Origin of the sequence: Microcoleus sp. CAWBG27 (assembly GCF_020883145.1) — a bacterium.
Lineage (GTDB): Bacteria > Cyanobacteriota > Cyanobacteriia > Cyanobacteriales > Microcoleaceae > Microcoleus.
The window spans coordinates 14,327-116,412 of record NZ_JAHREU010000015.1; the positions used below are offsets into that span (position 1 = coordinate 14,327).

The following is a 102,086-nucleotide window of genomic DNA, read 5'->3' on the forward strand; positions in this document are numbered from 1 at the left end:
ATGTGAGTGTTGACATTTTGATAGCAGCAGTGAGGACTTTAGTCCTTCTTGACTCAACTAGGATAAGAGGACTAAAGTCCTTACTACAAACCAAGATGTGAGTGTTGACATTTTGATAGCAGCAGTGAGGACTTTAGTCCTTCTTGACTCAACTAGGATAAGAGGACTAAAGTCCTTACTACAAACCAAGATGTGAGTGTTGACATTTTGATAGCAGCAGTGTCGGAGTCACCTGAAATTAACCGCACTGAACTTATTGTCTCGAAGCTACGCCCAACTGTTGAAATAGCATACTCGGCAAATATGCCCCACCACCTACCCATTCGGCTTCGGTACTTAAATCTGCCAGATTTTTAAAGGCTTCAAAAATGCTGCCTGCCACCATTGTATTCTTGACGCGACCAACAATTTTGCCTTTTTCTACTTTATAGCCTAGGTCTAAGTTGACAGAAAATTCGCCAGCTAACTGATTTGACTGACCGGCACCTAAAACCTGTTCTATTATAAGACCTTCGTCCATGCTAGCAATCAAGTCTTGGGTGCTGGTGTTTCCTGGGGAAATGCAGAAGTTGGTCAAGTCTGGGCCCGGGCGAGACAATCCGCCACGAAAACCGTTGCCGGTCGATCGTACACCGGCGCGAGCAGCCCACCTGCGATCCCAATAAAATCCGGTGACAGTTCCTTTGTCGATCAAGACTTTGCGGGTGGTGGGGGTTCCTTCGTCGTCAAAGGGACAAGCAGAAGGGCCCAAAGTGGGGTCTTCAAAAAAGGTGAAGCGTTCGTCAAATAAGGTTTCGCCGATTTTGTCGGCTAGGGGAGAGGCTTTTTGAACTACTGCTTGACCTGAAAGGATGGTATCAAAAAGTCCGCCGAGGGTGCTGGCGGCGGCTCTGGGGGTAAATAATACTGGGTAGGAACCGCTGGCGATGGTGGCTGAATGTTCGGCGAGGCGGTATTTTTCGAGGAGCGATTGCAGGATGCTGTTGGTGTCGAGGGGTCGATCGCGCGCGACATCGTAACTGTATGCTTGCATAAAGTCTTCTCCCTTAACCAAATTTCCGGCGATCGTCCCGCTGACTATTTGGCTGCTTCTTTCGGCATACACGTCTTGCGTCGTGGCAATTTTGACGCGGCCGCTGCGGACGTGGAAGCCCACATCTACCATAATATCGGGATTGTAGGCGTGAACTTGCTCGACGAGGTTTTTGCCGTTTTCAACTAATTCGGCGGTTGTGGGCGGAGTGTAGGTGGTTTCCGGGCCTTTTAGGTGGAAGTTGGAGGCTAGTTCAAATTCGGCGGGGTCGCCGATTTCGGCGGTTTGAATGGCTGCATCGACTAAATCGTCTATCCGCGTTAAATCAGTGGAACTAGCAAAGCCGATTTTGCCATTGTAAATCAGCCGGAGTGCTACGCCTCGGAGGGCTTTGGTTTGCAGAGATTTGAGGCGATTGTTCTCAAATTCGATCGGCGTGTCTTGGCTGGATAGGTAGTATACTTCAGCAGCATCAGCGCGCCCAGATGCCAATTTCAATATCTGTTCTATGGTGGAATCGCTCACAATAATCGCCTTTCTGGTTTGGTCTTTGTTCTATTTTAGCGATTTTGGGTGTGGCCAGAAACCGGGTTTTTTTGTGATGTGTGGCCAGAAACCGGGTTTCTACGAGATTTTACGCATCCTCACGAGATATTCGTGAGAAACCCGGTTTCTAAATCCTGGTAGTTTTATGCGTGACCAGAAACTGGGTAAAACCTCGCACTACCTCTGTCAACTGCGGTGCCCTGAGCGTAGCCGTTCGCTTTAAATCGTTCGCTTTAAAGGGTCAACTGTAGAAGACGATCGCGCATTCTGTGTTTGTGCGATCGATCAACTATCATCAGGTAACGGTGGCAATAATGCCTCTACTTCTACCAGTAAACTAGGCAAAACACTTGTAACAATATTCCAAATAACTTCCGAGCTTACCTGCGCCATATCCCAAAGTGAAGCGCTATTTCGATCGCCCGTTTGCATAAATCACTCGATAGGTTTTCAAAATGTTCGATCGCCGATAGGGATTTTTTAACAATTTTTTTTCTACCAAATCCACAGAACGGTGAAGTAAATCCTCGATCTCCTCCTCCATACTCAATAAATGAGCAAACGTGAGGCGATGTGATGGCTCATAGGTTACAAGTACATCCACATCACTATCAGAACGAAAATCATCCCGGAGCACTGAGCCAAACAAGGCAAATTCGACAATGTTCCAGCGCTGGCAAAATTGGGCGATCGCATCTAGAGAGACTTTTAAGCGATCGGTTATTACATACTCTAAATCTGATTGCAACTCAATCATGGGCGAGCCAACCTCCAATCTTTTAGCCTAACGTTTTTTTAATTGTAACATTGCAGGTCTGACTGACCTTCAGATCCTAATGTTTGGGGTGGTTTTTACTTGAGAAAGAGATCGTAGAGAAAGAAAAGAGAGATGAATGATTCCGATACAAAAGGATTAATCAAATGAGTATAGCTGTAAAAAACCCGGTGTCTTAGGTTGTGATGCGTGGCCAGAAACCTGGTTTATACGAGATTTTAAGCCAATACAGTTGACTTGAGAAAAATCTGACTTGCCCAAAATGGCTGTATTGCCAGAAAATCGTCAGATGAAATTCATCAAAAGCATTAAGTAAACCGTATTGAAATATAATCCACTTCATTAAGAGAAGAGTTTTGAACCACAGAGGGCGCAGAGGGCGCAGAGGGAAGAGTATTGCGAGGGTTTTGGATGTCGTAAAAAACCTTTTATCCCTCCCCTCTCTGTGTTCTCTGTGTTCTCTGCGGTAAAATCTTCTTAATATCTACTTCACCTCTTTATCATCCAAAAATCGTCAGATGAAATTAATCAAAAGCATTAAGTAAACCGTATTGGATTTTAAGCAGCCTCACGAGATATTCACGAGCAACCCGGTTTCTAAATCTCGCGCGCCAACTTACGATCGATCTTCAGCTATCTGCTGAACATCAGCAATAATTTCCCTCACTGTTTGCGCGTCGGGCGATCGCAAATGCTGTAAAATCTCCAAAGATTGCTGTAAATAATTGAAAGCTTGGTCAAAATCTCCCTGCGCTGCTAACAACTGTCCAAGCATTGCGAAAGTAGCAGTTGTTCCTTGCAAAAACTTAGCAACCGGGTTTTTCGCAAATCTACCTGCTACAGCGAAGGATTGTCAGAAAATTCCGGTTTGTGGACATCAACGCGTCAAAACTTAGAAATTTGGTTTTTCGCAAATCTGTCGGTTACAGCGAAGTATTCGATAAAAACCAGGTTTCTCGATACCCGCGCGTCAAGCCGAAGTTCATTCCTCTATAATTGTAATTCGCACTGTTGAAAAACATAGTTAACGGCTGCAAAAAGTCGATCTAAATCTTGAATTGTATAGAAAGTTTTATTTTGAGTAAACATTTCTAATTTGAGCTTGCCAAACTGCCACATTGCCCCATTAGAAACAATCCCAAAGATAGTTTGTTCTGGTTCATTGTTCAGTCGCTGCACGGCGACCATTTCTGCCAAACACTGTCCCCATCCTTCATCGAATGCGCTCTCTTTCTTGGCTTCAACTAAGATGAAATAAGGCTTGTCAAAAACTACCGTGCCAAGGCTGGAGCGCTTCGCTAGTATATAATCGGGAATTCCTGACAGATTCTCATTGTAGATTAAGGTTTGGTGACTCCAGAGCAGAAAATTAGTGCGATAATTTTTCCAAACTTCTTTCAATACAGGATAAATGATATTTTCACAAATGGCGATTTCCGAGTTGTCAAATACTCCGTCATTGAAAATCAGTTCTAATTCATTCCGAAAAATGTCGCTTACTGCAAATTCTGTTTCGACAATGAAGTTATCCCTCAGGTAATTAATCTGGAATTCCTTGGCGACGGCGCTGATGCTTTTATAATTGCTAAAAGGCATTGGTTAACTTCTCTCATTCCTGGACTAAAAAATGGTTTGATATCGTTTCCATTCCATCGCAATGATTTAACCACAGAGAGCGCAGAGAACGCAGAGGGAGATTCCAGAGAAATGAATAATTATGATGCTAGAGGGTTTGATATGAGCCGCTATTGGTCAGGATAAAATGTGCATTACATACCCTATGGATAGAGTTTGTGCGAGTGAAAAGAATGATTAATAACTAATAAATAATCCGCCTAAAATCAAAACGATCGCAATTAATGCCAGCCAGATAAAGCTGTTATCTTTCGTATTTACTTGACTCAAGTCCACAGGTTCGGCTACAACTGGCTTGGGTTTCGCGTACTTGATATCAGCGTTCGGATTGGCTTGAAAATTGATTGATTTATTTTCATCCAAAGCTGCTAAATCGGGAATTTTTACCGTCCATTCGTCAGGGATACTGAGTTTGGGGGCTTCGAGAATGAACAGCAAGCGCTTGGCTTGTTGGCGGGTTTCTTGGCGGGGATGGCGGGTGAGTTTGCGGCAAAGCCCGATCGCCCTTGCTGTATCGCCAGAGGCTTCGTAGGCTGTCACCAGCCACATCTGCACCTCGCCACCTAACCGCGAAGTGCGATCGACCAAACCTGTCGCTGTTTCTAAACTTTGGATAGCTTGACCGTAGCGGCCGCTCTCAAAAGCTACTCGGCCAGCTTGGTACTCAGTTTCAACTATTTCTAACTTTTCGGAAGTCACCAGCCCTCACCCAATTGACAAATATTACTTTCCCAAATTCCCCAAACCCTAGAATTCGCTGTTGTTTTGCGACATACCGGACTCGTTGTCGCGTTTGGAACCCAGCAAGTCTAACTGGTCTACTCTGATGATAGGCATCGATCGATTTGCTCCTGTGCTTCTATCTTGCCAGCGATCGAACTTCAAAGAGCCTGTTACCCCTATTTGAGCACCTTTGCGAACGTAGTCAGCAGCAATTTGGGCTGTTTTGCCCCAGATTTCGAGGGTAAACCAGTCTGGTTCGTCGGTCTTGCTCGATCGCCGCCTCACTGCCAGCGTCAACTTGCACTTAACTGTACCAGACTCAAAATACTTCACGTCCGGGTCGCCACCGACGCGGCCGACCAAAGTCACAACATTAAGACTCATAAATTTTTTCGGGAATGTGCTCGATGGATGATGTAGTTAAATTCTCCCTGAAGGGCGATCGCCTCCAAAATTAACTTGGAACAGCGCAAATCAGGGCTTCATCCTGATTTTACACCCACTGACCAGAACATATTTATTGTGGATGATTGGCGAGCCTGCATTCAACATATGCTCGACAATGTACATTTCTGACTAGACTCAGGATGAAAAACGTAATAGAATCCACCTCGGTTACACTTTTGTAACAACATTATTGCACACATTAGTATTTTAGTTTTGGGGGGGTACAAATCAGTGGGTCTTCTCAATCGATTTTCCTTATCTAGAGATATGGGTATCGACCTCGGTACTGCTAACACTCTCGTTTATGTATCCGGCAAAGGTATTGTTCTCCAAGAACCGTCCGTAGTGGCGATCGATCAAGACTTAAAAATACCTCTGGCGGTTGGAGAAGATGCTAAAAAAATGCTCGGGCGCACGCCTGGGAATGTCATAGCACTGCGCCCGCTGCGCGACGGGGTAATCGCCGACTTCGATACTGCCGAACTCATGCTCAAGACTTTTATCCGCAGGGTTCACGAAGGCAAAAGCTTAGTTTCGCCCCGGATCATTATTGGCATCCCCAGCGGTGTCACTGGAGTCGAGAGGCGGGCTGTCATTGAAGCGGCTACTCAAGCCGGTGCTAGAGAAGTACGGTTAATTGACGAACCTATCGCTGCGGCGATCGGGGCTGGACTGCCTGTGGCTGAGGCGACGGGTAATATGATTATAGATATCGGTGGGGGTACGACGGAAGTTGCAGTTTTGAGTTTGCAAGGTACGGTGATCAGTGAGTCAGTCCGGGTGGCCGGTGATGAACTCAATGAGGCGATCGTCCAATACATGAAAAAAGTTCACAATTTGGTGATCGGCGAACGTACTGCTGAAGAAATTAAGATTCAGGTGGGTTCTGCATATCCAACTACCGAAGATGACGACGCGATCATGGAAGTGCGGGGCTTGCACTTGCTCTCCGGTCTGCCGCGAACTGTTACGATCAAAGGCCCAGAAATTCGCGAAAGTATGTCGGAACCGCTTTCAGTAATCGTGGAAGCCGTCAAGCGTACTTTGGAACGCACTCCCCCGGAATTAGCAGCAGATATTATTGACAGAGGAATTATGCTGGCCGGTGGTGGGGCGCTGATGAAAGGTTTAGATACTCTGATCAGTCACGAAACAGGAATTGTCACTCACGTGGCAGCAGATCCTCTGTGCTGCGTAGTTTTGGGAACAGGTAGGGTATTGGAAAACAAACAGTTGGAACGGGTTTTCAGCGGGCAGTCGTCGCGCAATATGTAGTTAACAAACTTGGGATTTTGGATTTAGAAATAGGTCTGCCATCTAAAATCTAAAATCCTGACATAACAATTTTAGATTACTGAGATTATGCTAAAAAACACACTCCGCAGGTGGTGGGATCTGCGTCTACAAATTGCTCTTTTAGGTTTAGCTGTAACAGCAGCTTGGGGAGTTCGACAAACGCAAGGTGCTGCACTATTTGAAGTTTACAATTGGGTGACTCGTCCGTTTCACGCCAACGGCTCTGGACAAGAGCAGCTCATCTCGGCGCGCACTCAAGAATTGCAAGCGCAGGTATTAGAATTAGAAACTCAAAATCAGAAGCTAAAAGAGCTTTTAGGTTACGTGTCTGCTAAGAAACCTAAAGGGATTGTCGCTCCTATTGTCGGCCGCAGCGCTGACCACTGGTGGCAGCAAGTAACTTTGGGGCGCGGCAGTAATGATGGCATCAAAACAGATTTTACTGTGATGGGCCCGGGCGGTTTGGTAGGTCGGGTTGTCAGCGTTACTCCTAATACTAGCTTGGTGCTGTTAGCTAGCGACCCTACAAGTAAATTGGGTGTGGGAATTACCCGCAGTCGCAACATGGGTTTTATGCACGGGAAAGGCGGAAATCAGGCTGTGATGGAGTTTTTTGATAATGTTCCCAATGTCAAGCCTGGGGATGTGGTTTCAACTTCTTCTTTCAGTCAGTTATTTCCTGCTGGTTTGCCGGTGGGAAAAGTGGTTTCGGTGGATCTGAATAAAACTCCGGCTCCGGAAGCTATTGTTGAGTTTTCTGCACCGATGAATTCTCTGGAATGGGGGGTAGTTTACCCCCACGATAAGCAAGCCGAACTCAAGGCTTCGCAGGGTGAATCTTCTGCACCGTCAGGGGGAGCAAAGCAGCAATGAAGCGTTTACCTCGGATGTCTTCGCGATTCCGCCAATTTCTCAACTTCGGCGTTACATTTGTTTCTGTGATGCTCTGCATATTGATATTGCCCACCCGGATGCCGGGAATGGAATTGTTGGGAATTAGTCCGAATTGGCTGTTAATTTGGTTGGTAGCTTGGAGTATTAAGCGGAAGCGTACAGTTTTGGGAGCTGCTAGCATGGGTATTGCTTTGGGGTTTCTTCAAGATGCGATGACTGCTCCTCATCCCACCCATGCTGTAAGTCTAGTTGTTGTCGGTGTCTTAACTGTTGTTTTGCAGAAAAGCTGGTCGATTCCGGCTGATATTGTTGAGAGAGATCCGATTCCGATCGCGTTAATTGTGTTTGGGATGGCGGTGGTGGCGGAAACGGTGATGGGCCTGCAATTTTTCGCTATGGGCGATCGGGCTTTACTAGAAATTTGGAGTTATCACCAGCGCGTAGCTTTGTGTTCTGCTATTCTCAGCAGTCTTTGGGCTCCGGTGATTTATTTTCCCCTCAATCGCTTGTGGGAAATGACCAGGAAATTAGAAAAATCTTAGTCATTAGTCATTGGTTATTAGTTATTAGTTATTAGTTATTGGTTATTAGTTATTGGTTATTGGTCAACTAATAACAATTAACCAATAACAGTTAACTAATAACAGTTAACTGTTAACGGCTGTCAGTCTACTATCACTTGTGGTGCTGAACCTAATAAGTGATGAACGGCAATAATCAAGTCGCTAAGAATGAAATTCGGCTGGTGCTTTTGCAGTTGATAGCGGCTGCGAATGCCGCAGGTAACGGCAATTGTAGGTATTCCCAATGCTTGTCCGGCGAGGATATCTGCTTCGGTATCTCCGATCATCCAAGCCGAACTCAGGGATGACTCAAATTCTTCTGCAACTTCAGCCAACAATTCAGTTTTTAAGGCTGTATAGTTGTGATATGCAGCATCCGGCATCTGAGTGCCACGAATGCTGGTAAACAATCTGGCTAAACCGTAATTTTGCAATAGTTGAACGGCTTGATTTCTCGGCCGCAAGGTGACTAAAATCAGCCGCACGCCGCGAGAATGCAAAAGTGCGATCGCCCATTGTACTCCTGGCTGGATCCGATCTAAGTGCAACAAGTCTGGCTGATTGACAATCCGACTCACGCATCCGAGAAAAACGTGAATTTCTTCTCCCGACAAGCCGGAAGTTTTGGCTATTTCAGTATCCGGGACTCGGTTTTGTTTCATTTGCCAAAACTGCTGTTTGCTGAGAATTTGGAGTTTGAGGTTGATTCCCTGGGCCCCGTAGGCTGCTTGAGTGTCCGCTAATCCCTCTTGGTAGGTTGTGTAATAGCGATCGGACACATCGACGATGGGCCCGTCTAAATCGCAAAATACGGTCATCCGGGGGGACGAGTCAGCGTCTGATGGTAGCTTGTACTGAAGGTTTTCGGAGTCCGGTGTGACAGCAGTTAACATAAAAGGTTAAGTAAATCTGGGTAGCGATACATTTATTTACTTTAGCAAGAATTGTATAAGTTAGAATAGAAAGATTAAACTTAGATTATTAAGAAAACCTATTTAAATTCGGGATCCTCTTCGAGGGCTGCGCCAACGGGCGATCGGGCATGGTGCATGGACATTAATCTGTCTGCTGACTAATGACTACTGACTAATGACTTCTTCATTCTTTTTGCATTTGTTGATGATAGCTGGAGACATTAAACTTTAGACTTAAGTTTTTAGCCATTTGTCCTCATATGCTCAAACACAGCGATTTTGCGCGGAACGTAGAAACCAATCGGGTTCAGGTGCTTTCAGAAGCACTGCCTTACATTCAACAGTTTGCCGGCCGCACCATTGTGGTCAAATACGGCGGCGCGGCAATGAAGGATGGCCGTCTCAAGGAAAAGGTAATCCGAGATATTGTACTGCTATCCTGCGTGGGGATGCGCCCGGTTGTGGTTCACGGCGGAGGCCCGGAAATTAATATTTGGCTGGAAAAGCTGGGAATTGAGCCGCAATTTAAGGATGGTTTAAGGGTGACTGATGCCGCAACGATGGAAGTCGTGGAGATGGTTTTGGTGGGGAAGGTGAATAAGGAAATTGTTTCGTTAATTAACCAAGCTGGCGGCAAGGCAGTAGGATTGTGCGGCATTGATGGCAATCTGATTCAAGCTCGTCCAGATGGCCGGGAGGGAATTGGGTTTGTGGGCGAAGTCAGTGGCGTGAAAATCCAGATTTTGGAGTCTTTGGTCAACAGCGGATATATTCCGGTGGTGTCGAGCGTGGCTGCGGATGAACACGGTCAATCTTACAATATTAATGCTGACACGGTGGCTGGAGAGATTGCGGCTGGCTTGGGTGCGGAAAAGTTGATTTTGATGACTGATACTGCTGGCATTTTGGAGGATTATCACCAGCCAGACAGTTTGATTGTGAAGTTAGATATTCAAGAGGCTCGACAGTTAATTGAGTCTGGGATTGTTTCTGGGGGGATGATTCCGAAGGTTAATTGTTGCGTGCGGAGTTTGGCTCAGGGTGTTAAGGCTGCTCATATTATTGATGGTCGCCTGGAACACGCTTTGCTGCAAGAGATCTTCAGCGATTCGGGTATTGGGTCGATGATTGTTGCTTCGGGATACGGTGCAACGAAGTAAAATGTATTGAAGGGCGATCGCACTTTCGGACAAAAAGGGCGATCGACCTTTTTTCAAAACTGTAGCAACAACTGTCAGATCGCATAAAAGGTGAGTAATTTATTTGCTATACTTAAGGCATCATGCTAGTTTGTAAACCAGATGAACACGATCGCGATCGCCCTTTCAGATGAGCGCCTCCTAAAATTACAACAAGTCGCGAACAACTTAAATATCTCGATAGAAGAGTTAGTTTTAATAGGCATAGAAAACTTACTCGCACAGGAAGAAGTTTCTTCACAAAATACCGCTCAAAATATTCTCAACAAAAATGCTGATATCTCCCCTGAGATAGTTGACAAATTTTATGCACTAGCTTCGGATTGGGAGGAAGATGTTGCTGGATTGTCTTCAACTGCCGAAATGTCTCAGCATCCTGCCTATCAGGAAATTATTAGTATGGGAACTCAAATCCTACCGCTGTTGCTATCCGAACTGAAAAAAAATCCCCTTTACTGGTTATCCGCTTTGAGTGCAATTACGGGTGAAAATCCCATCAAACCAGAACAAAGGGGAAGAGTAAAACAGATGGCATCAGCTTGGATAGAGTGGGGGAGAAATCAAGGCTACGCGATTGAAGAGAATGTATAGAAGACCAGACATTGAATTTAAGTGGCCCAATTTGTCTGGCACGGATTATCAAGTTACCAGTCCCAAATCTCAAGAATATAACTGCTTTGCATGGGCTGCTGGGGAAGACGATTGTTGGTGGCAACCGATACCAGTAGAGCAATTTTATTGGCCTGACGGTGTGCCACAGGAGGAGACTCTAGAAGCCTATATTCAGGCTTATAAAACGCTGGGATATGAAATTTGTAAAGGCGATGAATTAGAAATTGGATATCAGAAAATAGCGATATATGTTGACTCAAACGGTATTCCAACTCATGCAGCCAGACAATTAGCTAATGGTAAGTGGACGAGCAAGCTTGGCTGGTTGGAAGATATCGAACACGAACTCGATGGACTGGTTGGCGACAGGTACGGAGTTGTCGGTCAAATTCTCAAACGTGCGGTAAATTAGGGGAGGGCGATCGCGAGACAATACTAAGATAAACTTAACAAGTGAAAATGAAACTTAGATTATGTTAAAGTGTAATCAACAAGATTATTTTTGCCCTATGTCACATTGGAATCAATGTCATGTCTATTTCCCAACCTGAAAAGTCAAAGTCTTTAAAACCAATTAATCCCCTCGATATTCAAATGCGGGCGATCGCCTACAGTTTAGATACTTTAATTCCTGGACTCTACATTTGGCTGGGTGCGCTAAAAATTCGGATTGGAGGTAACGAACCCGAAGAAAGTTATCCGGGGATTATTCACGGTCCAATTGGCATTGCTTTAGTATTACCGGGATATCGCATTTACAGCACTTACCAAGGTAGCTATGACCCTTGATAAGCATAAACTTGACGGCATCCCTCAAATTACTGCAAAAACTTTGCCATCTACAGAATTTGAGTTACTTCTATTGACAGCAGGCTACGGTAAAATTGGTACGGCTGCGGCTCAAGGAAATCGACTGAAAGTGTGGTGAACTCATCCTACTTTTAGACGCATCAAAGCTATTTACAGTGCTGATGGAATAGTTGCGATTACTGCTTATCACGTTTAGAGTTGTAGTTAAAACTAAGAAGTTTTTATTGATTGATAGTTAATTTATTAACTTAAATGTACCAGATTGAATACACTCCGCAAGCAATACAAGACATAAAATACTTTAAGAAGCACGAACAACAACAAATTTTGAGCGAAATTCCCGTGCAATTGCGATATGAACCTAGTGTTGAGACTCGCAACCGCAAGCGCACTAGACCTAATAGTATGGCGGAATGGGAATTGCGGATTGCGGAGTTTCGAGTCTTCTATAATGTTGAAGAACAGGTACAGATTGTGGAAATTCAGCGTATTGGCGAGAAAGAGGGCAATACTTTTTTATTTCGCGGCCAACAGGAGGATGTATGACTATTAAATGGAATTATCGAGTGTTTCTGGAAGATAACGGCGATTATATCATTCGGGAAGTGTTTTATGAAGCTGGTGGAGCGATCGCGGGATGTACTGAAAATGCCGTGGAACCTTGGGGAAAAAGCTTGGAAGAATTAGCAAAAAACATTGAGTGGTTTAAAGAAGCATTGGCGTTACCGGTTTTGACACTCGCTGACATTCCCGAACCGCTGCGGAAATCCGAGTCAAAGCAAGAGCGAAGTGGCAATATTTCTCACGAGCAACTTATGGCAGAATTAGGTTTAGCTGAGCCATCTCCTGTGAATTAAATGCAGAGTGCGATCGCCCTTTTGGTTATTTTGAGGAAAAGGGCGATCGCTAAACCTAGCTTATAAAAAACGAATCAAGACCAGTTAATAGGTACATTGCGATCGATACTATAACCCTGAGCAGTCAGAGTATTGTAGATACTGTCGGTCATTTTGGGATTAAAGAAATCGTGATTCATTAAGCTGACCACAGATTCATGGTCAAGACCTAGAGTATGACCAATTTCATGCATTGCTAGTCGAACTAGCGAATTATTATTGAGAATCTCGGAAAATCGACTGGGGTTAAGCCGAATATTATTGTGATAATCAACTCCGTTTATGTCAACATCTGACCCAGAAAAGTTAGTTCGATAATTACGAGCAGAGTCCATAAATGAGTCTGCGAACCATCGTGAACTAGCAGTTGGACTCTTTACAACTGAAATTTTTAGAACTCCACTAGAGTCTTTATCTTTAGTGATTATCCTCTCCCAATTTTGGGCGGCTTTTTCCATCTGGTTTATTTCTGATTGAGTAAATCCTCCTCTGGGATAAGAAAGTTGAATGTCAATATCGGGATTGCTAGGCTGAGGTTTAGGTTGTACCCAAACTGAAATAGCCTCGACTCGTCGAGACTGGCCACGAGTACCGGAAAATTGACCATTTCCGACTCTAGGAGTGTTACCTATTCCCTCTACATGAGCCTGATAAAATACATCATATTTAGATGCTTGCGAACCAGTGAGGCGAATGGCAAATCCCTCGATCCGTTTAGATTGACCTTTTGTACCAACATACTGTCCTTCTCTCACCCAAGATGTATCACCAATATCTTGAACATGAGCCATGTACTCCATGCTTAAGCCTGGAATTGGAGAATCAAGATTTATCTGAAAGCCCTCTAAACGCCTTGACTGACCTGTAGTACCGGCAACAGCACCTTCTGAAAAGGTTCTGTCACCAAGATCCTGTATATGAGCAACTGTTCTCAATCCTGGGTCTGGAAGGGATGCTTTTTCTACCTGAATTTCTTTACCATTTAAGTTAATCGTTCCACTATCATCCTCACCTTTTAAACTTGCCAAATCCTTCGCATCAAAAGTTTTCCCCTGAACAACTGCGGCAAAAATCGCCCCCTCATCTCCCGGTGAATCCGTAACATTCAACCGCCCATCAACAGAGTGTCCGATTTCTTCCAGCAACACATCCGCAACAGCCCCCGGATTCGCCGCATTCCGAGTCAAAAATTCCTTCGATAAATAAATCGTATCCGTCGCCGCAGCAAAAGCTCCATTCGCCCCACCAATCTCAGCAGACGAGACAACTTTCACTTGCGGAATATCGCTAAAATCTCCCTGAAACCATTCTTCTGCTAACGCTTTCGCAGCCGCAGGATTCCAGTTTTCCCCAAAAGCCACATTCAGCTTAGCTGCGAAATCTGGCGCGCCCGCAAACTTACTCAAATCCTGATACACCTCTGACATCGCTTGGCCTGTGAGCAAATCGACAGAGCTATCCGGTAAACTGCTGTTGGACTCGGTACTCACTGCACTAGCCATCCGGGTTAGCAAATTGTCAGGCAAGATGATATTGTCATAGGCTTCTGGCGTAAAATTCGGCATATTAACTTCCTGGCCGACACCCCCCGTTAGCACGCGGTTAGGATCTAGCTGCGGGATAATTCCCTTAGTCGGTTCTAGGCTGGCATTCCAAGGAGCGATCGCACTTTCGTTATTAGATTCAGGCGTGAAAAAATTAGACACGTTATTACCCATTTCCCCGTGTTGAATCGGAACAAGTACAGAGACTTGCCCTGTGTTTGCTTAGACTAAATAAACAAATTGTTCTAAAAGCCGATCGGCCGATCGCCCTAATGCACCCTGAACCCCGACGAACCGCAACAGTAGCGTTACTTCTAAGGCTCTATTTATCTATCAGGCTCAGTCCGCAAGTTTTATGCAAAATATTGGTTTTTTGTTACAAAACTTTATCCAGCGCCGTCTGACGTTCGCAGGTAGTAGCTTTGAGGTTCGTTGCAGCGATCGCGCCCATTACTGAATCTGAGTATTCCTACTCGGCGTCACACCGCATCAACAAACTCAACTTTATCTGATGTATATAACAATACAATAAGCAAAGCTAGCAAGCAACTAACAAACGCTAGCAATTTCGGTTATGCTATCGTTAGTCATATCTCAACACATCCGACAATGGCATCCAAGGAAGACTTATTTGCCGAAGCCGCGAAAAACTGGGACTTAGAAAGGCTGTACCAAGCTTTTGCAGAAGCTAAACGGCAAATCTCTCCGAAATCGCGCAGGGGACTCACAGAAACCGAAAAACTCTACCTCCGAGGCTTACTTTCCGGTTGCAGTCCCGCCGAAATCGCCCGCCAACTGTTTCAGACTTCCAAAAGTGCGGAGGTTTATCTATGTAAAACTTTATACCAATATGTGAAAAAACTCGCCGATGTACCTAACGAACCTGTAGGAAATTGGCGCAATATTTGCGATCGGCTACAGGAAGCAGGATATAAAACTCAGTCTTCTCCTGAATTTAAAGTAAATAATTCTATACCTACAGAAGCATTAATAAAAATAGTTAATATAGGTTGGCTGGAGCAAAGTACAATATCAATGGATATCAACATCCAATTAACATTCCCCTCAACTTCAGAGACTCCAAAAACCGAAGATTTGGATAAAAAAGACTAGATGTGCGATCGCACTTGGCGACTGAAATTATGCGGACTGAAGTCCTCACTACGAACCTGATAACAGAAGACTTGGATCGAAAAGACTAGATGGGCGATCGCACTTGGCGACTGAAATTATGCGGACTGAAGTCCGAAGGATCGAACCTATAGAAAGGGCGATCGCCCATCCACTGAGAGGTAAAAATGTTAATAATGTTGTAGCTGATAGTTTCAGAAGGAAGTTTTTGATAAAATATCAAAATTAAAACTTTTGTACCAGCTACGATTTTACCTGCAAAAATTAAAATATTCAAATCTATGTCTAGATTAAATGTACGGTCAAAAAATCAAGTTATTGGCTTTCTCATTGGTTTATTAATATTTGTCATTTTCATTCCCGGATGTTGGGATCTCACAACTAAAAATTCTCCAACAACTCCGATAGCAAATCCCAAAGTACCTGTCGCTACAGAAGTAAAAAATACCTCAAATGCTAGCTCTTCTTTAGGAATTGGGCTTAGCGGTATTGCTGATTGGTCAACACAATTACCCTTTTTAGATGCTTTCAAATCTTCTAGACAATGGATAACTCAATGCACCAGCGGACAACCTAACTGTAAGGGTGAATGGGATACAGAGGAATATAAGCTTTTAAATCTTGATGAAAACGGGTGGGTGAAATCTCTTCCATCTCCTGAAGATGCTCCTAAATATACTAAAGTAAGTACCCTTTTACTTAGGGAAATTCCCAATCTCTATCCTTCAGGGCAATATATTGTTACCTATGAGGGTGAGGGTGCGATCGAATATAACTTTGATGCCCAAAAAGATGATGCTGCATCTAAACCCGGAAGGGATATCATAAATGTCGATGCCACAAAAGGCGGAGGGATATTTATCACAATTACTGCTACAGATCCGAAGAAAACTGGGAACTATATCCGCAATATTAAAGTAATTCGCTCCCAAGATGAACAGTTGTCTCAAAGCGGTGAAATATTTAATCCGCTGTTTATTGAAAAGATTAAAAGATTTAAAGTTTTGCGTTTTATGGACTGGATGGGGACAAACGGTTCTGAACAAAAAGAATGGTCAAACCGACCTAAACCAGAGAGTGTATCCTATGCTTACAGAGGCAATGTTCCCATAGAAATTATGGTGAATTTAGCTAATAAACTCCAAGCAGAACCTTGGTTTAATATGCCGCATCAGGCTGCGGATGAATATATGACTAATTTTGCTAAAATGGTAAAAGATAGTTTAGACCCAAAGCTGAAAGTTTATGTAGAGTATTCTAATGAGGTTTGGAATTGGTCATTTCCACAATCGAATTATGCTTTGGAGCAAGGTAAAGCTAAGTGGGGAGATAAAGGAGACGCTTTTATGCAATGGCACGGAATGCGTACTGCTCAAATGTGCGATATCTGGAAAGGCGTTTTTGGGGATGAAAAGAATCGAGTTGTCTGCGTGTTGGGGACTCAAAGAGCCTGGAGAGATTTAGAAACTTATTCTTTAGAGTGTTCCTATTGGGTAGCTGAGGGCAATAAACCTTGTTATCAACACGGCATTGATGCCTTAGCTATAGCTGGATATTTCAGTGGAAATTTGGGCGCGAAAGAAAGTGTCAGTAAAGTAGAGTCTTGGTTGAAAGAGCCAGATGGCGGCTTTGGCAAAGCTTTTAAGCAATTAAAAGAGGGTGGGTTGCTGCCAGGATTTAAAGATAGTTTGCCAGATGTTGCTAATGACTTTAAGTATTTCTTAGATGTGGTTAAAAAGAAAAATCTCAAGTTATTTGTTTACGAGGGCGGTCAACATATTGTAGGTATTGAAGGAGTGGAAAATAATGAAAAACTAACTAAGTTTTTTATGGAATTAAATAGGCGTCCGGAAATGTACGAGCTCTACACGCAGTTGCTCAATAGTTGGAAACAAGGTGGAGGCAATCTCTTCATGCACTTTGTGGATGTCAGCGGATTTAGTAAGTGGGGAAGTTGGGGCGCTTTGGAGTATGTGGAGCAAAAGGGTTCGCCTAAGTATAATGCTTTGATGGATTTTATTGATAAGAATCCTTGCTGGTGGGATGGCTGTGCTGTTGGGGGAGGATGAGCAATTGGGTGCTATCAAGCATCGCCCGATCGCACTTGCTCAAAATCTTCAGCATCCGCCGGCAAACTAGAACCCTCGCTATTCCTCAACCGTGGCGATTCCCCATTACTCGCGCCCGTACCGTAACCCCCAGAATATCTGTCATCCAAACCCGAATCCCTCAGCGAAATCGCACTTCTTTGACTCTGCGACAATCGATCGCCCCCTCTGCCCCTCCCCCCAGAAATCGGTGGCTTCCGAGTTAAAGTTTTCCAAGCAGCTTTAATCCCAGTCACCACGCTGCGAGTAGTTACCTGCACGTTTTGCGCCTGCTTTTTCGCGCTACCAATACTGCGATCGACTTGTTTGACAACCTCCCCCGCACTTTGCACCCCATCGCTGACATCATCCGTCAACTCGCTAATTTCCAGCCCCGTCAACCGAATCGCTTCCAGGGTGGGCGGAAACTCGCGCGAAAGCGTGTCAGCGAGCTTTTCCACGCTGCGGGCTGCCCGGGCCAGCGCTTGCACCGCAGGTATCAGAGTCACTAAAACAGCAGTCAGGCTAACTGCTACTAGCAAAATCGAAAGTCCTAGCCAAAATATAGGGTCACTCACTTGAATCTCGGATTTGGGGCTGACCTAAGTGTTGCAGTAAATCAATGATTGCGATCGGCTCACAATGATTAAAATACCTTATTTTTGCTTGATCGTGACCTTGTTAGCGGACGGGAGGGCGCGACGGGGGAGTAACTTCGACTTCAGTTTCCGACAGTGTTTGACGTTCCCGCTGAGTTGCTTCTAAACCCGCAGCGATCGCCTCCTTGAGTCTAATCAAAGTTTCCTCCCAATTTCGGATTGCAGTTTCAGAAAGTCGATCGGCCTGCAATTGGACGCTAGTCGATAAATCCTCCGCCAACTCCGGCAAAGCATCGGCCGATTTTTTCAAGATCTGCCGCGTCTCCTTGCCCGTTCGTGGTGCCATCAGCAACCCAGTCACGGCCCCGATCGCAGAACCCACCAACAAACCGCCAATAAATAATCCTGAACGTTTAGTTGACATTTTTATAACTTCTCTCCATACAATTGTAGGATAGCTTACCTCAAAGGTCGTGAAGCGAAGCTATCCCGCAGGGAATCGCGCCGCCGCCAAAGCATCCGTCCCAAACCCAGCAATCCCAAAAGTTGCTGAACCTGTTGCAGTTGCAATTCCAGTTGTTGATAATTCCGCCGTAATTGGTGAGCACTTTGCTGCCTTTTAGCAAAGAAATCCGGCGATTTGCTGAGGACATTGTTGCTACAGCGCTCGATTGCTGCGATCCGAAATTCAAAACGTGCGATCGTCCGCCTGATTTTCCACACTCTCGCAGCTATATAAAAACAGACCAGAGATATCATTAAATTGATAATTACAACAGCCGTCAGCATTTTTTACCTATTTTCAACTACTAACACATTCCGCTGTTTGTGGCGAAATTCTAGCCCTATGCTGTAGGGACACAGCAGTGTTCATTAGTGTCAAATTAAGTCTGAAGCCTGAGAAATCTGGCTTTTATCTGAGGCCCGATCCCCCTAAATCCCCATTAGGAAGGGGGACTTTGAGGGAGCATCTCATTTTCGCAAAAAGCATTTTTTTTACAGCACTACAAATGCAAAACTGAGATGCACCCGACTTTGATCGCTTCCTGTCCCCCCCTTCTTAAGGGGGGCTAGGGGGGATCGGGCCCTAATAGTTCGATCGCTTCCTGTCCCCCCCTTCTTAAGGGGGGCTAGGGGGGATCTGGCCTTAATCGTCAGACAGATTTATATGACTACATTTGAGATTAAATTGACACCAACGAACCTGATTGTATCCCCATCAAGCGGGATAAAATTTCAAGCCTGAGACATAGCCGGCAAACAAACCTTAGTACCGCCCAAACCGCAATAACCATTCGGGTTTTTAGCAAGATACTGCTGGTGATAGCTTTCCGCGTAATAAAACTCAGGAGAATCAATGATTTCAGTAGTAATCTTGCCGTAACCAGCAGGCGTCAAAGCTTGCTGGTAAGCATCGCGCGAAGCTTCAGCTAGCTGCATTTGGCTAGGTGAATACGTGTAAATGCCCGATCGATATTGAGTACCGGAATCATTTCCCTGACGCATTCCTTGAGTCGGATTGTGGCTTTCCCAAAAAACTTTTAGCAGCGTTTCGTAACTAATTACTTTCGGATCGAACACAACCAAAACAACTTCATTATGTCCCGTCATCCCGCTGCAAACTTCATTGTAAGTAGGATTCGGACTAATCCCCGCCGCGTAGCCAACCGCAGTCGAAAAAACACCTTTTTCCTGCCAAAATTTGCGTTCCGCACCCCAAAAACAGCCCAGACCAAACATGGCAGTCTCCATGCCGTTTGGAAACGGAGGTTTGAGGGGATTGCCATTAACAAAGTGAGTTGCCGGTACCGGCATCAACTCTGCCCGTCCCGGCAATGCGTCTTGGGGAGACGGCAGACTCGACTTTTTGCCAAATCCAAATAGCGCCATAAGTTTGTGAGGAGATCTCTGATAAACGTCTTTACCTTACTTAATAATATCAGATATCCACTGAAAATAGTCGGCCTTTTGAAGATAGACGATAAAAGGCACGAGGCAGAATTGTTTTTCGGAGTTTTTTTGTGATACCGCTCACTATAAATTAATTTTTCAATCACACTACACAGTGCTATCTGTCACCACAAAATGCCTGAAATATCACCTGTTTTTGAGGCAACAATCACCCGGATATTCTGCAAAACAGGCGATCATTAAAAGTATGGCGTTGTAGAATTATTCAATAAAAATTATTTGGAGTGTGTAGAAATGGCAGCCAAACCTTGTAGTAAGCCTTTAAAATCTAATCCGTTTATTACTTACCGCGATCCGATTACAGGTAAGTGGATTGTGATCTATCATGATTTCTCGAAATTAGCAGAACAACCACAGCTAGCACTGGCTTGAGATTTTTTCTTGATTTTATCTTAAAATCAAGAATGTTTGGCAACTTGTTGGGTGGCTCAGCTTAGAGGTTTTCGATGATTAAGCAAATCAAATTATATCAATTTGCCAAATTAATGCAAGAGTATATGTAGGGTGTGTCGCCATCGACAATCTCTAAAAAAGAGTAAAAATCGGTGGGGCGACGCACCTTACACATTGGGTGAACTAAACAAACCCAAAAATTTTATAGTTGCCACATTTTTTATAAATGGTATTATAGCGGTTCTCACAAAGATGAGGTAAGTTGTTGGGCTTCAGCCCTCTTAGTCTAAGGATTGTGTGGGCTACCAGTCATACCTCATTTTTTTGAAAAAGGCTATATATCATATTACTTAATTATCTTTAAGAGAAAGTGTTTGTAGTGAGAAATTTATTTTTTTGAAATTATGCGGACTGAAGTCCTCACTGAAATTATGCGGACTGAAGTCCTCACTGAAATTATGCGGACTGAAGTCCTCACTACGAACGTATTTGATTGTTTTGATTCGAGAGATGACGCACTCTAATTTTCAGCATTGTTCATCTCTTTTCGCAGTTCCAAATACCGATAGAGATATTCCGAAATTATTCCGTGCAAAAACAAGTCGCGCGCCGCATTAAATGGACTGTTGGGTGCTAGCGGATGGCGGTTGACAATGACATGATTCCAGTCGTAATTTCCGGTAATCTCGCTGACGTACACTCCGAAGTTTTCATCTAACTGAAGCGACATCACTGCTCGCGCAAATTCGTCGCTAGTCAAACACAGAGAATAGAATACCTTAAAAAGCTCGATCGCAGATTCCAGATCCAAAATCCTCAGCCACCTGCGTTTCTCAAAATCTATTGCAACTTCCACAGGTTGAATGCTATCATAATTAATTGCGCGTTTTTTGACAAGCTGCAACCAGTTGGGATTTGTAAGTATTGCCTGGTTGTAGTCCCAGACAAAGTTATACAAAATTAAGTCGTGTTCGAGAAAGGCATTGTCAGCTAAATCGCTAACTGTGCGGGGATAAAGTTTTGACTTTTCAATCTGGGTATCCGGGCCGTTATCAATTAAGAAGTTGATAATGTTGGAGCCGATGCTGATGTGCCGCACAATTAAATAACAAGCTTCGGGCGAGACAAAGTTATTTAGGAAAAATGCAGCCGATTTGTGCATTAAAGTGTAAGCGCGAAATTGAAAGGGCAATAGGCGCTTGACAGTCATAATTAACGCAAGCAACAAGTTAGCAATTACTTTGATCGGGATGAGCAAATAATTGCGAGTCCAGTTTTGCAAATCCCGCATCATATATCCTTTTGCTACTAAATCGACGGGAATCGATCGATCGCAAAACAGGACATCCCAAACATTCGGATCTCGGCGGTTGTAAGGTTTGGTAGCGTAAGGAACTTTCTGCTCGTCGGGAAGAGTTGTGATATCTTGTTTTTGCAGCTTTTGCATTAGCGAATTTCCTCCAATTGCAATAGATATAAACGAGCAGTAACACGAGCGGTTTTGACAATGCGACGGGCGATGTCTTCTGTCATCCATTCTGCATTAATCAAATTTTCTAATTTGGATAAATGCGACTCGTCATTAGCTCCGTGATAAGCTAAAAATGATACTTGTTCGTCTTGCAAACCGAGAGTTTCTTTGATTTCTTTTGCCCACTTTCCCGCCAACCGATTGCCCAATCCTTCGATGATAAACATACTGCCAATTAAATCAACCGGATTTTCCCGCGATGCTTGGTGGAAGATAAAAGCTGACAGTGCTTCGCTGCCGATATTCTTATCATATTCCACGATTTTTGACAACTCGCCTCCGACAGAAACATAATTCCGTTCTAGCATTTGATAGTCGCGGTGTTCGTCTTGGGCGTGGCCGATAAAAGTCGATCGCAAACGGAAGTCAGTCATGTTAGATGCAGCCCTAGCAATCCAGCGCGCTCCCTCGACAACTTGCGGGCGGAGATTGCACAGCAAAGCTTGATAGTCTTCTATTGTAAACTCTCCCCGGTACAATTTGCGGACAATGGGAACAGAACGAATTTCGCGATCGAATCTCAGCCAAATCCAGGCTAACTCCCGCAACAAATAAGCTTGCGGAGAGTAAAACATTTCCGGTTTAACACTTACCAGAGGCGAAGCTTCGGGAACATCAATGGATTGAAAACTTTGAGAAGTCATAGATTTATTAGTGCTTTCCACAACAGTTAACATCATGTAAGCCGTTGTAAAGCGACCGCTTTCCGGAACAAAACAAAAGATTTTTTGTCCCTGCTGCAATTTTCCAGAATTGAACAATTCTTCTAACATTAAATAAATCGAGGCGCAGCCTGTATTTCCCCGCGAGTACAAGTTGGTAAACCATTTTTCTTCGGGAATCATGCAGCCTGCTTGTTCCAAAAGTTCGACAATTTGTCCCCGGAAAAAGTGAGATGAATAGTGGCACAGCAGCCAGTCAATCTCCTGCGGACAAACTCTCCCATTTTTAATCAAGTTCAGCCAACCTTCAACGCCTAATTTCATTACATTGTCTAGCAAGCGAATATTTTGCCGCAAGTCAAAGGCTCCGGCTGTGGCTGCATCGAGGTAGGATGAATAATCTAACCAGCTTTTGGTTGATGTTTCGCTTGCCAATCCTGAATACATACAAACTGGATAGGCGTTGGCGTGGGAAACGAGTTCAATCCATTCTATTTTTAAGCTAATTCCTACTGCATTTGGATGGTTTTGAAGCAAAAATGCTCCGGCGCCATCGGAAAGCATCCAACGCAGAAATTCTGTATCGAAAGGTAGGGTTTTTCCAGCTTGGACTGATGTTTCTGTTTCAAATTTGGTGCTTTTGAACAGGCGCGAGGGAAATTCGGAGGCTACGGCGATTGCTGTTTGTTTTTTGCCGAGTTCGAGTTGAGATGTGGCGTAATTTAAGGCGGTAACTCCCGCGCAGCAAACTCCTTGAGTTGAAACTATTTCTAGGGGAGATAATTCGGAAAGTTCCCCATGTACCGTGCTGGCAAATCCTGGTACTAATAAATCTGGTAAAGTGGTAGCGCAGGCTAATAAGTCGATCGCACTTGGTTCCAGATTTGCCTGGGCGATCGCATCCCGGACAGCAAACGCTGCCATTTGGCTGTTAGAATAGAGTGTCTGCTGCTGTTTGTCGATCGCGTAATAGCGCTGTTTAATCCCGTTGCTGTTGAGAATGCGCTGTCTGACTCTCGAAGGGCGCGAGGCAATTTTGCCCAGATACTCCTCCATCTCATCATTATTAATCGGTTCCCCCGGCAAAAATTTCCCAATCCGATTGATATAAGCGCTGTGCATACCCTAAACCTCTCAAAATGCTAATTTAGTCGAGTTCGTTGTTTGTTAAATCAAGCCTGAAAATATCTAAGATTGATTGTGCTTTGTGAAGCACTGAACCTGCAAGGAGCAACCAGTTGTATTGTAGAGTCAGGGGAAATCAGACAAGTTCAGCAACAGCGGCAACAAGTAACCTGAAGCAGGGTGAAGTTTTTGGGAAAATTAAGCCAAAATATAACTAGAGTTCCTTCCCTGCTTCCCAACTGAAATGGATATTGCAAAACTAGATACTTGGTATTCTCAATCTCAGCGCCGTGTCGCTGTTTCGCTGTTGATGAAACGAGTAGGCGTCACTCGCACTAGGGCTGAATGCTTTGTCAGGCTTTGGATTTACTTATCAGTGAAACAGCTTCAGGAAAGCCAGCCCCGCGTCAAACCGCCGCTGGCGAAACTGGAATTACCAGCAACAGAAGTGCAGTGCACTCACCGGGAAGCAGCAGAACTATTTTACTCGGATTCCGATCGCGGGAGCGATCGCGCCGCCGGAATGATGTTAGATAAACTAGAAGCACTCGGATTGATCGAAAAACACTTTGACGGAAACGCTACAGCAATTCAAATTCAACCCATCCCAGAAATTTTAGATCCCCCGAAGCCCGAAAACTCAGTCAAACTAAAATTAGATGATTTTAACCCTCGGTGCGATGCCATCCCCGTCGCTAATTTACTAGCAAGCTATTATAACTGGATGAACCGCAGCACGAACGCAGTCCCCCAAAAGATTGCTAAAGTTATTCGGCTTTCGGCTGCTCAATATTCAAAAGGAATGCGAGTTTTGCGTCGCTGCGACAATCTCAATCCAGTCGGATTTTACTTACTTTATCCCACCGCTAGCGAATCGGATGTTAATTTTTTTAGCGCTCCCAGCAAAAGCCTGCATTTAAGTTCTGTTTCTGATATCGATCCTTTCAAGATGGCGCTACCAGGAGATCGGAATTGCCAGTCAGTGTTTGTCCGCTGTTGGGTAATCGATCCGAAATATTTAGAAGAATACCGGATTACTTTGATTGAGGATGTACAAAAAATTTTAGTAGAAATCCAAACAGATTTTCCCAATCTTTGCGACTTGTACACGTTAATTATTCACCCCAGTTATGAAAAAATGTCCTATGCTTTGGGGTTTCAAAAGACTAACAGTGACGCTCAGTTATCTCTTTATTGGATGTATTTAGCATTGGATAGATTTTTGGCGCTGGATATCAAGGAAGCACTAAAAAATTTGTAATTAATATTAAATCCCAGGTTCGCAGTTATATAGAAGAGCGCTTTCATCGGAACAAAACTCTTAGGTACGTAGTTGCGCTTCAGCGCTCTTTCTTATCTATGGAAAAGAGCGCTTTCATCGGAACAAAACTCTTAGGTACGTAGTTGCGCTTCAGCGCTCTTTCTTATCTATGGAAAAGAGCGCTTTCATCAAAACAAAACTCTTAGGTACGTAGTTGCGCTTCAGCGCTCTTGCTTATCTCTGAAAAAAAGCGCCCAAATCAAAACAAAACTCTTAGGTACGTAGTTGCGCTTCAGCGCTCTTGCTTATCTCTGAAAAAAAGCGCCCAAATCAAAACAAAACTCTTAGGTACGTAGTTGCGCTTCAGCGCTCTTGCTTATCTCTGAAAAAAAGCGCCCAAATCAAAACTCTTAGGTACGTAGTTGCGCTTCAGCGCTCTTGCTTATCTATATAAAAGAGCGCTGAAGCGCAACAACATACCTGGTACGTAGTTGCGCTTCAGCGCTCTTTCTTATCTATGTAAAAGAGCGCTGAAGCGCAACTACATACCTGGTTCACAAAATCTCGCGACCGAGATAAGATTGAAGAACTTCCGGCACTTTTACCGTCCCATCCGGCTGCTGGTAATTCTCCAAAATTGCGGCCATTGTCCGCCCCACAGCCAAACCGGAACCGTTGAGCGCGTGTACGAATTGAGTACCTTTTTTCCCCGCTTCTTTAAAGCGAATATTTGCCCGCCGCGCTTGGAAATCTGCCACATTGGAGCAACTCGAAATCTCGCGGTATTTGCCCGCAGAAGGCAGCCACACCTCTAAATCGTAGGTTTTTGCCGCCGCGAAACCTAAGTCACCGGTACAAAGCTCGATCGCCCGATAAGGCAATTTCAGCGCCTGCAAAACTCCCTCAGCATCCTGCACGAGCTTTTCGTGCTCAGCCTCAGAGGTACTCGGATGCACCAGTTTCACCAATTCCACCTTATTAAATTGGTGCAACCGAATCAATCCTCGCGTATCTTTGCCGTAACTTCCGGCTTCCCGGCGAAAACAAGGAGTGAAAGAACAGTGATAAACTGGCAACTGTTCTGCTGTCAAGATTTCACCTCGGTACAAATTCACTACCGGAACTTCGGAAGTAGGAATTAACCATAAATCATCTTGGTCGCACTTGAAACTTTCTTCAGCAAATTTCGGCAACTGCCCGGTAGCAGTGAGGGATTCGGTGTTAACTAAAAGTGGGGGAATTACTTCTACATAACCAGCTTTTGTATGCCTGTCGAGCATAAATTGAATAATCGCTCTTTCCAGGGCTGCACCGGCTCCAACTAAGGTGACAAATCGAGGTTGAGAGATTTTGACAGCGCGTTCAAAGTTGAGTATTCCCAACTTTTCGCCGATTTCCCAGTGCGGCAAAATCTCCGGATTTTGGGGAATGTATTCGTCTCCCCAGCGCCGGATTTCGACGTTTTCATCTTCATTTTTGCCGATCGGAGTTGACTTGTCTGGTAAGTTCGGCAATGGTAACAATAAGGCTTCTATTTGAGCTTTTAAGTCTTTTTCCTGTGCTTGCAATTCGTTCGACTCGGTGCCGACTGCGTTACCTTCTGCTTGCAAAGTTTGAATTTCGGGAGATTCAAGGGGTAAACCCGATTTTCTTTTTTGCCCGATGAGTTTGGCTATTTCGTTGCTGCGGGCTTGCAGTTGCGATCGCTTCCCTTCGAGCTCCCGCTGCTGTTTGTCTAGTTGCAGAATTGGCTCGATTTCGTAGTTGCCTCCGCGAGTGTTGAGGCACTCTTGTACGGCTTGCGGGTTTTCTCGGATTAATTTGAGGTCTAGCACAGATTTATTTTAAATAATAGGACTTGCCGATCGCCAACCCGATTTCTGGAAAAATATCGGCTTTCGCGAGCATAAATCTACCAATCTACAGGCTTTCTGAGGATTTTTGCGTCAGTCCTATCTTAGGTTAACAGCGACAATGCGATCGGACATACAAGCTTTGGCAATCATTTAGCACCTCAAAGATAATTTATTCTCATCGAAAAAACTGCGTTGGTGTCACCCATGATGGGTGACACCCCACAAAAGGATGCTATACTAACCACATTAGTAGATGCACCCTGATAATTTTCTCCCCTAACCAGCGATGTTTAGGGGCTTTTTGTTTTTTGAGCGACTTGAAAGCCGAGACGGGGGTTTGCTGCGCGGAGGTGGCACCCGTCAAAGGTACGTTGTTGCGCTTAAGCGCTTCGTCATATATAAAGAGCGCCCAAGCGCAACAACTTTATACCCCGATCGAGCAAAGCCCGCTTTCTTATATATTTAAAGAGCGCCCAAGCGCAACAACGTACCAGTAAGATTGTCGGTATTTAATTAGCGATTTTTCATGGATCCACACCCTACGACTTCTGGCATTCAACCAGCCGATGCGGGTTTTGTTTGTACAGACGCGGTTTCAACTGCCGAGTCTTCTTACTTGTGGTGTTTCCTAGAAATATTTTCCAGCGAAGGCGGGATTCAATCCTACATTCAAGATATGCTGAAAGCTTACCTGTCACTAAGCGCAGCCAAAAACTTTCCGCCACAAGCAGAAGTTTTGCTGTTGCGAGATGCACCAGATTGTCACAATCCCTTCAAGTCAAAAAATCTCAAATTTTCTTACTTAAAAACTCATCCTGCTTGGCTTGGCCGTTTTAAGTTTGCCGCCAAATTGCTAACTTGCTTGGTGCAAAAACGACCTCAACGGGTTTTCTGCGGTCACATCAAACTCGCACCGCTCATTAAAACATTATGCCAGCCGTTGGGAATTCCCTATACGATTTTAACTTACGGCAAGGAAGTTTGGGAAACACTTCCGCTAAAATATCAAATAGCAATGAGACAGGCTGAGAGTATTTGGACGATTAGCCGGTACACGCGCGATCGCACTTGCGAACTCAACAACTTAAATCCCGACAAATTCCAAATAGTACCTTGTACTGTCAATGAAAAAATATTTACTATCGGCCCCAAACCGCTGCATTTATTAGAAAAATACGAGCTGACTGGTGCTAAGATATTGATGACTGTCGCCAGATTGCGATCGACTGATAGTTACAAAGGCGTCGATGTCACAATTCAAGCTTTGCCGGAAATTGCCAAAAGTTTTCCCAATGTGAAATACTTAGTAATTGGACGCGGGGACGATCGCCCTAGATTAGCAAAACTCGCCACCGATTTGGGAGTTTCCGAAAGAGTTATATTTGCAGGTTTTGTACCGACAGCAGACTTAGCAGCACATTACCAACTTGCGGATGCTTATGTAATGCCCTCCCAGGAAGGCTTCGGTATAGTGTATTTAGAAGCTCTAGCTTGCGGAATACCAGTGCTCGCCGGGGACGCAGACGGTTCGGCAGATCCGCTGCAAGATGGTAAACTGGGATGGCGAGTTCCTCACCGAGATCCGGCAGCAGTAGCGGTTGCTTGTGTGGAAATGCTTCAAGGAAAGGATCGAAGGTGCGATCGGCATTGGTTGAGGGAACAAACCCTAGCAAGATTTAGCTCTTAATCGCTGTGTGAATCCTTGCAAGGGATTTTTCAAGCTTCTGACTCAGATGAACTTGTAACGTAGAGAGCGGTTTCTGCGTGTACAATAGAAATATTAACTCGATCGACCGCCTGAATTTCTGAGTAGGATGTAGTTACGCCTACCTGAAAAGACATCAAAGGAGACCACCGTGAACCAAGGCACCCCCAAAATCTCTTTAAACCTACCCCGTATTAGCAATTGGCTGATATTGCTGGGCATCGCCTGCGTGTTGGTGTCAATTGGTTTGGGTTGGGTAGTTAAATCATTTTTGATTGTAGTAGGTTTGTTGCTGCTGACTCCTGTGGTAGGATTTTTCGCGCTTCAGTGGTGGCTGAAACGCAATTTAATTGAGGACAAGTGTCCTGTTTGTCAGTACGAATTCACAGCTTTAAATCAAACTCAGTTTCAGTGTGCTAACTGTGGCGAACCTTTGAAAATAGAGGAAGGTCATTTTAGCCGTTTGACGCCGCCCGGTACGATCGATGTTACCGCAGTTGAAGTATCATCTGTTCAACAGTTGGAAGAATAGTTAGTTGTTAGTTGTTAGTTGTTAGTTGTTGGCTATCATAACCAATCACCAATAACAAATAACAAATAACAAATAACTAACAACCAATCACCAAAATTATTTTTCTAAACGCACTGCGTACCACTGCAAAAATTTGCCCGGCCCGACATCTAATTCACAATAGGTATCAATTAAATACTTAGCTTGTTCTTCCACCGAAGAGAATTTGAGTACATCCTGCGGCAAATCTTCGTGTTCTCGGGATAAGACCGCTTTCAGCTTTTCTAATAGTTCCACCGCCGTCAAAAACTGCTCCGGCTGGTTTGTTTCTAATACCACAAAGGTGTCTTCGTCATACAGTGACATAGTTTTAAAGGTTGAGGTTAATTATTTCTAAAGTTTCCGGCAGTTAAGCTAGCCAAAGTATAAACTCTTAATTACAATTTTTGGGGCCCGGGCTCGAACGTGTTAAAATAGAACAACATCAGAATTCCTACCGGATTACCGTTATTAACTTAGTTCTCAACAAATCCGCCACAGCATTTCTGAGGAAATTTGTCAAGTGCAAATTTGTCAACTGTCCAATTGTCAAGAAATATTCGATCGACCTTTATCTAATTATAACTGGCACTATACATTCCCATGATCACATCTACCACTTCAACCCCTGCGGCGCGCAAGCCCTCGAAATCAGAAGGTCTCAAAGAACGCAGCAACTATTTACGAGAACCCGTTGCGACTGAACTGTTACAAGAAACAACCCACTTCACCGAAGACGGGATTCAGATTCTCAAATTTCACGGCTCGTACCAGCAAGACAACCGCGACAATCGAGTTAAAGGACAAGAAAAAGACTATCAGTTCATGCTCCGCACCCGCAATCCCGGCGGGTTAGTTCCACCCCAGCTATTCTTGGCGTTAGACAAGCTATCAGAAGAATACGGCAACCACACGCTGCGCGTCACAACCCGCCAAGGTTTCCAAATTCACGGCGTGCTGAAAAAAAATCTTAAAGCAGTGTTTTCCTCAATTATTAAAAATATGGGGTCAACCTTGGGAGCTTGCGGCGACTTGAACCGCAACGTCATGGCACCGCCAGCACCTTACAAAAATCGCCCAGAATACCAGTATGCTTTGCAATACGCCAACAATGTCGCCGATTTGCTGACACCGCAAACCGGTGCTTATTACGAAATTTGGCTTGATGGCGAAAAGGCTATTTCCGCTGAGGAAGACCCCGCAGTTAAGGCTGCCAGACAGCAAAACGCGAACGGCACAATCTTTAGCGACGACAAGGAAGAGCCGATTTACGGCGAGCATTATATGCCGCGCAAGTTCAAGTGTTCCGTTACTGTACCGGGAGACAACTCAATTGACTTGTACTCTCAGGATTTGAGCTTGGTGGTAATTACCAATGAAGCTGGCGAGTTGCAAGGTTTTGACGTGTTTGCCGGCGGGGGTTTGGGCCGCACTCACAATAAAGAAGAAACTTTTGCTCGCGTTGCGGACGAGATTTGCTATGTTGCCAAGGATGATGTTTACAATTTGGTCAAGGCAATTGTAGCAACGCAAAGAGATTTTGGCGATCGCACAGACAGACGACACGCCCGACTCAAGTACCTAATTAACGACAAAGGCGTCAAGTGGTTCCAAGAAAAAGTAGCCGAATATTTTGGCAAACCGCTAGAAGCGTTTAAACCGCTGCCTGAGTGGAAGTATTTTGATTTCTTGGGCTGGCACGAACAAGGCGACGGCAAGCTGTTTGTCGGCATTTCCGTAGAAAACGGCCGGATTAAGGATGAAGGCTCATTTCAGCTAAAAACAGCTTTGCGGGAAATCGTGCAGAAGTACAATGTGCCCCTGCTGGTGACACCGCACCAAAACGTCACGATTTACGATATTTCCCCAGATATCAAATCAGAAATTCAGGGAATACTCGATCGCAGCGGCATTAAAGCAGAAACTGCGATCGATCCTTTGGTACGCTATGCGATGGCGTGTCCCGCCATGCCGACGTGCGGGCTGGCAATTACCGAATCCGAGCGCGTGATTCCCAGCATTTTAGAGCGGATTCGGGCGAGTTTGACCAAAGTTGGCTTACCAGACGAGCATTTTGTAGTGCGGATGACGGGTTGCCCCAATGGATGCGCTCGTCCTTATATGGCAGAATTGGGTTTTGTCGGGAGTTCCCCGGAATCCTACCAGATTTGGCTGGGCGGTTCTCCTTCCCAGACGCGGCTGGCAAAACCAATTGAGGAAAAGCTGCACGTCAATGATTTTGAAGCTTTTCTGGAGCCAATTTTTGTTTATTTCAAGCAAAAACGGCAACAAAGCGAGAGTTTTGGCGATTTTTGCGATCGCGTTGGGTTAGAATCTATCCGTCAATTTGTAACCAATCACCAATCTGCTGACTCGATGACAACTGAGATTAATGAATTAGAAGTTACGTCTAGTAACGGCGATGAAAACGAGACTGCCACTGCTGGCGGTGGTAAAGTCCGCCGTCGAATCAGTGTCCGCGATGAAATCTACAACCAGCTAAAGGAAGAAGCAGCCCGTCAGGGCAAGCCAATCACCCAGCTAGCTACAGAGGCAATTTCCACTTATTTGAAGAAGATTAAGGAGGAAGGATAAGCGGATTTTCGATTGTCAATTTTCGATCGCATCAGATAAACCTCACACAAAATTAATATAAGGGCAAAGCATTTGCAGACAAAAGCTTGGATTTGTCAAATAATTCCGGTTGTAAATGCTTTGCCTTTATGATTTCTGAACAGCTTTCTTGGTTCGTAGTAAGGACTTTAGTCCTAATTGACTAAAAGTCACACCCAGGGTTGAAGTCCTCACTACAAACGCAAGAGAAAGGACTGAAGTCCTCACTACAAACGCAAGAGAAAGGACTGAAGTCCTCACTACAAACGCAAGAGAAAGGACTGAAGTCCTCACTACAAACGCAAGAGAAAGGACTGAAGTCCTCACTACAAACCTAAAGTCTCGTTTCTTCCTCTGCGTTCTCTGCGTTCTCTGCGGTTAAAAAAAATAAATCTAATAGAAAACGAGCAATCTAAAATTCAATGTCTCAATTACAAAGATTAGCAATAAATCCCGCTCAAATGTGCGATCGCACCATCAACCTAACCGTCGAACAACAGCATTATCTACATCGAGTGTTGCGATTAAACCAGGGCGATCGATTTATAGCAATGGACGGCCGAGGACATTGGTGGTCAGCAATTCTAGAAGCCCAGGAAACAGGGTTAATTGCATCGATAACAGAGGAGATTGCGGTTAACAGGGAGCTTACCGTCGAGGTGACTTTGATGGCTGCATTGCCCAAGGGAAACGGGTTTGACGAGGTTGTGAGACAAGCGGTGGAGTTGGGAGTGACAAATATTGTACCCGTGACGAGCGATCGCACTTTGCTCAAACCGAGTCCTCAAAAAGTCGATCGCTGGAGAAGAATTGCTGCGGAGGCCGCCGAACAGTCGGAACGTCAAATTGTGCCGACGGTTTTAGAACCTATTCCCTTTGATTTGGCTGTCAAAGATTGCTATCAAAAAAATCGATTTATTTGTGTTGCTCGCGGGGACAATCGCCATTTGTGGGATTGTTTGATTGGTAATTTAGAACCCCCCCAGCCCCCCTTGCTAAGGGGGGAGCAAGATGGGGAAGATCCCCCCCAGCCCCCCTTAATAAGGGGGGAGCAAGATTATCGGGGAGAATTATCGATCGTCATAGCTATTGGCCCGGAGGGTGGCTGGACTGATGGAGAAGTGGAAAGGGCGATCGAGTTTGGTTTTGAACCTGTTTCTTTGGGTAGGAGAATCTTGAGGGCGGTAACAGCACCAATGGTGGCCTTATCCTTGGTAGGAGCCGCTTTTGAAAAGTACCCATCCCAAAAAATATCTCCCTGAAGTGCTAGATATTGTAAACGAAGCTAAAATGTCAATGACTCATTAGGCATAAAACTAAAATGTTAAAATCAGTAAAGGGTATATACCGAGACGGCAAAGTTGTGTTATTGGAAACTCCGGGCGACTTAACTGAAGGGAAAGTTATCGTTACTTTTCTGGCAGAATCAGGATTAGTAGAGCTGCAATCTCGCGGTATCGATCGGCAACAAGCAGGAGATTTACGGGTAAGGTTGAGCAGGTTTGCAGAGGATTGGGAACGACCTGAAATGGATGCTTACGATGCTTTATAGGCGAGGTGATGTAGTGCTGGCTCTGTTTCCCAATGCTGATTTGCGGACTGCGAAACGCCGTCCAGTTTTGATAGTTCAAGCTGACAATCTGGGGACTGGTTTAGGACAAACTATTACGGCGATGATTACTAGCAATTTAGCTCGTGCAGGACACCCAAGCCGGGTTTTTGTTTCGCTAGCAACACCGGAAGGCCAGCAAACACGATTGTTAGCTGATTCCGTAATCATGACAGACAATCTGGTGACGCTTCTAGAAGTTGAAATAGATCGCAAAATTGGTACTTGGTCAAATATGGCGGCAGTAAATGCAGCTATCAAACATACTTTGGCAATCCCATCGACAGGGCGAACAGCCAAATGTAAAAAAAAGTTTTAAATTTATTATATCAAATCTGTCTTGTGTTAAGAGAATTCGTAAAATAGGTGTTTAAGGGCAATGAAAAGAAATTTAAGGAAAAGCCGATCGCTCTTTTGGTCAATCGCGCTTTTGACAATGTTAGCTACAACATCAGTTTTCGCACAATCTGAGCACTCTGCGATCGCTCAACAGATTAATTGCGATCGGCCCCAAGGAGATGTGGAAGTCAGAACCTGTATTCGGTTGAGGTATGAACTCGCAGACAAGCGGCTGAATGATGTTTATAAACAACTGATGGCTAAGTTGAGCAAGGAAGAGAAAGCCCTACTTGCGGAAGCACAATTAGGCTGGATCAAAGTGCGAGATAATAGCTGCGAATTTGAAGTGTATAGAAATCGCGGTGGTAGTGGGTTCCAAGGCTTTCTGAATGAGTGTTTAGAGCGAGCTACTAAACAGCGTACAGCCGAATTAGAGAAATATTTACAGAGATAAACAATGATGAAAAGGCGATCGCCCTTAAGCTTCACAATCAACTTAGTAATCTTCAGTGCAGCTTCCCTCCCAATCCTAGCACAATCCACACCGACAATTCAAAGCATCCCCAATGGCGACTACTTTTACGGACAAACAAGCAAAACAAATCAGCCCGGTAAAGAGTACATATTCTTAAGGAAATCCAAGAAGACTGTCACAGGATTTGGCTACCAAAGAAATACAAGTTATCGTTACTGTTTTCGAGGTAATATTAATGCAAACACTATGATCGATCCCACCGTTATTGAGTTCACGGACGGCCCCGCAGGACATAAATTTTATCAGATTAAATCTATAGATTTAAATGGTTTTCAGAGACTCAATGGTTCAGACATTCAGGTAAATGGCAAACAAAGGCTGACAGAATGTATCAAGTTATTCGAGAAAAATAATAAAATTTAGAATCCAACAAAACCTCGATCGTAACAAAGATTAATTTTCCGACATCTGCGTTAACTTGCGTGCATCTACGGTTCAAAGAAAATCAAAAAACGGGAGTATAATTCATGAAAATGCGATCGCCCACAATCACCGCCATTATCTCAGCAGTCTTAGCCACCGCCAGCATCCCAGCAGTTTTCGCCCAGCGACAGCCATCAACCACCGAAATCAACATCGATAAAAATTGTCGCCCCAACCAACAACTACCCCAACTTGAAAGATACACTATCTTCTTCAGAAACGAATTCACAACTAACGGTCAAAAATATTGGTTCTACAGCGCCCGCTATCAAGATGGAGGCGTGGTTCTGTGTATATCAAAACCCAATTTTGACCAACCAAAACATTTAAATCAACCCAAAATACAAGCCAATTTTATTGATAAAATAGTCCGAGATACCAAAAACCAAACTGCCTTTATCGTCACAGTCAGAGAAGGAAATGGTCTTGATACACCCATGACAAATTATGGCTTAGATTTCAAAAATGTCGATCGACCAAAACTCACCTCCCTTTCCCTCCTACAGCAACGCGGAACCCTCAAAGACGGCGATCCCAGCCTTCCCAACGGCAGCTTCTACCGCGAACACAGCTTCCAGGGAGGTGCAAATCAATCCATCACCATCGACCTCAAAAGCAGATCCTTCGAGCACTTCATCACACTCATCGCACCCAGCGGCAACAAAATTGCAGATATCAAAGCCGTTCGCGTCAACAAGAGAGAAACCCAAATAACCGCCAAGTTACCCAGTAACGGCACTTACAAAATAGTTGTTCAAGGACTCGATCGCACCAGCAAAGGTTCATACACCCTCAGCATTAATTCCAATCAACTTTAACAAACACCAGCCCAAATATTATATAGCACTTCTCAGGACACATCCGCGTTCATCCGCGGTTATAAAATCTAAATCTTATCCTTGCAAACAGCCGAAAATCACCCACAAACATCAAAGCAAAACTTGTTAATCACTGGCGGAACCAACCAAACATCAGCCAAGATAGAAACACACCCATTCCCCCAACCGCCATGACAGACATCCACGAAATAGCCACCGCCCTCGAAAGCCAAGACTACAAACAAGCCGCCCAACTCATCAAACAACTGCAAAAAGAATCCCCCGAAAATCCTTGGGTACAATACTACATCGGTCGTTACTACGAACTCACCAACAACCCCGACAAAGCCCAAACCACCTACAAACAAATACTCCGCGACATCACCAACCCCAAAATCGTTTCCCAGGCCCGCCAAGGCATTCAACGCATTGAAACCGCACAACAAAACCTCCGCCAACAAGCCATCGAAACTGCCAAAAACGACCCCAGCAGCCTAGAACCCGGACTCCTCATCCTCGAACCAGTGAGTCCCGAAGACAAACCCGCAGCCGTACAAAATATCAGCAGAATCTTCAAAATCGACGCCTACACAACCCGGATGCAAATCCAAAGCCGCGGCTGGAGACTCTACAAAACCGGCCCTATCGCCGAACTCCGAATTTACGGCCAAGAACTTCTCAACGCCGGCATTCCCGTATTTTGGGCAACCCTAGCCGACATTAAAAACATCCAAATTTTCCGAGTGCAACACTTCCAGTCTCTCTCTTCTCCAGCGGTTGTTTGTAAAGATAACCTAGATAGACTTGGTTCTATTGAATTTAATTGGTCAGAAGTCAGCCAGAGAGTAGAAGGATTGTTGCCAATGTTCATTGAAATCATGGACTACTCTCCCAACCGCAGAAACGAGCAATTTCGTCACAAAGAAATCACCCAAGATTACGCTCAAATCTGCGACTTGCACATTCCCAGCCGCAACTCCATTCTGCGAATTTGCGACCAAAGTTACGAATTTAAACAAGGCGTTGACTTCACTCAAAGTTCAGCAACTAGCGTAGCTTCACCGCAGTCAAAAAACAAAACATCCAGAGTCAAAAAATCCCCACAAATGCCTCAAAGTACGACCAGAATTAACTGGAATCACTTGCTAGAAATATTTGACCAACAGCTTGACGTTACAGTTTGGTCGGAATTTACTCCCTTTGCGGAGACAGTTCTCGATTATACGCATATGTTAAGCAAAATCGAATCTCATGTAGATGTAGAGCGCAAATCCGAAACTCCTTGGGACTCGGCTTTCCAGCTATACAGCGGGTTAGCCTTTCTCAGACACCCAGGAAATAGGGAATAAAAAAAGAGTTAAAAATTAAAAATGAGGAATCCCATTTTTAATTTTTTAACTCCAGCATTTGGAATTATCTAATGCCCAATTCCCTATTGCGAATTACCAATTTGCTACTTGGTTTTCACCTGACGAGCCATTTCCCGGAAATTATTCATGCTTGGGCCTGGGGTGCGACGATTTGCAGTTGGTGTCGGCATTAAATTATTAGGAGCAAAAGTCAGAACAGGTTCAGCTTGACTCGACACTTTGCCGTTAGTTGCAGCAGCAGGTACCTTCGGCGCTTCCGAAGTCTTAGCAGCAGCGCTAGCGACTGGTTCTTTTTCTTTCTTAGACTTTTTCTCTACCTTAGCTTTATTCGCCGGTTCAGACTTCTCAGACTTGACAGCCTCAACTTTTGCCGGTGCTACAGCAACAGGCTCAACCTTCGCAGGTTCTTTATCCGAAGATTCGCCCAAATCTAGGAAATATTCAGACTTTTTCAAGCCCAACAGTCCAGCGAAAAAGCCGAAAATACCACCGAAGAAATTTTTGATAAAACCAAACATTAGACTTACTCCTTTTGTTTTTTTAGAGAAATTTGTACGAGTTTGTCAACAAAGTTAGATTACGAGCTAAGGAAACCTTTGTCTATATTTCTTAATCAAAATTTACATTTTTTGATTAAAAATGCAGAGCTTCTAGTAATTTTTACTCAGTAATGCCAGTTTTAACTTTGCACTTATTTACGATTATCTCAGAATTTATGACTGATTTGCTATTGGCTCGCGATACCTAGATCCGATTCGCTAGCTGTCCTAGTAGGGGTCAAACTCCCTAGGGGAGTAATTTATGCTGTAATCGGCAAGCAATTTTCTTTTCAAATGAACAGTTCGCTCGATCGCAATCCCGTCATCCTCATCCACGGCATCTGGGACACAAAGACTATTTTTGACAAAATGTCCGCCCGCCTCACCCAACTTGGATGGTGTGTCCACAGCCTCAACCTCACCCCCAACGACGGCAGCCTCGGCCTCGACTCCCTAGCCAAGCAACTGGCAGACTACATTTCTGAGACGTTCGATCCAGAACAGGCGATCGACATAGTAGGCTACAGCATGGGAGGCATCGTCAGCCGCTACTACGTCCAGCGACTCGGAGGCATTAACCGAGTCCAGCGTTTCATCACCATATCTTCCCCCCACAAAGGAACCCTCACTGCCTATTCCCTGGGCCTACCAGGATACCTGGATATGCGCCCCGATAGTGGCTTGTTGCGCGATTTGAACCAAGATGTAACCGTACTCAAACGCATAAATTTTACATCTATGTGGACGCCCTTTGACATCATGATTTTACCGTCGCACAGCTCCCAAATGCCAGTAGGGAAAGAAGTCAAACTTAACGTAATGCTGCACCGCCAAATGGTGACAGAATCCCAAAGTATTAACGCATTAGTAGAAGAACTAAAAGCACCGATTAAAAATAAAGTTCCTACTTAAAAATGAATAGCAATTTCAGCAGCAATCCAGTCTTGCTAGTTCACGGAATTTTCAGGAAATCAGGAATTTTTTACAAAATGTCTGCCTACCTAAGAGATTTAGGCTGGTCAGTTTACACCCTAGATCTCTCGCCCCAATGGGGCAACGCCAGCATCGACGAATTAGCCAAACAAATGGCAAATTATATAGACAAAAATTTCGAGCCACAACAACCTTTAGATATCGTAGGATTGAGTATGGGCGGTTTAGTAACTCGTTACTACCTGCAAAGGTTAGGCGGAATTAACCGAGTTCAGCGCTTTATTGCCATATCTTCGCCTCACAGCGGTACTTGGACGGCTTACACTCTCTGGGGAAAAGGCTGCGTTCAAATGCGTCCGGGCAGTGCTTTTCTGGAAGATTTAAATCGAGATGTTGCGTTGTTAGAAAAGATGAATTTTACTTCGATTTGGACAGATTGGGATTTCATCATTGTCCCTGCTTCTAGTTCGCAAATATCGGCGGCGAAAGAAGTAAAATTGTCTGTATTCGCCCATGCGATGATGGCGAGGCATTCTAGCAGTTTAAAAGCGGTTGCTGAGGCACTTTCAGAACCATTGAAAATCATAATTAAGTAGTAGGGGGCCCCGAAATAGAAATTCTCAATTACATAGCACTTGCGTTACTGACCTAATATCGGGATTAATTCTTAGGTACGTTGTTGCGCTTCAGCGCTCTTGCGTATATAGCCTTTCTCAAAAAGATGAGGTATGACTGATAGCTTATATAACCCTTAAACTAAGAGGGCTGAAGCCCAACAACATACCTCATGTTTCTGAGAACCGCTATAAGAGCGCCCAAGCGCAACAACGTACCTTACTAAACAGTATCGCCGACTTCAGCGTATTCGCTGCGGCCAAAAATTGCTTCAGCTTCGCAGTAATACTTGAACTCCAGTATATTGTGGAAAGGGTCTTCTAAGAAGAAAGTGCGGTGTTCTGTGGGCAAACCGACAAATCGCCGTCTCGGTTCTTGATAGAAATTCAAGTTGTTTTGCTGGGCTTTTTCTAACAATCCTTCCCAGTCAGCTTCGTTCGTGAAAATTAACCCAAAATGCCGGGGATAGATACCTCGCTGAGGTGTCAAAGGTTCGCGGCTGACGTGGGCGACTATTTGATGGCCGCACATACCCATAATCGCCGAATTCGGTGATTCGCGACCTAATTCGCAGCCGAGCCCGTCTACGTAGAAGGCTTTGGTTTGCTCAATATCTGTCACGGGGAAGGCAAGATGAAATATGACTTGGCTCATGGAGGTACCAATTGCAGAATTCAGAATTGTTCTTTAATTATTTATCTTGGTCTAATCCTTGGCTGGTGGCGATCGCCCTGAATACATTTTTACTCGCGATCGCCACCCTTGCTCCCAAAAAATTGCTTACTCCGGCTGGACAACTCCACGGTTGGCTGCTGGGTGTCATCATCTGGGGCAGTTTGGGATGGCAAGGCTATGCTGTGGTCATGTTCTACTTTCTCGTCGGATCTGGAGTTACCCGCATCGGCAAAGCCCAAAAAGAAGCTGAAGGTATTGCCGAAAAGCGTTCCGGAGCCCGAGGCCCGGAAAATGTCTGGGGTTCGGCTTTAACGGCTACTCTTTGTGCTGTGGCAGTTTTGGCATTATGTATTTTCCGAGACACAGGTTTAGGAGACACAGGCGGTATTTTAGGAGACACAGGCAAGATGCCTGTGCCACAAGATGCTGTGATTTCCTTATTGTTGCTGGGCTATGCGGCTAGTTTCTGCACCAAACTTTCCGATACCTGCGCTAGCGAAATCGGCAAAGCTTACGGGAAGCATACGTTTTTGATTACTACCTTGCAGCCTGTACCTAGGGGTACGGAAGGGGCCGTCAGCTTGGAAGGAACGATCGCAGGTATTGTCGGATCGATCCTGATTGCTCTTGTGAGTTGGGCTGTGGGTGTAATTGACTTGACAGGAATTGTTTTTTGTGTTGTTGCAGCTTTTGTTGCTACGAACATCGAGAGCGTGATTGGTGCGACGGTGCAATCAAAGTTTGAGTGGCTAACGAACGAGGTAGTGAATTTTTTCAATACACTCATCGGAGCGATCGCAGCGATCGTCCTAGCCTCCGCTTGGAGAACTTTTTTCGCTTAGTCAATCCTGGAGGCGATCGCGACCCAAGAAACCGGGTTTTTGACAAAAATTCCAGGCATTAACGCATTATTGTCGTAAAAAACCCGGTTTCTGCGCCCAGAAACATTAGTTATTAATCCTTAGTCATTAGTTTCAAGCGATCGACCAATGACCAATGACCAATAACTACTGACCAATGACCAATGACCAATAACTACTGACCAATAACTACTGACCAATAACTACTGACCAATAACTACTGACCAATAACTACTGACTACTGACTACTGTCAACTGTCAACTGTCAACTGTCAACTGTCAACTGACTAATCGTCGTCTTTTGGCCCAAAAACCATTTGTACAATCATCGTTGGTTCGCCCCGCTTGTGATAGCGATCGGCCCAATTACGAATAATTTCATCTAATTCCTCAACAGCCTGTTCTAGCCGTTCCGCTGGAACATCCAAAGTCTCCATAACTCGCATCACCTTCGGTTGTTTTTCCGCCCAATCCTTCATCAGTCGGAAATATCTAGCCGTATCCTCCACCATCGTAAAAGTGCGCTCTTCCTGTTCTGCGGGAGAGTAAGTAGCGCGGGTGAGGGCATAAAAAGGCATTCCCCAAGGAGAGTCAATGCGAGTCACGGTTCCGGAATAGATCAAGCGGCGCTTGATGTGTTCTGCTAGAGCTTCGCTTAAAGGCATTCGCCTTTCTGCTGACATTTCTTCTTGCGATCGTCTATGCAGAAACTCGATCAATTCCATAAACTGAAAAGAATTGATCAATTGAGCATCAGGTGGATTGGGAGGAATCTTGCCTTCGAGATATTTTTTCTCATCCGCCGTCAAGCTGTTTCCCGGAATCCGAGGGCGTCCCGGAACCCAAGGATACTGTTCCAGCCAGACATAAGGAAACTGAATCAAATATCTAGGTTCTTGGGAACCCAGCATTTTCAGCAATTTTCCCTTGGTCAGAGCTTCCCGGACTTCCTCGACGATCACTTTCACCCGTTTAGGCTCAATGTGATGCAAGTGTCCGGTCATCCGCAGGTTGTTTTCCTGCTCCATATAGGTCATATAAATGGCACACTTAGCTGCCGTTGCAGCCGCGTCTAGAAACGCTCCGTGCCTGTGTCCGCTGGTTCTCATGGCGCTAAACGCCAGATATAGCATGATCTGATCCATTGCACTGGGGCTCAGGCTTTTGACCAGATCTAAAGAGTCATTTTTCATCACAATCTCCGAAATAGTAAAACTTGGAGGCATCTTTTCATCCTCCATAAAAAAAAATATTGCGAGACCGCCGAATCAAGCATAGCCGACAGTCGCCGGAAAGCTTGGCAGCTACCCTAAGATTCAGGCAGATTAATTTTCCTGATATCACTCGGGCCTTGCCTTAAAGGCGATCGACACCGAATAAGTGGTTCTTATTGGCGAATTTAAGTCGAGAGCTGCACCCTCTGCACTCAGGGTGTAGCTATATATTAAGTTAGTTATCGCACGTCAATTATAGTGCAGCGGTTAAAAATTAAACCCCACCTGTGGGGGGAAAACGTAAAGAACTATTGCGATCGGAAGAATTTGAGGCGACTCAGAGAGGGGGAGAATGGGAAAAAGAGAAAGAGCATTTTCAATACAAAACCGCCACCTACGAGAATATATCTCTACGTAGATGGCAGCTCCAGTTTATATTGTGACATTTATTACAAAAAAAATCTTCTAGGGAGTATCAATAAAAAGTGCAGTGGCCTGACGAACCTGACAAACTATAAATCCCAGAAAATCAGATGCGATCGACACGGGCGACCTCGAAACCAGCCTCGAAACCAGAAACAAGTCAGTTGCGGAACTAGCTTTCTGGCAATGCGATCGAAATTATTATAGTGCCTGAGTGTCAGTGTTGACCTGCATCAAATCATACCGTCCGGTGCCTCTGCGGGGAGCGCGATCTCCTCTTTGTTGAGTTTGCGCTGATAACATATATTGAGCTGTAGAAGTTTCTAGCTGTGCGGCTGGGGATTCTATGGATAGACCGGCGGTAGCACTCAAGCTAAGGCCCAACAGGCTGAGCAAAGCAATTGCAGGGTAGTTTTTCATGGGTAGTATCTGTATCAGTGTCTATTTACAGATACGGACTTTTCCCTTGCTCATCAGGATTGATTTCCTTGAATTTGCCAGACTACCCAAAAAAACATGATGGGAGAATTATTTGATTTTAGTCCTGGACGCAGGGGCGAGCAGAAACCGGGTTTCGACTCCGCTTAACCAGCAGTTTTTGATGAAAATCTTGCGTTGTGGTAGTTTATATATGAGGTGCAAAAACTGGTTTCTTTCGTCTTAATATAACGGTTATCGAAAAAGTGAGGTATGCCCGGTTTGACCGATTTGGTCTATGCCCTATGCCCTATCCCCTATGCCCATGAGTACGTCGGGAAGTCGAAAGGCTATACATAAGTCCTCTATTTTAAAATTGTGTGAGCCCAAATAAATTTTAGTTGCCTATATTAATAAGTAGAATATATCTCTAGGCTGGAACAGACAAAACCGCCAAATATCGCAAGAGTAAATCTCTAGATAGATGGCGGTTGCAGCTCGATCTGCTATTATTTTTAACACGCAAAAAATATCCTATTGACACTCTCAGGGCTGAATCCACTGAGATTCTGCGAACGCGAGTAAAACTCTCGCTACGACCGTCAAACGCCGTCTACTTAGTCACAAATCGTCAAGCGATAGTTACTAGCTAATGATTGTGTTTTTAATGCTTTCAGAATCCATCACGATAGGCCAAGACGCGGTACGCTCCACAACCTGCCATTATTTGCTCTTTCCTGTCATACTGACGTTAGGACTTAAACCTAACCGTTGTTTCATAGGAGCCGGGATTTCTCCGATACTAGGATGCTTCAACACGTAGATGTTTTTGTTCTTACTCACAATCTAGATTGTAGCACATTTTTAATACCGCGGCGGTTAAAACCGCACGAGTAGCTTCCCTCTCAGGTCTAAAGACTCGCTCGTTTCCCGCATCCCGTATTATTTTTATGACTGTCAACAAGAAGTGCAGTTGCCAGACGAACGTGACCAACCAGAATCCCAGAAAATCAGATCGACACGGGCGGCCGAAACCCACTCATTTGCAGAACTTTCTTTCGTCCTATGCCATTAAGCTGGTATGTAATGTGTGTAAAGATCGTGCTGAGCAAACTCTCTGCGTCCGCTGCCTCTTTCTGGAGAACGATCGCCTTTTTGTGATTGAGTGGACGCCAAGAACATATAATCAGCAGTGGCAATTACGAGCAGTTCCACTAGGCGTTCAAAATATCGATCGGCGCTGGCACTCAAGGTAATGCCCAACAGGCTCAGTAAAGCAATTGCAGTGTAGGTGTGCATGGGTAGTATCCGTGTCAGTGTCTATAACCTGATACAGACTTCCCCCCATCCATCAGGATAAATTTCTGACAATTTTCGGAACTTTGCAAAAAACCTCACCCCTTCCATGTTACTGCACCCAACCGCAGCCAAGCACCAGCAAAATTCAGCCTGCCCCATACCGTCAGAGGCTTTTCGGTTTCGCAACTTTCTAACAATCTGTCGGTTTCCCAGTCCAAAGTCACGAGTTGCCAAGTTCGATCGGCTAAGGATGGGGGACTTGTCAGCGTCAGTGTCCAGTCTTGTGGGCCCAGACGGCGGAAAATGCCCGAAAATTCACTCTCGGTATTTGCTGTTGTACTGCTGGGAGTTGCACAGACACTGGGTTCAAATGTCAAGGTTCTCGGTTCAAACACAGATACAGAACTTTCGTTGAGAAACCGGGTTTCTCGATCGTTTTTGACTGACACAGGACATTCGCCGCTGGCGGGATATGCTTGAGGTCGATCGAGATAATAGCGTTGCCAATGTAGCCAGTCCGATCGATCCGGTGTCAAATTAAATAAAGGAACAACTGCCGCCCTCGCCTCGGAATCTTGCAGCAAAGCTTCCTGCAAAACTCTGACAGGCAAATCGCGCGGCGCACATCCAACTTCCGCACACAAAGCCGCCGCCATCCCCGCCGCCTGTCCGATATTCATCACCAAAGGCTGCAAGCGAGTTGCACCGTTGGCGATGTGAGACACGGAAATATTTTTTTCGCAGACTAGCAATCCGTCTGTACTCGCAGGAATTAGCGCACTGTAGGGAATTGTAAACGGAGTGCCAGTCCAGCGGCCGCCCCAGCGGATGGATTTGGGCTGCAAGGGAATGTCGCCGCTGGTGTAATGGTGATCGTTGGCATAGTTGCCGATCGCAATTGTCTCGCAAATTCCCTCAGAATCGATCGGCAATTTCGCGACTCTACCCCCGACAACCGGCAAAATATCTTGTTCTTTGACTGTACTTATCCCTCGCAAACGGCGGCTTTCTCGGTAGTAGGGGTGCAAGGCGAAGGCAGAAAGTAGGGAAGAATTTGATTGATTTTCGATATGGGAAACGGGGAAAATATTTGGTGCCAAACCGTAGCGGGGGCCGAGTTGGGTTTGAATGAAGCGGGCGAAACTTTGGCTGTGCCAGAGACTTTCTTGGAGGAATTCTGTTCGGGATGTTTGGGATTCAATTAGTCGATCGACCTTTTCACCATAATCATTACCACAAATCGGCCAATTAATCATCAACAATCCCCCAGGAAGTCGGCCGTAATTGAGAAATTGTTCGGGAGTGTAATCTTTCCAAGCATCGAAAAATCGATCGGGATTGTCAACAGGCGGCGCGGGAATTTCTGGCGCCACCGCGCCCTCGCCAAAATCCTGCATGATGGCCACCCAAGTTGGAGCTTGCACCGAATACCTTTGTGTGAGATCGTTAGAGGCGATCGGCGCGCTAGGTTCTCCCCACTCTGCTTGGAATTCCCAACCCCAGCGATGTCCAACATCCCCTAAAGCCAGCAAATCTCCCAATTCCGTTGCATCCAAAGTGATTTTGGCAGAAACCGTAAAATCGGCAAATCTCACCCCAGAAATTCTGTTGTCTTCAACGATCGCATCTTGAGCTGTTTGTCCAGAAATCCACTGCAAGTTCGGCAAACACTTAACCCAATTAGCAAAAATTTCAGCACCGATGCGGGGATCGTAGGTAAAAAAACTGACCCAGCCCCAATCCAAACCTCCCGGCTGTCGCTGCTCAAGTTCCCGGAGAAACGCGCCCCACAAACCAGTCTGAAATGCTGCTAATTCGTTGCCGTCGGGGGCACAAACGCCGGCCGAAGTCAGCATTCCTCCCAGCCAGGGGAATTCGCTGACTAAAATAGTTTTGGCACCTCGGCGGGCTGCTTGGACTGCTGCTGAAGTGCCGCCGGTGCCGCCACCAACTACTAAAACATCTGCTTTTAAGACGGGAAACATAGGCAATAGGATTGGAGATTGGAGATTTGGGATTGTTCAAGGCTTATATAGGCGAGCCGTGCCGTGAATATACGGATATATTTTCAACACTTGTGATAATTACCAGCAATTTGTGCCGTGAATATACGGATATATTTTCAACACTTGTGATAATATCAAATGTTGAGTACCGTTAATCTACGGATATATGCTCGATATTTATAATAATTTTAAGTGTTCAATGCCGTAAATATACTGTTAGATCTTCGAGGTTTGCGATCGATCGCGACTTTGATTTGAATTTGTTAAGTCTTTACAAAGAATATATCGAAAATTATATGGCTGTCGCGCATTTTTGTGGTGATATGACCGCAGAGCTCGCAAGTTTTGAGTCCTCATTTTTCGCAGGCAAATCTTATCAAGATGACACCGCAAACCACGATAAGATAGAAAAGGGAGAATAGATATAGAAAGTTTTACATCCTATAATTTCCCAGTTACCTATTAATGGTTGAAAATGGAAAAAGGTTTTATTTTGTGGTTTACCGGACTCAGCGGTTGCGGGAAGACAACTATCAGCAAAGCTCTCGAACCAGAATTGAAGGCCCGAGGCTGCAAAGTTGAAATATTGGATGGAGATGTCGTTCGCACCAACTTGTCAAAAGGCTTGGGATTTAGCAAGGAAGACCGAGATACTAATATTCGGCGGATTGGATTTGTCGCGAACCTACTCAGCCGCAATGGAGTGGTGGTAATGACGGCAGCTATTAGCCCCTACAGAGCCATTCGCGACGAAATTAGAGCAATGGAGCCAAATTTTGTTGAGGTGTATGTCAAAGCCCCGTTAGAAGTGTGCGAAGCACGCGATGTCAAAGGGCTGTACGCTAAGGCGAGAGCAGGAGAGATTAAGGGTTTTACGGGCATTGACGATGCCTATGAAGCACCCCTCAATCCCGAGATTGTTTGTTGCACAGACGAGGAAAGTTTGGAAGATAGTGTCAAAAAAGTTCTGAGCAAGTTGGAACAGTTGGGTTACATTTAATCTTGGCGGGCTAGGAAGAGGATAGGGGCAAAAAGCGATGGTGGTGAACAGTTCTTCGCGCGGCGTGCAACTTGAGAAAAAACCTCACCCTTCGATTGTCTTGGCAAAGAGGAAAAGGGGAGATTTTCTCCCTTATCTTTGCAGGAAAGGGTCTGAGGGAGAAGTTTTCAGCAAAAGCTGCAAACAGGTTTATGCCGTAAGTAATGCAGTCAAAAATTTAATTTTCCAAAGTTTAACAGTGTCAGTGCTGGCGGTGGTAGTGGGATCCTATCCGGCGGCGGCCCAGTTTTTGCCTCCTCCTCCTCCTTCTCCTCCTTCTCCTCCTCCTTCCCCTTCTTCTCCTCCTCTTCCTTCTTTTCCTCCTCCTCCTGCTTCGGGTTCTCCGATTCCCGTACCGGTACCCGCAGCGCCAGGATTTCCGTCATTTCCGGCCAGTACACCTTCGAGTGTACGATCGGAAGTTTACACTTTGGGCGCGGGCGATCGCATCCAAATGGACATTTTCAACGTCCCAGAATACAGCGGCCCCAACGGTCAACACCAAGTACAGGCTGACGGTTCCCTGAGTTTGCCCTTAATTGGCAGCCTATCAGTGGCTGGAATGACCTTACAACAAGCTTCTAATGCTGTCAAGGAGCGATACGGCAAATATCTCAAACGTCCTTGGGTTACGCTGAAACTCCTGGCTGCGCGTCCTTTACAAATTGCGATCGCAGGCGAAATCAACCGCCCTGGAGCCTATACAATATCTTCAGCAGCAGGCCCTGGAGGCACATCAGAGCAAATAGGCACTCAAATGCCCACAATATCGCGGGCGCTGCGACTGGCGGGCGGAATTACCCAGTCAGCAGACGTGCGGCAAATCAAAATCCGCCGCCCCCAGCGCAACGCAGCAGAACAAATTATCAGTGTGGATTTGTGGGAATTATTGCAAAACGGCGATTTGCGCGCCGATATGACTTTGCGCGACGGCGACACAATATTTATTCCCACTGTAACTAGCCTCAACCGCCAAGAAGCACCGACTTTAGCAGTAGCTAACATTACCGGGCAAAGCACTCAACCAATTAATATTGCTGTAGTGGGCGAAGTAACTCGACCCGGTACTTATACTCTGGCAAAAGAGCTTCAAAGTAGGTTACAAGAGAATGAATCGGGTGCAGATTCTGGTTTGTTTGCTGCTAAGGAAACGGACGGTGGAGGGGAAAATGTTTTGCAGCAAACTGTAACTAGGGCTATTAAAATGGCGGGCGGCATTACGCCGGTAGCTGATATCAGACAAATACAAGTTCGCCGCCTGACGCGGGCGGGCACCGAACAAATTATTAATGTGAATTTGTGGCAACTTTTGGAAGCGGGAGATGTATCCCAAGATTTAACACTGCAACAGGGAGATACGGTAATTGTTCCCAAAGCCGAAAATCTCAATGCACTCGAAGGCGCACAAGTTGCTACTTCTAATTTTTCACCGGATTCGATTAAGGTTAGTCTGGTGGGAGAAATCGTCAAACCGGGGTCTTTTGCTTTAGTGCCCAACACTACTTTAAATCAAGCGCTGGTAGCAGCGGGAGGTTTTAATAAATCGCGGGCAGAAATGGATTCGGTGGATTTAATTCGCCTCAATCCTAACGGCACTGTTTCGCGGCTAAGTGTTAAGGTGAATTTTTCTGCAACCGCCAATGAGGAAAGTAATCCCAAACTGCAAAATAATGATGTAATTATGGTAAGGCGATCGGGTCGCGCTGCGTTCTCGGATAATGTAGGTGGCACTCTCGCTCCTTTCAGTCCACTGTTGGGAATTTTCCGGTTGTTCAATATTTTTCGGTGATTTGAATAGACTAGCCCTAATACCAATTTTTTATGAGGCTGCATAGAATTCCGATCCCCCCTAACCCCCCTTGATAAGGGGGGGACAAGATTCTTCTCAAAGTCCCCCTTCTTAAGGGGGATTTAGGGGGATCGGAATATGTGCAACTTCACATTAAATTGGTATAAGACCTCATCAACCCGGTTTCTACAAAAAAAATTAGTTGGTAGCGATATCTCTAGTCAGAAACCGGGTTAATGAAACTGCGCTAGCCGTACAAACGTTTAAACTAATAAGTTGTAGCAATCAAATGAAACCAGGTAAAAAATCTTCAATAGCACTGTTTAATCACAATAAAAAAATCCTTGGACAGCAAAAGTTATCTTCCGTACTTTATGATGAAGAGCAGTTTTTCGGCAGGGAAAATACAGAAGAACCGTTAAGTTTTTGGGAAGTTTGCCGCAGTCGTTCGTTCTTAGTTATCGGCGTAGCAGCGGCGGTGACAACCGGGGTTTTTGCCTGGACGCTAACTCAAAAAAGCGAGTATGAAGGACGATTTCAATTATTAGTAGAAACCCCTGTTACGCAAAATACTTTAGCAAAAGTCTACTCCGGCGAGCTGAAACTACAACCAGCGAGTCCCGCGACTCCAGAAAATCCAGTTTTTGACTACGAATCGCAAATTCAAGTTTTGCAAAGCCCGCAAGTAATGTCGCCAATTATCAAACAGTTGCGAGCGAAATATCCAGAAATAAATTACAACTATCTTTTGAACGAAAAAGCAGATAATCTGCCATATTCTCAGGGAACTAGGCTGTCAATCAATCGCTTCAAAAATACCAAGATTATTGAAGTTAGATATCGGGATTTCGATCCGAAAAAAATTCAGTTTGTTTTGGAAAAAGTTGCCCTAGGCTACCGCAACTACAGCGTGCAAGATACCAAAACTCAAATTAGCCAGAGTTTGGATTTTGTAAAATCGAAAATTCCCAACCAGCAAAAGCGCCAACAAGCTCTGCAAACAGAAATTCAAAAGTTGCGGCAGCAGTACAATTTCATCGATCCGCAAATTCAAACCCAACAACTCGCGCAGCAAATCAGCCAACTTCAAACGCAAAGATTGGACGCGCAAACGCAGCTCAACCAGCAAAGATTGCTCTATATTAACCTGCAAAGTCAGCTCGGATTAAACCAGCAACAAGCACTGATGGCTTCGGCGCTGAGTCAAGCTCCCCGCTATCAAGGAATGCTAACTCAATTGCAGCAATTGGAAGGACAAATTGCGATTAATTCGGCGACATATACAGACCAAACTCCGCAAATGCAGTTGTTGCGAGAACAGCGCAAAAATCTGATTCCTTTGCTGAAGAAAGAAGCCCAACAGGTTCTGGGAACTGATTTGGCTAAGGTGAATTCGCAAGTGCTGGCTTTTCAAGATCCGGTGCGGATTAAGTTAATCGAACAGTTTATCGGTACTGCTAATTTAATTCAGATTTTGGGCGTGCGGAATCAAGTTTTGGAACAGGCTGCTAAGCAGTTGAATCAATATTCTCAAGGATTCCCGGTGATTTTTCGGCGCTATTCGGATTTGCAACGGGAGGCGGAGTTGACTAACAATACGCTGAATGGTTTGCTGGCAAAACAGCAAGCTTTGCAGCTTGAAGCTGTGGGTAAAAAAGAGGTGGCTTGGGAAGTTATTGCTAAGCCGGAAATTCCGCGCTACAAAAATGGCGAGTTGATGGCTGTTGCTCCGATTATGCCTTTGAATTTGGCTTTGGGGGGATTGGCTGGTTTGTTGTTTGGGATGCTGGCGGCGCAGTTGGCGGAACGGTTTAATAATAAAACTGTGTTCAATTCTCCTGAGGATGTCAAACATTCGGTTCGTTTGCCTTTGTTGGGGGTAATTCCTGCTAGCGATAAAATTTTGAGACTGCCACCTGCGGAGGGAACTACGATTGATGTGGGAAGTTCGCCGGTGCCTACGGATGCTTTTCAAGAGGCTTTTCGATCGCTCAATGCTAATATTCGGTTGTTAAATGTTAATAGTCCGATCGCATCTTGTGTAATTACGTCTTGTCAAGTAGCTGACGGCAAGTCTACGGTGGCGGTAAATCTGGCGCGGGCGGCGGCGGCAATGGGCCAGCAGGTGCTGTTAGTAGATGCAGATTTGCGGCGCCCGCAGGTGCACGAAATGCTGGGTTTGCCGAATTGGCAAGGCTTGCACAATGTAATTGCCGAGGATGTGGATGTGGAAGAGGTGATTTTGCGATCGCCCCGCGATGAAAACCTATTTGTGTTAACATCCGGGCCAGTGCCTCCCGATCCCACAAAGGTGCTTTCTTCCCGAAAAATGCAGCATTTAATGGCAGCTTTGGCAAGTCATTTTGACTTAGTTATTTACGATACTCCGCCGCTTTTGGGTTTGGCAGATGCGAATTTGTTGGCGGCTCATACTAACGGATTGATGCTCGTGGTGGGGCTGCATCAAACTGAGCGGGAGGCGCTGTTGTTGGCTTTTGAGGATTTGAAAATGGCGGGAATTCCGCTGTTGGGAATGGTGGCTAATAACGATAAGGGCAGCAGGTATTACTATCAGTCTTACGTGCAGAATTACATCGAGGAAAAATCGGTTTAGGATGATTCGATGGGATTGTTAACGACGAGCGGGGACGATCGCACTGTTACTCGTTACCAGGCTCTGCCTGGTAGCGGATATCCGGAGGCTCTGCCTCCATTGTCGATTGTCCCAGCCGAGACAGAGCCTCTGAATATGGGTTCCCCGGCAGAGCGAAAGGAACCATTTAAGGAAACGAGCGATCGAGTAATACCAATTTAATGTGAAGTTGCACATATCCCGATCCCCCTAAATCCCCCTTAAAAAGGGGGACTTTGAGTTCTTCCTCCCCCTTTTTAAGGGGGCTGGGGCAGGGCAGTTTTATTGTCGGAAAAAGAAATCTGAAACTATCGAAAGCATCGCTCAAAGGTCGGATAGCACTTTTGCCAAGGTACGTAGTTGCGCTTCAGCGCTCTGTCCTAATCTTAGAAAGAGCGCTGAAGCGCAACTACGTACCTAATTTATATGACAACAATAAAACCACCCTGCTTTTTAAGGGGGCTGGGGGGATCAGATTCTATGCAGCCTCATAAAAAATTGGTATAACAGTGCGCTATCGTCCGGGGCATTCGATCGCAAACATAAACTTTAAAAACAAAATTTCTTAAGATTTGCAATTAATACTTTGCACTATAATTAAAAACAGAGAGATTTAAACAAAACCCGGCACTTGCAAGTTAGCAAGCTCTAAAAGTATGGCTGTTCAACAGTTGACAGTTGACAGTTGACAGTTGACAGTTTGAGAGCGACCTCTACCTATAACGAAGAGGATTGGAGTAATGAATAGTCTGATGTTAATTTCTCCCTCAAAGCGAGAGGCTTTCAACCAATTCTTTCTGGTAAATCCCAATTTTGTAATACATCAATACAACTCCCAAGCTAGGTTCAAAACTATCAGGGAGTTTTGTATATTTTGAAACGGAGATAGAACAATGGGTATTTCTACTATCAACCCGGCAACGGGAGAAACGCTGAAAACTTTCGAGCCGATCGCAGATGAAGTAATAGAAGCTAAGCTGGCACTAGCACAGCAAGCTTTTAACACATACCGCCACCTGCCTTTTGAGCAGCGAGCAATCTGGATGCAGAAAGCTGCGGATATCTTGGAGCGCGATCGCGAAAATTTCGCCCAAATGATGACGTTGGAAATGGGCAAAACGCTCAAATCGGCGATCGGCGAAGTAGAAAAATGCGCTTTAGTTTGCCGCTACTACGCCAAAAATGCCGCTCAATTTATGGCAGACGTACCCGCAACCACCGACGCTAGCAGCAGCTTTGTCCGCTACCAACCACTGGGCGCTATTTTAGCCGTTATGCCCTGGAATTTCCCATTTTGGCAAGTTTTTCGGTTTGCGGCACCGGCCCTGATGGCGGGCAATGTGGGCTTGCTAAAACACGCTTCCAACGTGCCTCAGTGCGCTCTAAAAATTGAAGAGATTTTCGCCGAAGCAGGGTTTCCCGAAGGAGTTTTTCAAACCTTGTTAGTGGGAGCCGACAAAGTAGCTAAGATCGTTGCGGACGATCGCGTCAAAGCAGCAACTCTCACCGGTAGCGAACCAGCCGGCGAAAGTTTAGCAGCAAATGCGGGCAAAAATTTGAAAAAAGTTGTGCTGGAATTGGGAGGAAGCGACCCATTTATTGTGATGTCCAGCGCCGATTTACCAGCAGCTTTATCAACTGCTGTGATATCACGAATGCTCAATAGTGGGCAAACTTGCGTAGCTGCTAAACGCTTTATTTTAGCAGAAGAAATCGCCGACGAATTTATCAAAGGATTTGTCAAAAAATTCGAGGAATTGAAAGTAGGAGATCCGATGTTGCCAGAAACCGATATCGGCCCTTTAGCTACTCCGACAATTCTTAAAGAATTGGACAATCAAGTGCAAGCTTGCATTCAGTCAGGAGCAAAACTTTTGACAGGCGGCCGCGCACTGTCAGAGAAAGCCGGCAATTTCTACTTGCCAACTATTTTGACAGATATTCCCCTAGATGCTGCGGCGCGCCAACAAGAATTTTTCGGGCCCGTGGCCTTAGTATTTCGGGTTGCAGACATCGATGAGGCGATCGAACTAGCCAACAATACATCTTTTGGCTTAGCCGCGACAGCTTGGACTACAGTAAGCTCAGAAGGCGATCGATTTATTTCGGAACTAGAAGCAGGCGCCGTATTCATCAACGGCTTAGTAAAATCCGACCCCAGATTGCCCTTTGGCGGCATCAAACGCTCCGGTTACGGACGCGAATTGAGCATCCAAGGAATTCACGAATTTGTCAACATTAAAACAGTGTGGGTAAAATAAGTAAAGCTCGATACACTTTTCGCAAAATCTAAATTTATCTGGGTTTATGGTGGCATGGGCAGGGGTATCTCGCCCCTTTAGGGCACGGGTATCCCGCTTCTTGATTGTGGCATGGATATCCCGCCCGTTGTTTTATCTGCGGTCATAAACTCAAATTTTTTTGTAAAAAGTTTCCCGAGGGCGATCGGCTAAAAACTTTGTCAGCCTCAACAGTGGTACAATAAATTCCGACATTGCAGATTATTTGAGCAAAAAAAATCCTGAATAACAAAGGAAAACAACGGAAATGAACACAGCTCAACTCTTGGTAAAATGTTTAGAAAACGAAGGCGTAGAATACGTCTTCGGACTTCCCGGAGAAGAAAATTTAGAAGTTTTAGAAGCCCTAAGGCACTCTTCAATTAAATTTATTACTACTCGCCACGAACAAGGCGCCGCTTTCATGGCAGACGTTTACGGCCGCCTTACCGGCAAAGCAGGCGTTTGTTTATCCACCTTGGGCCCCGGCGCAACTAACTTAATGACAGGAGTTGCTGATGCCAACTTAGACGGTGCTCCCTTAATAGCAATTACCGGACAAGTCGGCACAGACAGAATGCACATAGAATCGCACCAATATTTAGATTTGGTCGCTATGTTTGCCCCAATTACTAAGTGGAACGCTCAAATTGTCCGCCCCAGCACAACCTCAGAAATCGTCCGTAAAGCCTTTAAAATAGCTCAAAGTGAAAAGCCGGGAGCAGTTCACATTGACTTGCCAGAAAACATCGCGGCAATGCCTGTAGAAGGAACTCCGCTAACCAAAGACAACCGCGAAAAAACTTTTGGCGCTTACCAAAGCCTCAATAAAGCCGCTGTGGCAATTTCCAAAGCAAAAAGTCCTCTCCTGTTAGTTGGAAACGGTACGATTCGCGCTAACGCCAGCGAAGCATTGACAGAATTTGCTACTCGCTTAAATATTCCCGTCGCTAATACTTTTATGGGCAAAGGTGCAATTCCTTACACTCATCCTTTAGCGTTGTGGACGACGGGATTGCAAAAACGGGATTATATTAGCTGTGCTTTTGAAGAAACTGATTTAGTGATTGCTGTTGGCTACGATTTGATTGAATATTCCCCGAAAAAGTGGAATCCTGACGGCAAAATTCCGATTATTCACGTAGGAGCTCTGCCAGCAGAAATTGACAGCAGTTACATTCCGATGGTAGAAGTTGTGGGGGATATTTCGGATTCGCTCAATGAAATTTTGCAGCGTGCCGATCGCATGGAGAAGACAGATCCTTTTGCTAAGCAATTGCGGGCGGATATTCGCGCTGGGTACGAACAATATGCTAAGGATGATGGTTTCCCGATCAAGCCCCAAAAACTGATTTACGATTTGCGGCAAGTGCTGGGCCCGGAAGATATTCTCATATCTGATGTAGGAGCTCACAAAATGTGGATCGCGCGGCACTATCATTGCGATCGCCCGAATACCTGTTTAATCTCCAACGGATTTGCTGCAATGGGGATTGCGATTCCCGGCGCGGTGGCGGCAAAACTCGTTTATCCCGATCGCAAAGTAGTAGCAGCTACCGGTGACGGCGGTTTTATGATGAACTCTCAAGAGTTAGAAACTGCGTTGCGCGTCGGTACTAATTTTGTCACTCTCATCTTTAATGATGGCGGCTACGGGTTAATTGAATGGAAGCAGGAAGATCACTTTGGTCATTCAGATTTCGTCAAATTTGGCAATCCCGATTTTGTAAAATATGCTGAAAGTATGGGTTTAAAAGGCTATCGCGTGGAATCCGGTACCGATTTTATTCCTATCCTGAAGGAAGCGCTGGCTCAAGATGTCCCCTGCGTGATTGACTGCCCGGTAGACTATCGTGAAAATGCTCGTTTCAGTCAATTATCTGACGATATGAGTTGCAATATATAAGTTAGGAAACTGGCTTTTTTGCGATCGCCTAAATCAACATAGTTCCCTTACCTGAAATCCGCTAGATTTCGGGTAAGGGAGACTCTTCGATACTTAAATGAGTTGTGATTATCCTTCCCTACAACTAACAATATTAAAGTCTGATTATATCGCAAGTTCAAAAAATATTGCCAAGAAAACCACTCTATGGTATACTAGAAGATTGTGAATATTAATCAAAAGTAAAGTAACAAGCCGGGAGAAATCAAAATGACACAGCAAACCCTGCACGGAACCAGCCGCAAAAGAAAAAGAACATCCGGTTTTCGCGCCAGAATGCGTACCGCAACTGGTCGATTGGTAATCAAAGCACGCCGCAGCAAAGGTCGCCACCGCCTCGCAGTCTAGCACGGCCCAAAAATGAGCCCGATCGCACGCAGCCACCATGTTGCCCCAGACAAACCGACTCAAGCACCGAAAAGACTTCAGCGCCGTTTACCGCAAGGGAATCCGCCGCAACTCCGCTCATTTCAGCTTAAGAGCTCTTCGCAAACCCAAAAGCGTCGAGATTGACAAACCCACAGCCGAGAAATCCTTGCAACCGAGTCGCACAGGCATTTCTATTAGCTTGAAAGTCAGCAAGCGCGCCGTAGTCCGCAACCGGATCAAGCGCCAGATTCGCGCAGCTTTGCGACAGCTATTGCCCCGATTAAAATTCGGATGGGATTTAGTAATTGTCGTGCGTCCGATCGCACAAGAGTGCAATTATGCAGAAATTCTGCAAGAATTAGAGCAGTTGTTGGTAGAAGCCGAGGTACTAGATGGGAATTCGAGAGGAAGTATATTATGAAGGCGGCCCAGCGCTGGGAGACTTGATTATCAACTTACTGCTGGGGTTGACTGTCGTGGGAATCCCCCTCGCAGTAGGAGCAATTGTCCGGGCTCTGTGGCTGCGCTACCGGATCACCAACCGCCGAGTATCGGTAACTAGCGGTTGGATGGGTGGCGATCGCATCGACGTTATCTACTCAGATATAGTCAAAATTGTCACAGTACCTCGGGGTTTCGGGACTTACGGAGACATGGTGCTGACAATGAAAAATGGCAGCCGCTTGGAACTGCGATCGATTCCGAAATTTCGAGCAGTATATGACTACATTAACGAAAAACTGCCCGCAGCAGCTCAAAAAGCCAACGCAGCAGCAAAAGCTAAATAACCAAAAGGCTTTCACCCTGATTTGAGGGCGAAATCAGTCGATTTTCCATTTTGCGATTTGAGATTTACTCCACAGATGAATCTGCGAGGTTGAACTCTTAGTCTAAAATTTGGGGAGCATCCACGACGATTGTCGGAGGCTTGTATGCGTTTTTTGGGTGAAGTCAGCGCGAGTAGTGGCTTTAGTCATTACAAAAATCTGTGAGCGGGCGGTCGATCGACAGGCAATGTCCTAAGATAGAGACAAAAGCCTAAAAGTTGAGGCGGCCCGCATTCAGCGGGTAAAAATAGTTCTCAACAGTAAACTAAGAGCACCTAAATTAACTCAAAGCGAATGGATTTTGGTATCTCGTTTCTCTCCAACAACCTAATGCTGCCGATCCTAGATTTTTTCTACGGGATCGTGCCAAGCTACGGTTTAGCGATCGTAGCTCTGACGCTCGTAATTCGCTTTGCTCTCTATCCTCTCAATGCAGGATCTCTTCGCAATATGCGGCGCATGAAAGTAGCGCAGCCGTTGATGAAAGAGCGAGTAGATCAAATTCAAAAACTGTATAAAGAAAATCCTGCGAAACAGCAGGAGGAAATGAGCAAAGTATACAAAGAATTTGGCAATCCTCTAGCAGGATGCTTCCCGTTAGTGCTGCAAATGCCGGTGCTGTTTGCACTGTTTGCAACGCTGAGAGGTTCGCCTTTTTCTGACGTAAATTACAGCGTCAACGTCCAAGTTTTGCCGAAAGAACAAATCGAAAATGTTCAACCGCAAGCCTTTGCTACGCCTCCACAAAATATTTACGTGACTGGTACAATTCACGCTCCAATTGTGGGCGTGATTCCAGCAGGTGACAAACTCGGAGTTGGCGATACAACCAAGGTTGAATTTAAGACCCCAGAAGGTAAACCTCTCCAAGCTCTAGCGGCCGAAAGTAAGAGCGAAATTGACTTTGTTCCCCAATGGAAAGTCATCAAAGGTGAAGAATTTGTCAAGGTAGACGAACAGGGCAACATCGTGGCTTTAGCGCCCGGTGAAGCCACAGTTCAAGGCACAGTCCCCGGATTGGCCAGTAACAAAGGATTCCTGTTTATCGAAGCTTTAGGCCGCGTGGGCGCGATCGACCCAGATGGCACAATCCACTGGGATATTTTGGTAATGATCCTGGGCTTCGGTATTAGTTTGTACATCAACCAAACTCTTTCTGGACAAGCACAAGGGCCAAACGACAACCCCCAACAGGCTACAGTCAACAAACTGACGCCAGTTATATTTTCGGGGATGTTTTTGTTCTTCCCGCTACCCGCTGGCGTGTTGATGTATATGCTGATTGCGAACATCTTCCAAACAGTGCAAGCGTTTATTTTGTCAAGAGAACCTCTGCCCGAAAACCTCCAAAAAATAGTTGACGAAGCAGAAGCGAAAACCAAAAAAGAACAGGGATTAGATGCACTTCCCTTCGAGCCGGGCCGTTCTAAGAAAAAGGCTTGATTGTTAAAATGAAAGACTCAGAAATGCAGCGCGGACAGCAATGGTTAGAAGAACTACTAAAACTGTCCGCGATTCCCTCAACAGTGGTAGGCCAACAGCAAGATGATTGCTTTTGGATGACAATAGATGACAGCAATCTGACACCAGAACAAGTAGCCATCTTAATCGGCCCAGACGGTAATGTCCTAGATGCGATTCAGTACCTCTGCAACACAGTTGCGAACATCGCTCACGAATCAGATGAGCCGATTGCTTATACAGTCGAACTAAACGGCTATCGCATCCGCCGACAAGCAGAACTGCGATCGATGGCAGAGTATGCAGCAGATCAAGCGCGATCGACCGGAGGAGAAGTTGAGATCAAATCGCTGTCTTCGGCAGAACGCCGTCAAGTACACAGTTTTTTGAGCGAATGTGAGGATATAGAAACTTACAGTCAAGGACAAGAACCCGATCGGCGTTTGGTAGTGCGGCTGCGCTGACGCTAACAAGGAAAAAAGAAAAAAGGAAAAAGGAAAAAGCCAAAAATGAGCTATTCCTTTTGACTTTTAAGTTTTTACCCGCCCAAAAACAGGTACAAGCCCCGACGCTATCGGTGGATGCCCCCCAAATTTTAGACTCGTGTTTAAGATCCCAGATTCATCTGTGAAGTAAATCTAAAATCTAAAATCTAAAATCGACTGGCTTGTGACTTGATACGAGGATAATAAAACGGCGAAAGATGATTATGGAGACAATTTATATCCCTCATCTGCTCACAAAAACCGAGCGGAAAGAGGTCATTGATTTTGAAGAAATTATCCCCGATTTAGAAACTCTAACTCCCGTGCGGGGACGGCTGCAAGTTATTCACAAAGGTAATTTTCTTGATGTGAAGGCGAACGCTGAAACAATTGTGACTCTTAGCTGTCATAGATGCCTAAAACAATACAACCACCGTTTAAAAATCCAATCATCGGAAATAATTTGGCTCGAAGAAAAAGTGAGCGATCCTGATGCAAGTTCAGGAGAATTTGAAGTGGATTTAGAAGATTTGGTGGAAAATTTATCTCCCACAGGCTATTTCTCTCCGACTGATTGGGTGTACCAACAAATGTGCTTGGAACTGCCGCACAAACAGCTATGCGATGTTGAATGTCCGGGAATAGATTTAAATGAGGATGATGCAGAAGAGACAGAAAGTTCAGAAACAGTCTCTGACAGTCGCTGGGCATCTCTGGCGGCACTTAAACGGCAATTGCCTTAGTCAATAGGCAGCAGTCAAGAGTCATTAGTCATTAGTCAATAGTCAATAGCTAAGGGAGCATTTCAGTTTTGCTTTTACTGTCCCGCTCGCGGGAGAGTTGCTAGATGTATATAAGCTTTGCTGCGATCTTGAAGAACTCGCACTCTAACAAAAACTCTTTTTACTGTCGGAAAGAAATGCTTTCGTAGCTAACCACGCATAACTGTGGAATAACGACGAAAAAAGATACACCCGCTAACAACTAATGACTAATAACTAATGACTAATAACTAATGACTAATAACTAATAACTAATGACTAATAACTAATGACTATTTTTAGCGACGAGTTTGAACTGCTGCTACGATCGCGCTACCCCGTAATCTACATTCCCACACGGGAAGAAGAGCGCGTCGAAGTCGCGATCGCCCAATGCGCCAAAAAACAGGGTTCTCGCGCCGTCTACATCTGGGATTTTGTAGAGGGCTATCAAGGCAATCCCAACGATGCGGGTTTTGGCAAGCGCAACCCGCTACAAGCTTTGGAGTTTCTTGAAAAATTGCCGGCATCCGCACCAGCAATCTTTATTTTGCGAGACTTTCAGCGCTTTTTAGAAGATGTCTCAATTTCCAGAAAGTTGCGAAATTTGGCGAGACTGCTCAAATCTGTACCCAAAAATATAGTCATCGTATCTCCGATAACTTCGATCCCGGATGACCTCAGCGAAGTCATCACTGTTTTGGAGTTTCCCCTGCCTGCGGCTGCGGAAATAAAAATGGAGGTAGAAAGGCTGTTAGGCGCTACCGGACAAGCCATAGAAGGGCGTTTGCTGGACGAAACGGTGCGCTCCTGTCAAGGATTGTCGATCGAACGAATCCGCCGAGTTTTAGCAAAGGCGATCGCCACCAGAGGCGAACTGCATCCCGACGACGCCGAACTGATTTTAGAAGAAAAACGCCAAACCATCCGCCAAACTCAAATTCTCGATTTTTACCCAGCCCGCGAAAACATCTCCGATATCGGCGGTTTGGACAATCTCAAAGAATGGCTGCTGCGGCGCGGCGGTGCTTTTTCCGATCGCGCCCGCCAATACGGTTTGCCACATCCCAGAGGCTTGTTATTAGTCGGAATTCAAGGCACCGGCAAATCCTTAACTGCAAAGGCGATCGCCCACCACTGGCATTTACCTTTGTTGCGGTTGGATGTCGGACGGTTGTTTGCCGGATTAGTCGGGGAATCGGAATCGCGCACCAGACAAATGATTCAGCTAGCGGAAGCTTTGGCGCCTTGCGTGCTGTGGATTGACGAGATTGACAAAGCTTTTTCGGGATTGGATGGTAAAGGCGATTCTGGGACAACCAGCCGCGTGTTCGGAACTTTTATTACTTGGTTGGGCGAAAAAACTTCACCGGTGTTTGTCGTCGCCACGGCGAACAACATCCAGTCTTTACCGCCGGAAATGCTGAGAAAAGGCAGGTTTGACGAAATATTTTTTGTAGGTTTGCCAAGTCAGGAGGAACGGCGGGCGATTTTTGAGGTACATTTGTTGCGGTTGCGATCGCACAGCATCAAAAACTACGATCTAGAGCGCTTGGCTTACGAAACTCCAGATTTTTCAGGAGCCGAAATCGAGCAAACTTTGATTGAAGCAATGCACATTGGGTTTAGCCAAAATCGAGACTTTACCACAGATGATATTTTAGAATCAGCTAGTCAGATGGTGCCGTTAGCCCGAACAGCGAGCGAGCAAATCCAATTTTTGCAAGATTGGGCGGCGGCGGGGAAAGCTCGCCTTGCTTCGAGATACGGCAGTTTGAGCCGCCGGATTCAGGGATAGTCGATCGCAAACATTGTGCAGACAGTCAGTATTCGGTATTTACCGGAATCAGAAGTTGTCTTCCCAAAGTCTATCCCACCCAGCCCAAATTTCTCAATTCCCGATTTTCCCGATTTTCCCGATTTTCCCGATTCTTTATTCTGGCGATCGACGGTCAACTATTCCTTATTCTTTCGACTAACTGTCAACTGTCAACCCTTCTCTTTCGCAATCTGTCAACTCTCAACTATCAACCCTTCTCTTTCGCCAACTGTCAACTGTCAACTGTCAACTGTCAACTGTTAAGTCAACTGTCAAATTTTCCTTCATATGAACAGTGTATATAGCGTTTTCAAGTTTTTAGTGGGTTTTCTGCTAGCGATCGTGCTGATGGCAGGCGCTAGCGTGGCGGCTGCACTTTACTTTGCCGCTAAGCTAACTACTGTGCCCGACAGGCCTGTTTTTCCCAACGACAAAACAGCAGCACAGATTGCCGGTGCTGGGGCGAAGTCAACAGCCAAGGCCAGCCCAGTTTCTACGTCTAGCGATGCTGCGTCTGGCGATGCCGCGTCTGAGAAACCCCTGGAACCGGGAGCTTACCGAGCTCTGGTGACTCAGCCGATCGGCTTAATTCTCCGGGATAGTGGCAACCGAGACTCGAACCGAATTGGCGGTGTAGGTTACAAGGAAAAAGTTGTGGTTTTGGAAGATTCACCAGACAAAGAGTGGCAGCGAATTCGAGTTGAGGATGGCAATCGCGAAGGTTGGGTGAAGGGCGGCAATACTGAAAAAGTTGAGGGCGAATAGCACAAAGGCTGGTGTCTAGAAATTATCCGCGTTGGCCTGTGTTGCTCTGCGGTTGCCCGATCGCAGATCGTATGCAATAAGTCTAATCTTTATCTCCGCTCAACCCATCCTACATATCACATTCTTTTTGAAAAGTCAAATTAAATTTATTTAGCATAAAGATTTGGTTTAAACCCCCAAGCTTTTTCGGAAAAAATCAAAAGCAGACTATTCATTACTCCAATCCTCGGACTTCCAGATAGAGTTCGCTGTCAGCGGTCAACCAAGAGGGCCCGCACGGCGGTGTACCACCCCTACGACAGGTCAACTGTCAACTGTCAACTGTCAACTGTCAACTCTCAACTGAGAGTTATGTTAAGAAACTTAGCAAAATTTTAAGCTTAGTTGCAAATCGTAGGCTTTTGTCACCGCAGTAGAGGCAAGAATGGTAGCTTAGATCACAAGATCTAAGTTTTCAGCTTAACAGCTATCAACCATAAAAAATATGTACGACAAACGTCCCGATCGAGATTTGGCGACTGCTGCTGTAACTGCGGCTTTAGGAGCTGGAGTGGTCACTTCTTTTGCAGTCAGCAGAGGGCAAAACCCTCTGGTAGCGTTAGCAATTACTGTTTTTGCAGCCGGAGTAGCTTTGATTTGCGATCGGTTCGGTTTAATTTAAGTTAATTTCAACTTTGTAGAGAATAATTAATAGTTAACAAATTAAATCCCCATCCTGTTGGCAACTAGCAAGGGTGGGGATTTTTAGTCGATCGTCAACAACTAATATTTTTCTAATACAAAATTTCATTTTTAGCCAATAATAGCCAAAAACTGGTCATTTTTCCCTCAGCAAGGCTAAGATGTGGCTGCAAACTATTTTCCTGACACTCGCGTCTCTCGAAACAGCGATGCTATCGTGGTTGTTACCTGTAATTATTTTTGAAGGCATTTTTTTTTAACACGGGTGCTTCGCGCAAACAGGTAAAACTTAGTCTTGATAGATCCTGAGCAACCCAAAGCTCAGCTTGAGTTTGCTCGTACATCACAGCCACAATTTCACACTAAAAATTTATGGAATCTCTCGCCTACCTCGAACTTGCTCTTGTTTGCGAAGCACCCGCACAAGAGTCGAAAATTTTTGATACGCCCAAGTGGCAAAACCTATCGACTCAGACTTATGTCCGTTTGCTGTCTCTGGCTTTGATGCTGTCGGTTTTGAGTGCAGCCGGTTCGGCTTTTGCTCAAATAGATCCAGGAAATCCCAATTTGCGCTCTGTTCAAGACAGATTGCGGGATCTTGGCTATTTTTCCAGATCTTCTACCGGTCAGCTAGGCCCGGTAACAAAACAAGCTCTGACTAACTTTCAACGAGACTATCAACTGTCGCTGACTGGTAAACCCGATCGATCTACGGTGATAGTGCTCAACAGTTTAGACGAGGACGATCGATCTTTTAAAACTACTTATACAAACTATAGCTATAACGAGCTGCGTTATGGAGACTCGGGTGCAGATGTTACCGCTCTCCAGCGCAGGTTGAAAGAGCTAGGCTACTTCAACACGCATCCCACAGGGAGTTTTCGCGAAATTACTCTGAATGCGGTGAGATACTTCCAGCGGATTAATCGACTGCGGGTGACTGGAGTTGCTGACAGGCAAACTTTAGCTTTGCTGTTTGCTTCCACCAGGCCAACTCCCCCCGTTACTCCTCCTGATATTTCGGAAAATGGCGGTTGCAAGGGGCTGCGGTTCGGCGACAGAGGGGCGACGGTAGACTTGATCCAGCGGCAGTTAAAAGCTTTAGGCTATTTTGAGGGCGGGATTGACGGCAAGTTTCGCGAACGCACTCTCTACGCTGTGACTCGTTTTCAGCAAGATTTCAATCTGGTTTCTGACGGCTGCGCTGACACTGCTACTTTGAAGGCGATAGATGCCCAGATGAGGGAAGCTCAAATTACTGTATATCCAGGAGAAAATGACGAGCAGAGTAATAATGCTGGAGATTTTCTGGATTTGGGCGACACAGGTCGAGAAGTAGAATTGTTGCAACGGCGGCTGCAACAATTGGGTTATTACAGGAGCCAGATTCACGGTTGGTTCGATCGACCAACTCAAGAAGCTTTGATCCGATTTCAGAGAGATAGCGGGCTGTCCGGGACTGGCACAGTAGATCGCAGCACTCGATCGGCTTTGAGACAAGCCAACAGGCAGGCTGCAAAGCCGCAGCAGCCCGTTGCAACGGGTCTGCGGCGGGGGGATACTGGGCCTGGTGTCCGACAGCTTCAGTCTGCGCTCAGAAGTCTGGGGAAAAACCCTGGCCCGGTGAATGGAGTATTTGGAGCCGAGACTGAGTGGGCGGTGCTGTCCTTTCAACGCGAGCGCAATTTGTCCCCGGCTACGGGTATTGCCACTCCGGCAACTTTGGCCGCAATCCAAAACGGGTTAGCTGGGCGAGTTACTGTTCCTGCTGTGCCGATTAGCAGTGTCAATTCTCGATCGAGCATTCAGCAATTACAAACACGATTGCAAGGCCTCGGCTTTTATACAGGATCAATTACCGGAGTTTTTGATGCTCCGACGAAAGACGCTCTCGATCTATCTGTGCGCAGTTACGGGGTGAGCAGCGACGATTTGTTGAGCCAAACTTTTTAGCACCCAAGTTGCGGATGCGACATCAAATAAATCTGGTTTCTGGTTCCTGACTCATTCCCGATCTGGATCTATTGTCCCCCAGAAACTCGGTTTCGGCGCAAGTGCGATCGCACTTGCGCCGAAGATGTTTTGCTAAAAATTGTAACAAACCGTACTTGAAATGCCAAAATAGTGTATTATCACTCGATTGCATCAGGAGCACTGTTGCCATTCTGGGCGATCGACTTCGGACAAGACCAATTGCTAGAAACCAAAGACGGCCATCCCATCCGCAAAGCTTCATGGCACACCGTATGAATCGTTAACTGGCAGTCTAGCAGGTGCAACCCAGACTTTTCAGCTTGTTTCATGCCAATTTTCAAAATCGAATCGTTGTTAAATTCGATCGTTCTGTTGCACTGAACGCAGACTAGATGGTGGTGGTGGTGCGGGTAAGGCTGGTTTATTTCATAGTGTTTGTGACCTTCGGCTAGTTCGAGTTCGCGGAGCAAGCTCATCCTTGCCATTAACTTTAAAGTTCGGTAAATAGTGGACAAGCTAATGTTTTCGCCACGATTTTTTAACAAAGTGTACAAATCCTCCGCACTCAGGTGGTTGCCTTTGGGGAGGTTCTGAAACACGTGCAAGATGGTTTCCCGTTGGGGAGTCATCCGCCAGCCTTTGTCATTGAGTTCGGATTTGAATGAGGACGCGGTGTAAAGTGCCATAGTGACCCTCTCAAGAAAGTCTGCCTATTGACAATAATACATAACGAGCGAGATATTTTGCAAATATCGGAGCTTATTGAAAAAAGCTGGGGATAAAAATTTAGACAGAGGACAGAGAAATCGTGTAGAAGTAACAATCATTACTTCTGTTTTATGCTTTCTGTCTTCTGCCTTCTACCTAGATCCAGAAACGGACATTACCAATACATTGACCTACTCCCGAACCTTGAAGAATGGGGATTCTGGATTTAAACAGACAAAGCAAGCATTCCTTGTCTGATATTGCCGAGCATCCTAGTTTGATGCCTCAACCTATAGGATTGTTTTGCCATTATAGAATTGAGACCGGATTTTTAGCGCTCGGGTACCAACAATACATAGCCAATTATGAAAGCCGTCCTATAAGAAGGACGAGGCTCTAAACCCTATTGGGCAGTAAATGCACACCAGCTAACTTAAGTTAGAGACTCCAGATAGTCGCGCACGCGGTTGCGACGCTTGGGTTGGCGGAGTTTTTGCAAAGCTTTGGCTTCAATTTGGCGGACTCGCTCGCGGGACAAGTCGAGAGCGCGACCGATTTCTGCCAAGGAGTAGGGGTGTCCGTCGCCCAAACCAAAGCGCATCAGAATTACATCTCGTTCGCGGCTAGTCAAATCTGCCAACAATTGTTGCAAATCGCGGTGCAGAGCTTCTCGCATCAGCATTTCTTCTGGCGAGATGCTGTCTGTTTCGAGTAAGTCGCCCAACTCTGTATCTTTTTCGTTGCCCACTTTAGTTTCCAGAGAAACAGAGCGAGGAACTCGCAGCAATACTTCCCGAACTTGAGCGGCAGTCATGTCCAATTCGACGCCGATATCTTCGATCGTAGCTGTGCGACCTTTTTCTTGAGAAATTTTGCGCTGGGCTTTCTTGATTTTGTTAAGTTTTTCGGTGATGTGGACGGGGAGGCGGATGGTGCGGCTTTGAGTCGCTATAGCCCGCGTGATTCCCTGGCGAATCCACCAGTAAGCGTATGTGCTAAACCGATAGCCCCGTGTCGGGTCGAACTTTTCGACAGCTCGTTCCAGTCCGAGAGTACCTTCTTGTATTAAATCGAGCAATTCTAAACCGCGATTTTGATATTTTTTCGCCACCGAAACCACCAGGCGCAAATTCGCCTTAATCATGTGGTCTTTAGCTTCGATGCCTTCAGCTTGAATTCTTTCGATCGCATCCACCGTCATCTCTGCCAACTCTGCCCACTGGCGCTTGCCTTCGGACATAATTCGCTTGAGTTCTGGCACGTCACTGATGCCGGCAGTTAATGCCCAGCGTTCCAGGGAAGGTTTGTGTCCCAATTGTGCAGACAGGCGATCGCGCACTTCTATTAAATGCACGAAGCTTTGAATCAGCCCTTCTTCCTGGGAGGCGACGGTATTCCGCAATTCCAGCAATTTGATGTAGCGCTGAACTTTTTGAGCTTCGGAGACTTCTTCGTCTCTACCCAAGAGACGCACCCGACCGATTTCCTGTAAGTACAGACGCACTAAATCTGTAGTGCGGCGGCTAGCGTTTTTTTGCAATTTGGATGCTGTGTCTGCATCTTCAGTCTCTGCTGAGTCTTGGTCGATGGGTTCGTCTCCAGCTTCTTCAGCATCTTCATCCAACACATCTACATCTTGCAAGGGATTGACTCGCAGTTGTTCGTCGAATTCAGCTTGAGCGTAAAAAGAGGTGGCTGGCATAGTGATTTTCTCAATGGCTCCGGGTGAAAAGATGCTACGCTTAGCGGTTATTTATAATTATGATGCCCACTTTGTTAAGACGAAGCATCACCGCTGTTTGTTTCTTTACTAACTTTTCTGACTTTTGTGCTGTGGTCGAGATCGAACTTTTGCTGCCCCACTTGTTTTACCAAGATTCGGGAAAACGCTAAGAACTTTCTGATGTAACAGTTTGAAGGCCCGAAAAGTGCGTTGTACTTCTTTGTTTATATAGCTAGTATAGATAGAGACTGGCTATAAACAAGTGACCTTCGTCAGAAGTTAAGTTAATCTTCATCACTAATAACCTGGTTCCCGATCACTTCGGAAAAATAGGGATTTTTTTAATAAAACTTTATATAATCCTGCGTTCTTGATTAAATACCCACAGCTCACAGGAAGCTTAATTCCTTGCACCATATGAGATTCATTGTTTTTAGAGTCTCCCTTATCGAGTTGGCGGTTAAGGGAAAAACCGGGTTTCCTGACAAAAATTCTGCATTTAAACCCAGGAATTAGAGGAAAAAACCCGGTTTCTCGATGTATTTGGCGTAGGTTGGGAGTTGGATATGGCGATCGATCTATAACTTTTTTGGTGTTGGCTGGGGCTTCCCTTTTAACCTCACCCAATATGAGCAGCATCAAAAACCGGGTCTTTTGAACTCCCGCTGGCACAGAAAGCGTAGGTTTTTCATCGCTGTTACCGGATTGTTGAAAAGTTAAAACTGGCCTTGCACTTGTCAATCAGTAAGATTACTTAAAAAACTGCTTTTGAGAGTATTGAAAAATTAGCGGGGGTAAGTGGGCATAAATATGGCCCTCCGAATGTTGGCGAAGCCCTCGAAGACGATCGCCTAAATCTCAGTTTTTCACCCAAAATTTGAGCAAATTTTAAGTATAATTGCTGAGGGACAAATACTTCCCTCGCTTAAATTGTCACCAATGCTGTTACCCGATGGACTTTGAGTGACAATCATTCTCTCTCGCGTCAGTGCACTCCAATTAAAATTACTAGCGCGGGTAAAGTTTCATCAATTCCCTCACCTGTTCGGCATGATAGGAACTGCGAGTTAAGGGAGAAGCGACAATTTGCAAGAATCCCAAAGATTCGCCAAACTCTCTCCAAGCATCAAACTGTTCCGGCGGCACAAAATTTTCAACGTTCAAGTGCTTTTGAGTAGGTTGCAGGTACTGTCCCAGGGTCAAAATATCGCAGCCAACTGCCCGCAAGTCCTGCATCGCCTCGCGAATTTCGGCATCTGTTTCCCCCAGTCCCACCATGATGCCGGATTTGGTGTAAACCCCAGGTGCGAGTTCGCGGCTGCGTTGCAATAGTTCCAGGCTGCGATCGTACTTTCCTTGCGGCCGCACCTTGCGGTAAAGTCGCTTTACGGTTTCGGTATTGTGGTTGAGTACCTCGGGCCCGGCTGCGAGAATAATTTCTAAAGCTTGCCAGTTGCCGCACAAGTCGGGAATCAAAACTTCTATAGTTGTATCCGGCATTGTCGATCGTACAGCTTGAATGCACTCGACAAACTGAGACGCGCCCCCATCCGGCAAATCATCGCGGTTAACAGAAGTAATCACAACATGATTGAGTTTTAGCCGCTGCACCGCCTGCGCCAATCTTTGGGGTTCCGTCGGATCTAAAGATTGGGGCTTTTTCTCAAAATCGATATCGCAGTAAGGGCAGGCGCGGGTACAAGCCGGCCCCATAATCAAAAATGTAGCAGTACCTGCGTTGAAGCATTCGCCGATGTTCGGACACGAAGCCTCTTCGCAAACCGTATTCAGGGATAAATCCCGCAAAATTTCTTTGACGTTGCCGACGCGCTCCCATTGGGGGGCTTTTACTCGCAACCACTGGGGCTTAACTGTCACGCCTGCCTCCGCCTGAGTAGTGTTTTACAAAACATTATACTAGGAGGTTGCTAACTTTTGACTTAAATGTGATATTATAAAAAATCTATTGACTAATTTCGGGATGTAGCGCAGCTTGGTAGCGCACCTCGTTCGGGACGAGGGGGTCGCAGGTTCAAATCCTGTCATCCCGATTGTTAAAGTAAATCGGATATTCCGCAGCAATTTCGAGGCAGAGCCTCTGGATATTCATTACCAGGCTCTGCCTGGTAATGAGAAACAAGCGCAACTGCGAACAAGTTTTTCAAACGCTCAAATTGCGCCGCAAAAAGCTTTCTAGGGATTCCATTCTGATGCCGTAGATTGATTCCAATTTTTGCACTTCTTCGGGAGTGCAGAAAAACTCGTTACCCAGCAATACCCGCAAAGTTCCCAAGCTTTTTTGAGCCTGAGGATTCAACAAACCCAAGGCATTTCGCAAGCCGTCAAATACCATCAACGGCGGGTTGATTACCACGGGTTCGCGATTGAACAAGCGTCCGAAAATGCGGACAATGTCGTCTCTGGTGAGCACATCGGGGCCGCCGACTGATAAAATTTGGTTGCGCGCGCCTTCGACTGTTGGCGAGTCTGCTGCAATATGAGCTAAGTCGTCGGTACTGACAACAGAGGTGCGGTTTTTGCCGTCGCCAATCAGCAGGTAAAGCCCGGTTTCTCGAAATCTTTCTGCTAGCGGCAGCAAACTCGAAGCGAAACCGGCTGGCCGTAAAATGGTATAATTTAATCCGCTGTTTTGCAGGTATTTTTCGACTTCTCGCTTGGCTTTGAATACTGCTGAATCTTCGTATCCGCGATCGACTCCCAGTACCGAAAGAAAGACAAAGTGCTCCACTCCGGCTTCTTTGGCGCAGTCGATCAGTTCTATGTTGGCGCGGTAGTGTACTGCTTGAACGTCGCCGCCTGTGCCGTGGGTGCTGATGATGTATTGCACTCCTTGACAAGCTTTTTTGATATCTTTATCTTGTTTTAAGTCGCCGATAAAAATCTCGGCACCTCGGTTTTCTAATTCTGAGTAGCGAGAAGCGAGGCGAACAAATGCGCGGACAGGTTTGTCTTGCTGTCTGATTTCTCGTACAATTCGGCGGCCTAGGGGGCCTGTTGCTCCAGTTACTAAGAACATGATTTTTGGTTGTTGGTTTTTATTGAGATATTGCACTTACTGCCATAGTCAGGCAGGGGTTTAAACCCCTGCCTCAAAGCTTAAGTCTTCTGAAAGATGACTGAGGAGTTTATTGAGAATTATGCCCGATGTGAGTTGTTATTAACTTTATAACTTATAAATCAAATTTCGACAATTACGGGGGTGTGATCGCTGGGTTTGACTAATTTTCTGGGAGCAATATCTATTGTACAGTTTTTGGCTTGTTCGTACAAGGGCAAACTGAGATAATGGTGGTCGATTCTCCAACCGTTGTTGCGGGGAAATGCGGCGGCGCGATAGTCCCACCAACTATAATGTCCGCCTTCTGAGGTGAATTTGCGAAAGGGGTCGCTTAATCCTAATTCGGTGATTTCTGTTAATGCTTGGCGTTCGGGTATTGATAGGCCAACGGAGTTTGCAGCAGCTTTGGGATTGTATATATCTCGATCGTCCGGTACGATATTGAAGTCGCCACAAATGCACAGGTTGGGCGATTTGTCTAGTGCTATTTTCAGGTATTCTTGCAGCAGTTTGAGCCAATGCAGTTTGTATTGATACTTCTCGGAACCAATCTCGGAACCGTTGGGAACGTATACGGAAATAATGCAAATATCGTCTATAACCCCGGCTATGAGGCGCTTTTGTTCGTCAAAGATACCTGTGGTTTCGGTGCCGAGAATGGGGGAAAATCCGGCGCTGACTTGTGACAGGGGCGATCGACTAAAAATAGCGACGCCGTTGTAGGATTTTTGACCGGAGATGTAGCAGTTGTAGCCGATGTCTACAAATGGTTGCAGGGGAAAGTCTTTGTCTATAACTTTGGTTTCTTGCAAGCAGAGAACGTCGATTTGGTTGGTTTGCAGCCAGCTAGTAACGTGTTCTAAGCGGGTGCGAATTGAGTTGACGTTCCAGGTGGCGATTTTCATTAATTCTGTCAATTTTGATTGCGGATTTTGTTTATTATATACTCTCTGATTACTGGTTCGAGCGTGAAGTGCGATCGCCCATTTTGTTTGACTGTTTCAACTAATGACCTGCGCCCTAAAGATTGGATGACTTTCAATAGTTCTGGCGGTGATAGTTGCAGGTTTTCTGGTATTTGTGAGATGTTGCCTGGTTCGCGGGTATTGGCTAGCCAAGCGATAACTTGTTGTTCGGATGCGGTTAGGCGATCGCACTGCTGCTGCAATAGTGATTCTAAGTCACCTAGGAATAGGGTATCATAGGATAGGAATTCGGAAACGCTGCCGCCGAATAAGTCTTGAATCAATGTGGAAATTATATTTAACCATAAAGGATTGCCTCGGTAAAGGTCGATTAGTTCTGACCATTTCTCCGGTTCTGCTAAACCTTTTTCTCTGAATATTTCTTGTGCTTCGAGGCCTAAACCGTTGAGTTGCAGCGATTTACAGGGGCGGTTTTCGCCTTCTAAAGTGGCTATTTCTCTGGGTTTTTCCCAACTGTTGAGGATGAGGCAACTGTTGTGGGATGATTCTGCTATGAGTTTGAAGAATGTGCCGTAATTTTCATAGCCCGATCGGTAGTTTCCTGCGAGTTGTTGGCTGCTAAAGATGGTTTGGATATCATCGAGGATGATCAGACAGCGGTGCGATCGTAGATATTCTAGTAGGGGCAATCCCCCCGTGGTTGCCCTTTCTTTCTGAGGCAATCCCCCCGCGATCGCCCTTTCTTCGGAGGGGGCGGGCACGGGGGCACCGCCCCTACAGGATTGAATTAAGTCGGTTTGGAGTGATGCCAGCGGTGGAGAGTTGCGGAGACTTCGCCAGATGATGCGATCGAATTCGTGTTGAATTTGTGGGATTAGTTGGAGTGTCAGGGCGGTTTTGCCAATACCGGATAAGCCGAGGATGGTGATGAGACGGGTGCGGCCTAAAATCCAGTTTTCGAGGGTGGTGAGTTCGGATGTGCGGTTATAGAATAGGCTGGGTTCTGGTGCGTCGCCTATGTCTAGTCGTTCTTTAGGTTGAGTTTTGTTGTAAATTGGCTGATTAGGTTTTTCTGTATTTGGGATTTCTGAGGGATGCGACTTGTTCTCACAAACACTGAAATTATCAATTTGTGCATAATAGTTTCCAAAGTTTGATTCAACTATGGATAATTGCAATCTTTCCACTGTGTATCGAAAGTTAGATTGATTAATATTTTCGCCTAATATTTCTGATAACAGCTTCCATAATTTTGATGCTACCTTCTTGACATGAGCTTCGCTACGGTAGCAGGTTTTGGCAATCTCTGGGTATTTCTGGCGTTGCCAAGTACCGCGCAATATGCCTTCTTGTAAATGATTGAGATGTTTTCCTGTCTTAGCGAATACGATGTCGTCAGCGATTTTTAAGACTTCCTGAACTTCCATAGGTGGAGTGGGGGTTTAGTTTGGCTGGTTGCTATCCTACTCTATCCTACCGTTTGATACTTTAGCAACTAAATTATACTATTTGCTACTGATTCACTGTAATAAGCATTAAATAAATACCTACTAAATCCTACTTTATTTTACTAGACAAAACTTATAAAATTGGACAAAATGATAATAGTCAAAACGTTGCAAAATAATTGCTTTTGCTCAAACTATAGTGGTGCGATACGTAGGCGAAATTTGAAAAATATCAACTTCATTCAGTAGATTGAAATTGCAAGATATAACACCATTAAATACTATAGTAAGGAGAACAAGTATGAGTATAAACACGGGAAAAAGCCTACAGCGCCAAGATGACAAAGTTATTGTAATAGATAGACCAGAAGCTATAGTAGTTACTAAAAAAGTAGTTAAATTTGGTTCTTGTGTTTATCAATTTCGTAACGTTACTGGATTTGGAGTTGCAAATGTAAAAACGCCTTATAAAGTACATCCTCTAGTTATCTTGATATTACTTTTCTTAGGCGCTATTTTATTGTATCAGAGCGACCCACAGGTACAAGGATTTGGAATACTAACCCTTTTATTAGCATGTGCTGGAATTATTGACGACCTTTTGCAACCAAAACGAATAGGACTTGAATTATATGTAAATTCAGGAGACAATGTAATATTTGTCACTGCCGATAAATCAGGCGTCAGAGATGTGATTTCACAATTATGCGAATTTATGGAGAGTGACATAGAAGATATCAAGGTAATTAATATTAACCAAAGTCAGGCTACAATAGGTGTTGGCTATGCTGAGCAACTGCAATCTGGACAAATAGGTGGCAAAATAGATAACAGACAACAATAGTTAATTCTTAATACGGAGATATTATGTCAGAACGTAAAATAAATCTCGACCAAAGTCAGGCATCAATAGGTGTTGGCTACAGTGAGAAAGTAGAGGCTGAGCAAATAGGTGGGACTATTAACAATTACTCACCTGAACAAAAGCAAACTCTTGCCGAAGCCGCAAAAGAAATTCAGGAGCTTTTAGATCAGTTGTCTGAGACATACCCAACAAAAACGGCTGTCGAGAAATCAGCATTTGCTACAAAAGCTATGGAAGAAATTGAAAAAAAACCTGATGTCAAGGGAAAGGTACTTAAAGCTTTGAAAGCTGGTGGAGTAGCAGCGCTAATGGAACTTACAAATAATCCAGTCGTGAAAATCCTAACTCCAATGCTTGAAAGTTTACTGGAAGAAGATAAGTAAGCCTTAGTATCGCGAGTTTAGAAAAAGATAGATCGCCCTTACATCCCAATTTGTCAAAAAGTGCGATCGCCTTTAATCAGGCAAAGTTAAAATAGTTGTAGCCTCAGCCAATAGTTTACACTTAACTTTATTATTTTCCCCCTCCATTAGACAATGGGCGCGATTATCTGGCAAGGGATCGTGCCGGATAATAAAACCTAAAGAACGGGCATATCCTGCTACCAAAACACCCACCTTAGTAGTATCAGGATTTTTCGCAAAAGCTAAACTCTCCTGCTGAGTTGTTAACCGAGCTAACTCAACTGAGATACTATTATCAGGTTTTCCTCTAACCTGAAAAGCAACTGATTTTACAGTACCATCCTCATAAATATGTACGTTAGGAATCCGACGATAAAGGATATCGTTATCTGCAATTTCTTCTAGCATTACCCTACCCTGACTTATGGAATCAAAACCTGAGATACAACATTCAAGACCTCAGACAATGATACCTGGTTTTTCTCCTCAAACTTTCTATCGCTTCCTTCACCCTTAATTAGCAAATAGCTGAAATCCACGTCAGGCTTTATTTCCACTTCTAGTTGCCCGTGCGGCCCCCGCCATTCCATTTGTAGGCTACCATCAGCAATTGGTGCGACATCTGATGGTAAAAGTTGCTCAGCAACTAAAGCTGAAAGAGAATATTTAACATCTATGAGAAGTTGACAGGCTTTGACAAAAGCAACGGGCGAAACTGGCAATGCACCATAAGAATCCCAGTCAGTTTCCAGTTTAGTAAGTTGCGTCAAACGCTCTAATATTGAATCTAAGGAAACATCAGTTAATGTTGCTTGAGACATGGCTTTTATACGATAATATTTTCTATTATACTATAGCTATTGCTGACAATTGAGAAATAGAGTCAGGTCTGAGAGTCAAAGCGCGATCGCCCTTCGTCTCCCAACTTTCTGAAAAAGCGCGTGTAGCCAGCCGACAGATTACTGATTGGGTACCAGTACGATGAGGTAAAGTGAGTCGTCGCGAAGTGGGCCGTAAGCAATCACACCAATCGCTGGCTAGCAATACACACCCACAAACTATGAGGTTTTAATCGGAGAGAGGGACTTCTAGACGCAGAAAATCTTGACAGTGAGGGCAGTATACACCTACATGATTTTCTGCGTAAATCCTGACTTTATTTCAATTCAACGTTGACAGTAGCAGACATCCCCGGTGCAATTCGCGATTCATAGCCTTTAATGCTGTCGGCATCAAAGACAACTTTCACCGGAATCCGCTGCACTACTTTGGTGAAGTTTCCCGTCGCATTGTCTGGAGGCAATAGGGAGAATTGAGCGCCAGAAGCAGGGGAGAAACTATCGAGACGCCCTTCAAATTTGCGGCTACCAAAAGCATCTAATTTGATTTCTACTTTTTGGCCTGGTTTCATGTTTGCCAGTTGCGTTTCTTTGAAGTTAGCAATTACCCATAAATCGTTGCTGACGATCGCCATTAACGGAGTTCCCGACTGCACCCGCTGCCCCACTTCAACCGATTTGCGCCCGATTTGTCCGGCGGCGGGTGCGGTGATATTCGTGTAGGAAAGTTGCAGTTGAGCGTCTTTCACCGCAGCTTCCGATTGGGCGATCGCAGCCTTAGCAGCATCATACTGCGATCGACTGACCTTAGTTTGCTCGCCCGTAGCTTGAGCCTGTTGCAATCCGCCCTTCGATGCAGCCAGTTTGGCTTCAGCGGTGCTGATACCTTCTTGGGCTACAGCGACTTTAGCTTGGGCGCTGGCGACGCCGACTTTGGCTTGCGCGACTTGAGCTTCAGCTTGCTTTACTCCTTCTTGAGCTTGCGCTACTGCTGCTTGGGCTGCGGTTACGCCTTCCTTGGCTTGGGCTAACCGCGCTCTAGCTTGGGCAATTCCTTGTTGGGCTGCGGTGGTTTGGCCTTGGGCTACTTCGTAGGCGGCTCTCGCTGCGTCTAGTTGCTGGCCGGCGATCGCACCTTCTTGCTGCAAACTTTCGTACCGTCTATAATCTGCTTGCGTTTTCACAAGATTAGCTTGCGCTTGCACTAACTGAGCTTGCGCTGCGGCAATTCCGGCTTCAGCTTCCGTCACTTTAGCTTGAGCTTGGGGAATTCCGGCTTCAGCTTGGGCGACTTTCGCTTGTGCTGCGGGGACGCCAGCTTCCGCTTGGGCGACTGCGGCTTCGGCTGCGGGTACGCCTTGTTGGGCTTCCCTAATTGCTGCTTGGGCGGTGGAAATGCCAGCGTTGGCGGTGCCGATATCTCCTTGGGCTTGGGCTGTTTTACCTTGGCTGGTTTGAGAGGCTAGGGAAATATTCGCTTGGGCTGCTTCGGCTTGGCGGCGGGCGTTTTCTAGGGCTGCTTGGGATTGTTGCAGTTTAACTTGGTAGTCGCGGGGGTCAAGTTTAATCAGCAGTTGGCCGGGTTTTACTTGTTGGTTGTCTTCTACTAAGACTTCGCCGACAGTACCGTTGATGCGGCTGCTGACTTGGTGGATGTGTCCGGCTACTGTGGCGTTTTCGGTTTCTTGGTGGATGGAGGCGTATTGCCAATAATTGTAGCCAAAGCTGCCTGCTGCGATCGCCCCGATGCCCAGCGCTGCAAAAATCAGCGGTTTCTTGGACTTTTTCTTCGGGGTTGCAGGCGGTAGGGGTGCTTGCAGTTCTGTTTCTGTGCCTGTTTTGACATCGGCGGGGGCACTGATTTCTGTCTCTGGGGCGGGGATTACTGGTAGGCTTTTTGCTATGGTGTCGTCGATCGGCTTTTCTAAGAGGGCTACTGCTTTGCCTTTGCCGTTACCGTTGAATTCTGCTGGGTTGATTTCGTTTGTGCCTTTCATGGTATTTGACTCCTGATACTTTAGTAAGATGTCGTTTGTTTAGGGTACGTAGTTTTAAGTTATTAAGACTGCTTTTTTTAAGAGTGCGTAGTATTTTTGAGTTGTTCTTAATGTAGTTGAGGTAGATGCTGCTGCGCTTCAGTCGAAAGAGCTATTTGTTGGCGGTTTAGGAAAGATTGACGATCGCCCGATCGATCAATTGGGAGAAGAGTTCTCGATCGGCCTTTGAAATTCCAGTCATTGACTTCTCTCTGATATCTGCTACCAGCGGGGGCAATACCTCTTGCAGTTGCGTACCCGAGTCTGTCAGCCAAATGCGCCAAATGCGGCGATCGCGCGTGTCTCTTTCCCGGCGGACTAAACCTCTTTCTTCCATGCGATCGATCACGCCAGTCAGCGTCCCGCCTACTTGTTGCAGTTTGTCGCCAATGCTGGAAGTTGCTAAACCATCTTCTTGCCACAAACAGCACAGTACCAGCCAGTGAAAAGCTGTGAGTCCAAAGGGTTCAAGTCCTTCTTGCAGTCTGCGACTACCTAGCTGTGCCAGCAGTTTGATGCGGTAGCCGAGGCTGTGGGGGGCGAGCACGTCGTGCCACTGAGCTAAATTTGGGCGATCGACTGTGGATGTAGTAACCATAGGTTTATTACTTAGCGTTCGTATTATTAGTGTAAGAGGTTTTTATGGATCTGTCAAGGGGTGCAAGCAGGTTTTTGGTCATCGGATTTGAGATTTGAGATGGAGTCGGCAGCAAGTAAGTCAGTATAATGAGGGCGATCGCCCACGCTCGATCGCAAAAACCAGCTAAATTTTCGTCAAACTTGTTTGGATTTCTTAATTATTCCTAAAATAGGAAGCTCAAAGTTGCGATCGCACTTTATTGTATTCCCAGGAAATCAGTACACCGAGTTAAATAATACCGACGATAATAATTTGTTCTATTCCTATATAATTTAGTCTCTCAAGGAGTGATGAATGTGATGTGCGAAGAGCAAAGAAAAAAATTGCATCAAATCATTCAGCAATTAAAGAACGCCCAATCCGAGGTGGAAGAAGCCTACGAAACAACAATGATGAGTGATGCCAAATGGGCCGTGTCTCGCCTGTGCGATAATTTAAAAAAAGATGAGTCGATCGATCCGTCTATAAAGAGCCAGATACTGCCTTATTTTGAAGCCGCTCATTCAGCTATTCTTGGTCTTGAATCAACGTATAAACGAGCCGGAATGTGTGGTGACAAGCTGAATGAAGCAGAGTCTTGCATAATAAAAATACTGAGTAAACTCTGAAGATAATGATTTAAAACAGGAGCAGGCGAGTGCTGGAAAGTTTATCCTGGGGAATCTGTTTACATTTCTTAATTATTAGTAAAATAAGAAGAGTAAAGTTACGATCGCACATCGCACGTTATGCCACTCCAAGAAAATCAGCGCACCAAGTTAGACGATACAGACGACAATCTGTTCTATTCCTATCCCCGGTTTGTGACGCACGTAGACGAGGGATTCATTCAGCAACTAACCGATTTGTATCGGGAACGGCTGAAACCGAATACTCGGATTTTCGATATGATGAGCAGTTGGGTGTCTCACTTGCCCGAGGAAATGGAATTTGCTCATGTCGAAGGGCACGGCATGAATGAAGAGGAGTTGGCAAAAAATCCCCGACTGAATCATTATTTCGTGCAGAATTTGAACGCAAATCCTAAATTGCCGCTCCCGGATGCAGAGTTTGACGCGGTTGTCAACTGCGTTTCGGTACAATATTTGCAATACGCGGATGCGATTTTCACCGAAATTCACCGGATTTTGAAGCCGGGGGGCGTAGCAATTATCAGTTTTTCCAACCGGATGTTTTATCAAAAAGCAATTGCCGCTTGGCGGGAAGGTTCGGAGGGCGATCGGGTAAAATTAGTTCAGGGTTACTTTGATTCTGTCCAAGGAGCGAACATACCCGGATTTAGCAAGCCGGAAGTAATTGCTAAACAGTCTAGCTTGCCGAGTTTTATGCAAATGCTGGGGATGGGAGGCGGCGATCCTTTTTATGCGGTAGTTGCTTACCGCCAAAGTTAGGATTTTTTAAAATGTTTGTAGTGAGGACTTTAGTCCGCTGATTTTTTTGAGGACTAAAGTCTTTACTACAAACCGAGCTAGAGTTACGATCTTTATCTTAGAATATATTTAACAGTGGCTCCTCAAACATGGACAACCAACTTTTGCAACGCATCACACTCGATCCAAATATCTGTCACGGAAAACCCTGTATTCGCGGTCTCAGATATCCAGTAGAGTTGATTCTTGAATTACTCTGTTCAGGTATGAATGCTAAAGAAATTATAGATGATTGTGACGATTTAGAAGATGAAGATATTTATGCTGCTATAGTGTTTGTAGTGAGGACTTTAGTCCTCATAAATATTTTAGGACTGAAGTCCTCACTACAAACCTTTGTACAGTAATCATCAAGTAGGTAAAACCTTGATATGAAACCATATCAGCAAATAGAAATTGACGAATGCGGCGAGCCTTTAGTCCCAATTCCACCAGAACATTTTGCCTTTGAAATTCCGCACCCTTATCAAAAGTTGGGTGCTCCCTATCACAACAGTAAAGCAGATTCACCTTACTATTTGCGGCAAGGAGTTGTAGATAATCTGGTAGCAGCTAAAACGCATCTACAGCAAAATCATCAAAATTTGAAAATTCTAATATTTGATGCCTATCGACCCGTGGAAGTTCAGCAATTTATGGTAGATTATACTTTCAATCAAATTGCCGTAGCTCAAGGCTGCGAATTTCCAGTTTCCGAAGACCAACGCCAAGTTATTATAGAACACGTATATCAATTTTGGGCTGTGCCGAGCCTCGATCGCGCTACGCCTCCCCCTCACAGTACAGGCGCAGCTTTAGATATAACTTTAGTCGATCAAAATAATCGACAAATTGATATGGGTTCTCCGATTGATGAAATATCGGAACGTTCTTATCCCGATTATTTTGGTAATAGCAAAGACGCGCAAGAACAGCAATACCACCTGCACAGGCAAATATTGAAAGATGCGATGATAGTTGCTGGTTTTCAGCAACATCCTAACGAGTGGTGGCATTTTTCTGTGGGCGATCAGATGTGGGCGTGGTTGACAAATAACAAGAATAGTGGTAGTCAAGTTATCGCCCGATACGGCCACTATTAAACCATTTTAGATTTTAGATGACTGAATGCTCGATCGCTAGAAATCATTTGTTGGATTGGAACCGACAAGATATAGCGTTTCGACATCTCATATCAGGTAATCATGGGCATAGGGCATAGGGCATAGGGCATAGGGCATAGGGCATAGGACATAGGGCATAGGGCATAGGGCATAGGGCATAGGGCATAGGGCATACCTCACTTTTTGAGAACCGCTATATTACAATACTTCGGACAGTTTTTTGACGACTCTGTAAGCGTTACAGCGTAAGCCCTGGCATTTTTAATGGTTTTTTTAAAACTCAGGACGCTTACTTAAAGATTGAAAAAATACTCATCCCTATAGCCATCAAAGGTTTGAGATACTCAATTATATCTAAAACTGTCCGAAGTATTGATATTAAAAACGTTCTTAATTGCTGAAACCCCTGCTTTGATTACTTCTGTCAACTGTCAACTGTCAACTGTCAACTGTCAACTGGTGTGCTGTCAACTGTCAACTGTCAACTCTTCCTTCTTTTTGATCGGCTATTGCCAGCGGGGTAGCTGTGCTTTAAAATTAACGAGAGCGAATAAGTGCAGGCAAGTCAAGCCAGCACCGCAAACCCTAAAGGATAACTTAGATTTCACCCAATGAAAGCACTCATCCTCTCTGGCGGCAAAGGAACACGCTTGCGTCCCCTAACCTATACGGGTGCTAAGCAGTTGGTTCCTGTGGCAAATAAGCCGATACTGTGGTACGGAATTGAAGGCATTGTGGCGGCTGGGATTACGGATATCGGGATTATTATTAGTCCTGAAACAGGTGAAGAGGTGAAGGCGAAAACAGGAGATGGCTCTCGCTTCGGTGCAAAAATCACTTATATCTTACAATCAGAGCCGGCGGGACTCGCTCATGCAGTAAAAATTGCTAGACCATTTTTGGGTGATTCTCCATTTATTATGTATTTAGGAGATAACTTAATTCAGAGTCAGCTAGATCCGTTTTTAGAGAATTTTAATAAGCAAAAACTAGACGCTCTAATTTTGCTGCGCCCAGTTCCCAATCCGAGTGCTTTCGGTGTAGCAAAGGTTGATGAGAACGGGCGAGTTTTACAGTTAGTAGAAAAACCCATAGTTCCGCCGTCTAATTTAGCACTGGTGGGGATTTACTTTTTTGCTCCTACTATTCACGAGGCGATCGATCAAATTCAACCATCTGCCCGCGGGGAACTCGAAATTACTGATGCTATCCAACAGCTAATCAATCAAGAAAAACACGTAGAAGCCTGCAATTTAGATGGTTGGTGGTTGGATACCGGGAAAAAAGATGATTTGCTGAGTGCAAACCAAATCATTTTAGATAGCTGTATCGTAGCTTCAACTGAATTAAAAGTAGATGCCAAAAGTCAAATTATTGGGCGAGTGCAAATAGGCGAAGGCAGTGAAATTATTAATTCTACAGTTCGCGGGCCTGTGGTAATTGGGGAAAATTGCCGCATTGAAAATTGCTTTATTGGGCCTTACAGCAGTATTGCCGATCGCGTGACGATGGTTGATGCTGATATCGAACACAGTGTAATATTGCAAGGGGCGAAAATTGTTGGCATTCACCAGCGAATTGTTGACAGCGTGATCGGGCAGCGAGCTCAACTCACAAATGCGCCGCCGCGCCCTAAAGCGTTGCGGTTTATGATTGGTGATGACAGTCAAATCGAGTTAGTCTAACTTGGGATTTGCACTATTCTCGTAGGGGCAATTTACCCAGTGGTGCGGGTTGCTAACCCTACGAGATGGTGTGCCGAGGCGCACCATAAATTAAAAGGAGGCGACAGATTGCAGTACGAAGAAATACCGACTCAACAAATTATAGATAAATTGCGCCAAACTTTGGAGCCGCGAATTGGTATTGCTGAGTTGCCGCTGCCGGAAAGAGCAAAAAGTGCGATCGCCCAAAATGAAGATGACGAAGACATTGCCCTTCTCAAAGCGGGCTTTGACATTTATAACATTCCAATTACATCTTACCAAAGGCGGCTCGGTTCCGCAGTCATCGCCGTCAGAAAAATCGTCCGAAAATTGCTCAAGCCCGTATTAGACAGGCAAGTAATTTACAATTTCGCGAATACCCGCGTTGTGCAAACATTGAGCACACAGTTGCAAAAATTGCAAGAAAATCAACAAACTCTAGAGAAAAAACTTACATCGGAATTCAGCAGCGGATTTCCCGAACTTACAGCACAGCTTGAGAGTCAACAAAGGGCGATCGCAAATTTTCAGTCTGAAGTAGAGCAAATCAAAGCAGTACAGCAGCAACATACTGCTATTTTACAGGAGATTACCGCTCAATTGGGCGATCGACAACCATAAAGCATCAAAGATGACTACACTTCCTATATGCTCATTTATTATAGTTAACTATAATGGTCTGCGCCACACCAAAGACTGCTTGAAATCCCTACAAAAACTTGCGTATCCAGAATCACAACTCGATTTAATTGTAATTGATAATTGCTCTCAAGACGATTCCGTTAGTTCCCTGCGCGAACTGTTTCCAAAAGTTCGCATTTTTGTGAATACCGCCAACAACTTTGCCAAAGCCCTCAACCTCGGCATCAGCGAAGCAAAAGGGCAATACATCGGCTTTCTCAATAACGATGCAACGCTTGAGTGTCACTGGCTAGAAATATTAGTTAAACGCCTAGAGACTGAAAAAAAAATCGGTGCTGCTAGCGGCAAATTGCTGTTTAAAGACGGGCGAATTAACAGCGCGGGCATTCAGCAATTACCTAATTTTTATTGGCAAGATGTCGGTTTTGGCGAAAAAGATTCGGGACAATATAATACAGAAAGGGAAGTAGAAGGGCTTTGTTGGGCGGCGGTGCTTTTCCGCAGAGAATGTCTGGAAGATGTCGGGCCTATAGATGAAGATTTTGTGATGTATTTTGAAGATGTAGAGTTTTCCAAACGCTGCCAAAAACGCGGTTGGAAAATGCTTTATACTCCCGCAGCTATCGCCCATCACGAGTATCGAGGTTCGAGTAAAGGTAGCAAACTCACCGAGTATTTCTGCAACCGCAATCGGTTTTTGTATTTGGCGAAACACGAACCTCTGCAATTAGTGAAATCGATTCATACTTCGGATTTTTTTAGTAACAAACAGTACGATTTGCTGTTCGAGAGTTTGTTTTTCGCGATTAAAAAACTGCTAGATTATCAGAAGCCGGAAATCGTCGCCACTGTACTGCCGCAGTTGACTGAAAAGTTGGCGGTGATTTACAGTAGAATGAAGATCGATCGCATTTTACCTCGATTGGAGGTGGTTAGGGGCGATCGCAAAATGTCGATCGCAATTTACGATCACGGACTGCATTTTATCGGCGGCGGACAAAAATACGTCGCTACCATCGCCTCGCTACTGCAAAATGAATTTGATATTACTTTTATCGCCAACAAACCCGTTGCTGTTTCTGACTTAGAGTCGTGGTACGGACTCAACCTTTCAGGATGCAAAATCAAGATTATTCCGTTGCAATTTTACGAGAAGCGCGGAATGCAGTGTATCGATTCCAGTATCATCGCTGAGGATATGGAAAATCCCTTTGATGAAATTGCCAGAGAAAGCAAAAATTACGATCTTTTCGTCAACGCCAACCAACTCGAAAAAGTCAAACCGCTGTCGCCGATATCAGTATTTTTCTGCCACTTTCCGAATACTTTTCGCAACCGTCATTTTGCTGTGGATGATTACACTTTTATTATTGCCAACAGTCAATTTACTGTCAAGTGGTTAGAGAAACGTTGGAATTTGCAACCAACTTTTATGCTATATCCGCCCGTGGAAATGGCTACAGCTAAAGTGTCGAAGGAAAAGATAATTTTAGCTGTGGGACAGTTTGAAGCTGGAGGAACAAAAAAGCAAATTGAACTCATCCAAGCTTTCCGCAATTTGCTAGCAGATTATCCCGATGAACTTCAAGGATGGCGGCTAATTTTAGCTGGAAGCAGTGTTCCGAAAAATCCTTATTTAAAGGCGGTTCATAATTTGCTGAAGCAGGATTCAAGGGCGATCGAACTTAAAGTTAATGGTTCCTTAGATGAGATAAAATTGCTTTATGCTAAATCGAGTATATTTTGGCATGGCTGCGGTTTGGGTGAAGTCAATCCTCAAAGGTTTGAACATTTTGGGATGGCGACTGTTGAAGCAATGCAAAATAGTTGTGCCCCGATCGCGTTTTGTGGCGGTGGACAACCGGAAATTGTCGAACACGGGCGATCGGGCTTTTTGTTCAATACGGTTGAGGAACTTTGCCACTATTCACATCAACTAATTGTCAATCCCGATTTGCTGGCAGAACTTCAAGCTGGCGCACAGCAACGCAGTCAGAACTTTAGACTCCCACCTTTTGAACACAAAGTCAAGAGTTTTTTTGAGATTATTCACCAGGAGTATGCTACAATTCGGCTGCCAAATCCAGGCGAGATTGCTCAAATGCTCGATCGACCTTAAGCATACATATATTGATGTGGGTAAGGAAGTGGCAGTGTCTGTTAGTGTTAATTTAAGCCTAGATCCCCCCTAGCCCCCCTTAAAAAGGGGGGGACAAGAGTATTCTCAAAGTCCTGCTTCTTAAAGAGGGACAAAAGTATTCTCAAAGTCCCCCTTCTTAAGGGGGATTTAGGGGGATCGAGCCTTGGATGCGAACGATAAATTCAAAAGTTTTAGATCTTAAATTAACACCAGCGGGTAGTGCCATTCCTCACAAATATCGCCGAAAATCGACTTAGTTTGATATCAAATATCGACTAATCACAAGTTTATTTTTACTCAAAACGTGTCCAATCAACTGTTAATCAATTTATCCTTTCTTACTCCCGAACCCACGGGAATCGGTACTTATGCAGCCAATCTTTTCCCCCAACTGCAACACCTAGAACCAACATTACTCGCTTCCCAGAAAATTGAGAATTATAGTTGCTATCAAATTCCAGATAACATCACACCGAATCGAGGCCCGAAAGGACAAATTAACAGACTGCTGTGGACTCAATTTGAATTGCCTAAAATTTACGACAAATTGCAGTCAAACCTAATATTTTCGCCGATTCCAGAAGCACCTTTATATTCCAAATGCCGTTACATAGTTACGGTTCACGATTTAATTCCTTTGCGATTCCCCCAAAAGTTCTCTCGGCTGACAGCTTATTTCCGCTACTACATCCCCCAGGTTTTGCGACAAGCCGAACATATTATTTGCGATTCCCAAGCAACGGCGATAGATGTTGCTAACTTTTACCAGATTTCGCCTCAGAAAATGACCGCAATTCCCCTAGCTTGTGATAATATTAATTTTCGCTGTCTCGACTTGCCAGCAAAAAATTATTTTCTTTATACCGGCAGACACGATAGTTACAAAAACTTGGAAAGATTAATTGCTGCATTTGCGAGTTTAGCCGATCGCACAAACTACGAACTTTGGCTAGCCGGGCCTCCCAACGCCTACACGCCACAGTCGATCGCACAAGTAGAACAATTGGGTTTACAATCTTTGGTAAAGTTTCTCGGTTACGTTCCCTACTCGCAATTGCCCGTACTGATGAATCAGGCGATCGCCCTGGTGTTTCCCACACTATGGGAAGGATTCGGCTTGCCGATTTTAGAAGCAATGGCCTGCGGTACACCAGTCATCACTTCCAACCTGTCATCGATGCCAGAAGTAGCCGGAGATGCGGCATTATTAGTCAATCCCTACAGCGTTGGAGAAATAGCAGCAGCCATGCAAACAGTAGCCACAGATTCAAAAGTGCGATCGCGCTTAAAAAAATCTAGCTTAGCGCGATCGGCCGAATTTAGCTGGCACAAAACCGGAACAGCAACCGCCAACATCTTACAACAATATCTGTAAATCTTCCCACTCTTCTTTCCACTCTCCGCGCCCTCTGCGCGCTCTGCGGTTAATCAAAAAAAATCCCAACCAAAAAACCGCAATCCTCAACATCTGTAAAACAGCCCACTATTCTTTCATCTCTCTGCGCCCTCTGCGCCCTCTGCGGTTAATCAAAAAAAATCCCAACCAAAAAACCGCAATCCTCAACATCTGTAAAACAGCCCACTATTCTTTCATCTCTCTGCGCCCTCTGCGCCCTCTGCGGTTAAATAAAAAAATCCCAACCAAAAAACCGCAATCCTCATATTACGCTATGCCAAACCCCCAATCCAACCTACTAATTAATCTCTCCTTCCTAATTTCCGAACCAACCGGATTAGCCATCTACGCCAAAAACCTATTTCCCCACCTAAAAACCCTCAATCCAACCTTACTAACAGCCCAAAAATTTCCCAATAATAACTGCTACAAAATCCCAGCCAACCTCACACCACAACAAGGAATCAAAGGACACATCAACCGATTGCTGTGGACACAAACCCAAATCCCCAAAATATACAAAAAGCTAAAATCTAACCTGTTATTTTCGCCAATTCCCGAAGCTCCTCTATTTCGCGGTTGTCGGTATATAATTACAGTACATGACCTAATAGCTTTACGATTTCCCCGCCGCTTCGATCCTTTGGCAGTTTATCACCGCTACTACATTCCCCAAGTGTTGCGGCAGGCTGAACATATCATCTGCGATTCCGAGTCAACCGCCAATGATATTACTAATTTTTGTAAAATTCCAAGTTCTTTAATTACACGAATTTTTCCCGGCTACGATACCAGTTTTTTTAAGTTTCTAGACTTACCAACTAGCAATTATTTCCTGTATATGGGCCGCCACAATCCCCATAAAAACGTCCAGCGAGTTGTAGCAGCCTTTGCGACTTTACCCAATAATTCCGAGTACGAATTGTGGATAACGGGATCGGAAGATAAACGCTATACGCCGCTGCTGAAGGCCCAGGTTCAAGAATTGGGATTGTCCGATCGCGTAAAATTCCTAAATTACCTCCCCGCGGCTGATTTGCCGAAAGTCATCAACCGGGCGATCGCCCTGGTATTCCCCAGTCTTTGGGAAGGATTCGGTCTCCCGGTGCTCGAAGCAATGGCCTGTGGCACTCCTGTCATCACTTCTAACCTATCTTCTATGCCGGAAGTCGGGGGGGACGCAGTATCGTTAGTCAATCCGTACAGCATCCAGGAAATAGCCTCTGCTATGCACGAGCTGGCAACAGATACTAAAGCTCGATCGCACTTGCGGGAACTAGGTTTGGCCCGAGCAAAACTGTTTAGCTGGGAAAAGACAGGCGTGGAAACTGCTGCTATTCTCGATCGATACTGTTGACTGTTGACTGTTGACTGTTGACTGTTGACTGTTGGAAGAGGGAAGAGGGAAGAGTTGACAGTTGACAGAAGGAAGAGTTGACAGTTGACAGAAGAAAGATTTTTCCAATCTCCCCCTCTCCCTATCTCCCCATCTCCCCATCTCCCCATCTCCCCCCTCTCTCCTCCGCTTCACCGAGGCACTATAGGCCCTTTTACTTATTGATACCCAACTGATCGCCGCGCTTGTATTGCTGGTAAGCAGCAAAAAACAGCCCCGCCAGAGTAACAAAGATTAAACCCAGAACAATACCTGAAAGCAGCGGTTCTACCATGAGAGCTCCTTAACGTTAAGATTTAACAATCTAATTTTAATATTACCAGCACTGAGACAGATGAATTTTCCCATTCTTGGGAGTTCTGGGGGTATCAGATCTTGATATCCCCGCTGGAAACGATTAAGCTATGTGATGAGAAATAAATTTTCTTGTAGATACTATTTTAAATTTGCACTCCTTTGAATCACCAAATTGCCACGAATGAAATTAAAAACCCGATCGAGCGACTGGTCATATTTGCGATCGCCGTGTTGCTTGCCATCATGTTGGCGACTATGACAATTCGTCAGTTTCAAGTTGCCGATCCCTACGTCAAAAGCGTACTTTCCCTTACTGGCGACCAGTTTCAGGGTTCCGCCATCTTTCAAATGAACTGTGCGGGGTGTCACATATCCGTCGGAGAGACTCAAGTTGGGCCCAACTTGCACCGAGTTTCAGAGCGCAAATCCGAATTCGAGCTGATCCGCCAAGTCACCAGCGGGCGAACCCCACCAATGCCACAGTTTCAGCCGAGCCCGCAAGAAATGGCCGACTTGCTGAAATATCTCCAACAAATTTAACAAAAAAAGGGGAACGGAATTTCGTTCCCCTAATCCTGATTGTCCAGCTAAGAGTAGGTGCGCGAAGTGTGCATCCTACTGTGGATTGGTGTCAACTTAACCCCGAAAACCTTTGTATCTCTCGTTTACCCTGAGCGTCGATCCCCCTAAATCCCCCTTAAGAAGGGGGACTTTGAGGAAAATCCTGTCCCCCCCTTAAGAAGGGGGGCTAGGGGGGATCTGGCTCCGATCGCCAAACAGAAGACAGCCACTACGTTTGACGTTAAGTTGAAACCAATGGCTACTAAGGACTACAGATTAAACCACTAGCACGTTAAAACTGCTTGCAGCTAACCGGTTGGGGACAACGCCCGCCAATATAGCCAAAGTCTGGTTGGTGCTGGCGATCGCGATCGCAGTTGAGCCGTTAGTTTCGGTTAACGACAGTTGACTGAAGTCCAAACCTCCCACCAACTGGATCGAATCAGATTCTGGTCTGAAGTTGATAATCGTGTCAGTGCCCTGAATCGCTGCCAATACAAAGCCTTGTGAGTTGCCATTAGCGATCAAGGTGTCATTGCCAAGGCCGCCAAAGAGCAAGTCATCGCCAGTGCCACCAAAGAGTATATCGTCGCCGCTGCCGCCCAGCAAGGTATTGTTACCGTCGCCACCGCAGAGAGTGTCATTACCTTGATCGCCCAATAGTATGTCGTCGCCGCCTTCTCCCAATAGCACGTCGTCGCCTTTGCCGCCGTACAATACGTCATCGCCATCGTCGCCACTTACCGAGTCGTTGCCGCGATTGCCGTAAAGAGTATCATCAGCTCGATCGCCAAAAATCAGGTCAAAGCCTTTACCACCAAAGATAGTATTGCCATCTTTGCCACCGAAGATAGTATCGTTGCCGACATTACCATTGATGTAATCCCCGCCCTCTTGGCCGAAGATCAAATCGGCGCCACCTAACCCGAAGATAGAGTCAGCATTGGCACTGCCCACGAGGGTATCGTCGCCGTTAGTGCCGTTGATGACACCGTTCCGCGAAGGACTGGGGGACAGATTCGGAGGGGTAACCCTGGGGAAGGAATCGGGACAAACCAAATCTGTCACTAAAGGTGTCGGTGTCGGTGTCGGCGTCGGTTCTGGTGTCGGCGTCGGCGTCGGCGTCGGCGTCTCTGGTGTCGGTGGTGTCGGTGGTGTTGGCGGTGTCGGCGGCGTCGGTGGCGCAGGCGTCGGTGTTGGCGTCGGCGCAGGCGTCGGTGTCGGCGATGTCCTGCCAGGTGGTTCTGGCGTCGGTGTCGGCGTTGGTGAAGGTGTCGGTGTTGTTATAACCGAATTCCCGAAGTTGATGCCGCTGACAATAGCGCCCGAAGCCAGCACGATGTCGGCGGGGTTGGGGCTGCTTTGAGTGAAACCAACTGGCGCGATTTCCCGAACGCGGTAGGTTGCCGGCGCTAGGTTCGCGAACAGGTAGTTGCCGCTGTTATCTGTGGTAGTAGTAACCGGAACAGCAACAGGAGCTCCTGGCGCGGGAGCTACGACTTTGGTTAACTGAATTTGGACATTGGGTAAACCCGGTTCTCCGGCATCCTGAACGCCATTTCTGTTGTTGTCTTGGAACTTCAGACCGCGGATCTGGCCCGGTTGGGGCAGGAAGTTGCCGAAGTCAATGCCCGTGGGTTTTTCTCCGGCTTTAGCTATAACAACGTCGGCAGGGATCGCGGTTGTCAGCGTCCAGCCTGTTTGCTGGACTTCCCTTACCTGGTGAGTGCCTACGGGTACGTCGTTGATGGTGTAGTTGCCATCCTTATCCGTGATGGTAGTCAATTCGCCCTGCTGAAAGACTCCATCCTTGCTGGTGTCTATGAAGATTTGCCAGTTTTGTAGGCCCAGTTCCCCGGCATCCTTAACGCCGTTGTTGTTGAGGTCATTGAATTTTTGACCGCTGATCGTGCTCGCCTCGAAGAAGTTGCCGAAGTTGTTGTTTTGCGAGTCTTGACCGCTGGTGAGGGCGATCCTGTAGGCACCTGAAAGGGTAGGCGCGGTGCCGCTGGCTGCCGGGGCGATTTGCGTCCAGCCCGGTTCTACTAACTCCCGGACGTTGTAGGTGGCGAATGGCAAGTCGTTGAACTGGTACTTACCGGTGATATCGGTGACAGTAGCGGTTTCGGTTGGCTCTAGCGTGCCGTTGTTGTTGGCATCTAGGTAGATTCTCCAGCCTGCTAGCGCTGGTTCGCCGGCATCTTGGACACCATTTTTGTTGCGATCGTTAAATTTGATCCCGCTAATCTTGCCAACCTGGAAGTTCCCGAAGTTGGTGGGAAGGGCGGCGGTGTTAGCAATGTTAACGCCACTTGCAGTAGTAAGCCTCGTGGCCGCTGGGGGAACAGGGAAAGTTTGCTGCCAACCAGTCTTTTGCTCTTCCCGCAGGTCGAATGTACCACCGCCAACGTCAGTAAAGGTGTAATTGCCAGAGTCATCAGTGGTAACCGATCGCGTTACTGCTGTGCCGATAAAGACCACTGGTTCGAGTGAGATTTTCCAGTCTTTTAATCCAGGTTCCGTCGCCTCTTTGACGCCATTCCCGTTGAGGTCGTTGAACTTCTGACCGGTGATAGTGACGTTTTTGAAGTTACCGAGGTTAACGTTCGGGACATCCACGCCACTGCTGGGGACGATGTTGGCAGGAATGAGGGTCTGGCTATAACCTGTTTGGGCGACTTCTTTGACGATGTATTGAGCGCCTCCTGAGAGGGGGCCTGCTGGTGCGAAAGTATACTTGCCAGTGGCATCAGTCTTAACGGTTTGCAGAACTGTATTAGGAGCAGCAGAGCTAACTAACTGAATGTCCCAAGTGGTTCCAGCAGGAGGAGTTGTTTCAGTTGGCTGTTGGATGCGGTCGCCGTTTTTGTCCTCAAATTTCTGACCGCTGATGATAATCTTCTTGAAGTTACCGAAGTCTTGAGCGGGTGGATTTGCAATCCCCGTATTGTAGGGAGTAGCAGTCGTAGCAGGGAGAGTCTGCTCCCAACCAGTTACCGGCACTTCTAAAATCGGGCTATTTGTCTTCGTATCGGCGATGGTGTAAGTACCGCCGATCGGGACAATAACGCTATCTTCCCCTGGACTCGGGGCCTTGTCACCATTCTCATCTACAAAAATCGTAAAGCTTTGTGCTGGAGTTGTCGTGGTGGCATCAGCACCATCTTTAATACCATTGCCATTGATGTCATTAAATTTTTGACCGGTAATGGTGGGGCCGTACTCATAAGCACCAACATCAGCACGGCCGTTTACACTGCGGGCAAACGGCTGACCGAACTGAGTACCCCGTTGGTCTGCGGTGAGGACTCCACCAGCCGTGTTGACAGCAAGGGCATTAGTACCAGCATTCAGGACGGTTGCAGGAATGGGTACGGCAGGAGTGGCGATCAGCGCGTGAGTCTGGGCAAAACCGCCGTTATTTTTCAATACAGGGTCGAGCCAAGGTACTGCAACACCGGTGCCGATGAAGCTGGTGGTGTTAGTAGATGCTCCAATAACTTCACTACCCCCTGCTGTTGCTGAAGTATTGCCAACGACCAGGGTGTTGTTGAGAGTGAGAGTTCCGGCGTTGTTGAAAATTCCGCCGGCAACACCGGCATTCAGTAGAGGGGGGATGACAACTGCGGGGTTGCTCGCGATCGTAGTGTTAGTCAGGGTTGCAGTGGCACCAAGCTGGTTGATAAAAATTGCACCGCCCACTCCCTGACCCGCAGTAGCAGTTCCACCGCCACTCGCACCACCTGTTGCTCTGCTGCTGCTGAAAGTGCTGTTGCTGACCTTCAAAGTACCGCTGTTGAGAAAAATCGCCCCTCCCAGACCAGCACCGCCACCGCCAGCACCGCCCACAGTTGCACCGGCCAAAATTGCTTGGCCACTGCCACCGAAGCCACCAGTGCCTGGTGCAACACCACTGCCGCCACCACCCACAGTACCGGTGTTGGGCCCCAGAGTACCGCCAGTACCGCCATTACCGGCAGGGGCTGTGATGCCGATCGCGCCTGCAAGACCACCGGGCCCGCCGCCGCCGCCCAGAGCACCAGCACCGCCATTACCGCCTGCGCCACGAATGGCAGCAGCAGCGCCAGCACCACCGCCAGCACCACCAGCACCGCCGCCACCACCGTTAATGCCAATACCACCAGCACCACCGGGGCCGCCCGGGCCTGTCGCACCATTGCCAAGACCGCCGGCACCGCCATTACCACCAGCGGCTCCACTGCCGCCATCTCCGCCTTGACCGCCTTGACCACCGACGGTTGTACTGGTAGCGCCTGTGCCGCCAGCACCGCCAATGGCACCAACGCCCGCACTACCGGGAGTTGCACCACCGCTAACGGGAGTACCTGGGCCACCTCCGATACCGGTGCCGCCTGAAGTAGTGAAGAATTTCGCTAAGCCACTGTTGCCACCTTTGCCGGTACTTCCGGCTGGGCCGCCAGCACCGCCGATCGCTCGGTTGTTGCTGAAGGTAACATTATCAATGTTTACAGTGCCGCTGTTGATGAAAAGCGCACCTCCGACTCCCGCGCCGCCGCCACCACCAAGGGTGCCCGCAGTTCCCTGAGATAGACCATTGGCGATCGTCAGGTTAGAGAAATTAACTGCGGCGTTGTCAACAAAGAAAATTGGGTTGTTGTTGCCGTCGATCGTAATCGCAGTCGTAGTGCTGCCAAGAAAATTTACAGGGGTTGCAAGTATAGGCAGAACTTGTCCCACTGGAAAAGTGATAGGAGCCGTGATGTTGATATCATCAACATCGGGCAGGACATTAGCAAAGAGGATGGCGTTCTTCAGGCTGGTAAAGTCGGTAGCAGTAAAGGTTGCTAACACGCCACTATAAGCTTCCCTCGCCTCTTGGGAAAATGCTAAAGGTGTTTCTATTTTCCCTGTAGTTACTTCCAACACCCAGTCTCCGCCCAGCGCGGCACTGCCGGTCAAGTTATCGGATGCGGCAATATTTGCCCCCGTGAGCTGGCTCAGCCTTTGGACGAAGGCGACACCGGCTTCTGTGGCGGCGACGTTGCAACCGTAAAGCAGAATTTCTGGTTTAGCAGTAGTTGAAGAGTTCGAGTTTGCTTCGGCTGCTGGCAAAGCAAACCATTTTTCTAAATAATTGCGGTAGGTTTCAATGTTGCTGAGATTGAGTTCTGTGCTTCCCAGTTGCAGGCTGGCTGCTGAGCCGTGAGACAGAATATGAACTGCTGCAATGTTTTGCCGCTGTTTAAGTGTTTCGGCGATTTGCGCGATGCCGTCGCGATCGGCCTTGAGAATAATAACTTCTGTATCGGAATTCGCGGTTTTCGTTAAACTTTCGCAATCTTTAACTTGTGAATCCGCAAAAACTATCTGGTGTTTCCGTTCTTTATAGACTTCCATGATTAAATTCCTCTGGTACACACACACATTAAATTCATAGCACAAACCAAACGCAGCAGCGATCTTATTCCGCTGCGGATGCAAGTCGTTGACAAAGCCCTGGAAGACGATCGCCCTAACTTTCACCTCAATGGAAGATTGACAAAAACCTTTTTTTATGCTCTCCTAGGATATACTAAGTTTAGTTTGATTGTGTAGAAGTTTGCAAGGTAGATATTGTTCCGGATGTTACAAAAATATTTGAGAAGACTGGCGCCTAGTTTTTGATGCGATTACACTCTGTCAGGTACAACGTTTTGTCATAAATGTCAAGCAAAAAAATAACTAATGGCGATCGATATTTGTCAGTAAAAAGTCATCAGTCGCGGCGATCGGCTGTAAACTGATGTTATTTGGTATTTTTGGGCTAAGGAATGATAGTTTGGGCGATCGGACAACGGCGATAAAATTGGTTTGTAGTGAGAACCCAAAGTCCGAGTTTTATGAGGACTAAAGTCCTCACTACAAACGTTTACCAAGTTTCCTCATCGGGATGATTGGAATTGCTCCAGATTTCCACATCTAAATCGTTGAGATAAATCAGAGCACTTTCAATTTGTTGGCTTGTACCGTTAAGCTCCAAATCAAACCAACCGTCATCGGAATTTTTTCCACCCAACAAAGCTGCATTAAAATTTACCTTTAAACCGTGTTCCGAAATCAGGTTAGAGATGACAGGTTCCTGATGGTATTCTTTGGGAATCCGAATCCGAATGCGGGTTTGAGTTGGTCTGCTGTCTCCTGACTCAGTGTGCGGTAGGTCTGATTGTTGAGTTTGGTGGAAATTGTCGATCGGCTCAAATTCAGCTTCACTATTGTTATTGTTGTGGTTTAACATTTCAACCTCCAATGTTTGTTTCTGTTTACAGATGTCACCAATATCTGGTACGGTGCATTGCTGCGTGATTTTCAAACTGATGTACAGATTGTCGGGGGCTACGCACCCAAAGGTATCGGCTATGGTGCGTCGCTGCGAGATTTTCGAGTTTCCAAGTAGATTGTCGAGGGCGACGCACCCTACTGGCTAATGACTGCGGTGTCAACTGTCAACTGTCAACTGTCAACTGTCAACTGTCAACTTCCTTAATGGTAGTTTTTCGTTCCAAAATCTCCTTAAGCACCAGAGTAACAACCGCTAAAAAACCGAGAACTACCGCAGCGGAAAAAGCTGCTTGCGTCGCGTACTGCTTGTAAGCATCCTCGACAAACAAAGGCAAAGTCTGAGTTTTTTTAGCAATATTTCCCGATACCACAGAAACAGCTCCAAATTCTCCCATTGCCCTAGCATTTGTCAAAATCACACCGTAAAGCAAGCCCCAGCGAATATTCGGCAGCGTCACATTCCAGAAGATTTGCCAATCATTTGCTCCCAAAGTTTTCGCCGCTTCTTCTTGATCGGTTCCCACTTCTTCTAAAACAGGAATCACTTCGCGGGCAACAAAAGGTAGAGTGACAAAAGCAGTAGCTAGCACCATTCCTGGCAAAGCAAAGATAATCCTAATCCCGGCACTTTCCAGCCACGGGCCGAACCATCCCAGCCGACCGTAAAGCAGTACAATCATTAAACCTGCGACTACGGGAGAGATGGCAAACGGCACGTCTAAAATGGTGATTAATAGGGTGCGTCCGGGAAATTTGTTGCGGCCGATTACCCAAGCTGCACACAAACCAAATACTGTGTTTATAGGTACAACTATCAGAGCTATCAGCAGGGTAAGTTGGGCTGCTGATAGAAAATCTGGTGAGGTTAAGTTGGCGAAAAATGGCTCGATTCCCTTTTTGAAAGCTTGGTAAAAAACGTTGAGGGTTGGGATAAATAAGACGAGGGCGAGATAGCCGATCGCAATTCCGATCAACGTTGGCTTTACCCAGGCTTTTTCGTTGCCCCGCGACGAACCCGCTGGCGGAACTGTGTAATTTTTAGATAAATTGAGATCAGCCGTCATAGCGTCTCCTCCAAGCTTGTAAAATATTAATTGTGAACAGCATTGCTAGGGAAATTCCTAACATGACAGTGCCGATTACTGTGGCTCCTGCATAGTCGTACTGTTCCAATCTTTGGAAAATTAAAACAGGTGCAATTAAATCTTTAAACGGTACGTTAGCTGCTACAATTACCGTCGAACCGTACTCGCCAACGGCTCGGGAAAATCCGAGAGCAACTCCGGTTAAAATTGACGGAAAGAGCGGCGGTAAAACTACTCGCCAAAAGGTTTGAAATTGAGAAGCACCCAAGCACCAAGCTGCTTCTTCGATGTCTTTTTCCATTTCGTGTAAAACTGGCTGTACAGTTCGCACGATGAAGGGTAGGGAAATAAAGATCATGGCTACGCCTACGCCCAAGCGAGTGAATGATATTTTGATTCCCAATGGTGCAAACAGCGAACCGATCCAGCCGTTATCGCTGTAAACTGTGGCGAGGGTTAAACCTGCAACGGATGTTGGTAGCGCAAAGGGTAAATCGACTGCTGCATCGACAATGCGTTTTAAGGGAAAGTCGTAGCGGACTAATACCCACGCTATTAATGTGCCGAAAACTCCATTGATTAAGGCGGCAATTAATGATGTGACGAAGGTGACATCGTAGGCGGAAAGGGCGATCGGGCTTGTGGCGATTTTCCAAAATTCGCCGGGGTTTGCTGTGCTCGCTTTTAGCAGCATGGCTGTGACTGGGAGAAGTAGCATGAGGCTGAGGTAGCCGATGGTGATTCCCCAAGGTAAGGTAATTTTGCCGATCGCTCTTTTGATATTTGCGATCGCAGATTGAGGGTTGGTTGCTGGAGATGATACTGCCATTTAGGTTTGAGTATTTCTTCGTTTGTAGTAAGGAATGCAAGTCCTTGAAAAGCTAATATTTTGGGGAGGACTGAAGTCCTCACTACGAACCGTTTGGAGAGGACTGAAGTCCTCACTACGAGCGGGTAATTTGGGACTTAGCGTTTAATCGATCCTTGGATTTTGTCAAACGTGGCTCCGTCATCAAAGAATTTCGTCTGAATTTCTCCCCAACCTCCCAAATCTTTAGCTGTAAATAGGGTTTTGACGGCGGGATATTTTTGGGCAAATTCTGCTTCTTTGGCTACTGTCTCATCTACTGGGCGAAATCCTGCTTTGGCAAATTCTCGCTGGGCTTCTGGAGTGTACAGATACTTGACAAAGGCTTCGGCGACTTCGCGAGTGCCGTGTTTGTCCACATTTTTATCGACGATCGCAATGGGATTGTCGATCGACACATTCACATCTGGAATACTATAACTCGGTTTTTCGCCTTTCTGAGCTACTAAAATAACTTCGTTTTCGTAGTTGATTAAGGCGTCGCCTTGGCCTTGTTTAAAAAATACATCCATAGCTTCACGGGCATCTTTAGTCAGAATCGGAACGTTTTTGTAAACTTTGGTGGTAAAGTCTAATGCTTTGGTGTCGTCTCCTCCGGTTTTGATAATCGAACCCCAAAGTGCTAGGAAATTCCAGCGAGCAACTCCTGAGGTTTTGGGATCTGCTGTAATTAATTTCACTCCGTCTTTGCTTAAATCTTCCCAGGTTTTAATGCCTTTGGGATTGCCTTCGCGGGTGACTATTGCTGCTACGGATTTGGTGACGATTCCGCCCTTGGGGACTTCTTTTTCCCAGCCCGGTTGGATGAGTCCGGCTTTCTCGATTTTGGCGGTGTCGAGGGCGAGGGCTAGGTGTACGATGTCTGCTTCTAATCCGTCAATTACTGCTCTGGTTTGGGAACCGGAACCGCCATAACTTTCGCTGAAGGTGACGGTTTGTCCTTTTTCTTTTTGCCATTGTTCGACAAATTTGGGAATTATCGCTGCGTGGGCGGCTTTGGTGACGGCGAAGGAAACGAGGGTTAATTCTACTTTGCCTTTGTTGGCTGCTGGGTTAGCACCGCCTGGAGTGGTGGCGGAGTTGTTTGGGGTTCCCTGCTGGCAGGATACAATTGCCAAACTTAAAGTTATTCCTACTACAAATAGCGACACAAATCTTTTAAGCGCAGTGAGCGATCGATTTTTGCCAATTGGTAGCTGTTGTGGTTGGTGAAATTGTTGAGTTAGGTGTTGCCACGGGCTCATAAAAACACTCGGTAAGTGGGAAACTCAGAGACTTTAGTCCTGAGAGGGAAACGAAGAAAGCGGTTTCAACCGCCGTGAATCCCCTTGCGGGGTAGAGGGGTATGGTTGCCCCTCTGCGGAGATATGGTTGTCTCCAAGCCCTTACGGGTAATGTTAGGCAACGCCCAATGTTATGAGAGCTTGAGAGACCTGCAACACTGTTGAGCGTGACTTTCAAACTGTTTAATTGCAGATGACAGAGCAAGGAACTAGCTACGCATTCGCTTGGTGTCGTGACTCAAATAACGTAGTCAGTTAAGACGCTTGGCTGGTCAACACAGCTTGCTCGATTGCTCTTACAAGCTCAGTGGCGTTGATTCCCTGAGTTGCTGACTATATTTGTTCCTCTACTAAAGTACGGTTATTAGGTCGGAATACCGTAATTATGGTGTTGAAGTACGATTATAGACAAGGGCGGGTAACAATGGCAACAAAAAAAACGAATTCTGGCACTCAGAGTCGATCGAATATCCTCAAGTCTTTTGCCTCGGTGCTTTCCACTCAGATTCGCCGTAAAATGTAAACCGTAGAAACACTATGATTGAGTTAAGGTGCTAAGCTTGCGCGACTGTACGATACGCCTTACGGATACGCTGGCTCCGCTCAAAAACGGATACCGTGCCCCGACAATCGTCGCGAGCAGACTCAAGTTCTAGCTCCCAGATTCATCTGTGGAGTAAATCTAAAATCTAAAATCTAAAATCTAAAATAGATCGCTCAAATGTAAGGCCATGCTAAGAGTCTCCGCCCAGCGGGATACGCCTAAGTGGCGCGATCGCCCGCAAAGTAAGAAAAAGTTTTAACTGGTATGTCATTACCCCGCCCCGTCTCAGACACCCTAATTGAACTGTTGAAACCTGTAGCCTGCGAATTGGGAGAAAGATTGGGAGCAAGCGCTGTCAACGAACGCTATGCAGAAATTGAGCCGTCTGGTTCTTCTGCTTTGAACCAGCAAATCAAAAAAGACCCCCGCTGGATTAAAGCACAAGTGAAGTATTTGCAACGGCAGCAGGCCCGAGAACAAGAGTTAATTGCGATCGCCAGCATAGAAGAAGAAAATGTAAAGGAAGAACGCGCCAATCGAATTAGGGCGGAAGAATTGAGAGATCAGCGGGCTATTAGCCGGCTCGGCCGCGAGTTAATGCGGGAGATTCAATCAGAAGCAATTCGAGTTAAGCTGAACGAAATTCAAATTATTTGGGACAGGGACAACTGGTTTTCCAATTTGAGCAGGCAGGAAACTGAACAGATTTTGCAGCAGCAGCAGCACCGATTGCTGTTGTTAGTTGCTCCGGCCAAAATTAGCCAAGATTGCCCGGATTCGTTTCGCCACAATCTGAATATTGAGCTGCCGGCTAAGTTGAGAACTTTTTTGAACCAGTACTACCCCCAGCACGGAGAATCCTGCCCGGTTCAGTTTTACGGAGATTATTTCAAAAACCCTATTTCTGATATTGATGTGGAGCGGTTGCAGACTGTTTTGTCTCCCGTGCCAACCGCTATATTGTACAGCGACATCAGCGATTATGAAGTTAATTTTCATGTCGGTTTTTGGGGGATAATCAATCAGAATGTTTCCCTAGTGGCGATGCAGCCTTGGAATTGGGAAGAAGTTTATCACCAGTTGGAAGCCGAGGGGAAAGATGAAAAGGTGAGACTGCGGATTATTCGGCAAATAATTGTGACAATTCATAAGTTGCTGGCTGCTTTTTTAGCGGATTTGTATTATTTAAAAATAGATTTTACTCACGAACCTCAGCTATTTAATTTAGAGGCGGAATTTGCTCAGGAATGGTTTTCTCAAGATTGGGCTCTACCGTATATAGAAACTCTTAAAGAAATTCAGGAGCAGCAGCGAATAACCTATAAGGGAGAGATGCGGCGGTTAGCACTGCGAGAGGCGAAAGCTAGGGCGGAACGCAAGCGTTTGGAGGAGGAGGCACTAAAAAGCAGACAGGAAGCTGAGGCGAAATCAAAGCGGGCGAAGGAGTTCGCTCACAAATTAAAAAATCTGAAATGGCGGTGCGCTTACACCCTGCCGGGACATTCATCGTTTGTGAATTCTCTGGCGATTAGTCCTGATGGCGAAATTCTGGCTAGTGGCAGTTGGGATAAAACTATTAAGATTTGGAATTTAGAAACAAGGGAATTAGTTGGTACTTTGACGGGACATTCCGATCGCGTAAATTCGGTTGCGATTAGCTATGACGGAAAAATGTTGGTCAGCGGCAGTTCGGATGAAACAATTAAGTTTTGGAATTTGTACAACGGCGATCTATTGTGTACTTTCCCAGGACATTCTATGGAGGTGAATTCGGTGGCGATCAACCCGAAGGGGCAGGTAATTGCTAGCTGCGGCGGGGCTGATAATACGATTAAGCTGTGGAATTTGCGGACTGGTGAGTTGCTGCGGACTTTGAGGGGTCATTCAGACAATGTGAATGCGGTGGTTTTTAGCCCGGATGGTAAGATATTGGCGAGCGGCAGTTCGGATGCGACGAGCAAGGTTTGGGATGTGGAAAGCGGTAAGTTGCTGCGGACTCTTTCGGGTTTGAATGTTGGGGTGAATTCTGTGGCGATCGCGCCGGACGGTCAAATTCTGGCTAGCGTCAGCAATGATTATACGATTAAGCTGCGGAATTTGCACACGGGCAGTTTGTTGCGGATCTTAAATTCTAATTCTGCGAAGGGAAAGGGTGTAGCGAATTTAGGGATGAATGAGGCTGTGCATATTTTGCGGAATTATGTAAGTCGGGGCGATTCGGTTGCTATCAGTAGGGACGGTTTGACTTTGGCTAGCGGCTGCGATGATAATACGATTAATATTTGGAGTTTGCAAACGGGGGAGCTGTTGAGCACTCTTGAAGGACATTCGGGTACAGTATACTCGGTGGCGATCGCACCTTCGGGTAATTTGCTAGCCAGCGGCAGCGCGGATGAGACAATTAAGATTTGGTGTTGCGATTAGTCAGTTGACAGTTGACAGTTGACAGTTGACAGTTGACAGTTGACAGTTGGCTGTTTTCTGATCCTGTCCGCTAATTAACCCAAATACTTGTACAGGCCGGTTGGGTAATGAGAAATATAGGAAGAAACCCGGTTTCTGAATCTTGGCGTGCGATCGCAAGACAATAATTTCGGTTCTGCCCTTACGGGGAGGGGCTCTGGGCTAATTTGAAAAAAAAGTTTGCTGAGGGGGTTGCGCTAAGGGCGATAAGTTTGCTATATTAATTTTCACTGCTGGTGTAACTCAGTTGGTAGAGTAGCTGATTTGTAATCAGCCTGTCGCAGGTTCAAATCCTGTCACCAGCTTCTTAAATCAAATTAAGGCTAGATAAAAATTCTAGCCTTAATTTTTTTTCTCCCGCAAATGTCTCAAACCGCTTGCGATCGGTCTCAGCAATTTTGTTTGCTTGTTAACGCAATCTTTTTTCCAAAAATAGAAATATCTATGGTTAGATTGAATCGGGATGAATCGGGCGATCGCAAATTTGAGCGTTTGATTCTAAAGTTTAATTAAATGTTGACCACTAAACTTAGCAATTCATTATAAACTAATTGTGCGATCGGCGTACAGGAGCAGTCAAATGTCCCCTTGGGTAAAAGATCCACATTCAGGAGGAGTTAAAATCCCACCGGCAGTTCAAGAACGAGTGAAGCAGCGTATTCTCAATTATGCTGCTGCTAACTACGCTGGTAAATACACTCGCCTAGGCATCCGCTTTCGCAGTCAGTTTTGTTACATAGATGCCTATACAGAACCTGATATCCCCCTAGACTTTCCGGCCAAAGATTTGCGCGTATCTCTTGAGGAATATTTAGAAAGAAGGCGAAATATCCCCCTTCACCTGTGTCGGCTGCGTTACTTTAGTGATGAAGAAGCTTGGACTCTGGGGTTTTACGCCTATAGCAGTGAAAAATACGAGCCTTGTATGTTCCGAAATGGCACTTTCTATGGTACGCCTGAAGAAGCCTTTGCCATCTCTTCTATGTACTTGCAATAACCCAAAATGAGCGAATATCAATATTATGAGTTTCAAAGCGTCGATCGACGTTTGACTCAATCGGAACAAGAAGCAGTCAGCCAACTCTCTAGTCGCGCGCGAATCAGCTCTAGTAAAGCTATTTTTGTCTATAGCTATGGAGATTTACCGGGCAATGAAAAAGAATTATTAGTCAAATATTTCGATGCTATGTTTTACATAGCTAATTGGGGAACAACACAACTAATGTTTCGTTTCCCTAAAGGTTTGATTGATGTGGAACAGATGCAGAAATATTGCATTGAAGATATAGTGGAGGTTTCTGAGCTTAATAATTTTGTCATTTTAGAAATTTCTATTAATGAGGAAGGAGGTTTTGATGGATGGATAGAGGGAGAAGGAAGTTTATCCTCTTTGATAGGTTTGCGTCAGGAAATTTTGCAGGGAGATTATCGTTTACTTTATTTGGCTTGGTTGAAAGCAATTACCTATCTTGAGGGATTAGACGACGAAGATGAAGATGATGATGATAATGATGATGATGATGATAATGATGATGAACAACAAGGGCTAGAGCCACCTGTTCCTCCTAATTTTGGCAAGTTATCTCCATCGTTACAGGCTTTTATCGATATTTTTGAAGTGGATGAGCATCTACTGAAAGCTGCAATAAGTGCGAGTGTTGCTAAACCTTCAATTCCTGAAAGTAGCTTCAAAGAAGCTATCAAAAAACTCAATCGTTCTGAAGTCGATACTTTTTTACTGCGGTTGCTCAATGGAGAAGCTAATCTCTCTATTGAATTGACTAAGAAATTATCAGGAATGATAGAACCCACATTCCGCAGATATTCGATCGGATTTAATTTTCAAACAAATCATAATTTTCAAAACCTGAGATGGTTGCTATGCAATCATTTGAGGTTTTTTAAGGTATAATGATTTGTCGCCGTGCAAAG

General features: G+C 45.6%; 99 protein-coding genes, 2 tRNA genes and 1 pseudogene. 61 read left to right on the top strand and 41 right to left on the bottom strand.

Going from position 1 to position 102,086, the window contains the following annotated elements; all coding sequences use genetic code 11:
* Positions 1-253: 253 nt before the first annotated feature.
* The 6 genes from QZ938_RS11165 to QZ938_RS11190 form a co-directional block, all read right to left on the bottom strand.
* Positions 254-1,558 (bottom strand): TldD/PmbA family protein, encoded by a 1,305-nt coding sequence (locus QZ938_RS11165; RefSeq protein WP_293351485.1) that lies wholly within the window; start codon positions 1,556-1,558, stop codon positions 254-256.
* Between the two features lie 430 nt (positions 1,559-1,988).
* Complete coding sequence (locus QZ938_RS11170) at positions 1,989-2,336, bottom strand: nucleotidyltransferase domain-containing protein (RefSeq protein ID WP_293351483.1); 348 nt, start codon at positions 2,334-2,336, stop codon at positions 1,989-1,991.
* A 634-nt stretch (positions 2,337-2,970) separates the two neighbouring features.
* Positions 2,971-3,129 carry a hypothetical protein gene (locus tag QZ938_RS11175; protein WP_293351481.1) on the bottom strand — a complete coding sequence of 53 codons (159 nt, stop codon included), beginning with the start codon at positions 3,127-3,129 and terminating at the stop codon, positions 2,971-2,973.
* A gap of 215 nt (positions 3,130-3,344) precedes the next feature.
* On the bottom strand, positions 3,345-3,950 hold the full coding sequence (locus QZ938_RS11180; protein WP_293351479.1) for a hypothetical protein: 606 nt from the start codon (positions 3,948-3,950) through the stop codon (positions 3,345-3,347).
* 216 nt (positions 3,951-4,166) lie between these two features.
* The gene (locus tag QZ938_RS11185; RefSeq protein ID WP_293351477.1) at positions 4,167-4,688 is read right to left on the bottom strand and encodes a tetratricopeptide repeat protein; all 522 of its coding nucleotides are present in this window, start codon (positions 4,686-4,688) and stop codon (positions 4,167-4,169) included.
* Between the two features lie 48 nt (positions 4,689-4,736).
* Positions 4,737-5,096, bottom strand: a complete 360-nt coding sequence (locus tag QZ938_RS11190) for a single-stranded DNA-binding protein (protein WP_293153939.1) — start codon at positions 5,094-5,096, stop codon at positions 4,737-4,739.
* A 330-nt stretch (positions 5,097-5,426) separates the two neighbouring features.
* On the opposite strand from QZ938_RS11190, the gene QZ938_RS11195 reads away from it, so the two are divergent.
* The 3 genes from QZ938_RS11195 (at position 5,427) to mreD (ending at position 7,891) form a co-directional block, all read left to right on the top strand.
* Positions 5,427-6,434 (top strand): rod shape-determining protein, encoded by a 1,008-nt coding sequence (locus tag QZ938_RS11195; protein WP_293153998.1) that lies wholly within the window; start codon positions 5,427-5,429, stop codon positions 6,432-6,434.
* Positions 6,435-6,521: 87 nt separating this feature from the next.
* Complete coding sequence (gene mreC, locus QZ938_RS11200; RefSeq protein WP_293153936.1) at positions 6,522-7,328, top strand: rod shape-determining protein MreC; 807 nt, start codon at positions 6,522-6,524, stop codon at positions 7,326-7,328.
* Complete coding sequence (gene mreD, locus QZ938_RS11205; RefSeq protein ID WP_293351475.1) at positions 7,325-7,891, top strand: rod shape-determining protein MreD; 567 nt, start codon at positions 7,325-7,327, stop codon at positions 7,889-7,891. Before mreC ends, mreD begins: the two co-directional genes overlap by 4 nt.
* A gap of 122 nt (positions 7,892-8,013) precedes the next feature.
* Here the strand turns inward: mreD and QZ938_RS11210 are convergent, their stop codons facing one another.
* The gene (locus QZ938_RS11210; protein ID WP_293153930.1) at positions 8,014-8,805 is read right to left on the bottom strand and encodes an HAD family hydrolase; all 792 of its coding nucleotides are present in this window, start codon (positions 8,803-8,805) and stop codon (positions 8,014-8,016) included.
* A 281-nt stretch (positions 8,806-9,086) separates the two neighbouring features.
* Here QZ938_RS11210 and argB point away from each other — a divergent pair, with 281 nt between their 5' ends.
* The 7 genes from argB (at position 9,087) to QZ938_RS11245 (ending at position 12,304) form a co-directional block, all read left to right on the top strand.
* On the top strand, positions 9,087-9,986 hold the full coding sequence (gene argB / locus QZ938_RS11215) for an acetylglutamate kinase (RefSeq protein WP_293153927.1): 900 nt from the start codon (positions 9,087-9,089) through the stop codon (positions 9,984-9,986).
* A gap of 141 nt (positions 9,987-10,127) precedes the next feature.
* Positions 10,128-10,616, top strand: coding sequence for a hypothetical protein (locus QZ938_RS11220; RefSeq protein WP_293153924.1), 489 nt, complete (start codon positions 10,128-10,130; stop codon positions 10,614-10,616).
* A complete protein-coding gene (locus tag QZ938_RS11225; RefSeq protein ID WP_293351473.1) occupies positions 10,609-11,049 on the top strand; it encodes a hypothetical protein in 441 nt (146 codons plus the stop codon). The genes QZ938_RS11220 and QZ938_RS11225 overlap by 8 nt, the downstream gene beginning before the upstream one ends.
* A gap of 119 nt (positions 11,050-11,168) precedes the next feature.
* Positions 11,169-11,426: a hypothetical protein gene (locus tag QZ938_RS11230; protein WP_293351471.1), complete on the top strand. Its 258-nt coding sequence runs from the start codon at positions 11,169-11,171 to the stop codon at positions 11,424-11,426.
* Positions 11,416-11,565, top strand: coding sequence for a hypothetical protein (locus QZ938_RS11235; protein WP_293351469.1), 150 nt, complete (start codon positions 11,416-11,418; stop codon positions 11,563-11,565). The genes QZ938_RS11230 and QZ938_RS11235 overlap by 11 nt, the downstream gene beginning before the upstream one ends.
* Before the next feature lie 134 nt (positions 11,566-11,699).
* A complete protein-coding gene (locus tag QZ938_RS11240; protein WP_293183338.1) occupies positions 11,700-11,993 on the top strand; it encodes a type II toxin-antitoxin system RelE/ParE family toxin in 294 nt (97 codons plus the stop codon).
* Positions 11,990-12,304: a hypothetical protein gene (locus QZ938_RS11245; RefSeq protein ID WP_293351467.1), complete on the top strand. Its 315-nt coding sequence runs from the start codon at positions 11,990-11,992 to the stop codon at positions 12,302-12,304. The genes QZ938_RS11240 and QZ938_RS11245 overlap by 4 nt, the downstream gene beginning before the upstream one ends.
* Positions 12,305-12,378: 74 nt before the next feature.
* Here the strand turns inward: QZ938_RS11245 and QZ938_RS11250 are convergent, their stop codons facing one another.
* The gene (locus tag QZ938_RS11250) at positions 12,379-14,061 is read right to left on the bottom strand and encodes a matrixin family metalloprotease (RefSeq protein WP_293363218.1); all 1,683 of its coding nucleotides are present in this window, start codon (positions 14,059-14,061) and stop codon (positions 12,379-12,381) included.
* Positions 14,062-14,496: 435 nt separating this feature from the next.
* Between QZ938_RS11250 and QZ938_RS11255 the strand changes: the two genes are divergently transcribed.
* Positions 14,497-15,000, top strand: coding sequence for a DNA-binding response regulator (locus QZ938_RS11255; protein WP_293351463.1), 504 nt, complete (start codon positions 14,497-14,499; stop codon positions 14,998-15,000).
* Between the two features lie 85 nt (positions 15,001-15,085).
* Here QZ938_RS11255 and QZ938_RS11260 read toward each other — a convergent pair whose 3' ends face one another.
* Positions 15,086-15,295 carry a hypothetical protein gene (locus QZ938_RS11260; RefSeq protein WP_293351461.1) on the bottom strand — a complete coding sequence of 70 codons (210 nt, stop codon included), beginning with the start codon at positions 15,293-15,295 and terminating at the stop codon, positions 15,086-15,088.
* Between the two features lie 4 nt (positions 15,296-15,299).
* Here QZ938_RS11260 and QZ938_RS11265 point away from each other — a divergent pair, with 4 nt between their 5' ends.
* Entirely contained in the window at positions 15,300-17,087 is a 1,788-nt protein-coding gene (locus QZ938_RS11265; protein WP_293351459.1) for a cellulose-binding protein, read from the top strand.
* Between the two features lie 14 nt (positions 17,088-17,101).
* Here the strand turns inward: QZ938_RS11265 and QZ938_RS11270 are convergent, their stop codons facing one another.
* From QZ938_RS11270 to msrA, 4 genes are all read right to left on the bottom strand, one after another.
* Complete coding sequence (locus QZ938_RS11270) at positions 17,102-17,683, bottom strand: DUF948 domain-containing protein (RefSeq protein ID WP_293351457.1); 582 nt, start codon at positions 17,681-17,683, stop codon at positions 17,102-17,104.
* Between the two features lie 103 nt (positions 17,684-17,786).
* Positions 17,787-18,128, bottom strand: a complete 342-nt coding sequence (locus tag QZ938_RS11275) for a YtxH domain-containing protein (RefSeq protein WP_293351455.1) — start codon at positions 18,126-18,128, stop codon at positions 17,787-17,789.
* A gap of 35 nt (positions 18,129-18,163) precedes the next feature.
* The gene (locus QZ938_RS11280; RefSeq protein WP_293153887.1) at positions 18,164-18,493 is read right to left on the bottom strand and encodes a hypothetical protein; all 330 of its coding nucleotides are present in this window, start codon (positions 18,491-18,493) and stop codon (positions 18,164-18,166) included.
* Between the two features lie 447 nt (positions 18,494-18,940).
* On the bottom strand, positions 18,941-19,594 hold the full coding sequence (msrA, locus tag QZ938_RS11285) for a peptide-methionine (S)-S-oxide reductase MsrA (protein ID WP_293351453.1): 654 nt from the start codon (positions 19,592-19,594) through the stop codon (positions 18,941-18,943).
* Positions 19,595-19,909: 315 nt separating this feature from the next.
* On the opposite strand from msrA, the gene QZ938_RS11290 reads away from it, so the two are divergent.
* Positions 19,910-20,047: a hypothetical protein gene (locus tag QZ938_RS11290; RefSeq protein WP_293351451.1), complete on the top strand. Its 138-nt coding sequence runs from the start codon at positions 19,910-19,912 to the stop codon at positions 20,045-20,047.
* A gap of 541 nt (positions 20,048-20,588) precedes the next feature.
* Here QZ938_RS11290 and QZ938_RS11295 read toward each other — a convergent pair.
* Together QZ938_RS11295 and QZ938_RS11300 are read right to left on the bottom strand one after the other, a co-directional pair.
* Positions 20,589-21,515, bottom strand: a complete 927-nt coding sequence (locus QZ938_RS11295) for a hypothetical protein (protein WP_293351449.1) — start codon at positions 21,513-21,515, stop codon at positions 20,589-20,591.
* The gene (locus QZ938_RS11300) at positions 21,515-23,383 is read right to left on the bottom strand and encodes a 3-oxoacyl-[acyl-carrier-protein] synthase III C-terminal domain-containing protein (RefSeq protein ID WP_293351447.1); all 1,869 of its coding nucleotides are present in this window, start codon (positions 23,381-23,383) and stop codon (positions 21,515-21,517) included. The genes QZ938_RS11295 and QZ938_RS11300 overlap by 1 nt, the downstream gene beginning before the upstream one ends.
* A gap of 247 nt (positions 23,384-23,630) precedes the next feature.
* On the opposite strand from QZ938_RS11300, the gene QZ938_RS11305 reads away from it, so the two are divergent.
* On the top strand, positions 23,631-24,647 hold the full coding sequence (locus QZ938_RS11305) for a hypothetical protein (protein ID WP_293153872.1): 1,017 nt from the start codon (positions 23,631-23,633) through the stop codon (positions 24,645-24,647).
* Between the two features lie 554 nt (positions 24,648-25,201).
* Here the strand turns inward: QZ938_RS11305 and serS are convergent.
* Complete coding sequence (serS, locus tag QZ938_RS11310) at positions 25,202-26,482, bottom strand: serine--tRNA ligase (RefSeq protein WP_293351446.1); 1,281 nt, start codon at positions 26,480-26,482, stop codon at positions 25,202-25,204.
* Positions 26,483-27,029: 547 nt separating this feature from the next.
* Between serS and QZ938_RS11315 the strand changes: the two genes are divergently transcribed.
* Entirely contained in the window at positions 27,030-28,190 is a 1,161-nt protein-coding gene (locus QZ938_RS11315) for a glycosyltransferase family 4 protein (RefSeq protein WP_293351445.1), read from the top strand.
* Positions 28,191-28,219: 29 nt separating this feature from the next.
* Here QZ938_RS11315 and QZ938_RS11320 read toward each other — a convergent pair whose 3' ends face one another.
* Positions 28,220-28,345, bottom strand: coding sequence for a hypothetical protein (locus tag QZ938_RS11320; RefSeq protein ID WP_293153863.1), 126 nt, complete (start codon positions 28,343-28,345; stop codon positions 28,220-28,222).
* Between the two features lie 14 nt (positions 28,346-28,359).
* On the opposite strand from QZ938_RS11320, the gene QZ938_RS11325 reads away from it, so the two are divergent.
* Positions 28,360-28,740 (top strand): hypothetical protein, encoded by a 381-nt coding sequence (locus QZ938_RS11325; protein WP_293351444.1) that lies wholly within the window; start codon positions 28,360-28,362, stop codon positions 28,738-28,740.
* Between the two features lie 96 nt (positions 28,741-28,836).
* On the opposite strand, the gene QZ938_RS11330 is transcribed toward QZ938_RS11325, so the two are convergent.
* Positions 28,837-29,085 carry a chlororespiratory reduction protein 7 gene (locus QZ938_RS11330; protein WP_293153857.1) on the bottom strand — a complete coding sequence of 83 codons (249 nt, stop codon included), beginning with the start codon at positions 29,083-29,085 and terminating at the stop codon, positions 28,837-28,839.
* 276 nt (positions 29,086-29,361) lie between these two features.
* On the opposite strand from QZ938_RS11330, the gene sir reads away from it, so the two are divergent.
* The 8 genes from sir to QZ938_RS11370 all read left to right on the top strand — a co-directional run bounded on the left by sir (position 29,362) and on the right by QZ938_RS11370 (position 36,444).
* Positions 29,362-31,353, top strand: coding sequence for a sulfite reductase, ferredoxin dependent (gene sir, locus QZ938_RS11335; RefSeq protein WP_293351443.1), 1,992 nt, complete (start codon positions 29,362-29,364; stop codon positions 31,351-31,353).
* A 440-nt stretch (positions 31,354-31,793) separates the two neighbouring features.
* A complete protein-coding gene (locus tag QZ938_RS11340; protein ID WP_293351442.1) occupies positions 31,794-32,633 on the top strand; it encodes a 16S rRNA (uracil(1498)-N(3))-methyltransferase in 840 nt (279 codons plus the stop codon).
* Between the two features lie 59 nt (positions 32,634-32,692).
* Positions 32,693-32,923, top strand: a complete 231-nt coding sequence (locus tag QZ938_RS11345) for a hypothetical protein (protein ID WP_293153847.1) — start codon at positions 32,693-32,695, stop codon at positions 32,921-32,923.
* Positions 32,913-33,299 carry a type II toxin-antitoxin system PemK/MazF family toxin gene (locus QZ938_RS11350; RefSeq protein ID WP_293153844.1) on the top strand — a complete coding sequence of 129 codons (387 nt, stop codon included), beginning with the start codon at positions 32,913-32,915 and terminating at the stop codon, positions 33,297-33,299. Before QZ938_RS11345 ends, QZ938_RS11350 begins: the two co-directional genes overlap by 11 nt.
* A gap of 117 nt (positions 33,300-33,416) precedes the next feature.
* Positions 33,417-33,773, top strand: a complete 357-nt coding sequence (locus QZ938_RS11355; RefSeq protein WP_293351441.1) for a lysozyme inhibitor LprI family protein — start codon at positions 33,417-33,419, stop codon at positions 33,771-33,773.
* Between the two features lie 3 nt (positions 33,774-33,776).
* Positions 33,777-34,217, top strand: a complete 441-nt coding sequence (locus tag QZ938_RS11360; RefSeq protein WP_293351440.1) for a hypothetical protein — start codon at positions 33,777-33,779, stop codon at positions 34,215-34,217.
* A gap of 104 nt (positions 34,218-34,321) precedes the next feature.
* Positions 34,322-35,095, top strand: coding sequence for a PPC domain-containing protein (locus QZ938_RS11365; protein WP_293153835.1), 774 nt, complete (start codon positions 34,322-34,324; stop codon positions 35,093-35,095).
* 191 nt (positions 35,096-35,286) lie between these two features.
* The gene (locus QZ938_RS11370; RefSeq protein ID WP_293351439.1) at positions 35,287-36,444 is read left to right on the top strand and encodes a tol-pal system YbgF family protein; all 1,158 of its coding nucleotides are present in this window, start codon (positions 35,287-35,289) and stop codon (positions 36,442-36,444) included.
* A gap of 104 nt (positions 36,445-36,548) precedes the next feature.
* Here QZ938_RS11370 and QZ938_RS11375 read toward each other — a convergent pair whose 3' ends face one another.
* On the bottom strand, positions 36,549-36,983 hold the full coding sequence (locus QZ938_RS11375) for a hypothetical protein (RefSeq protein ID WP_293153829.1): 435 nt from the start codon (positions 36,981-36,983) through the stop codon (positions 36,549-36,551).
* A 315-nt stretch (positions 36,984-37,298) separates the two neighbouring features.
* Here QZ938_RS11375 and QZ938_RS11380 point away from each other — a divergent pair, with 315 nt between their 5' ends.
* Both QZ938_RS11380 and QZ938_RS11385 read left to right on the top strand, forming a co-directional pair.
* Positions 37,299-37,916 carry a triacylglycerol lipase gene (locus tag QZ938_RS11380; RefSeq protein WP_293153826.1) on the top strand — a complete coding sequence of 206 codons (618 nt, stop codon included), beginning with the start codon at positions 37,299-37,301 and terminating at the stop codon, positions 37,914-37,916.
* A 2-nt stretch (positions 37,917-37,918) separates the two neighbouring features.
* On the top strand, positions 37,919-38,533 hold the full coding sequence (locus QZ938_RS11385; RefSeq protein ID WP_293153823.1) for an alpha/beta fold hydrolase: 615 nt from the start codon (positions 37,919-37,921) through the stop codon (positions 38,531-38,533).
* A gap of 241 nt (positions 38,534-38,774) precedes the next feature.
* Here the strand turns inward: QZ938_RS11385 and QZ938_RS11390 are convergent, their stop codons facing one another.
* A complete protein-coding gene (locus tag QZ938_RS11390; RefSeq protein WP_293153820.1) occupies positions 38,775-39,206 on the bottom strand; it encodes a VOC family protein in 432 nt (143 codons plus the stop codon).
* An 11-nt stretch (positions 39,207-39,217) separates the two neighbouring features.
* Here QZ938_RS11390 and QZ938_RS11395 point away from each other — a divergent pair, with 11 nt between their 5' ends.
* The gene (locus QZ938_RS11395; protein WP_293153817.1) at positions 39,218-40,069 is read left to right on the top strand and encodes a TIGR00297 family protein; all 852 of its coding nucleotides are present in this window, start codon (positions 39,218-39,220) and stop codon (positions 40,067-40,069) included.
* 305 nt (positions 40,070-40,374) lie between these two features.
* Here QZ938_RS11395 and hetR read toward each other — a convergent pair whose 3' ends face one another.
* The 4 genes from hetR to QZ938_RS11415 all read right to left on the bottom strand — a co-directional run bounded on the left by hetR (position 40,375) and on the right by QZ938_RS11415 (position 45,425).
* Positions 40,375-41,280, bottom strand: coding sequence for a heterocyst differentiation master regulator HetR (hetR, locus tag QZ938_RS11400; protein ID WP_293153995.1), 906 nt, complete (start codon positions 41,278-41,280; stop codon positions 40,375-40,377).
* A 645-nt stretch (positions 41,281-41,925) separates the two neighbouring features.
* The gene (locus tag QZ938_RS11405) at positions 41,926-42,144 is read right to left on the bottom strand and encodes a hypothetical protein (RefSeq protein WP_293153814.1); all 219 of its coding nucleotides are present in this window, start codon (positions 42,142-42,144) and stop codon (positions 41,926-41,928) included.
* A 1,068-nt stretch (positions 42,145-43,212) separates the two neighbouring features.
* Positions 43,213-43,440, bottom strand: coding sequence for a hypothetical protein (locus QZ938_RS11410; protein ID WP_293147771.1), 228 nt, complete (start codon positions 43,438-43,440; stop codon positions 43,213-43,215).
* A gap of 95 nt (positions 43,441-43,535) precedes the next feature.
* Positions 43,536-45,425, bottom strand: coding sequence for an FAD-dependent oxidoreductase (locus QZ938_RS11415; RefSeq protein ID WP_293351438.1), 1,890 nt, complete (start codon positions 45,423-45,425; stop codon positions 43,536-43,538).
* A 496-nt stretch (positions 45,426-45,921) separates the two neighbouring features.
* Here QZ938_RS11415 and cysC point away from each other — a divergent pair, with 496 nt between their 5' ends.
* The 13 genes from cysC to QZ938_RS11480 all read left to right on the top strand — a co-directional run bounded on the left by cysC (position 45,922) and on the right by QZ938_RS11480 (position 60,831).
* Positions 45,922-46,446: an adenylyl-sulfate kinase gene (cysC, locus tag QZ938_RS11420; RefSeq protein WP_293351437.1), complete on the top strand. Its 525-nt coding sequence runs from the start codon at positions 45,922-45,924 to the stop codon at positions 46,444-46,446.
* Positions 46,447-46,483: 37 nt separating this feature from the next.
* Positions 46,484-48,274, top strand: coding sequence for a polysaccharide biosynthesis/export family protein (locus QZ938_RS11425; RefSeq protein ID WP_293351436.1), 1,791 nt, complete (start codon positions 46,484-46,486; stop codon positions 48,272-48,274).
* Between the two features lie 289 nt (positions 48,275-48,563).
* The gene (locus QZ938_RS11430) at positions 48,564-50,888 is read left to right on the top strand and encodes a tyrosine-protein kinase domain-containing protein (protein ID WP_293147779.1); all 2,325 of its coding nucleotides are present in this window, start codon (positions 48,564-48,566) and stop codon (positions 50,886-50,888) included.
* A gap of 9 nt (positions 50,889-50,897) precedes the next feature.
* Entirely contained in the window at positions 50,898-51,089 is a 192-nt protein-coding gene (locus QZ938_RS11435; protein WP_293147781.1) for a hypothetical protein, read from the top strand.
* A gap of 710 nt (positions 51,090-51,799) precedes the next feature.
* The gene (locus tag QZ938_RS11440) at positions 51,800-53,167 is read left to right on the top strand and encodes an NAD-dependent succinate-semialdehyde dehydrogenase (protein ID WP_293351435.1); all 1,368 of its coding nucleotides are present in this window, start codon (positions 51,800-51,802) and stop codon (positions 53,165-53,167) included.
* Positions 53,168-53,453: 286 nt separating this feature from the next.
* Positions 53,454-55,091: an acetolactate synthase large subunit gene (locus QZ938_RS11445; protein ID WP_293147787.1), complete on the top strand. Its 1,638-nt coding sequence runs from the start codon at positions 53,454-53,456 to the stop codon at positions 55,089-55,091.
* A gap of 249 nt (positions 55,092-55,340) precedes the next feature.
* Entirely contained in the window at positions 55,341-55,478 is a 138-nt protein-coding gene (gene rpmH / locus QZ938_RS11450) for a 50S ribosomal protein L34 (protein ID WP_006632320.1), read from the top strand.
* A 37-nt stretch (positions 55,479-55,515) separates the two neighbouring features.
* Positions 55,516-55,920, top strand: coding sequence for a ribonuclease P protein component (gene rnpA / locus QZ938_RS11455; protein ID WP_293351434.1), 405 nt, complete (start codon positions 55,516-55,518; stop codon positions 55,918-55,920).
* Positions 55,892-56,287, top strand: coding sequence for a PH domain-containing protein (locus QZ938_RS11460; RefSeq protein ID WP_293147797.1), 396 nt, complete (start codon positions 55,892-55,894; stop codon positions 56,285-56,287). The genes rnpA and QZ938_RS11460 overlap by 29 nt, the downstream gene beginning before the upstream one ends.
* 333 nt (positions 56,288-56,620) lie before the next feature.
* Positions 56,621-57,769: a membrane protein insertase YidC gene (gene yidC, locus QZ938_RS11465; protein ID WP_293351433.1), complete on the top strand. Its 1,149-nt coding sequence runs from the start codon at positions 56,621-56,623 to the stop codon at positions 57,767-57,769.
* 8 nt (positions 57,770-57,777) lie between these two features.
* On the top strand, positions 57,778-58,251 hold the full coding sequence (locus QZ938_RS11470) for a R3H domain-containing nucleic acid-binding protein (RefSeq protein WP_293351432.1): 474 nt from the start codon (positions 57,778-57,780) through the stop codon (positions 58,249-58,251).
* 245 nt (positions 58,252-58,496) lie between these two features.
* Complete coding sequence (locus QZ938_RS11475) at positions 58,497-59,015, top strand: YceD family protein (RefSeq protein ID WP_293332763.1); 519 nt, start codon at positions 58,497-58,499, stop codon at positions 59,013-59,015.
* A 307-nt stretch (positions 59,016-59,322) separates the two neighbouring features.
* Positions 59,323-60,831: an AAA family ATPase gene (locus QZ938_RS11480; RefSeq protein ID WP_293332761.1), complete on the top strand. Its 1,509-nt coding sequence runs from the start codon at positions 59,323-59,325 to the stop codon at positions 60,829-60,831.
* Here the strand turns inward: QZ938_RS11480 and QZ938_RS11485 are convergent.
* Positions 60,822-60,989 carry a hypothetical protein gene (locus tag QZ938_RS11485; protein WP_293351431.1) on the bottom strand — a complete coding sequence of 56 codons (168 nt, stop codon included), beginning with the start codon at positions 60,987-60,989 and terminating at the stop codon, positions 60,822-60,824. The genes QZ938_RS11480 and QZ938_RS11485 overlap by 10 nt on opposite strands.
* A 151-nt stretch (positions 60,990-61,140) precedes the next feature.
* Between QZ938_RS11485 and QZ938_RS11490 the strand changes: the two genes are divergently transcribed.
* From QZ938_RS11490 to QZ938_RS11500, 3 genes are all read left to right on the top strand, one after another.
* On the top strand, positions 61,141-61,617 hold the full coding sequence (locus QZ938_RS11490; protein WP_293147809.1) for an SH3 domain-containing protein: 477 nt from the start codon (positions 61,141-61,143) through the stop codon (positions 61,615-61,617).
* Positions 61,618-62,101: 484 nt separating this feature from the next.
* Positions 62,102-62,278 (top strand): hypothetical protein, encoded by a 177-nt coding sequence (locus QZ938_RS11495; RefSeq protein ID WP_194010918.1) that lies wholly within the window; start codon positions 62,102-62,104, stop codon positions 62,276-62,278.
* 392 nt (positions 62,279-62,670) lie between these two features.
* On the top strand, positions 62,671-64,251 hold the full coding sequence (locus QZ938_RS11500; protein ID WP_293351430.1) for a peptidoglycan-binding protein: 1,581 nt from the start codon (positions 62,671-62,673) through the stop codon (positions 64,249-64,251).
* 179 nt (positions 64,252-64,430) lie between these two features.
* Here QZ938_RS11500 and QZ938_RS11505 read toward each other — a convergent pair whose 3' ends face one another.
* The 3 genes and pseudogenes from QZ938_RS11505 to lipA form a co-directional block, all read right to left on the bottom strand.
* Positions 64,431-64,958: a transcriptional repressor gene (locus QZ938_RS11505; protein WP_293351429.1), complete on the bottom strand. Its 528-nt coding sequence runs from the start codon at positions 64,956-64,958 to the stop codon at positions 64,431-64,433.
* A 455-nt stretch (positions 64,959-65,413) separates the two neighbouring features.
* The gene (sigC, locus tag QZ938_RS11510) at positions 65,414-66,682 is read right to left on the bottom strand and encodes an RNA polymerase sigma factor SigC (RefSeq protein WP_293332757.1); all 1,269 of its coding nucleotides are present in this window, start codon (positions 66,680-66,682) and stop codon (positions 65,414-65,416) included.
* A 1,029-nt stretch (positions 66,683-67,711) separates the two neighbouring features.
* Positions 67,712-68,584 (bottom strand): annotated as a pseudogene (lipA, locus tag QZ938_RS11515) (lipoyl synthase); the annotation flags it as partial.
* Positions 68,585-68,680: 96 nt separating this feature from the next.
* Here lipA and QZ938_RS11520 point away from each other — a divergent pair.
* Positions 68,681-68,754: transfer RNA gene (locus QZ938_RS11520), tRNA-Pro, on the top strand.
* A gap of 110 nt (positions 68,755-68,864) precedes the next feature.
* Here the strand turns inward: QZ938_RS11520 and QZ938_RS11525 are convergent.
* From QZ938_RS11525 to QZ938_RS11535, 3 genes are all read right to left on the bottom strand, one after another.
* Positions 68,865-69,740, bottom strand: coding sequence for an SDR family oxidoreductase (locus tag QZ938_RS11525; protein ID WP_293351428.1), 876 nt, complete (start codon positions 69,738-69,740; stop codon positions 68,865-68,867).
* A gap of 161 nt (positions 69,741-69,901) precedes the next feature.
* Positions 69,902-70,687: an exodeoxyribonuclease III gene (gene xth, locus QZ938_RS11530; protein WP_293351427.1), complete on the bottom strand. Its 786-nt coding sequence runs from the start codon at positions 70,685-70,687 to the stop codon at positions 69,902-69,904.
* Between the two features lie 8 nt (positions 70,688-70,695).
* The gene (locus tag QZ938_RS11535; protein ID WP_293351426.1) at positions 70,696-72,135 is read right to left on the bottom strand and encodes an NB-ARC domain-containing protein; all 1,440 of its coding nucleotides are present in this window, start codon (positions 72,133-72,135) and stop codon (positions 70,696-70,698) included.
* A 322-nt stretch (positions 72,136-72,457) separates the two neighbouring features.
* On the opposite strand from QZ938_RS11535, the gene QZ938_RS11540 reads away from it, so the two are divergent.
* Both QZ938_RS11540 and QZ938_RS11545 read left to right on the top strand, forming a co-directional pair.
* Positions 72,458-73,000, top strand: coding sequence for a DUF6232 family protein (locus QZ938_RS11540; protein ID WP_293351425.1), 543 nt, complete (start codon positions 72,458-72,460; stop codon positions 72,998-73,000).
* A gap of 23 nt (positions 73,001-73,023) precedes the next feature.
* Positions 73,024-73,404 (top strand): hypothetical protein, encoded by a 381-nt coding sequence (locus QZ938_RS11545; protein ID WP_293351424.1) that lies wholly within the window; start codon positions 73,024-73,026, stop codon positions 73,402-73,404.
* A 72-nt stretch (positions 73,405-73,476) separates the two neighbouring features.
* Here QZ938_RS11545 and QZ938_RS11550 read toward each other — a convergent pair whose 3' ends face one another.
* The 4 genes from QZ938_RS11550 to QZ938_RS11565 form a co-directional block, all read right to left on the bottom strand.
* Positions 73,477-73,833 carry a hypothetical protein gene (locus tag QZ938_RS11550; protein WP_293351423.1) on the bottom strand — a complete coding sequence of 119 codons (357 nt, stop codon included), beginning with the start codon at positions 73,831-73,833 and terminating at the stop codon, positions 73,477-73,479.
* A gap of 14 nt (positions 73,834-73,847) precedes the next feature.
* A complete protein-coding gene (locus QZ938_RS11555; RefSeq protein ID WP_293351422.1) occupies positions 73,848-74,246 on the bottom strand; it encodes a hypothetical protein in 399 nt (132 codons plus the stop codon).
* 335 nt (positions 74,247-74,581) lie between these two features.
* Positions 74,582-76,261, bottom strand: coding sequence for an HlyD family efflux transporter periplasmic adaptor subunit (locus tag QZ938_RS11560; protein WP_293351420.1), 1,680 nt, complete (start codon positions 76,259-76,261; stop codon positions 74,582-74,584).
* 166 nt (positions 76,262-76,427) lie between these two features.
* Positions 76,428-76,898: a MarR family transcriptional regulator gene (locus QZ938_RS11565; protein WP_293351418.1), complete on the bottom strand. Its 471-nt coding sequence runs from the start codon at positions 76,896-76,898 to the stop codon at positions 76,428-76,430.
* A 329-nt stretch (positions 76,899-77,227) separates the two neighbouring features.
* Between QZ938_RS11565 and QZ938_RS11570 the strand changes: the two genes are divergently transcribed.
* The 9 genes from QZ938_RS11570 (at position 77,228) to QZ938_RS11610 (ending at position 86,714) form a co-directional block, all read left to right on the top strand.
* Entirely contained in the window at positions 77,228-77,548 is a 321-nt protein-coding gene (locus tag QZ938_RS11570) for a hypothetical protein (RefSeq protein WP_293365516.1), read from the top strand.
* Positions 77,549-77,668: 120 nt separating this feature from the next.
* Positions 77,669-78,331, top strand: coding sequence for a class I SAM-dependent methyltransferase (locus QZ938_RS11575; RefSeq protein WP_293147832.1), 663 nt, complete (start codon positions 77,669-77,671; stop codon positions 78,329-78,331).
* 128 nt (positions 78,332-78,459) lie between these two features.
* Positions 78,460-78,717: a DUF433 domain-containing protein gene (locus QZ938_RS11580; protein WP_293147834.1), complete on the top strand. Its 258-nt coding sequence runs from the start codon at positions 78,460-78,462 to the stop codon at positions 78,715-78,717.
* Between the two features lie 24 nt (positions 78,718-78,741).
* Positions 78,742-79,452 carry a M15 family metallopeptidase gene (locus tag QZ938_RS11585; protein WP_293351416.1) on the top strand — a complete coding sequence of 237 codons (711 nt, stop codon included), beginning with the start codon at positions 78,742-78,744 and terminating at the stop codon, positions 79,450-79,452.
* 632 nt (positions 79,453-80,084) lie between these two features.
* Positions 80,085-81,158, top strand: coding sequence for a glucose-1-phosphate thymidylyltransferase (locus tag QZ938_RS11590; RefSeq protein ID WP_293147840.1), 1,074 nt, complete (start codon positions 80,085-80,087; stop codon positions 81,156-81,158).
* A gap of 39 nt (positions 81,159-81,197) precedes the next feature.
* A complete protein-coding gene (locus tag QZ938_RS11595; RefSeq protein WP_293147842.1) occupies positions 81,198-81,800 on the top strand; it encodes a hypothetical protein in 603 nt (200 codons plus the stop codon).
* Between the two features lie 10 nt (positions 81,801-81,810).
* Positions 81,811-83,940, top strand: a complete 2,130-nt coding sequence (locus QZ938_RS11600; protein ID WP_293351414.1) for a glycosyltransferase — start codon at positions 81,811-81,813, stop codon at positions 83,938-83,940.
* A gap of 325 nt (positions 83,941-84,265) precedes the next feature.
* Positions 84,266-85,336 (top strand): glycosyltransferase family 1 protein, encoded by a 1,071-nt coding sequence (locus QZ938_RS11605; protein WP_293351412.1) that lies wholly within the window; start codon positions 84,266-84,268, stop codon positions 85,334-85,336.
* A gap of 295 nt (positions 85,337-85,631) precedes the next feature.
* Complete coding sequence (locus QZ938_RS11610; RefSeq protein ID WP_293351410.1) at positions 85,632-86,714, top strand: glycosyltransferase family 1 protein; 1,083 nt, start codon at positions 85,632-85,634, stop codon at positions 86,712-86,714.
* Positions 86,715-86,907: 193 nt separating this feature from the next.
* On the opposite strand, the gene petG is transcribed toward QZ938_RS11610, so the two are convergent.
* Entirely contained in the window at positions 86,908-87,027 is a 120-nt protein-coding gene (gene petG / locus QZ938_RS11615; protein WP_006632329.1) for a cytochrome b6-f complex subunit V, read from the bottom strand.
* Positions 87,028-87,209: 182 nt separating this feature from the next.
* Here petG and QZ938_RS11620 point away from each other — a divergent pair, with 182 nt between their 5' ends.
* Positions 87,210-87,590: a cytochrome c gene (locus tag QZ938_RS11620; protein WP_293147850.1), complete on the top strand. Its 381-nt coding sequence runs from the start codon at positions 87,210-87,212 to the stop codon at positions 87,588-87,590.
* Positions 87,591-87,887: 297 nt separating this feature from the next.
* Here QZ938_RS11620 and QZ938_RS11625 read toward each other — a convergent pair whose 3' ends face one another.
* Positions 87,888-92,990, bottom strand: coding sequence for a DUF4347 domain-containing protein (locus QZ938_RS11625; RefSeq protein WP_293351408.1), 5,103 nt, complete (start codon positions 92,988-92,990; stop codon positions 87,888-87,890).
* 511 nt (positions 92,991-93,501) lie between these two features.
* A complete protein-coding gene (locus QZ938_RS11630; RefSeq protein WP_293351406.1) occupies positions 93,502-93,867 on the bottom strand; it encodes an NIL domain-containing protein in 366 nt (121 codons plus the stop codon).
* A gap of 15 nt (positions 93,868-93,882) precedes the next feature.
* On the opposite strand from QZ938_RS11630, the gene QZ938_RS11635 reads away from it, so the two are divergent.
* Positions 93,883-94,026 (top strand): hypothetical protein, encoded by a 144-nt coding sequence (locus tag QZ938_RS11635; protein ID WP_293351404.1) that lies wholly within the window; start codon positions 93,883-93,885, stop codon positions 94,024-94,026.
* A gap of 70 nt (positions 94,027-94,096) precedes the next feature.
* Here the strand turns inward: QZ938_RS11635 and cysW are convergent, their stop codons facing one another.
* From cysW to QZ938_RS11650, 3 genes are all read right to left on the bottom strand, one after another.
* Positions 94,097-94,975: a sulfate ABC transporter permease subunit CysW gene (cysW, locus tag QZ938_RS11640; RefSeq protein WP_293147856.1), complete on the bottom strand. Its 879-nt coding sequence runs from the start codon at positions 94,973-94,975 to the stop codon at positions 94,097-94,099.
* Positions 94,965-95,825 carry a sulfate ABC transporter permease subunit CysT gene (gene cysT, locus QZ938_RS11645; protein ID WP_293147858.1) on the bottom strand — a complete coding sequence of 287 codons (861 nt, stop codon included), beginning with the start codon at positions 95,823-95,825 and terminating at the stop codon, positions 94,965-94,967. The genes cysW and cysT overlap by 11 nt, the downstream gene beginning before the upstream one ends.
* A gap of 137 nt (positions 95,826-95,962) precedes the next feature.
* Positions 95,963-97,108 (bottom strand): sulfate ABC transporter substrate-binding protein, encoded by a 1,146-nt coding sequence (locus tag QZ938_RS11650; RefSeq protein ID WP_293147860.1) that lies wholly within the window; start codon positions 97,106-97,108, stop codon positions 95,963-95,965.
* An 847-nt stretch (positions 97,109-97,955) separates the two neighbouring features.
* Here QZ938_RS11650 and QZ938_RS11655 point away from each other — a divergent pair.
* The 4 genes from QZ938_RS11655 to QZ938_RS11670 all read left to right on the top strand — a co-directional run bounded on the left by QZ938_RS11655 (position 97,956) and on the right by QZ938_RS11670 (position 102,066).
* Positions 97,956-100,115, top strand: a complete 2,160-nt coding sequence (locus QZ938_RS11655) for a serine/threonine protein kinase (protein ID WP_293147862.1) — start codon at positions 97,956-97,958, stop codon at positions 100,113-100,115.
* 271 nt (positions 100,116-100,386) lie between these two features.
* Positions 100,387-100,459, top strand: a tRNA-Thr gene (locus tag QZ938_RS11660).
* A 275-nt stretch (positions 100,460-100,734) separates the two neighbouring features.
* Positions 100,735-101,151: a hypothetical protein gene (locus tag QZ938_RS11665; RefSeq protein ID WP_293351402.1), complete on the top strand. Its 417-nt coding sequence runs from the start codon at positions 100,735-100,737 to the stop codon at positions 101,149-101,151.
* A 6-nt stretch (positions 101,152-101,157) separates the two neighbouring features.
* On the top strand, positions 101,158-102,066 hold the full coding sequence (locus QZ938_RS11670; protein WP_293351400.1) for a hypothetical protein: 909 nt from the start codon (positions 101,158-101,160) through the stop codon (positions 102,064-102,066).
* Positions 102,067-102,086: the final 20 nt, after the last annotated feature.

Coding starts and splice junctions, on each gene's coding strand:
- QZ938_RS11365 (WP_293153835.1), top strand. CDS start 34,322: ATGAAAATGCGATCGCCCACAATCACCGCCATTATCTCAGCAGTCTTA.
- QZ938_RS11375 (WP_293153829.1), bottom strand. CDS start 36,983: ATGTTTGGTTTTATCAAAAATTTCTTCGGTGGTATTTTCGGCTTTTTC.
- QZ938_RS11380 (WP_293153826.1), top strand. CDS start 37,299: ATGAACAGTTCGCTCGATCGCAATCCCGTCATCCTCATCCACGGCATC.
- QZ938_RS11590 (WP_293147840.1), top strand. CDS start 80,085: ATGAAAGCACTCATCCTCTCTGGCGGCAAAGGAACACGCTTGCGTCCC.
- QZ938_RS11340 (WP_293351442.1), top strand. CDS start 31,794: ATGTCTCAATTACAAAGATTAGCAATAAATCCCGCTCAAATGTGCGAT.
- cysW (WP_293147856.1), bottom strand. CDS start 94,975: ATGACGGCTGATCTCAATTTATCTAAAAATTACACAGTTCCGCCAGCG.
- QZ938_RS11220 (WP_293153924.1), top strand. CDS start 10,128: ATGAACACGATCGCGATCGCCCTTTCAGATGAGCGCCTCCTAAAATTA.
- QZ938_RS11470 (WP_293351432.1), top strand. CDS start 57,778: ATGAAAGACTCAGAAATGCAGCGCGGACAGCAATGGTTAGAAGAACTA.
- cysC (WP_293351437.1), top strand. CDS start 45,922: ATGGAAAAAGGTTTTATTTTGTGGTTTACCGGACTCAGCGGTTGCGGG.
- QZ938_RS11370 (WP_293351439.1), top strand. CDS start 35,287: ATGACAGACATCCACGAAATAGCCACCGCCCTCGAAAGCCAAGACTAC.
- QZ938_RS11445 (WP_293147787.1), top strand. CDS start 53,454: ATGAACACAGCTCAACTCTTGGTAAAATGTTTAGAAAACGAAGGCGTA.
- QZ938_RS11290 (WP_293351451.1), top strand. CDS start 19,910: ATGGCAGCCAAACCTTGTAGTAAGCCTTTAAAATCTAATCCGTTTATT.
- QZ938_RS11560 (WP_293351420.1), bottom strand. CDS start 76,261: ATGAAAGGCACAAACGAAATCAACCCAGCAGAATTCAACGGTAACGGC.
- QZ938_RS11475 (WP_293332763.1), top strand. CDS start 58,497: ATGGAGACAATTTATATCCCTCATCTGCTCACAAAAACCGAGCGGAAA.
- mreC (WP_293153936.1), top strand. CDS start 6,522: ATGCTAAAAAACACACTCCGCAGGTGGTGGGATCTGCGTCTACAAATT.
- QZ938_RS11425 (WP_293351436.1), top strand. CDS start 46,484: ATGGTGGTGAACAGTTCTTCGCGCGGCGTGCAACTTGAGAAAAAACCT.
- QZ938_RS11500 (WP_293351430.1), top strand. CDS start 62,671: ATGGAATCTCTCGCCTACCTCGAACTTGCTCTTGTTTGCGAAGCACCC.
- QZ938_RS11320 (WP_293153863.1), bottom strand. CDS start 28,345: ATGTCTTTTCAGGTAGGCGTAACTACATCCTACTCAGAAATTCAGGCG.
- QZ938_RS11195 (WP_293153998.1), top strand. CDS start 5,427: ATGGGTATCGACCTCGGTACTGCTAACACTCTCGTTTATGTATCCGGC.
- sigC (WP_293332757.1), bottom strand. CDS start 66,682: ATGCCAGCCACCTCTTTTTACGCTCAAGCTGAATTCGACGAACAACTG.
- QZ938_RS11300 (WP_293351447.1), bottom strand. CDS start 23,383: ATGCACAGCGCTTATATCAATCGGATTGGGAAATTTTTGCCGGGGGAA.
- QZ938_RS11610 (WP_293351410.1), top strand. CDS start 85,632: ATGCCAAACCCCCAATCCAACCTACTAATTAATCTCTCCTTCCTAATT.
- QZ938_RS11360 (WP_293351440.1), top strand. CDS start 33,777: ATGATGAAAAGGCGATCGCCCTTAAGCTTCACAATCAACTTAGTAATC.
- xth (WP_293351427.1), bottom strand. CDS start 70,687: ATGAAAATCGCCACCTGGAACGTCAACTCAATTCGCACCCGCTTAGAA.
- mreD (WP_293351475.1), top strand. CDS start 7,325: ATGAAGCGTTTACCTCGGATGTCTTCGCGATTCCGCCAATTTCTCAAC.
- QZ938_RS11275 (WP_293351455.1), bottom strand. CDS start 18,128: ATGTCAACTAAACGTTCAGGATTATTTATTGGCGGTTTGTTGGTGGGT.
- QZ938_RS11295 (WP_293351449.1), bottom strand. CDS start 21,515: ATGCAAAAGCTGCAAAAACAAGATATCACAACTCTTCCCGACGAGCAG.
- QZ938_RS11265 (WP_293351459.1), top strand. CDS start 15,300: ATGTCTAGATTAAATGTACGGTCAAAAAATCAAGTTATTGGCTTTCTC.
- QZ938_RS11410 (WP_293147771.1), bottom strand. CDS start 43,440: ATGCACACCTACACTGCAATTGCTTTACTGAGCCTGTTGGGCATTACC.
- QZ938_RS11240 (WP_293183338.1), top strand. CDS start 11,700: ATGTACCAGATTGAATACACTCCGCAAGCAATACAAGACATAAAATAC.
- QZ938_RS11585 (WP_293351416.1), top strand. CDS start 78,742: ATGAAACCATATCAGCAAATAGAAATTGACGAATGCGGCGAGCCTTTA.
- QZ938_RS11665 (WP_293351402.1), top strand. CDS start 100,735: ATGTCCCCTTGGGTAAAAGATCCACATTCAGGAGGAGTTAAAATCCCA.
- QZ938_RS11650 (WP_293147860.1), bottom strand. CDS start 97,108: ATGAGCCCGTGGCAACACCTAACTCAACAATTTCACCAACCACAACAG.
- QZ938_RS11235 (WP_293351469.1), top strand. CDS start 11,416: ATGACCCTTGATAAGCATAAACTTGACGGCATCCCTCAAATTACTGCA.
- QZ938_RS11600 (WP_293351414.1), top strand. CDS start 81,811: ATGACTACACTTCCTATATGCTCATTTATTATAGTTAACTATAATGGT.
- QZ938_RS11535 (WP_293351426.1), bottom strand. CDS start 72,135: ATGGAAGTTCAGGAAGTCTTAAAAATCGCTGACGACATCGTATTCGCT.
- QZ938_RS11170 (WP_293351483.1), bottom strand. CDS start 2,336: ATGATTGAGTTGCAATCAGATTTAGAGTATGTAATAACCGATCGCTTA.
- QZ938_RS11280 (WP_293153887.1), bottom strand. CDS start 18,493: ATGCTGACGGCTGTTGTAATTATCAATTTAATGATATCTCTGGTCTGT.
- QZ938_RS11405 (WP_293153814.1), bottom strand. CDS start 42,144: ATGAAAAACTACCCTGCAATTGCTTTGCTCAGCCTGTTGGGCCTTAGC.
- QZ938_RS11460 (WP_293147797.1), top strand. CDS start 55,892: ATGGGAATTCGAGAGGAAGTATATTATGAAGGCGGCCCAGCGCTGGGA.
- QZ938_RS11390 (WP_293153820.1), bottom strand. CDS start 39,206: ATGAGCCAAGTCATATTTCATCTTGCCTTCCCCGTGACAGATATTGAG.
- rpmH (WP_006632320.1), top strand. CDS start 55,341: ATGACACAGCAAACCCTGCACGGAACCAGCCGCAAAAGAAAAAGAACA.
- QZ938_RS11655 (WP_293147862.1), top strand. CDS start 97,956: ATGTCATTACCCCGCCCCGTCTCAGACACCCTAATTGAACTGTTGAAA.
- QZ938_RS11330 (WP_293153857.1), bottom strand. CDS start 29,085: ATGTCACTGTATGACGAAGACACCTTTGTGGTATTAGAAACAAACCAG.
- cysT (WP_293147858.1), bottom strand. CDS start 95,825: ATGGCAGTATCATCTCCAGCAACCAACCCTCAATCTGCGATCGCAAAT.
- QZ938_RS11210 (WP_293153930.1), bottom strand. CDS start 8,805: ATGTTAACTGCTGTCACACCGGACTCCGAAAACCTTCAGTACAAGCTA.
- QZ938_RS11230 (WP_293351471.1), top strand. CDS start 11,169: ATGTCTATTTCCCAACCTGAAAAGTCAAAGTCTTTAAAACCAATTAAT.
- petG (WP_006632329.1), bottom strand. CDS start 87,027: ATGGTAGAACCGCTGCTTTCAGGTATTGTTCTGGGTTTAATCTTTGTT.
- QZ938_RS11435 (WP_293147781.1), top strand. CDS start 50,898: ATGGGATTGTTAACGACGAGCGGGGACGATCGCACTGTTACTCGTTAC.
- QZ938_RS11355 (WP_293351441.1), top strand. CDS start 33,417: ATGTTAGCTACAACATCAGTTTTCGCACAATCTGAGCACTCTGCGATC.
- QZ938_RS11580 (WP_293147834.1), top strand. CDS start 78,460: ATGGACAACCAACTTTTGCAACGCATCACACTCGATCCAAATATCTGT.
- QZ938_RS11245 (WP_293351467.1), top strand. CDS start 11,990: ATGACTATTAAATGGAATTATCGAGTGTTTCTGGAAGATAACGGCGAT.
- QZ938_RS11175 (WP_293351481.1), bottom strand. CDS start 3,129: ATGCTTGGACAGTTGTTAGCAGCGCAGGGAGATTTTGACCAAGCTTTC.
- QZ938_RS11430 (WP_293147779.1), top strand. CDS start 48,564: ATGAAACCAGGTAAAAAATCTTCAATAGCACTGTTTAATCACAATAAA.
- QZ938_RS11555 (WP_293351422.1), bottom strand. CDS start 74,246: ATGTCTCAAGCAACATTAACTGATGTTTCCTTAGATTCAATATTAGAG.
- QZ938_RS11550 (WP_293351423.1), bottom strand. CDS start 73,833: ATGCTAGAAGAAATTGCAGATAACGATATCCTTTATCGTCGGATTCCT.
- QZ938_RS11565 (WP_293351418.1), bottom strand. CDS start 76,898: ATGGTTACTACATCCACAGTCGATCGCCCAAATTTAGCTCAGTGGCAC.
- QZ938_RS11505 (WP_293351429.1), bottom strand. CDS start 64,958: ATGGCACTTTACACCGCGTCCTCATTCAAATCCGAACTCAATGACAAA.
- QZ938_RS11670 (WP_293351400.1), top strand. CDS start 101,158: ATGAGCGAATATCAATATTATGAGTTTCAAAGCGTCGATCGACGTTTG.
- QZ938_RS11495 (WP_194010918.1), top strand. CDS start 62,102: ATGTACGACAAACGTCCCGATCGAGATTTGGCGACTGCTGCTGTAACT.
- QZ938_RS11575 (WP_293147832.1), top strand. CDS start 77,669: ATGCCACTCCAAGAAAATCAGCGCACCAAGTTAGACGATACAGACGAC.
- sir (WP_293351443.1), top strand. CDS start 29,362: ATGATCACATCTACCACTTCAACCCCTGCGGCGCGCAAGCCCTCGAAA.
- QZ938_RS11180 (WP_293351479.1), bottom strand. CDS start 3,950: ATGCCTTTTAGCAATTATAAAAGCATCAGCGCCGTCGCCAAGGAATTC.
- QZ938_RS11190 (WP_293153939.1), bottom strand. CDS start 5,096: ATGAGTCTTAATGTTGTGACTTTGGTCGGCCGCGTCGGTGGCGACCCG.
- msrA (WP_293351453.1), bottom strand. CDS start 19,594: ATGGCGCTATTTGGATTTGGCAAAAAGTCGAGTCTGCCGTCTCCCCAA.
- QZ938_RS11545 (WP_293351424.1), top strand. CDS start 73,024: ATGTCAGAACGTAAAATAAATCTCGACCAAAGTCAGGCATCAATAGGT.
- QZ938_RS11305 (WP_293153872.1), top strand. CDS start 23,631: ATGGATATTGCAAAACTAGATACTTGGTATTCTCAATCTCAGCGCCGT.
- QZ938_RS11385 (WP_293153823.1), top strand. CDS start 37,919: ATGAATAGCAATTTCAGCAGCAATCCAGTCTTGCTAGTTCACGGAATT.
- QZ938_RS11315 (WP_293351445.1), top strand. CDS start 27,030: ATGGATCCACACCCTACGACTTCTGGCATTCAACCAGCCGATGCGGGT.
- yidC (WP_293351433.1), top strand. CDS start 56,621: ATGGATTTTGGTATCTCGTTTCTCTCCAACAACCTAATGCTGCCGATC.
- QZ938_RS11255 (WP_293351463.1), top strand. CDS start 14,497: ATGGCATCCAAGGAAGACTTATTTGCCGAAGCCGCGAAAAACTGGGAC.
- QZ938_RS11525 (WP_293351428.1), bottom strand. CDS start 69,740: ATGTTCTTAGTAACTGGAGCAACAGGCCCCCTAGGCCGCCGAATTGTA.
- QZ938_RS11630 (WP_293351406.1), bottom strand. CDS start 93,867: ATGTTAAACCACAACAATAACAATAGTGAAGCTGAATTTGAGCCGATC.
- QZ938_RS11480 (WP_293332761.1), top strand. CDS start 59,323: ATGACTATTTTTAGCGACGAGTTTGAACTGCTGCTACGATCGCGCTAC.
- QZ938_RS11490 (WP_293147809.1), top strand. CDS start 61,141: ATGAACAGTGTATATAGCGTTTTCAAGTTTTTAGTGGGTTTTCTGCTA.
- rnpA (WP_293351434.1), top strand. CDS start 55,516: ATGTTGCCCCAGACAAACCGACTCAAGCACCGAAAAGACTTCAGCGCC.
- QZ938_RS11250 (WP_293363218.1), bottom strand. CDS start 14,061: ATGGGTAATAACGTGTCTAATTTTTTCACGCCTGAATCTAATAACGAA.
- QZ938_RS11415 (WP_293351438.1), bottom strand. CDS start 45,425: ATGTTTCCCGTCTTAAAAGCAGATGTTTTAGTAGTTGGTGGCGGCACC.
- QZ938_RS11345 (WP_293153847.1), top strand. CDS start 32,693: ATGTTAAAATCAGTAAAGGGTATATACCGAGACGGCAAAGTTGTGTTA.
- QZ938_RS11625 (WP_293351408.1), bottom strand. CDS start 92,990: ATGGAAGTCTATAAAGAACGGAAACACCAGATAGTTTTTGCGGATTCA.
- QZ938_RS11350 (WP_293153844.1), top strand. CDS start 32,913: ATGCTTTATAGGCGAGGTGATGTAGTGCTGGCTCTGTTTCCCAATGCT.
- QZ938_RS11540 (WP_293351425.1), top strand. CDS start 72,458: ATGAGTATAAACACGGGAAAAAGCCTACAGCGCCAAGATGACAAAGTT.
- hetR (WP_293153995.1), bottom strand. CDS start 41,280: ATGAAAAATGACTCTTTAGATCTGGTCAAAAGCCTGAGCCCCAGTGCA.
- QZ938_RS11440 (WP_293351435.1), top strand. CDS start 51,800: ATGGGTATTTCTACTATCAACCCGGCAACGGGAGAAACGCTGAAAACT.
- argB (WP_293153927.1), top strand. CDS start 9,087: ATGCTCAAACACAGCGATTTTGCGCGGAACGTAGAAACCAATCGGGTT.
- QZ938_RS11225 (WP_293351473.1), top strand. CDS start 10,609: ATGTATAGAAGACCAGACATTGAATTTAAGTGGCCCAATTTGTCTGGC.